This window comes from Enterovibrio norvegicus, assembly GCF_002876705.1.
In the GTDB taxonomy this organism is placed as follows: Bacteria; Pseudomonadota; Gammaproteobacteria; order Enterobacterales; family Vibrionaceae; genus Enterovibrio; species Enterovibrio norvegicus_B.
Genome location: NZ_MDAG01000013.1, coordinates 164,852 through 280,194, shown reverse-complemented (window position 1 = coordinate 280,194; position 115,343 = coordinate 164,852). Strand labels below are relative to the sequence as shown.

The window sequence follows — 115,343 nt, the reverse complement described above, 5'->3', positions numbered from 1 at the left end:
TGGCGATCACTGTTGCAGTTATCTCTGGTATCGGCAGTGGTATGGACATGGCGACGGAATCTGCGTTCTCTGGACGTGAAGCGCCACCGCTGTCTCAAGTTCTGATCGACATCATTCCAAACAACCCAATCAACGCACTGTCTGAAGGTGAAATGCTGCAAATCATCTTCTTCGCGATTTTGATGGGTGTTTGTATCTTGATGGTTGGTAAGCCAGCCAAGAAAGTGGTTGAGTTGGTAGAAGTGCTTAACGAAATCATGATGAAGATGGTTACCGTTATCATGGAAATCGCACCATATGCCGTTTTCTGTTTGATCGCGAAAGCCATGGCAAACCTTGGTCTTGCGTTGTTCGCGCAGTTGATTGGCTACGTTGTGGTTCTGATCGCTGTGTTGATGCTGCACCTGTTTGTTGTGATTCCATTTATCCTCAAACTCTTCTCTGGTCTAAGTGTTACGACCTTCTTGAAGAAAGCACGCAACATGCAAGTGTTCGCGTTCAGTACTGCAAGCTCGAATGCGACCATTCCTGTTACGCTACGTACTGTGACTGAGCGTTTAGGCGTTCGTAACTCTGTGGGTTCATTCACTGTTCCGTTCGGCGCAACCATCAACATGGATGGTACGGCGATCATGCAGGGTGTGGCGACAGTGTTTATCGCGAACATTTACGGTGTTGAGCTTGGTTTGGCCGGTTATGTCACTGTGATCATGATGGCTGTACTTGCTTCTATCGGTACTGCGGGTGTGCCAGGTGTTGGTTTGATCATGCTGTCGATGGTATTCGCTCAGGTTGGTCTGCCACTTGAAGGCATCGGTCTGATCCTGGGTGTTGACCGTCTGCTTGATATGGTTCGTACTGCAGTCAACGTTACTGGTGATGCTGCGGTTAGCTGTATTGTTGCGAAGAGTGAAGGCAAATTGGACGAATCCATCTTTAACGATCCGAAAGCGGGTGTCGTTGCTGGTGTTGATATCGACCATGATGCAGAAAAAGAACTGGCAGACGTTGCGAAAGGTTAATCTTTTGCAGCGATGCTAAATGTGAAAGAGGCACCTAGCTGTGCCTCTTTTTGATCGTGTTGATTGAACCGTTAGTTTGCCGAAGGCGCGCTTGAGGTGAGGGGCAAACGCGGTGTGATTACCACTAGCCACACACTCAATGCGATGGCGACACTGGCGTGTGCAATCAGAATTTCGATGCTGGATGTCGACCACTGACCAACCCCAAATGCCATGCCTGCCAATACCACCAATCCTGCAAGCGACCACATAAACCCGCTTTTCCCCAATGGCTTATCTCCATGAGTAACGGCGCGTGTTGAAACGCATAACGACAAGGCAAATGCGAACGCCAAGAGCATGCAATAAAGGAAACTCGGCTGAATTTGAGTGGCTGCGAATGGTGCGATGAAGAGCGCTACCGCGAACCACAATCTCGCTTTAAGAAGAAGCGAGGTACCTCGATGTGATGCATGAGAAACATAGAGGACAATCGCTAAAGACAACGCGCCGACGACAGCACCAGCAAGCACGTCAGTCACATAATGCACACCCAAATATACACGGCTGAGTGCAACCAGCGCGGCGGGGACAAGCCATATCCACAGTGCTTTTTTGCCCGTTTGTTTTACCCAGCTATACACCAAGCCCCACACTGCAAAGGCAGTTGCCGTATGACCACTTGGAAAGGCAAAGCCGGACGCTAGATCGCGTTGAAGATCTGGGAAGACGTAAAAAGGTCTAGGCACAGAAAAATGTAATTTTCCAAAATGCGTGATGACCGTTACCAACACCGCAACCAAGACAACACTGGCGGTTCGCTTTAAACCGCCTGTCGCCATCGCGATAGGGAGCAGCAAGAAAAACAGTGCGCCATTACCGAGTGTTGATACAGCAAAGAGTCCCGCTGATAAAAGGCTTGATAGGGAAGGTGGCAGACGTTCAATAAACTGTTGAAAATGTCGGTTTAGCCCTGAATTCCACACGGTAAATGCGGATGCTATGTGTGAAAAATTCTGTGAGATATCGAGTGTGCTAGGCGTGGCTGATAGCAAGAGCTCTGGGAACAAGGCGACCTGCTTTGGAAAACGCGCATCATCCAGCATGGCGTCGTTGGGCGCCATCATGTATACGGCACGCACCTCACGACCAAAATGTTCAGCGTTCCAAGCGGCAACAGCAGCATGTTGAATTTCGTAATCTTGGGAGGCAGTGTCATGAACGGGTATAGGTGACAAGGCAACACAGTCATAAATAATGGCGTTGTCCTGCCTAATGAGCTCTCCTACGGCTTTAACAGCAATACCGGTTTCCTCAAGTGTTTCTCGAACGGCTGCGTCACTTGGGGTATCCGTATCGACATATCCACCAGGAATAGAGATGCGATTATTGAGAATATCACGCGTAACTAAAACACGGCCTTGGGCGTCAGAGACGAAGCAAGCAGCGCCTTTTATCTGTTGGGCATCGTTTGTTGCAGAAAGTGTCGATAAAGAGATAAATGACAGGAATAGAAAGAGAAGGGTGTTACGCATCATGCTGGCTCGAATCTGAATGTTGGCTGCATTGTAGCTGACTTACCCCTGAGATGCCTGAACGCTAGCAATGAAAGTGAAATCTTCTTTCTAGATATTAAATTTACATCATTAAGGTGTTGGTTTTTCGTGTTATTTGACTCATTGATAAGCCATTCTGGTGTCTTTTTGAACGCTTGAACAAAATAACGCAAAAAAGGTATTTACAGGTTCGCGGTAGGCCTATAATATTCGCCGCACCACGGAGAGATGGCTGAGTGGTTTAAAGCACCGGTCTTGAAAACCGGCGAGGGTTTATAGCCCTCCTAGGGTTCAAATCCCTATTTCTCCGCCACATTCTAGAAATTGGATGGCAACATCGAGTTTCAAAAGAATTGGAGCGGTAGTTCAGTTGGTTAGAATACCGGCCTGTCACGCCGGGGGTCGCGGGTTCGAGTCCCGTCCGCTCCGCCAACACAACGAAGCCTCAGCAGTAATGCTGGGGCTTTTTTGTATCTATCGAATTTGGTTTTGGACTCTCACGAGCCTTCGGCTGAGTCCCGGACGTGCGCGCCCCCGGCCGCTCCGCCAACACAACGAAGCCTCGCTAGCTCATTCTAGAAAAGAGCGCGGGGCTTTTTTTGTATGTATCAAATTGGGACTTAGACTCTCGCGAACTTGATTGAGAGTGAATGTTATGGCTTTTGAAAGTAGAAAGGCCGCAGCTCTTGTCATAAAGAGTCAGCGGCCTTTTACGTGCTTTTCTAATGCTATGTGTTACACGGGCTTCACGAACTGTTTTGGAGCTACATCTAAATTTGTTAGCAAGCGAATTCTTCTTCCGCTTAACCCTGGGCTCATCCCACCGATTCTTTGCCATGTTGACCAGCCTGGTACGCCGTCACTCTTGTCGAAATATTTGTTCTGATCGATATCGCCAATATGGTGGGTTGTCGTTGGATCTCCGACAGTAAACGCGTGGTCAGTCTGTCCGCATGTTGTGGGCGCGACAGGCGCTTCCATTCTGTCACTGCTACCGAATGCATTTACTGCTCTAAGCACTTCACCGCCTCGCAATACTGTGTCTCTCGTCGGGCTGCTTGATGCGATAGATACGCTAAATTTAGGGCTCTTTTCTCCACAACCGTCTCGCAATATTTCTAGAAGGCGTGTTGTGTATGAAAAAGCTCTCGCAGTGAAACTCTCATCAAGGTGACACAAAACAACACTGTCCGAATAATCTTCCACAATGATCAAGCAGTGACAAGGGCCGACGCCTGTTGTGGTGAGTACTGTTTTGACTTGATCTGGAAATTTTTGAGGTTGAAAGCAGAACCCAGCATAGCCTTGAGGAACAACCAGAATTTTCCTTGCCTCATCCAATGGTTTTGACAACCTTCCTGTCTCTTGAATCTTGATCATGCAGAAATATCCTTTTTAATCTGAATGTTACCAGTTCGTAACGCTGAATATACGCAACGTTCACATGCAAATTTTTTGCTTGGGTGATACGTCCACTAAATCGAAATCCTACTCACGGCACATCCCAACGTACTGCTGGGCTCATAGTATGAGCGTAATTTAAACAGTGGAATGTTTTGCGGGATGAATTGGAGGATTTTTGAAAACCAAACAGTTCACATGTGACTAACGCATCAATATATTGTAACCTTGTCGCTACCAAAGTATCAAATTTAAGACAATAATCTTACACTGGAAACAAATCTTGGCGTAATTCCTTTTACGAGAAGCGTTTTTCTATGAATTGAGATGTACTCAGTGTGCAAATAGTAAAGCACTTAGAAGCACATCAAATTGAAAAATAAGCCTTTTTATTTCTAAGTGTTTACAGGTTTCTAACGCAGTGATTAGCGTTGGTTAGAAGAATTTACTGTGAAAGGATGTCGCAGTAATACGGGGAAACAGTATAGATATGGTATTCACGGACGACGTAAAACGCGCGCTTTCAACCCCTATCTCAAACGAACAGCCATGTGGCAAATACTTAAAAGCTGACCGAACGACGTTTAGACCATTAAGAAATGAATTTAATGTTGCCCAAACCGCGCTTAGGAAGCTTGCGCAAAATCCCGATGAAACAGAGTTGGATAATTTGCAGGAAGAGAACCTGCAAGCATGGAAGCAGCTCGGTACGAGCTTAAAAATAACATTCGAAACGGAAAGTCGCGACATTGAACTGATTGGTTGGATGCTTGCTGTTCAGCTCATCGTGGATAACAGAATCGCTGGCGCTTCAAATCTTATCGAATGGTTGAGTGAGCTTGTTGAGAATGAGTGGGAAATCCTCAATCCAGTTTTGCCGCAAGAGAAACTGAAAGGAAAGGGGGAAGAAGCCCAAAAAGAGCAGTTTGAGGCGAAGGTGAAAGCCTTTTTTCAAATATGTGGAGACAGTGAAGACAGTAGCCTTTTATATGCCCCGCTTCTTATGCTGCCATTGGTGGGCGACATCACTTTTTTTCAGTACCAAAGTGCTGAGAACAAAGGCGGTGCACCTCAGTTACGCCAGCAAGCAGGGCAACTTCTTGCGTCTCAAAAAAGCTTTGTTCAAGAGCGAATCGATAACTTAGAACGTTTGTCCAATCTCTTTTTATCGGTATCGGAATGCATTAATAAGCGCGCACAACCGATGTTGGTCAAAGGCGTTAATTTTACCTTCGCCTTATCACTCATTTCAAAAGTTCAAAGTGCAATTACCTATCTCTCGGGTTTAAAGCCTGCGAAGGAAAATACCGATTCTTCCTTAAGTCAAAATTACTCAAGCCAAGACAATAACGAACTAAGCGAGTTAGCTGCTGCAGAGAACTCTTCTCATTCCGAAAGTCAGCACACTGTACCTCAAGCGGTTGTCTCGGTGTCCGAAACCGCAAGCTTCGCAGAGGCAGCAAAAATGAACAACATGAACCGAGACCAAGCGTTCGTCCAACTGCGAGAGTTGGCGGAGTATTTCCGTGTCAGTGAACCTCATAGTCCCGTCTCTTTTCTTTTAGAAAAAGCCATTCGTTGGGGCTACATGCCGTTGCCGGAACTCATGAGTGAACTGTTGGTGGGAAGAGAAAACGATCAAGACAAAATTTTCAATCTTATCGGCTTAGATAATGAAGAAAGGGTAGTGCTGCCCGATGTTACATCTGGAACGCCAACACACGTTTCTTCTAAGCCTGCACGAAATTCAGCTCAGGATGGTGCACCCCATAGTGCTGAGCCGAAGGAAACACCCAAGGAGAGCTCTAGTAAATCCTCAAATGGTTCGACGGGTTTACGTTGGTAGGGTCGGATTTGTTCACAAATAAATAGGGAAAATTATGGCAAGTATTTTTATGCGCATTGATGGCGTGGACGTTAAGGGTGGAGCAACAATTGCTGGATTAGAAGGCACTGGCTGGTTTGCGATCAGTTCGTACAAATGGGGTGGCGTACGAAATGTCGCAATGGATATCGGTAATGCTAACAACGCTGACTCAGGCATGGTAGCGATTACAGAGGTGAATTTCACCAAGCAAGCCGATGGCGCTTCTGAAGATTTGCTGTCTTTTCTGTTTAACCCAGGCAAAGAAGGGAAAATGGTTGAGATCGCCTTTACTAAGCCAGAATCCGGTGGTCAAGGCGCAGTGGTTTATTTCCAAATTAAACTCTCCAATGCACGTCTAGTGTCTTACAACGTTGAAGGTTCAGATGGGTCTCAACCTGTTGAGAAAGTAGCACTTTCTTATATTGAAATCTCTCAAAAACATAACTATGAGCTTGAAGATGGTGAGTTGAAAGATGGCGGTATCGTCACCTACAACGTGCCTCAAGGCAAGTTGCTATCAGGTGCTAAGTAATCGATAAGCGCCTGTTTATGTGGTCGGCGCTTTTTCTTAGTGACGTAAAATTTAAAATGGAATTGTGTTATGGCACTGAATGCACAACATAAACGGGTAAGTAAGAACCGAGTCAGTATTACTTATGATGTGGAAACAAATGGGGCCGTAGAAACCAAGGAACTGCCTTTTGTGGTAGGTGTTATTGGTGACTTCTCTGGCCATAAACCTGACTCTGACAAAACGGACTTGGAAGAGCGTGAATTTACTGGTGTTGATAAAGACAACTTCGACTCGGTGATGACGCAAATCCACCCGCAACTTAGCTACAAAGTTGACAATAAATTGGCAGACGATGACAGCCAATTCGAAGTTAACCTTAGCTTTCAGTCAATGCGCGACTTTCACCCTGAAAGTTTGGTTGATCAGATTGATCCACTGAGACAATTGGTTGAAACACGCAACCAGCTTAAAGATCTGCTGAGCAAAGCAGATCGCTCTCGTGACCTTGAGCGCCTTCTCAAAGAAGTTCTGCAAAGCACAGACGCAATCCAAGGATTGGCTGATGAGCTTGGCGTGAAGAAGGAAGGGGAAGAGTAATGTCGACTGAACAACAAACAAACCAAGCCGGTGCAGAAGCATCAGAAGGCCAAGCGAGCTTTCTTGAACGTGCGATCACTGCAACCACGCAAACACCGCCTGATACAACCAAAGAGTTGCTTTCGAATCTTACTTCTCAAGTGCTTGATGGAACCGTTACGTGGGACAAAAACCTCACGTTGACGATTGAAAAGGCCATTGTCGCGATCGACGAAAAAATTTCAGAACAGCTACAAACTGTGATGAAAGAAAAAGACTTTCAAAAGCTTGAAGGTACCTGGCTCGGCTTACAGAAATTGGTGAAAAACAGCGATTTGGGCCCTGACCTGAAAATTAAACTGGCTGACTACACCAAGCAAGAATTGCTAGAGCAATTTGAAGATGCACCAGCGATCGATCGCAGCCGTTTCTTCACCATGATTTACCAAGAAGAGTTTGGTACTGCGGGTGGTCAACCTTATGGTGCGCTGATTGGTGATTATGAGTTTGGCTACGGCGATGAAGATGTGGCACTGCTGCGTTACATGGGTGAAGTAGCTTCTGCTTCTCATGCCCCTTTTGTTGCCGCTGCGAACGCGAGCATGTTCGATTTTGATTCATTCCAAACATTCCAAGAAGGCAAGCCGGTTGCAGCAGGTTTTGATTCGCCAGCATACGCAAGTTGGAATGCATTCCGTGCCAGTGATGACAGCCGTTATGTGGCGTTAACGCTACCTAAAACCCTCGCGCGTCTGCCATATGGTGAAGGCACCATTCCTGTGAAATCTTTTGCTTTTGAAGAGCTGAAAAAAGGCGCTGATGGTTCAGCCGTACCAGAGTCTGAAGATGACTTCGTATGGAGTAACGCGGCGTATGATTACGGTCTCAACTTGACCAATGCGTATCGTCAGTTCGGCTGGTGTACTGCTATCCGTGGGAATGACAACGGTGGTAAAGTGGAAAACCTGCCTAACTTTACTTTCAAGAACGATGCTGGCGACCTCCTTCAGCAATGTCCTACCGAAGTTAACCTAACGGATGAGCGTGAAAAAGAGCTTAGCGACTTAGGTTTCTTGCCGTTGGTTCACTACAAAAACACCAACTACGGTGTGTTCATGGGTGCGCAAACAGCGCATAAACCTAAGACATATACCGACCCTGAAGCGACAGCGAACGCTGCCATTTCAGCGCGCCTGCCATACACCATGGCAAGCAGCCGTATTGCGCACTTCTTGAAAGTGATGGGACGCGACAAGATTGGTTCACACCTTGAAGCCACCGATGTCGAAAAAGAGCTCAATACTTGGATTCACCAGTATGTTAACCCAAATGCAATCGGCAATGAGGCGAAAGCCCGCCACCCATTGGTTGAAGCGAAAGTCACCGTTCAGGAGCAAGCCGGTAAGCCTGGCGCGTACTCTGCGGTAGCGTATCTTCGCCCTTGGCTGCAAATGGAAGAATTGACGACCTCCTTACGGATGGTTGCCAATATTCCAGGCTAATTCAATTAGCGGGGAGTCATCCCCGCTTCTTGAACATGGATGATTGCCGATGGTAGATAGCGCAACCTTTATCAATTCTTATGACAGCGAGCACTGGCAGGCTCTGCTGGCCTCGTCACGTGAGAATGATCTCGGCGCATTTACGTCTTCTATCACTCGGCTTATCTCAGCACTTGATGAGAAAATTAGCGAACAGCTTTCGTTGGTAATCCAAGAGCCGCAATTTAAAAAACTCGAATCCAGTTGGTTAGGGCTACAAAGCCTTATCGAATTGCCTGTTTCAATGCGGCGCATCAAAGTAAAGATGCTCGATGCGACGTGGCAAGAAATTGCGAACGATGTGAGTTTATCTTTTGATGTATCTCAATCGACGCTATACAAGAAAACTTACTCTCAAGAACTTGATACTGCGGGTGGTCAACCTTTTGGCTTGTTAGTTATTGACCATCGTGTTCATCCAGATTTTAACGACGACAGCGATTACGATGATCTCTATACGCTTCAGTTACTGTCTGAAGTGGGCGAAAGGGCATTGTGCCCCATAACACTTGGCGTGGACCCTTACTTCTTTGGCGATCAGCCAGAGCGCCAAATGCATGACAATGCGCGTATTGCTCGAATTTTGGAAAGCGATGACTACCGCTCGTGGCAGTTGCTGCGTAAAAACCAATCAAGCCGCTTTCTCCACCTGGTATTGCCTGAATATAGCCAGCGTTTGCCTTGGCTAAATTATCCCGCAGGATTTGTATTCAACGAAATTCCGCTTTCAGATCCCGTGTTGTGGGGGAATCCTGCATATCTACTTGCTGCAAATGTGCTACGCGAGTTTGACCGGATTAGCTGGTTTGGTTTCCTGCGTGCCTATGACGAAAGTGCAAATCATGGCGCAATTTTGTTAGAAAAGCGCAATCAATTTGCGCGTGTTGATGTGTTCAGTGAAGAAGATGGATTTTGGTCTGAGCAAGGCTTTATCGCGCTAAGCAGTTTGTATTTGAGCGGGCAACAAGGGTTTTTCTCTAACCAGTCCGTATGGAAAGCGCCTGACGAAGCAAGCCGGTTACTGGGTATGCTTCAGACCAATTTAATGGCATGTCGTTTTGGTCACTACATTAAAGCGCAGCTTCGTGACCAAGTGGGCAGCTTCGATAGTGCAGCAGATTGTAAACGCAGCTTAGAGCGTTGGATTCAAAAATACATTAGCGAAGTGGATTATGGTGATGATGCCATTATGGCGCGCTATCCACTAAAATCCTGCGATATCGCTCTGGTTGAAGACGCCTCTGACCAAACGCGTTATCTCTGCGAAATTCGCCTTCAACCTCAGTATCAATATGAAATTCTTGATGCTCAAATCGTGCTTTCTACGGCTGTTTCCTCAAACGAAGTGGGAGAGAGCGTATGAGCTTGACCATGAAATTGAAACAACAATGGCGAGGCGATCTTGATGATGCGCGTGACGCCATTATCGCCCACATTTCCTCGTTAATTTCTGGACGCGCCCCGATTTGGACTGGGGACAATGACGCGAATTCTCTCAAGGGCACCATTGCGACCCTCGGTATGCAAAATATCTCTCGTTCTCAAAGCAAAGCGAACAGTGAAGTGGTCGGAGAAGAAATTCGACAGCTCATCAAAACGTTCGAGCCGCGTTTGTCTGCGGTTGATTTAGAGGTCAATGAAGACACAACAGCCAATAACCAACTCGAATTCCGCATTACCGCGATTATGCACACTGACCAAGGTGATGAGACGGTCGTTTTTGATTCGTTTTTAGATTTCAGTACCAGCACACTTGATGTAAGGAAAACGAACCTTGTCTGATTCTCTGCTTGCCTATTTTGAACAAGAATTACGCTTTATCCGCGAAGAGGCTGCGGCGTTTTCTCAGCGCCACCCAGGCGCGGCAAGCTCGCTCGGTATTAACAAAGAAACCGTTGATGACCCACAAGTTGCGCGGTTGATTGAAAGTGTTGCATTGCTTAACGGCAAGCTGCAAAAACGCCTCGATGATGCTTATCCAGAATTCACTGAAAGCTTGCTACGCTTGTTGTTCCCACACTACCTTCGTCCTGTTCCTTCATTTGGCATACTCAGTATTGATGTTGGAGATGATGCAACCGCGCAGCACGTGATTCCGAAAGACACTGAATTCGATGTGTCTGATGACAATGGTCATCACGCTGTTTTTCGCACCACGCAAAACGTAACGCTTAACCCTATTTCGTTGTCTGGTGTCGATGTGGCGATGGCACCTTTTGATGTTGCAAAACCCCGCGGTGCTGAACAATCTAAAGCGATGCTGGCTTTTTGTTTTAGCGCGTTTGATGAAGGCATGCCTTTATCGACGTTATCGATGTCTTATATTGACTTGCAAATGCAAGGCGATCCGAACTTGATGTTACGCCTTCATGACATGGTGTTGTCCGGCATTGAGCAAGTTGTTGTTTCTTGGGACGGGGGGGAGCGCATTCTCGGTAAAGATGCGCTCGAAGTGGTGGGGTTTGACAATGAGCAATCCACACTGCCGTATCTCGCGAGCAGCTTCTTTGGTTTTAAGCTCCTCACTGAATTCTTCGTTTTCCCTGAACGTTTCCATGCATTGCGGTTGAATCTAGGCGATGCCGTAAAGCACATTGACGCTCATAGCCTGACGATCAAACTCTTCGTTGAAGATCTCGAAGTGGATGTGGCGCGTGCCATCGACAAATCTCACTTCACACTGCACAGCACGCCTATTGTTAATCTCCATCGTGTTGTAGCAGAGCCGGCACGCATTGATTTCACTCAGTCTTCCTATCCGTTGACGATTGATGCCAGCAATCCGAACGATTTATCCCTGTTTTCTATCGTGAGCGTCGACGATGTGGATGAACGCGGAACCACGTCTGTTCCTGCGTTATACAGCGACCAATATCAGGCATCAAAAACCGGTTATCGCTGGCAGTTGTCAGAGCGTGATACCGAAACGGGCGAAACGGAATACCGGCTCAAGGTCACGGATACGCGCAATGAAAGCGCTGACAGCGAACCTCGAACGTGGCTGGTCACGACTCTGTGTTCGAACGGGCGACGAGCTGCCAAACTCAACACCAAAAGCCATATTCAATGCCGTGAAACCATTACCATTCCTGGTACGGCGCGATTGAGCCGCCGACCAACTCAGCCCGCGCCAAAGAAAGATCTCCAGAACAGTTCTTGGGTATTGCTTTCGCACCTGCATTTTAACTATCACGCCATTTTTGGTGCTGAAGATCCTGTTACGCAACTGAAGTCATTGTTCTCGCTGTATAACCACCAAGAAAGCCAACAAATCACGGCCTACATTAACTCCCTGGTGGCGATCGATACCGAGCAAGTGGTTGCGCCAATTCGTGTTTCGGGCAAAAGCTGTTTTGCTTATGGCACTAAAATCAGCGTCACGCTCAATGCGAATGAATTGGTTGGCGGCATTGAGCTTTTTTCCCATTTGCTCGATCGATTCTTTGCGTGCTTTGCAGGGTTCAACAGCTTCACGCAAGTGGATATTTTGATTGAAGGACAAGACGGCGTGTTCCAAGCCTTTCCGAGGAGGTCGGGATGCAAAAGTCTTCTTTAAAAGGATGGGTAGAGCACCCGTATCTTGCGTCCTTGCAAAGCAGTTGGCAGTTGGTAAAACACCACGCTCAAGCGCAAGGTGTGCGCCCGAACATTCGATTTAAAGCGGCGCGACTTCCTGCGTATTACCACTCTGAAATTGTGTCTGTTGAACGCAGCATGAATGATGATTGGCAGATCACCACCTCGTTGCCGGGGCTGTCTGGCGCGAAAGGGGTGATGCCGCGAAGCCTCTATAAAGAAGCCATTCAAGCGGTGTTTGACGAAGAAGATCACGCGATGGCGGACTTCTTCGACAGCTTTAACAACCGGTACTACCGTTTGCTCTGCCAAACAGAAAACAAACATAACTTATCTGCGCAATGCGAAGAAGAAACCTTCGATTGGGCAAGCTACCGACCGTCGATAACACGTTTGCTCATCAATTTACATGGTGCAGTAGGAAGCGTTGAAGGCATTCCCGCTAGCCATTTCGTGCAATACACAGGCCTGATCGGCTTGAAGGTTACTTGCCCAGAAACACTCCGTTGCATGCTTGAAGACTATTTTGGTTATCCGTTTGATGTGGAGCGCAGTTCACTTTCTTATCAACCCATTAGCCAAGATGCGCTCATACAAATCGGCATGTCAGGAAAAAATCGTGCTTTGGGTTTTGATGCATTAATCGGCAAGAAGGCAGCCATGGTGGGGCAAAAACTCGACGTCAAAATTCGACCACAAAATTACGACGATTACCGCGCTATTCGTCGCGATAAACGCCTTGTCTCTGCCATTAACCAAATGGTGACGCAATACATTGGCGTGAACCTCAAATTTCGCTTGTTGATGAAAGTCGATGGGCAGTTTCTCCCAAGACTATCGCTCTCGGAGACGCAGCAAAAAGGGCAGCAATTAGGCCAGTCAGCTTGGATAAGGACGCAGGATAACAAGATGACATTTGTAGAAATGCCACTGAAGGGATAACGGATACCATTATGATAAACATCGAACTACAGAATCTGGTGAGAAGACTGGCACCGGGTGTGAAATCTTCGCTTGAGGCTGCGGCTGGCGATTGTATGGGACGTACGCATTACGCTGTAGAACTAGAACATTGGTTTTATGAGCTCATTAAAGACTCAACCCTTGGCTGGCACGCGGCAGTCAATCAAAGCAATGCCTCAAAGTCGACCTTGCTTGAGCAGCTCGATCAGAAACTGTCTTCGTATGCACGTGGAAATGATGCTGCTCCGTCGTTGTCTCCAGCACTGATTGAACTGTTGAAAGATGCATGGCTGCTCGCGTCACTTAATCAATCCCAAGCGAGTGTGAATGACTTTCACCTGTTACTGGTATTGCAGCAACGCATTTCCCAAAGTGCTTATAATGGCCCATTGAGCAATTGGATCTCCGAACTGTCGTCAGAGTGGCTTAAAAGTAAAGCGAATGAAGTCTCTGGCGGTAAATTAGGTGAGGCATCCGCTACGGGCGGCGCACTGGTAGAAGCAAGCGATGCAGGAACTGCGGCGTTAGACAAGTTCACTCACAATCTCACCGAGGCCGCGCGCAACGGAAAACTCGACCCTATCTCTGGCCGTTCGAGCGAAATTCGTAAATCTATCGATATCCTTTGTCGCCGTCGTCAAAACAGCCCAATTCTTGTGGGTGACCCGGGCGTCGGTAAAACCGCCATTGTTGAAGGTCTTGCACAACAAATCGTTGATGGAAACGTCCCGCCAGTCTTGGCAAACGTTGAGCTGCGCAGCTTAGATCTCTCCCTTCTGCAAGCGGGTGCCAGCATCAAAGGGGAGTTTGAAAACCGCCTTAAAGATATCATCAACGAAATCAAACAATCTCCGACGCCGATCATCATCTTCATTGATGAAGCACACACGCTGATTGGAGCGGGTGGTGCGGCAGGTCAAAATGATGCCGCTAATATCTTGAAGCCAGCATTAGCACGTGGCGAATTTCGTTCATTGGCCGCGACAACGTGGGCGGAATATAAGCAATACTTCGAAACCGATGCCGCACTGACGCGTCGTTTTCAAGTGGTTTCTGTTGGCGAGCCAAACCAAGAAGATGCCATTCAAATGTTGCGTGGCGTAAAAACGAGCTTGGAAAAACACCACAATGTAAAAGTGCTGCAAGAAGCCATTGAAGCGGCGGTGACATTGTCAATTCGTTACCTCCCAGAACGTAAATTGCCAGATAAAGCCATTAGTCTGCTGGACACGGCATGTTCACGAATCGGCTTGAGCCAAAGCGCAACGCCACAGCAACTTGAAGGCTTGGCAGAACAAATTCGTTACACCAATAACGAGATAGACTCTCTTCGTCACGAGTCGGCATTGTGGTCGATTGAAAGTGATCAATTGGCGAAAGCTGAATCGCGTTTGGTGTCGTTGCAAACAGAACACGACGCCTTAGAAAAGCAGTGGGAAGAAGAAAAAGCCTTGGTATCGAGCATTCTGGATCTTCAAGATTCTTTGGATGAGAAATACCTAGATGGCGAAGATATTTCTGCATTGCCTGAGCGTAAAGAACTTGACGATAAAATGACTGAACTGCGCGATATTCAAGGTGAGCATGCCCTTGTATTGCCACAAGTTAACCAAGAAACCATCGCCGAAGTGATTTCACTGTGGACGGGGATCCCTGTCGGCAACATGGTGAAAGAAGAAGTCGAACGCTTGATGCACCTAGAAACGCATATTGGTCAGCGTGTGATAGGCCAAGTTGCCCCTATTGATGAGATTTCAAAAGCGATTCGTATGTCTCGCGCGGGTTTGACTGACCCACGTAAGCCAGTGGGCGTGTTCCTTATGTGCGGGCCGAGTGGTGTGGGTAAAACGGAAACGGCGTTGGCACTGACAGATCTGTTGTACGGCGGTGAGCAGAACATCACCACGATCAACATGACGGAATTCAAAGAAGAGCACAAAATCTCCATGCTGCTGGGTTCACCCGCGGGTTACGTGGGCTTCGGGAAAGGCGGTGTGTTAACAGAAGCCGTGCGTAAGAATCCGTATTCCGTGCTTTTGTTGGATGAAATGGAAAAAGCCCACCCAGGTGTGCATGACCTGTTCTACCAAATTTTTGATAAAGGCACGATCAGTGACAGTGAAGGCCGAGAAATCGACTTTCGCAATACCATTATCATCATGACGTCCAACGCGGCAGACAGTGCCGTGGTTGCCGCCTGCGCAACGGAGCGTCCTTCTATTCCAGATTTGACACAACGCATCTTCCCTGAACTCCAAAATTTCTTTAAGCCAGCATTCTTAGGGCGCGCCACCGTGGTGCCGTATTTCCCGTTGAATGAAGAAGAGATGGCATCGATTGCCAAGTTGTCATTGAGACGCATCGAGAAGCGAGTTTCGGCGCATTACGGCGCAACCTTTGAGTACGCCGTTGATGTGATTGAGCAGCTCGTGATGCGTAACCATTCGCCAGAAACCGGTGCGCGAGCGATCGAGCAAATCATTAATCGAACCTTGATGCCTGAACTCGCCAATCAATGCATTACACGTATGAGTGAAGGTGAGCCAATCACCGCCATTCGCGTGCGCGTTGATGGCAGTCAATTCGGTTTCGATATCGACTAAAAGAACGGCTTAGAAGCGGTTTGAAGTACGGCCAGTGCCAGAGAGTAACAAGGGTACTGGGCGAAAATTGTAAGACGTTAAGGATGATGTATGAGCGCGGCACTGTTTAATCAAGAACAGATCAAATGGATTAAAAGACAGGTAAAGATTGCGATTGTCTGTGGCGGTGAAAAACACCAATCAGATAACTATATCTATGAAAACCTGAGCCCGCGCTCGACCAAAACATATCGCCTTGTTGCAGAAGACATTGCTGACGCTATGCACTCGGCGGGCTTTCGACGAGTCTCGTTGCTCGAAGAAAGTATGAAGCTTCCGCGACAACTGAAAGATGGTGAGTTTGACCTTGTGTTCGCAAATAGTGGCGGTTTGCAAGGTTTTGACTCCATGTGTCATTTACCTTCCATGTTAGAAATGCTAGGTGTCCCTTACGTGGGTCACGCCCCCATGACGGCGGGTTTGCTCGACAACAAATTGATGTTCAAAAATGAGCTCTCTGCGCTTGGTATTCCAACGGCTCCTTTTATTACACTGCAACCAGAATCCCCATTTTTTTCCGACTCTCAAGTACGAATGCTTGATCATATGGATGCAGATTTTGGACAGGGCTACATCGTGAAACCGGTTGTTGGACGTGCATCTATCCATGTGCATCCCGTGTTCGATCGTGATGATTTGGTGAATGTAGTGAATCAAGTGCATGCTGCGACGAACAATGCAGTCATCATCGAGCCTTATCTTTCGGGTGCAGAGTTTGTTGCAGCTGTCATGGGGCCGGTTGTTTACCGTGATGGCGAGCTTGAAGAACAAGACCATCCGTTGGTGTTTTCTGTAACGGAGCGTTTGCTGGCGGATGACGAGCTGATTTTTACGTCGATGGATGTATGCCCGATAACGTCTGATCGACTCAAGGCAGTGCTAGATGAACAATTGAAGGCTGATATCTCCGCGTTAGCGTGTCAGATCTTTCGTGCCTTCAATCTCCAAACCCTGATTCGCGTTGATCTTCGAATGGACAAAAAAGGGCGACTGTTTGTTCTTGAAGCTAACCCGAAGCCCGACCTGAAATCGCCAAAAGACAGTGAAGTTAATCTGGTGAGTTATGGGTTAAGCCGCGAAGGGCTGGATTATGAATCGTTAATCCAATCACTATTATTTAATCGGCTACAGCAGCTTCACCGATACAGACCGACAAACGTTTCTCATTGTTTAACGGCAGCCTTTTCTGAACTGGGTTCAGAAGGAGGTGGGTGTGAGTAATTTATCGAAAAACAGTCGTGTATTCTTCGGCATTTTGTTGCTCGGACTTTCTCTGTCTCTCGTGGTGTTTGTTGGGTATGCGCAAACATTGAAAAGCTATCAGGAGCAAACGCGAGAAGCGATTTTGGCACAAGCTGAAGTGGCTAAACTCAACATCGAGCAAATTTTAAGTTCCGGTGTGCCGCTGCAAGACATTGCCGGCCTTCAAACCTTGTTATCGCCAATTGCTGATACCGATCCTTCCGTTGTTGACCTGCGCTTAACCTCGGGTGAAACCGAGCTTTATCGCTACACGAACACGGTGATTGAGGGCAACTTGATCACTATTCCTCTTAATAACAAATTCTCACGAGCAGGCTCGCTAGATATCTTGCTGAGTGATGCGCCAATAAAAGAAAAAGTCGATGCGAGCTTCCTAATACTTTTGTGGGCCATGGTGATTTTGCTTTCTCTGTTTATTTGGTCTGTCACGCTTAATCAAAGCGGTAGCCGATACCTAAAAAGCTTCTCTGTGATTTTTTTGACCATGACGATGTTGGTGGTTGTTTTGGTAACGGTGTTGCTTAAACAAAGTCTCGAAAACAAAGCTGACTCGATGGCGAATATCATCGGACATCGCCTAGCGCCTGTGCTGCAAGCAGACATAGATCCAGCCCTAGTGGGAGGCATGGATACGATGTTGGCGGATTTCATCCGTTCAAACAAAGAAGTGGCGTCATTGACAGTTTTTGTTGATGAAAAGGTGGTAGCACGCAGTGAAGATAATCAACACAGCCAAGTGTTATCAAAACTTGCAGAGTATGAAAGTGAAGATGACAGAGGCAATGTCGTTCACATCGCTTTCCACCCAGAAGTGCTGCTCGGGCAGCTTCTCAAAGTATTAAAAAGCTTTGCCATTTTGTTTGGCGGTTGTGCTTTTGTTTGCTTTGCCTTTGTGAAACTGCTGAGTAAAGACGCGGCAGTCAATGACCAGAGCAAAGATGATGTGCTGGATAAGATAAAGCCACTTCTGTTGATGACAGTGCTCATGGAAGCGCTGATGGCACCTATTTTGCCGCAATTCATTGAGCAAGTGGCAATAGACGCTGGATATACTGATGCAGCGGCTTCTATTTTCTTCTCTCTCTATTTCCTTGGTTTTACGCTCACACTGTTACCCGCGTCGAAAGTGGCAGAGTATGCCGATAATCGACGCGTCCTGTTTGCTGGAATTTGCCTCGCGGCGTTGGGCAGTTTGGCGATATTTTTCAGCGACCACATCACTGTATTGCTTTCTGCAAGGTTCATCTCTGGTGTCGGGCAGGCAGCGGTGTTTATTGCGGTTCAACAATATATTTTGTCTTACAGCAACCAGCACAATAAAACGCAAGCCACGGGCATCATTGTTTTTTGCTTTAATGCGGGGTTCATTGCAGGCGCAGCATTCGGTGCTCTTTTGGCTGATATGTTGGGGGTTCATGGCATTTTCGCTCTGTCAGCGATGATTGGCTTTGGCATGTTTTTGTTCGCGCAGTGGTTACCCGCTTTGGTATCAAAAACAGATATGCAACGACCTGTCTCCAAAGTCATGATGGTGAAGAACGCGGCAATGGAACTCGCCCGAGATTCTGCCCGCTATCTTCGCAAAGCCTCTTTCCTACGCACGCTATTGCTCGTTGGCATTCCTGCAAAAATGTTGCTAACGGGTGTTGTGTTTTTTGCCGTCCCTTTGCTTATGGCCGACCAAGGCATTGCTAAGGAAAGTGTGGGCCAGGTGCTTATGACTTACGCCATTGTGGTCTTGTTCGTGAACGGCAAAGTCACCCCCATGATAGACAAAAAAGGTAGTGCCAAGCTGTCATTGAGTGTGGGCAGTTTTATTACAGCGTCGGCTTTGCTGACTCTTGGCTGGGGGCTAGAACGAGATGCAATGTCAATGACAGTTCTTGTGACCACGTTTGCGATGATTTTGTTGGGTTTGTCCCATGGCCTGATCAACGCCCCGGTTGTTACGCAAATTGTTTCCAGTGTACCGAATGATGAAGAAGCAAAAGCGGCGGCGACCTATCGTTTCCTCGAACGAATCGGGCATGTAACAGGCGCAATGCTGATTGGTGTCCTCATTACTTCTTTCAGTGTCAGTTTGAGCTTCACCTTATTGGCTGCTTTCTTTGTGTTGGCGGGGCTTGTTTTCTTCCTAACGAGTACAACCAATGCTGACCGACAGGCGATGAACGAGGTGCAATCATGAGCACATGCTGTCTTCTGAAGAACAATATGATTTGGGCATGTGTTTTGAGCTTTGGTTTGTTCTCAATGTCCTTACGAGCGACACCATTGGATTGGCCTGAATGGATGGGAGAAACGGTAAAACTTGCCGCAAAAGACGATTGGACCTTCGAAGGGACAAATGGCGAATTACAGATTTCCCCACGTAAGTCCGCGCCCACCGTTTGGGTCATTGTTTCGCGAAAAGCGGCATCGTATGACACGGCGTTGCTGACCATGCTAAACGTATATAAACAAGAATTCGACAGCATTTCGTTCAATGTGGTTAAGCTGCCTGAAACAGTAGATGAGCTGAAACAAGTGTTGGATTCTGCTGATCAGCAAGCACAATTGATTTATACCGTGGGTTCAAAAGCCACGGTTGCAGTACACACGTTATATCAGGGTGGGAAATTGCCTGTCGTGTCAGTGAATGCGAAAGATCCTGTGTTAATGGGGCTTATCGATGACTATCGAGGATCTGGTGACAACTTTGCATTCACGTCGCTCAACCTTCCTGCCAACGTCACATTGAGTTTCTTGCTGAAATATATGCCAGAGCTGTCTCAAATTGGCGTTTTGTATGCTCGTACAAACAAAAGCGCTTATCTCACCCAGTTTTTACCCCTCCAAAAAGAAGCCGAACGCCGAGGTATTCGTGTGCTGGGCTTTGAAGTTGATGAATCTAATGAAGAGCAAATGCTTGAGCGGGTCATGGCATCAGAGATCAGCGCCCTCAAATCACAAGATGGCAATTTAGATACCACTCTTCTTTGGTTAACAGGCAGTTCTAGCTTACTTGCACGTGTTGATGAAATTAATGGTTTATCCCAAAACTTGCCGCTGTTGACTGTAGTCCCAGAAGCGGTCAATGGCGAAGAGCACAGTGCATTAATGTCGGTAGGCGTGAGCTTTGTGAACAACGCTCATCAAGCTGCGCTTTATGGCATTCGTATTCTTCGCGATGGTGAAAATGCGGGTGGATTACCTGTCGGCGTGATTTCACCTCCCGATATTTCAATCAGTTTTAGACAAGCAAAACGCCTAGAAAAAGCAGTGCCGTTAGTGTTGCTCGAAATGGCGAGCGATGTGTATTCAGAAAACGGCAGTGTTGTGCGTTCTCAAGGCATGAGTGTGGAGAGGCAATAATTGAGAGCAAAAAAAACAGTTAGACACGTGCTCATCACCACCGCATTGATGGTTATGTTTTCAAGTCTTCGGGTGAGTGCTGATACCGGTCCTGAGCGACTGTTGCTGACAACACAGGAATGGTTTCCTTATCAATATCAAGAAGAAGGTGAAATGAAAGGGCCCGGGGTTGAATCTATAAAGTGCGTAATGAAAGCGTTGAAACAGCCCTATCAACTTACGATGACGAAATGGGATAAGGCGCAGTTGATGGTGGAAGTGGGCAGTCAACACGGCTTCTTTCTCGCGTCTCAAAACGCCATTCGTGACACCTATGCCGTGTTTTCAGCGCCGATTGACGAACAAAAGTGGAGTTGGGTTTTTCTCTCCGATGCCACAGATGTTGGCAGTGAAAAATTCAAAGAACACGTTGAAGTGGCGGCGCTGTTTGGGTCAAACAAATGGTTTTGGTTACACAAGCAAGGTTACCGCGTCGAGCGCAAGCCGCGTTCACCCGATGCACTGCTTGAATTGCTGCTCAATGGCGAGGTCGGGGCCATTTTGGCTAACGATGCCGTGATTGATGAAACGATAAAAAAACAGGGTGTCAGCTACCGCGCGATTTCAAAAAAACGGATAAAGAGCAATCCGTTGGGTGTGTATTTTTCTCGAAACTTTGTCGAGAAGTACCCGCAATTTATGGATTCGTTTAATTCTTCTGCCAAGAAATGTACGGGAAGAGGCTATGCCGCTATCAATTAGGATTATTAGTTCGCCCTCTGGTGAGACCGTTTCAGAGTGGAATAAACAATTTCCAGAAGAAGGCGGCGAGATTGGTCGTGCCTACGGTTCGACGTTACAACTCAGTGATGCAAGTCGAGAGATTTCAGGCACTCACGCAATGATTAAAAAGTCTGCGCGTGGCTACCAAGTCGTAGATAACAGCACGAATGGTTTGTTCATCAATGGGGCGCATAAGGCCCTGGGAAAAGGAAATCAAACAACGTTAACGGATGGCGATGTGCTCAATGTGGGGCAATACCGTTTGCTCGTGTCTTGCTTTGTGCCCGAACAAGCTGCTGCCAGACACCCCTCGTTAGCGGGCTCACAAGGTATGCCGTTCAGTGATGATCCGTTTGCAAATGCGCAGCAACACGAGCCGGCTCAGCAGGCTACACCTCGATTTAATACTGCCGCGACAACGCAGTCAATTAATGGGCGGCAAGGCGCATCAGCGTCTCAACATCGCGCTGCTTTTCAGCAAAACGCGTTTGATGCTGACCCTTTCCAAGAAAACACGTTTGCGACACCGCAACATGAACAGGGCAGAGCGCCTTTGAAAACGCGACTACGCCCTGAACAAAGCAGCGGATTTCAGCAAAACCAATCTGGTTTTGGTGCGCAGGATAAAGGCGGGTTTGGTGAAAGCGGCATGCATACAGATGATCCGTTTTCGAATGCAAATTCGACTTATTCGTCACAGCCATCTGACGCAGCATCTCCTTCAGCGCCATATTCAAAACAATCACAATTTTCCTCACAAGAGCATATGGATGCGACTGCTGACTTGTCGCACGGGTTCTCTGATGATCCTTTTGTTGATGGTGATGACAACTTCCCTAGTTTTTCGGCGCAAACTGAAGATGTGTTTGAGCCTGTAGGGCAGAACCATAGGTCTGTTGCTGAATATGTAACCCCTCGAGAACATGAGCAGCAATGCGTTGAAAAGGCGATGGAGTTGGCGTTAGGACGCTTACTCGAAGAGCTTTCCCCTGATACGTTAGAAGGCATGTTTAACGATCTTGTTCGTCCCTCTTTTTTTGGTCGAAAACCCAAATATTGGGACATGTACAAACGGTACTTTCAACGACAGGTGACGAACAGAGATTGGCAAATTAAGTTCGGGGCGTATTTCAAAGAGTCTTACCGCATGTTGAAAGTGGGGGACAAGTAACGATGAAAGCACTGCTTGTTCCTTTTCTTTCTTTCGGGTTGTTAGCCGGGTGCAGTTCGTCTGTTTCCGTCAATCCGATTGATTGGTTCAGCGATGATTCACCACCGAAATTCACCGTGGATATTCGGGCAGAAAGCAACATTAATCCTAATGTGGATAACCTACCCTCACCCGTTGAGATTCGTGTTTACCAACTGGCTGATAGCGAAGCATTTAATCAGGCTGATTTCATTCAACTGTACAACGATGACCAAGGTGCATTGAAAGCAGGACTGCTGTCCAAGCGCTACTTGCCGAGCGTCATGCCCGGGGAAACCCGCACAGAAATTATTCCCGCCAATGCGGAAACTAAATTTGTCGGCATCATCGTCGCGTTTGCGAATTATCGAGAAGCCAATAACAAAGCAATTTTCACATCGTTTGGGCATAGGTCTCAGACCATCACGCTGCAATTGGATGGCATTAACCTGACGATGACAGGGACAGAGGATTAAACCGTGGACATGAAAAAGGTCGTTTGGAGTGAGGGCATGTTTCTTAGCCCTCAACATTTCCAACAACAAGAGCGGTATTTAGAGCATTTCGCAAAATCATATTGTGGGCAAATCGCGCCAAAAAACTTTGGACTGTCGGAGCTTGAATTTGACGCTTCTGTGCCCAAAATTGGCAAGGTTGGCGTGAAAAAAGCCAAGGGGATATTCCCTGATGGTACACCTTTCGAAATGGCGCAAGGTTTGGTACTAGACATTCCTAAAGGCACGTTGAATAAACGTGTATATTTGGCGGTCCCTGTGTATCGCGCGGGTGTTGTTGATGTGGGCCAAGGTCAGCATATGCGCAATATACCTCTGGAATTTCAGGCCTATGATACGAGCCGAGATCACAGCGAAGCCGTGCCGCTAGAAGTGGCGCAACTGAACATAGTCCTAAAGCTAGAAGGTGAAGATCTGCAAGATTACACCTTACTTCCAGTGGCCTTTGTGTCGGAACATAAATCGGAAGGTGAAGTGTTACTCAACAAGGCATTTGTTCCTGCTTGTTTGAGTTTTAATGTGTCGGATTATTTGAAAGATTGCGTATCAGAAATCTATGCGCAAATGCAGTATCGCGCGCAAACCATTTCTAATCGTCTTCAAGTCGACAGCGGCAGTAAGAGTTATCAAGCACTGATGCGTGATTACCTTTGGCTGCAAACCTTGGGCGGCTGGCTACCGAAGATTCGCCATTGGCTAGACACGGGGGCGTTAACCGCTGAAGCGCTCTACCTAGAGTGCATTGCTATGGTTGGCCAAATGCAAGGGCTGGAAGGGCGAATGCCAGAGTCGTTTCCGACCTGGAACCCCAACGCCATGTACGATAATTTTTCTATTGCATTCGCTGAAATGCAAGTGCTGTTGCGTGAAGTTCAATTGGATAATGTCACTACCTTGCCTTGGGACACTAGCCTGTTTGTCTCTCGTCGCCTGCTTCGCACCATCGTGAAAGATCGCGCGCTCTTCAACAGTGGTCGCTTCATTGTCGTTGTGTCATCCGACGATCTGGGGGCGGTCGAGTTGGGTGAACAGTTCTCTATGGCAGCCAAAATGGCAGGAAACAGTGACATTGCCGATCTTGTGCGTAATGCGCTGTCTGGCGTCGAACTTCGCTATTTACCTGTCGCACCGACAGAGTTGAAATCACGCAGCAACGCCGCGTACTTCGAAGTGAATATCCAATCGGATCTTTGGCAGTCTCTCGTCAAGAAAGATGAACCCATTGCGCTGCATATTGATGAGCGTGTGGGCAATGTCACTGTTGAAATCCATGTGATCAGGTAGGCAGTGTATGAGCGGACTCTTTAACGAAGAACCCACCATTGTTGTCCGTCGACAGCAATTGGAAGTGCAAACCCAGTCGGCACCTCAAGAAACGTTGCCTGAATTGGGTGACAGTGGTCAGCTGATAGAAAATCTAGCGGTCTATGGCAGCCCGTTGTTGAACGCCGCAACGGAATTGCTTGGCACGTTAGTGACCTTGCCGCGGCAAGGAGAGCCAAGAGATCTTGAGCGGTTTCGCCAACAAGTGCTAGATGGAATTGCTAACTTTAAGCGTCGCGGCTTGTACCTTGATTATCACCCCAGTGTAATTGATAGAGCATGTTTTGTACTGTGTGCAACCTTCGATGAAATCATTCTATATACCGAGTGGGGACAACGGGCTCGATGGGAGAATCATTCCTTACTGAGCAAGGTGTTCAATCAGCGTAATGGCGGTGAAGTGTTCTTTGTGCTGTTGGAAAAAGCTTGTCAGCAGCCTGCAAAACTCGCGGACTTTATAGAGCTTCAATACGTCCTGATCATGCTTGGTTTTAAAGGTCGCTATCGCCATGTTGAGCCGGGTGCGCTTCATGACATTAAATCTGACGTTTACGGCATTCTTCGTCATTATCGCGAAGAATCGCCGCTTCCTATTCCGCGAACTCCTGAATTAAACACACACACACAACCGAAAAAGCCATTAAGCATAGCGAAGATAGTTACAGTGTCTTGCGTGTTACTGGGTGGTGGATATTTCGCGTCTGAATATTGGTACCACACCCGCAGCGATGCGCTGCTCAGTCAGTTTGCTACCCTCGATTTATCAGAGGTTAATTTGGCAAAAACCAACCAAGATTTGGTGTATGTGAGCACGGAACAAGATTTGGGTTTGTTGCCATTGAATGAGACTGAAAACGTCGAAGCGACGACGCCTGCTTCGGTCACTGTGGTTTGGGAAATTCTGCTTGCTGTGTTCTCAGAGTCTGCGGATGCGCTGAGGCTTTCTAATAACCTTAGCAAGTCTGGCTATGACACGTATTCCGTTGAATCAGATTCAGGAATAGAAGTCATCTTAGATGCTGGTAACAACCTGAAGGCAATTAAAAAACTAAAAAATGAACTGAACGTTCGCTACGGATTGAATGCGACGATCAGGAGGGCGCAGCAATAATATGAAAAAGGCATTCTTACTATTTTTGCTCGCACTGTTACTTTCAGGTGCATGTTTGTTTGGCTGGTGGGTGTTTCCTGTCGATTCCAGTGTTTCATGGGCACGGATGGCGTTTCTTATCGTTGCATTTGTCTTGCCTTTTCTGGTGCTGGCTTTTGGTCTTTTCTCTAAGCCTAAAACCGAAGAATCTATTCAAAAACACGATCAACAAGTCTTGCTCGAGCAAGACACGAAAGCGATTCGAGACATCTTCACGGCGTCGACCAGAAAAATTAAAGGTGACGGTAACCGTAAGTTGTCGAGCATGTATTCGTTACCTTGGTATGTTCTTATCGGACGCCAAAATAGCGCCAAAAGTGCGTTACTTCGTCAAAATGACCTCGAACCTGTCATTGATGTTCAACTGAGTGAAACGGACGCCACACAATATCTGCGCTTTTGGAGCAATGACCAAATCGTGGTGATTGAAGCAGGGCATCGACTGTTTGATTATGATGGTATCGATCCTGCCTTGTGGAAGGTGTTGGCACAGCAATTAATGAAATACCGTCCAAGACAAGGTTTAAACGGTGTGTTGACGGTTGTGGAAGCCAATCAGTTGATCGAAGCCGACAAGAAAGATGCCCAAGCGTTAGCGACAACCTTGCAAGATGCTGTGCTCTCTTTGTGTGAGGCGCTTGGCATCAACCTTCCCGTTTATAGCGTGTTTACCAAAGCAGATACGATTGCCGATTTCGTGCCTTTTTTTGAAAGCTATTCTGGGAGAGATGTCGACAACCCGTTCGGTATCACTTTATCAAATGATGACACTCGCCGTTTCGACACCATTCAGTTTGATGAAAAGGTAAAACTGCTGCTCAAAGATCTGGCTAAACAACAAATGACCTTGCTGCGAAATGTCAGCAACGAACGCACGGATTCAGTGCTCGCATTGCCTTACCAATTGCGTATTTTCTTCGATCAAGCACGCGTATTGATGGCGGATGTTGGTCGCGAAAATCGTGTTCGTAGCGCAGTATGGGTTCGCGGTATTTATCTCGCATCGAGTGGTCAAAGCGGCAAAGAGTTGGATTTACTCACTCAGGTTGTCGCCGAGCGTGCAGAATTCAATGCATTGGTGCGTAGAGACCAGTTGCCAGGACGACGTGGTTACTTTGCTGGTCGTTTGTTCTCGGACGTTTTGCTGCCAGAGCGCAAAGTCACGGCCATGAACCCATTTCGTCAAACGCGCTATTTGTTGTCGCGAGCTGGCATGGTGGTGGTGGCATTCATAGTGATTAGCGGCGTGTCTGCCGCAATGAAAGAAAATTGGGATAACGATGAAACTTGGCGCAGTAAGGCGTTAACCCAACTAGGCCTTTATCAAAATGACATTCAACGATTAGCCAAAGAATCACACACGGTCATTGATACGATCTCAGTCTTGAGTGAGCTTAGGGGGGTGGTGAAAGAAGGCGTAACACCTCGTCCTTGGTACAACCAAGTGAGTGTTCAACAGCAAGACACCGCAAGCAAAGTCTACAACACCTATGAAGAGCAACTTCACTTGTTCTTGTTGCCTCGTATTGAAGAATTGATCAGCAATGAGTTGTATGTGTATGTGAGTCTTGGAAATCCAACCCGTATTTTTGAGATTCTGCGTTACTACAAAATGTTGTTCAACAAACAGCAATTGGATAAGGCAGCGTTGATTTCCTATTTACTGGAGAACTTAGAAGACCAAGGTGAAGCGTCCATGAGTGATGTGAAGTCGTTGTCTTTGTTGTTGGATGATTTGTTTGAAAGCCAGTACGACCACGCTATTACGCCAAACCAAGAACTCATTTCAGTGGCATCGAGTAATCTTGACGGCTTGTCACCTGAGCGCTTGATCTATGCCAGATTAAAGAGCTTGCCAGCTTATCGTGCCCAGGTGGATGTTCGACGACAATTAGGCGACAAATTCGACGTTTTGTTTACTTTCTCTGATGGTTTCCATGGCTATGTGATGCCCGAAATTTTCACTAAGCAAGGGTATGACAGCCTTGATCTCTCTGCCAATTCGCCAGTGCTGAAACAGCAGTATGAGGAGTTTCGAGCCATTCAAGGTGAGCTGTCACCAGCTTCTATCCCTGAAATGACGGCGCTCAGTAAGCAGATCCAACGTTTATATTTTTCGGATTACATCTATCGCTGGCAAGACATTCTCAACAACATTGAGGTTCGACAGTTTGCCTCTACCAATGACTTGAGCTATTCACTTCGTCTTTCACGAGAGCCATCGAGTGGCCCTTTGCTGGATTTGTTAGATGCTATCGTGGTCAACACAACGCTGGCAAAAGAAGAAATAGGAGATACAACAGCACTTCAACAGGGCGCGAAGGTTCTCAAATTGGGTAAAGTTGCGAAAGCCGCAGATAAGGTTGGCAGTGTGGCAGGTGACAAGTTGTTAAAACTTCAGCCTTCTTATGTTGTGAATGAAACCTTCGCAAGCTACAGCGCTTTCTTAAAAGGGCTGGGGGATGCGAAAAGCCCATTGCCTGTCGATGCACTCATCGCACAGTTCGACAGCTTAAATACCTACTTTGATACGGCGTTGACGAGCCCTGACCCAGGCAAAATCATGATGGATTATGCCATCGCCCATGCACAAGGCAGCCAAGATGCTTTGGTGTTGTTTGGTCGCCAGTCAAGCAAAGCGCCAGCACAAGTGGCGGGTTGGGTAAAATCCATAGAGCGTCAGTCGTGGCAGCAAGTGATTTACGCCAGTGCGGGGTACTTAAACAAGCAGTGGGATGAGCAGGTCTATCAATATTACGCAGCAACCGTTGCTGGGCGTTTTCCATTTGCGTTACAAGGGCGCGGAGAAGTGGCTATTGATGACTTTTCAAGCTTCTTTAAGCCACAAGGCAAGCTAGATAGTTTTATCGATCAGATGCTTGCGCCGTTTGTGTATTGGGATAACGGCTTGTTGAAGTTACGACAAATTGATGGCCAAGCCATGCCTATCTCGGCATCGACCCGTGATCAGATTAAGAAAGCCAAAACCATTAGCGAATTGTTCTTTGGTTCAGCGGGACAAGAGCTGGCGCTACAAGTGTCGTTGCGTCCAAGTTCAATGAGTACTGACGTAACGGAGTTCCAGATTCGCGAGGTGGAAAACGTATTCAGTTACCGTCATGGTCCGAGAGTATGGAGAAATGTGTCTTGGCCGTCGATGGGGATTGATGGCTATCTAAGTACGAGCTTTTACCAAGGAGACAATCGCTTGGCGACCCGCTCTTACTCAGGGGAGTGGGCGTTGTTTCGGGCGATTTTTGATGGGGTGACGAGCTCAACCAGTGATCGTCGAATCAACAAACTAAACTATGAGGTAGACACACATAAAATCGTTCTCGATTACACCCTGCAAGATAGTGTGGTTGTACTCGATAAAGATTTGTTCACGCAATTCTCATTGCCGAGGAGACTTTGATGACACCTAACCATCTCAAGTTGCTAGCGGAAACCCTTGCGATGCAGGAAAGTTGGCAAGTCGGGAAGGTGCTGGACCGAAAATTCACGTTAACAAAAGCGCTGAGCTCAAAGCCCGTTCCGAATGCGTACTTGGCGACAGAGATTGAAACCGGTGACGCTGTGGTGTTGCGCAGGTGTGCACCTGGTTCAGAGAGGTCAAGTTTAGAGCGCGAGTGGGAGGCTTTATCTGCATGCAAAGGTGAGGGTGTTCAACAGGCTCTTGCGCTTTATCCTGCAACACGGTTTATTTCGGTGGAATACCATCCCGACATGGTTCCATTGATTGAACTGAGTCCGCATCAGGCTGAGACGTTTACCGCCTTGCTGCCAGCGTTATTGAAAGCGGTGCGACACTGCCATCAGGCCGGGTGGATACATGGAGACATTAAACCTTCGAATGTGCTGTGGGATCCAACAGGCAATGGCGTGTGTTTGATTGATTTCGGTGCGGCATTGCCGATCGGGTTGTCACGCAAAAACCTGACGTCATGGCATATGAGTAAGGGCTTTTCATCAGACGCACAGGCAAAAGGTGAAGGTGTCGTCCAAGCGTCTGATGATTGGTTCGCGTTGACGCGCTGGTTGAGGCAAATGGATAAGACTGAGTTGTCAGAAACAGGGCGACAGCGAATTGATAAGACCATGGATTGGCTACGAAAACAGCCATAAATCTATTCTCTCCAAAATAGTGCGGTGTAGATTTATTCGCATGACGTACCGGTCGTTTGAATATTGAACGATTTTTGGGTGTTTACTCGCGGATTTATTGATCAAATTCTTTGTTTCAGGTGTATACCTCGGTATGAGTATGTGTACTGATGGCGACAATTTTGCTTCTAACTATCTGATAGGTATCAGTGTGGAAATTGCTTCAGAGGTGGGTTTTTAGTAAAAGATCGAAAATTATTATTAAGGCTTCAATCGCTAGAGTAAGGCGCAAAAACGAGATTTTCTGAAAGAACAGCTCTTCACATTGCAAGAAGGTGGCAAGAACGACGGTTTCTCTATAAGTTATGGCTATTGAACTGAAGGACATGAACCATGCTGAATGCGCTAAACTGCGGACATCTCACCATTGTTGAGAACTACATTCGAGCCAAGGACAAAAATGAACCTGCTTTGATGTCTACTGCGTTTGCAGAGGATGCGACGCTGGAGATGATCCTTAAAACCGAGAACATGTCGTTCCCTGCCATTACCGATGGACTCGATGCCATCACAGATATCCTTGTTCGTCACTTTAACGATGCGTATGAAAACGTTCATACGTTCTGCCTCGCAGACAAATCAGATTCAACCGAATATGAATTGTCTTGTAAGTGGATGGTGTGCATGACAGAACGTAAAAGCGGCGGCGTTCGTATGGGTACGGGCAATTATCGTTGGACGTTTGACCGAGAAACCGATTCCCGCGCCGTAAAACTGGTGATCACCATTGAACAAATTGCGATGTTGTCTTCCGATGTATCAGAAGAAATAGTGAGTTGGGCACAAGGGCTACCTTATCCTTGGTGTTACTCCGATACCATTCGTCAAACCATGCCTGATATCGAGCAGCTCAGCGCGCTGCGAAGAAGTATTGCCTAGGGGCTTGGTTACTTACTTACTTAGAGGTTTAGAGGCTTTTCATATTGCTTGCTGATTTTTTCAGCACATATCACGGTTCGGCTGTTTGGCGACGCTTGTCCAGCATTTGTACGATTAATCCACTCTGCACTTTCCCTTAATCTGTTTAAGATCACCTGAGTGAATTAAATGGAGCAATAGGAATAGTATGTGATCTTCCTTCACTGAAAGTCATAATTGAAAAATGCTGGAATAAATTACTATTCACTATTCATGGCTTACTCCTTTCATTACTATTTAAAATATATATTGCTGGCTAGGGTTGTTTAACTCTCTGTCGGTTTCTTTGTGTGTAAAATAAATTAATACGTGGTCTGATTCTGTTTTTTAACTGATTTTTATTAATTGCCTTTATGGATATGAGATCGCGATCTTGAAAAGGTAATAAATAATTTAAAATATCGTTTTGAGAGTTTCGTCAATTGAACATTATTAAAATGCGTTCATAGTGTCGCTCATTGAATAATGCGTTTAAGTGCATATTTAAAAACCTCACCAATGAACATGTAGTAAGGACTCTTAATGGTCACGAATAAATATAAAAAACTTGCGGTGCTCACGCTGGCTGCGCTAACTGCACCCACTGCCATTGCTGCAGAAAAAAATCAGCTCACTATCGTGTCTGATTTTTATCCAACGATGATACGTAACTTCAACCCGTACCTAGCGACAAACTTGCGTACAACGACGGATTTTATTTATGAGCCATTGGTGATCTTCAACCAAATGCACGGCAACAAGCCGGTGATGCGTTTGGCGAAAGACTACTACATGTCTGAAGACCTGACCCAAGTGACTTTCGTTATCCGCGAAGGTGTGAAATGGTCAGACGGCACGCCATTCACTGCGGAAGATGTGGTTTACTCGTTCAAACTGATTCATGAAAAACCTGAGCTTGACCCGAAAGGCATGGACCGTTGGATCAAGAGCATAGAGCGTGATGGTGACAAGGTTATCTTTAATCTGACCGAAGCGAACTCTAACCTGCCTTACGAAATTTCGACCATTCCAATCGTGCCAAAACACATTTGGGAAAAGGTTGAACAACCTGAAATGTTTACCAACGAAAACCCAGTGGGCTCAGGTCCGTTCACCGAGATCGATACGTTTACACCGCAACTTTATGTGCAGTGTCGTAACCCAAATTATTGGGACAACGACAACCTAGAAGTTGACTGTTTGCGCGTTCCACAGATTGCAAACAACGACCAACTGTTGGGTAAAATCATTAAATCTGAATTGGATTGGACGGCAGCGTTTATCCCAGACATCGATAGCACCTACGCGGCTCGTAACCCTAATCACAAGTACTGGTACCCCGCTGCGAGTGCGCAAGCTTTCATGTTGAACTTCAAAACACCACACCCTGGTAACAATGAAGCCATCAACAACGTCGATTTCCGTCGCGCGTTCTCCATGTCGATTGACCGCCAAAAGATCATCGATATCGCGTTTTACGGTAACGGCGTGGTGAATGACTACGCATCTGGCTTAGGTAAAGTCTTTGAATTCTGGGCTGACAAAGACGTTTATAACAAATACAAAGGCTTCAACACATACAGTGTTGAGAATGCGAAAGCGATGTTGAAATCGGCGGGCTTCGTCGATATCGACGGTGACGGCTTTATTGAAACGCCAACCGGTAAAAAAATCGAGCTAGAGCTTCAATCACCAACAGGTTGGACTGACTTCAACAACACCGTTCAGTTGGGTGTTGAGCAGCTGCAAAACGTCGGCATCAACGCTAAAGCGCGCACTGCAGATTTCGCGGTATACAACAAAGCCATGGTAACGGGCACGTATGACGTGGCTTACACCAACTACTTCAACGGTGCAGATCCACATCGCTACTGGAACAGCGCGTACCACTCTCGTTATCAAGAAGGCGCGAGCATGCCACGCTTCGCGATGCATTTCTTCAAGAATGAAGAGCTAGATACGCTGCTTGATAGCTTCTACAAAACGGGCAATCAAGAAGAGCAAATGGTCATCGCGCATAAAATCCAGAAAATAATTGCTGAAAACCAAGTGACGATTCCTGTGATGTCCGGTGTTGATGTATACCAATTTAATGAAAGCCGCTTCACGGGTTGGTGGAGTGAAGAGAACCCGAAAGGTCGTCCTTTATCTTGGGCGGGTGTTCCCGAGCGTTTGTTACACGTATTGGATCTAAAACCAAAAGCGTAAATATACCCTGCGGCCAATCCCTGTATTGGCCGCTTTTTCCTTTTTTCTGAATAATCTAATCCATTTCTGGGTTTAACATTTATTTAAAGAATTATTTTATTAGTGTTTAAGTAGGGCGGAACTATGGGTTTCTTCATGCGGCGCTTATCTTTTTATTTTGTCGCCTTGTTATTTGCAGCAACATTGAATTTTATATTGCCTCGTGCAATGCCAGGTGATCCTGTCACCATGATGTTTGCAAACGCAATGGCTCATGTGAGTCCTGAGCGTATTGCTGCGATGCAAAAACTGTTAGGTTTTGTTGATGCGCCTTTATATCAACAATACTTTACGTATCTCGCCAATATATTCACTGGTAACTGGGGTATTTCAATTAAGTTCTACCCGCTGTCTGTTAATGAATTGTTGGGTGGCGCGGTTGGTTGGTCGTTATTTCTAACGGGCACCGCCGTTATTCTCTCTTTCTGTATTGGTTCAGTACTGGGTATCTTTGCCGCGTGGCGTCGTGGTAGCTATTACGATGCATTTATCTCTCCAAGTATGCTGGTCGTGCAAGCTGTTCCCTCCGTGGTTGTCGCCATGCTGGTGCTTTATACCTTTGCGATTGGTTTGGAGTGGTTCCCATCAGGCAATGCATATACGTCAGGTACGTTGCCAGATTGGGGTAGCTGGGCGTTCTATAAAGACGTCGCATATCACGCAGCATTGCCGTTAGCCTGTGCGACCGTCAGCCAAATTGGTGGCTTCTTGATCAGCATGCGTAACAACATGATTAACCTGCTGAACGAAGACTTCATCACCATGGCACGCGCAAAAGGGTTGAGCGAAAACCGCGTTATCTTTAACTACGCAGCGCGTAATTCCATGCTGCCAAGTGTTACGGCACTTTCTATGGCGCTCGGCACGGCTATCAGCGGCCAGCTCATCGTTGAAATGATTTTTAACTACCCGGGCTTAGGCACAGTGTTGCTTAACGCTATCCACGCACGTGACTACCAAGTACTGCAAGGTCAGCTGCTTCTTATGACCATGTTCATGCTGTTCTTTAACTTTATGGCCGACCTTCTGATCGTGGTGCTCGACCCTCGCCTTCGTAAGGGAGAAAAATAATTATGAAGGGGTTATTTAAACTGCTTGCAGGCAACCTCAAATCATTGGCTGGATTGTGTATTCTTGCCCTTTTTGTGTTGGCTGCAATTTTTGCTCCTCAAATCACAACGCATGACCCTGAGAAGGGAACGGGCAATCCGCACGAGTACCCTGCGTTTGTTGTGAAAGCAGCGCAAAACAACCCAGATGGTTGGATTGCGACCACGCTTGCGACCAACAAACGAACATTGATGATGTCAGAAAAAGCGGAACACGTTTTAGGCACATCGCGTATGGGTCGTGATATTTGGTCTCAGCTTGTTTATGGCGCACGCACTTCCATTTCAGTCGGCCTAGGTGCCGGTCTTATGGTTTGTTTCTTGGCGACAGCGATTGGTGTTTCTGCGGGATACTTCGGTGGCAAAGTGGATGACTATTTGTCAGCGGCCATGAACATCATGCTGGTGGTGCCGCAGCTTCCGTTGCTCTTCATTATCGCGGCATTTATTGGTCAGGCAGGGCCAATGACGATCGCCATTGTGATTGCGATAACATCATGGGCATGGGGGGCGAGGGTCGTGCGAGCGCAAACCTTGTCTGTGCGTGAAAAAGAGTTTGTGCGTGCAGCTGAGGTATTGGGTGAATCGCCGTTCCGTATTATTGCGGTCGAAATCCTACCAAACTTGATGTCGATTCTAGGCGCAAGCTTCATCGGTTGTGTGATGTTGGCCATCATGACGGAGGCCAGTTTGTCCTTCCTTGGTTTGGGCGATCCAAACTCGATCAGTTGGGGCGTAATGCTATACAACGTTCAGACGTCTTCGTCGATGTTGGTTGGCGCGTGGTGGGAAATTCTTCCTCCGTGTTTGGCTCTGACCTTTATTGCGATTGGCTTGTCACTGCTTAACTTCGCCGTGGATGAAATCGCGAACCCGCAATTGCGCTCTCACAAGGGTATGCGCCGCTGGACTGCGCGCAACAAAATGGCGAAAAGTGCTGCCGCTCAAGGAGAAGCAGCACCTCAACACGTACTTGAAGAGGGGGCGAAATAATGACAAACCCTCAAATTTCCATTCGTAATCTGTGTGTTGATTACATCACGGATGCAGGCGATGTACGTGCGGTAAACAATGTCAGTTTTGACATTGGTAAAGGCGAAGTGTTCGGTCTTGCAGGCGAGTCTGGCTGTGGGAAGTCGACCGTTGCATTCTCGCTGATGCGTTTGCACAAACCACCTGCATTTATCTCTGGCGGTGAAGTCATCTTTGACGGTCATGGAGACATCTTTAAGAAGTCTGACAGTCAGATGTCGCACTTCCGTTGGAGCGAAATATCCATGGTGTTTCAGAGTGCGATGAACGCCCTGAATCCAGTGCTTACGATGGAAGAACAGTTCTGTGACGTGATCATGCGTCACACCAACTTCACGCGTGAGCAAGCGGTTCGTCGTGCCGAAGGACTGCTAGAAATCGTGGATATTCACCCAAGTCGCTTGCGTGATTTTCCGCATCAGTTTTCAGGTGGCATGCGTCAGCGTCTAGTGATCGCCATCGCGCTCGCACTGAATCCGAAAATGATCATCATGGATGAGCCAACTACCGCGCTGGATGTGGTGGTTCAACGCGAAATCCTGCAAAAGATCTACGCACTAAAAGAAGAGTTTGGTTTCTCAATTCTGTTCATCACCCATGACATTTCATTGATGGTCGAGTTCTCTGATCGCATTGGCATCATGTACTCCGGTGAGCTGATTGAAGTTGCGCCATCTAAGCAAATCCTCGAAAACCCGTTCCATCCTTATACCGAAGGGTTGGGGAGCTCATTTCCACCACTCACGGGCCCGAAAACACGATTGACTGGGATCCCTGGGAACCCGCTCAACTTGCTTGAAATCCCGCAGGGTTGTCGCTTCCAAGCGCGCTGTAGCAAAACGCAGCCATCGTGCTTTAGCCAGTCAACCACGCTGAGCGAGATTCAACCGGGTCGCCTATCTAACTGCCACCTATTTACGCAAAAGCTAGGTTAAGACGTGATTAATACCATACACCCTGATGGTTCAGGGTGTATGTAGGAGATGTTATGAGTAAGCCACTAGGAACACCGATCGTTGAAGGCAAAAACCTGATTAAAGACTTTGCCGTCAACAGTAATTCTTTGAAGAAATCGAAGATGCGTGCCATCAACGATGTGTCATTCAAAATGTATAAAAGCCGCGGCCTCGCTGTGGTGGGTGAATCAGGTTCTGGGAAGTCGACCACCGCTAAAATGATCGCCAAGATGTATCCGCCATCGGGCGGCAGCATTGAATACTACGGTCGAGATATTCAAACCATCACCAAAGGCGATGACTTGATGAAATACCGTCAAGGCGTGCAAATGGTATGGCAAGACCCGTTCGGTTCGTTAAACCCAACCCATACGATATTTCACCACATTGCGCGTCCGTTGATCATTCACAACAAAGTGACATCGAATAACAAAAAAGAACTCGAAGAGATGGTTTACCACCTGCTCGAGCAAGTTGGTCTTACGCCAGCAAAAGAAACCGCAGCGAAATTCCCCCATCAGCTTTCTGGCGGACAGCGCCAGCGTGTGAACTTAGCGCGAAACATTGCTGTGGGTGCTGAAGTAGTACTGGCGGATGAGCCAACCTCCATGTTGGATGTGTCTATCCGCGCGGGCGTTCTCAACTTGATGGAAGAGATGAAGTTCGAGCGTGAAATGGCGCTGCTGTACATCACTCATGATATCGCCACTGCGCGATACATCGCCGAAGACATCGCCGTGATGTATGTCGGGCACATGGTGGAATGGGGGGATGTGGAAGAAATTATTCATGACCCGCAACACCCATATACACAGCTTTTGGTCTCAGCAGTGCCTGACCCACGCAAATCGATTCACGAGAAGCTGAAGGGCAACCGTGGCGAAATCCCATTGTGGACGCCAGACAGTGTGGGTTGCCCGTTCGCGGGTCGCTGCACGCATGCAACACCAAAGTGCCGTGAACAATTGCCTGCTGTGACGCAACTGTCTGAGAACCACTTCGTGCGTTGTTATCTCTACGAGAAATAACGCCACTCGCGACATGTGTGCGTGAACAATAAAACCAGAATATCTATCAAAGCAAACACTCATCACGAGATGAGGAGAAAAGGACAACGATGCTACAGATTGAATTTACCCGCATTGACGCAGAAAACTGCGACTCGGTAAGAACACTTCACATCAAAATGGGCGAGGGAAAATCACTTGAGCTTAACCAAGATGTAGAAGGCTTTAACGGCGAAATCAGCAAGAACACTTATAGCGTGGCGGATGCACAAGACATCGGCTTCATGCTGGCATCGGCCTATAAGAAAGCGCAAACCCTACAACTTCACATGGATGCAGAAGTCGCCTCATTGTTTACCACTGAAACATGGGTTAAGTGGATTTCTTTCGGCATGGCGCTGTCGACCTACAACTACAAGCATACTGAGAGCCTGACACTTCAACCTGTCATCAATCTGTTTGAGTTGAACAGTGATCAAGCACCGTTAAAGTCTGCGTTTGAACAAGGCCAAATCCTTGCAAAGAGCCAGTTGATCTCCCGTGAGTTGATGAACAAGCCGGGTAATGTGATTTATCCCGTTTCGTTTGTTCAAGCGGTGCAAGAGATAGCCATCGACAAGATTGCATTGTCGTACCTCGATGACAAAGCCATGTTGGATCTTGGCTTTGGTGGCTTAATGGGCATCGCCCAAGGCAGTGACCGCGAAGCGCGTCTGTTGTGTATGGATTACCACCCAGAACACGCTGAGAAAACGATCGTCTTGGTGGGCAAAGGCGTGACCTTCGATTCAGGCGGCATCAGCATCAAACAACCGCGTTTCATGAGCACCATGAAAGTTGACATGGGCGGCGCAGCAGCCGTCACAGGGGCAATGAATGCCATTGCAAACCTGAACGTGCCAGTACGCGTCATCGGCTTGTGTGGTTTGGTGGAAAACATGCCGTCAGGCAGTGCGGTGAAGCCGGGTGATGTTGTCACCATGGCGTCGGGTAAGAGCGTTGAAATCATCACCACAGATGCCGAAGGCCGCATGGTATTGGCGGATGTGCTCCACTACGCACAGCAAACTTACAACCCAGATTACTTGATCGACATTGCAACCCTGACAGGCGCGACAGGCATTTCGTTGGGCAAAGCCTATGCGTCTTTGATGGGTAATGACGAAAGCTTAATGACAAGCGCACAAGAAGCGGGTCTGGCATGTTCTGAGCCACTTTGGGCAATGCCAACAGGCCACGATTTGTTTGAAGCATCACTGAAGAGTGATTTTGCCGATTTGCGTCATGGCAGTGAAGAGCCAGATGGCAGCGCATGTGTGGCAGCGACGTTCCTGCGTCACTTTGTTTCGCCAGTACAAAAATGGATTCACATTGATTCTGCCGCCATGTCACTGGGCATGAACCACCGCAAAATTTATGGCAAAGCGGCGTCAGGTTACGGCGCATTGCTGTTAACCGAACTTTGCCAACACCTTGTCTCTACAGAACAAAAGAATAAATAACGAGGAAACACCATGATCTTATTAGCAAACTCAGAAGCTTACCCGGGTATTGAAGAGTCGGCGCGCCGACTACAAGAGGGTGAAGACGGCTTAACCTCGTTGATTGAAGGCATTAAATTGGTCGAGTTAGACCCGCGTGTGCGTACAGTGGGTTACGGCGGTTGGCCAAATGTGTTGGGTGAAATGGAGCTCGATGGCTCTGTCATGGATGGTGACAGCCTACGTACGGGGGCTGTTGGCGCACTAAAAGGTTACATGCACCCAGTGGACGTTGCACACCGTGTTATGACAGACCTCAACCATGAGATCCTTGTCGGTGAAGGCGCTGCAATTTTTGCCAAAGAAATTGGTGCCGTCGCGGGTGACAACCTGATTGAAGATTCCAAGCAAGTTTGGTGGGAAAAGCTTGAACAAGCGATGACCCCAGAAGAACAAGCTGCCTTCCCGAACGTGCCGTTAGCGCCGTTATCAAACAACGCGACCGATCCAGAGCGCGTGCGTGATACAACGGTATTTTTGAGCAGCGATATCAACAAGAAAATCAGTGTTGCTACCTCTACATCCGGTTGGGCATGGAAATACCCAGGCCGTTTAGGCGATAGCCCAATCATTGGCGCAGGCTCCTACGCGGATAGCCGCTACGGAGCGTGTGCCTGTACACACACAGGGGAAATGGCGATCCGTTGTTCAACTTCTCACGCTGTCGTGCTTTACATGAAAATGGGCATGAGCCTTGATGACGCAGTTTATGAAGCCATTAAAGACTTGGATTATCTCAAAGACGGCTACACCGAAGGCGTGACCATCCACGCAATCGACCGTTTTAACAACCACAAAGTGGTGAGCCTAAACTGCCCAGGTAACATCACGTACTGGTTCTGGGAAACCGGCATGGACAAACCTGAAGAGCGCCAAGCGGAAGTGATTATGACGAAATAGTTATTCGCGACTCAACAAAAACGCTATCTAAAAGTCGAGTTTATACGCTCGACTTTTCAATTTTTGTGACCTGTATGAAAGCGCTTTCTTTGGATCTCACTTTTGTTTCAAAGGTGTTAAGTTGACTTGATTTAGACTTGGCCAAGTAGCTGAGAAGTGGCTACGTAATAACTAAATAAATCAATATAAAAAAGGACTTTGGTATGGCTAAGAAAATTGGAATGCTTATTGTAGCGAGTATGTTTGCATCGTCTGTTTGTGCAGAAAATAACGATGTTTATATTGGTGTTAATGTCTCTAAGACTGACTATGAATACAAGCTCGATGGATTTTCAGACACACTTAATTTTGATGGCGCGACTGGTGCCGGTTTGACAATTGGTTACTTAAAAGAAATTAACGATAATGTAGATATCGGATTTGAGGCTGTTTTACATAATTTTGGTTCTGAAAAAGCAAATGGTGCCGATTCGAGTACAGCGGCGTTCATTTTTAATATAAAACCAACATACTACTTTGGTGATTCGGGTTTTTCATTAGCAGCGTCACTGGGTTTAGGTTCTTATAACACTGACCTAGAAGTTAATGGTGTGGAGGCTTCTGAAAGTGAGGTTTCTTTTAGCTATGGCTTAGAAGCGGGTTACGATATTACGGAACGATTCAATATTAACGCGAGTTTTATGAAAACCAGTATTGGATACGAAGGCCTTGATGTAGATCTTGACGCTATGCTGATTGGTGCGAAATATCGTTTCTAAATGACGAATACCTACATAAAAACCGTCTCATTTGAGACGGTTTTTTTACGTCGGTATATCCAGATCAGAGAGAGTGTTTGATGGTGAGCCAGAAGTCATCGTCTTCATCTGCATTGATAGCAATGCTCGTTTCATTATTGATGTTGTGGCCGAGTTGCGTGACCATTTCAAATGCTCGTATTTTTTTACCGTTGGTGCTGTAGGTGTACTGAGGCACCAAGTTGAGGAACCAATCATCTGCAATTTGCCAGCGAACGAAGGTATAGAGTGTAGCGATATCCGTATCGGGAAGGCCGAACCGTTTCACTTTCTCATCTGTTGTCCACGTTTTGCCGTATAAAATGGCAGGGTTAATACGGAGCTGGTCATTCACGGGGATTATCTGAATGAAACCCGCAGATGCGCGGTTTCTATCAAAAAGCCCGCTGTTGTTGTGTTCAGCATCAATAAACACGCCCGTTCCGGTGCCTTTATAAAGCGAAAAATGACGCAGGCGAACCGTCTCGAAGTCATCTTTTAGCTGAAGGAAACTATTGTGCGCAAAAGCGCTGCCCTCCGGCTTTATACCAAGCTGAAATATCGCGCCATAGCCATTTGTGCCAGCCCGCATTCCGGCAAATGATGTTACCGATGTTGGGTCATCTTTATCTCCCGTGTATTTTGAATCATCCGTGGCTTGTGCAATGGGTGCCATCAGTAGAAACAGCAGCACGATGGGTGTCATGTTCATTCTAAAATCCTTCTTACTTTGCGTCTCCTCCCGCGTTTCGAGTTTTCATCAACAATCGAAACGCAGTGATGAAGAGAGCTGTTTGGGTCCATTTTTAGGAAAAGAAACGTATGCGGTGGTTTCTATTGGGGGCAGGGGAACATGAGTTCGACCTTGTTTGTGGTGGTATAAAAAGTGCGAGGGAAATATTTGCCCATGGTGCTGGCAATGTCCTTGTCATATTCAATTTTCTGGATGGCTTGAGGGAAGTTGTCATCGGCGAGCATATGGCGAATTTGTACGATGGATGAGTCGGTATCAAAAATACCATCCCCCTCGTCTGACATAGGGATCCAACCTATGCCGCATTCAGGGAAAGCATTGCGAGGGCGGTCGGCTGCGCGACTAACTGCAATGGTGTAATACCCATTTTCATCAACAGGGATATGCTCATCGTAGATGCAGTCGTTGACTTCAGTGACGGCAAGGCCTTTGTTTGAGCACACCGACCAATAGCGGAGCTGACCGCTTCCCATGACAGTGTCGCCGTTGAAGGTTGTGGGTGTCGTGGGTGCCTTTCCTCGCATCATATACACAGGGCCTAGCTTTCTGTTGATCACCGTGCGGATATAGTTGTTATCAAGATTGGGGTAGAAGCCACCTTCACTGCGTCTGGCATTGCCATTCACCTTGCCGTTGTATATCCCTAGTAAACTTTCACGATCGAGTTGTATGTGCCAAGTAGAAGGCGATGTCGCAGGGTGAGTATCTGGCTTATCTTCTTGAGAGATCAGTTTGCGGTAAACCGATACATCCACACCCAATGCGCTGAGCTTTGCCTGAAGTTGTTGGCTTGATTGAATGTAGTCACACGCAGCTTCGCCTTTTAGGGTTTTTCCTCCTTTGGTGGTCACCACGGGTACGGGAAGAGCAACACCTGCGGTTTCACCACTGTCTGCATCCTGTGCGTAGATACGATAGATCAAGACTTGCTGATGTTGAGGTGAGAGCGGGGCATGCAATGTATTTCGGGTTTGTCCCTCACGTACGATTGCCTTGGTATCATCTTCGCTGGGCTTTTCACTGATCAGCTCAATGCGATAGCGGCGTTGGTCGCTGTTACGTTTTTCGCCAGGTCTATAGGGGTTGACGGCACCTGGTTCGGGTTCAATCAAATAATCTGCAAGTGACTGTCTTGGCCGTCCATATTCGTCGTAACTAATGAGTGACATATAACGCGAGTAAGGAAATTCCCCTTCAAGGTGCAAGGTCGCACCCTCTGGAATTGTGAAGGCAGAGCCCCAGTATTTCACTGCAGCATCGGGATAAGCCACATTGATGTAGGGATCCGCAGAAACGGGGCCATATCGGAATAGGCAGTTTCTTTCTCCGGGAAGCGGTTGAAATGCGTCTTGGCTAGCATGAGAAACATGTGAATAAAGAGAAGTTGCTAGCAAGGTACTCGCGATTGTTCCCACGGTTAACAATGATCGTTTTGAAATGAAGGTCATCGATTATCTCCTGTTCTTTGTTATTAACACTCTGTAACATTGCGATAACAACGCTATCAGTGAGGAACGATGGAGAATGTCAAATTCTATACATTGTCAGGATGTGCCCGTTGATTCCTGCTCCGAAACCTTCTCTTTGTTTCGTGGAAGTAAGGTGTTGGAGGATGTCGATGATCATGTGCTTGCAGAGTTGGCGAGTCATGCAAAGTTTGAGCACTACCGCATTCCAACGTTGCTGAACACCGCCAACCATGAATTGATTCATCTAAGGTTTGTGATTGAAGGGCAGATCGAATTGGTTGGACGTAATGTTGATGGAGATGAGGCTTGTATTGCCGTGCTAGGACCTGCCAATTGGGTAACTTGGTTAGGGTGCTTTGATTTGCGTCCCCCACAATATGATTTTTACAGCTCTGCCAACTGTAAGGTCATGGCGATTTCCTGTAAGAAAGTGCGTGAAATCGCCAATGCAAATCCTGAACTTTACCGAATTGCGATCAATGCCATTAGTGATAGATTTCGATTGTTGATGGAATGGACAACCGATTCAGCATTGCTTGAGCATGAAAAGCGTATTGCAAAATTGTTGTTATTGGTGTCGCGTTTGAACAATGAGCACGACATTGCTCATCCCGCGATCTACTACACCCAAGACAGGCTCGCCGTTTTGTCTCGCTGCACCCGCCAAACACTTAGCCGATCGTTGAAATTGCTAGAACAACAAGCATTGATAAAAGTGGGCTATAAACGCATCGATATTATTGATCTTGAGGGGTTGGAAAGCTTCACGTATCGATAACGACAGGCTGTTTTTTCTCCGTTTCCGCCTATGAATCGACAAACATAAGAGTGCAACAATCTATGGAAATCAGATGCGCACAGCAAAGTGACTTAGCGTGTTTAATCGAATTACACCGTCAAATCAGTCAGTTTCACTTTGAGCAAGCCCCTAAGGTGTTTAATGCGCCTTCGAAGGAAGACAAAGCATTTCTAAAGAAGGTCTTGAGCGATGAGAGCCGTTGGTTCGCGGTGGCCGTTGAAAACGATCAAGTGGTCGGTTTTATTACAGCGAAAATCGATGTAAATGAAACCGTGTCTTTCATGAGCCATGACCCTATCTGCAAAATTCAAACGGTTGTTGTGGATGCTGAACATCGTTCGAAAGGCATTGGTGGTGCATTGTTAAAAGCATGCCGCGAATGGTCGGAAGGGCAAGGTGCGGTCGAAACAAGGCTTGAGGTGATGGCATTCAATCCCGCCGCGAAAAAGCTCTATGAGCGTCATGGTTTTCGCGTGCAATCGCATACCATGTCATGTTTTCATGAATGAAGGGCTGATAATTGTCAGCCCTTCGGGGAGTATTAAAAGAAAAAGAACATTTAGGCGTTTGACATAAACTCACCGTTTAGTAGCAACGGGAACACGTTGTTTATTTGATCGTCATTTAGTCCTAGCCAATGCAGCATATGTGCGGCGTACTGCTCATGAGAAATTTTAGGTATCAAACGTCCATCGCCATTGTCGTCTTCGTTAATAATAGGTAAGCCATTTTCGTCCAAGATCTTAAAATCTGGGTAGGAACCAAAGCACATATTATCGGTACTATTAGAAAGCCCAACGGCAGAACTAGGACCAAACATGAATTGACCTCCTCCCCATCCGTGATCGGTTCCTCCACGAGCATTTGTGTGCATGGTTCGGCCAAATTCAGAAAGAGTGCAAGTCATTACACTATCTGCATCACTTCCTAATTCGGTGTAAAAACTCGCTATCACCGATGCAAAATCTATCATTAATTGTTCTTGGCGGTCTTTTTGATCACTGTGTGTGTCAAAACCTTCAAGTTCAACAAAAAATACTTGTCGTGTTGCACTTTGAACTGAAACAGAGCATTTCGCATCAATTATTCGTCGAACTTCCCGGATTTGTTTTTCAAATGCATCTGTTTTGGGAACGGTGTCTGTCTTTATGTTTGTATTAATTTCGTGTTTGGGGTTTTTATCTGAGGTTGGGCGCCCAAAAAGTTCATGAAGATCTTCTGAATAGTATGAAGCTTCCTTCATTACATTGGCGTATGCAGAAGAGAGTGGTGACAACGACCCGTCTTCATTTTCATTAGATGTGACAGATAAATAATCAAACCCACTGATATTATCATAATGTTCTTTTGTAATTACCTGGTTAGTTATTAACATGGAATCAAAGCCATTTCTATTTACAGAAAAAGGCGGCGCATTATTGGAGTCTAGTAACTCATTGGAGCCTGTGTAGAAGCTATTAGAAATCGTTCTGGATTCAATAGGGTCTTGTAATTCGTCTAGTGCTTCACCAAGCCATCCTAGCTCACTATTTTCCCCTAAATGATTCTTAAAGCTTCTTTGCCATATTTCTTGCTGTTTATTATGCGCGAATAAGTTTTTTGGTAGAACGAGTGAGTTAGGATTTGCTTCAAGTATATCTCTCTCACTTAAATTGTCTCCAACCGGAATTATAAAATCAGCGGGGTTATCATGTTGCTCACGATTAGTCTCCTTCAGCAATGTACCCACATTTAAAACAAGATTAGCATTTTTGTTATTAAAAAGGCTATCCAATGGTTTTAACTTCTGGTGGATATTGATTAAGTTACCGCTTTGATCTTTAAGGCCTGAACTCCATGATTCGTCAGTGGCAATTGAACTTCGAGTGGTGTAGTAGCTATCGTTTTTATCTTCAGGAACAACCTGATGGAAAAAGTCGTTACCTCCTTTAAAGAAAACGCAAACTAATGCTTTGTATCCCATCTCACATTCCGATGCGTGAACATTAAAACTCAAACTAGGGACAAGCGCGGAAATGCCTATAGATCCGGCTCCTTGGATAAACTTTCGTCGGGTGACCTTCATTGATATCTCCTGAATATAGGTAAATAAGGCTTAATAAATATTATGGTTTATATCAATTTCCTAACGGTCAGCTGGTGCAACGGTGTAAGGAAAATAGTGAATATTTTGTTGTACATGAAAAAATGGAGATGTTAGCGCTAGTGCTAAGAGTCTCTGCGTCCATTTTATGGAATACTGCTCGAGGTGTTCAATACTGAAATCTGCTGTATTTAAAAGTTCTTCCCTCAACACAGTAGGCATGATGAAATGAAAGAAACGTGCAGACACTATGTCTATAAACGCTGTCCTTCGGTCAATATTTTCATTGCCGTCACTATTTGTTAGCGCGTTGTGGTAATCTTCTATGCGCACGAATGGTCTTTTTGATGCCTCATTAATTAGTTTTGATTTTCTATCACCAGATTTTAGATTTAAATAGTTGTGATCTGAATCTGTTCCATAAACGAAATTTTTATTAAAAATTGAATATATATGGTTATGGACAGAAACCATATGTGACCAATCTATTATTTGAAGTTCAGGAGACTGAATGTTTTCGTATTTTTCACCCTCTGGAAACAACTTTTTTGGCTTGTAGTCAGGAAGATAGAAGTTAAACACTGATGGCGACCCCAGCGGGTATTGATTACATGTCTTATTGTACAACAGGTCATCTTTAACCAGCCTGTTTCCGTCAGAGTCAGTCAACAATACATCTACATCTAAAGCACGGTAAATATTAACTAGTGCTAGCCATGGCTCTCGGACCTTGCTTATTTCTCTCGGTGTTGCGGTATACACTTTGCTATATGTTAGAATGGACCAGAATACAGCTTTTAGATTGCCTTTCACTACTTCACCGCTAGGTATCTTATCCACGCCATATATTTCTTCTAGTGCATTAGTTGAATCTTTAAATGTGCTAACAACTTTAGAAACATAATCTGGAGAAGGGTTCGATGCTACCAAGAGTTGTATGAGTTTGTAGCAAAAATTTGGTGCAGTAGAAGGATGGTCAATCAAACTATCAATGAGCTTTTCTAACTCTAATTCTGCTGGATCGCCATCGAAAGATTGAGGTCCATAATTTTGCATCCTAAAGCTAGTCTCTGTGTTAGCTGGATCTGTCACATCGTTAAATAAAATTTTCTCCTCGTTATCATGCGCCTCTGGAATTTGAATCATATCTGATTCCCAGTCATCTGTTTCACCACGCGTCCAACCAGTGAATATCCTCGCTAACTGTTGAATATCCTTTTCTGTGTAGCAAGGTTTACGTCTTCTAGATGCGTCGAGTTCAAATGTCCCATCATCATTACGTATGTGCAAGCCCATCGTGAATAATTGCATTATTTCTCTTGCATAGTTTTCATCAGGGTTATCTTTATGGTTATCCACCATTGTTAGATAATGTCCCATAACCGGTGATAAAGTAATATCTTTTAACAACTCTCTGTATGAGCCAAAAACATGTTTGCAGAGAATATCGTAGTAATTAGCCATGGCAAGAGGACGGCTTTCGAACTGGAGATCTCTATCTGATACAACAAATACCTGACTCAGAGCATAAGCTAAACGTTGACTTAACTGATCATCTTTATAAAATGCAATGTTTAGCCAAGCTTTTATCCTTGCACTTTGATGTGAGCTTGCTGGGTTTAGATCCCCATCATATGTTATAATCCCGTCTACTATTTTTTCTGCTGATATTATATTCCCATCCTCATCAACTTTTAATTTTCCAGGCGGACCTTTTTCTCCAATTTTTATAACTTCTGTTTCGAGCTGTTTAGCAGTTTCTTCTTTGTGGTTGGATTTTAGCTGATCAACTTGATCTATAAACCATACTCCTGCCTGAGTGTTGAGTAATTCATCGGGTTGACCTTTTTTGGGACCAAAAGTACATAAATCAAGCCAGCGTGATGCTTTAGTTCTAGAAGATATATGCATATCTATCTACCTTTTAAATTAATGTGTATAGGCCAATTTTTGTTTTATTGGCAATGAGTTAACGAAAATATCTATAATCACAGTTGGAGTTTTTAATTTTGAGGTGTTGTTTTTTATTTATGATTCCTGTTTTTAATTGAGAGTGTAAGTTGATATTTAATTTTGCTAAATGGTGTAAAGTTCAATGCTTAATTGAATTAAATGTCTAGTTTTTATTTAAATCCAAGTCAATAAATGTTGTCAATATGGACTGTAATAAAAAGCATATTATCTGCATGAAAAAGTGGATACTTCTCAATTCTAATAATTGGAAGTTAATATGATTAGTGGTGCATATTTTTAAATTAAAGGCCCGGATAATTTACTTTTATAATATAATGTAATGATAATTCCTCTTAAAAAGATCATTATTTCGCATGGGTGAGTTTTGGCGGGATATAAATTGCGAGTGTTTTTTGTGGTGATTCGCGAAAGCGTTTTTTATTATTCAATAGTAATTATTGATGTTAGTTCCATAAATGTAGCTATTGAATTTTTTGACCTGTAGAGTCTATTAAAAGCATGCCGCGAATGGTCGGAAGGGCAAGGTGCGGTCGAAACAAGGCTTGAAGTGATGGCATTCAATCCTGCCGCGAAAAAGCTCTATGAGCGCCATGGCTTTCGCGTGCAATCGCATACCATGTCATGTTTTCATGACTAGATAGTGCAGAATTACATTATTTTCATATGCTTATCGACACTTCGTTTTTCTAGGGGATGAACTGAAATAGTCGTTTTTAAAGGAGAAAGATTAGTAATGAAGGTGTCGTTGTTAAACAAGCTATTGCTCGGTGTGGAAGGGCTGATCGTGGGCTTTCTTTTATTGTTGTCACTGGTGCTACTGGTTGATGATAGGCCTCTCTTTTTTATCATGCTTTTACTGTCGATATTGAGCATGGTTTCACTTATCTATCTTCTTACAAAAACGATTCTAGGAAGTGTTGAGTCAGTGCGAAAGCGGTTTGTTTATCTCTCGCATGTTGGCTTGCTAGTGACTGCGTTTGGCTTTTTTATATTGCTCATTAACGGGAATGAATTTAAAAATCACTCGCCCAATGCGCCTTTTTCAATCTTCGCTTTTGGCGCGATAGCGTTAATTCCTTATTGTCATGTGATGGTGATTAACCGCTTTTTTAAACATCACGTGTGACCATGAGGCAAGGATGAACAGAGACAGGCGCTACACTGTTGTTGGACGATACATTGTTTAGCTTCTGTCCCTGCACAAATCTGCCTAAATGACACTTTGGCCGAACGCACTGAGTATCAACGAGACGGCACGTTCTGCTGAGATGTTTCCTTTGTCCAAGAACGGATTCAGCTCAACCAAGTCGAGTGATGTTATCAGGTTTGTCTCGGCGCATTTCTCTAACAACAGGTGCGCTTCTCGGTAGGTCACACCACCTGGAACCAATGTGCCAGAGCCGGGAATGACTTCAGGATCGCAACCATCAACATCGAAACTGACATGAAAGCCCACGGTATCTTTCGTCACGATTTTAATGATTTCATCGCTGACTTTGTTCATGCCCATTTCATCGATGTCGCGCATGCTAAACAGATTGACGCCTGACTCTCGAATCAGTTCTTTTTCTTTATCATCAATATCTCTGACACCGACCAATGCCACATTTTCTGGTTTTATCTTAGGGTTTGCACTCAAAATACCGGTGAAATCTTTATCGCCATAACCCATCAAGTGTGAAAGCGGCATGCCGTGAACATTTCCTGATGGGGAAATACCCGGAATATTCATGTCAGCATGGGCGTCAAACCAAACTAATCCAATGTTCTGGTTTTGTTGTTGGTAGTAGTCAGCAATGCCAGAAATTGACCCCATGGCGATGGAGTGATCACCACCAACAATCAAAGGAACATGACCCTTGGTGAGGGCATCTCGAGTGACCAATGCCAAATCACGACATACCTGCAAAATTTCACTTCTAAATCGCATGGTGCTGCTTGTTTCTGTCGGTCTGGATTCCATTGATGGAACCGTGACATCAACTTCCTGAGATATGCGATACCCCATCTTTTTAAGTTGTTCACCTAAACCAGCAATACGCACAGCAGAAGGACCACCATCGGTTCCTCTTCGAGATGCCCCTAAATCTAAAGGGACACCGATAATTTGAATTGATTTTGCTTCGTCTCTCTTTTTCACACGGTTGCCCCTCAAAAATCACTGCCTTAAAAGGCAAGTTTTTCACAGTTCGTTTTTCAATAACGTGCATCGTTAACACTTTATTAACGCAATAATTGTGAAAAAGAAGGTGGGATCAAAGATAAGTAAACTGGAAATTTTTGGTTAAGCAGTCGGAGAGGTCACTAAACGTCAGTTATTTCGGTGGCTGATAGGAAGGAGCCTAAAAGGCTCCTTTGCTTTCTATCATGAAACTAGGCAAGTATTAGTTCATACATATATCCCGCAGTCACTGCCATTCCAAACACAACAAACAAGAACGCAATGATGAGTTTGTTTTTAAACAATGATTTAAGGAGGATAACTTCAGTAATGCTGGCGCCTGCCGAACCGATGATCAATGCAATGAGAGCTCCCATACCCATGCCTTTCGCGAGCAATACAGAACTCAAAGCAATAAGGGATTCAACAGTAATGTATAAAGGAACACCAATGATTGCGGCAACAGGAACAGCAAATGGATTTTCTGGACCTGCAACTGCGGTAATGACTTCTGTCGGTACAAAACCATATACAAATGCACCAATGCTGACGCCAATCATCAAATAAGGGAAAGCTCGTTTGAAGTCAAACGCGGCATTTCTGAACATGCGAATGAGTAAATGCTCATTGTGAGTGCTTTTCGTACCACAGCTACTTGAGCAACGAATACTTTCTTCTCGACCTTGCATGGATTCAGTTTTGATTGCGTCTTCAAAGCCCAAAATTTGTAACAGCCAACCTGCAACAATGGCCACAACCGTTGCGGTTATGAAGTACAATGCGGCGACTTTGATATTAAACGTATAAATCAGCAGGCCAAGCACGGTCGGGTTGAGCAATGGGCTTGCAATCAAGAACACCATAACACTGCCAAACTTAACGTTTGCTCGAAACAAGCCTTTCAAAAATGGAATGGTTGTGGCCGAGCAAAATGGCGTGATGACAGCGAGCATTGCAGCGATCAGGTAACCTTTGTTACTGCCCATGATATTCTTTACTTTCTCAGGGGGCATGAAGTGTGCAATCAAGCCGACGAGATAGCTAAGAGCAAAGAATAGAACGGTTAATTGTGCGGCTAGGTAAACAAACATGTACGCTGCATCTTGCAGCATTACGATAAACTCTGAATTCATATGTGGTCGCTTCAACTACTTATTTTGTCATTTCATGAAATCATGAAGTGTATTGAGGCGCGGAGTTTATAGCTGTGATATTTTTATGTCAACATTTCATGAAATCATAAATTGTTATGCGAAGGCATGTATAGAGATAAGTAATGGATTCGATAGAAAGCGCTAAGGTGTTAAAAGAACTCGGTCACCCAGAACGACTTCGTGTTTTTCAGGAATTATCTGACGTGGGCTTAGAGGGGATCACAGTCGGAGAACTGAGAGATAGGTTGAAGCTAAATGGGTCAACGCTCTCGAATTATCTCTCCAATTTGGTGGCGGTTAACCTTGTTGTCCAAGTGCGAGAAGGGAAGTCTATTCGCTGTACTGCAAACTATGACACCTTTGATGCTGCCTTCGACTATATCCGTAGAAATTGCGGTAAGTGCCCAGCAACATATTGAATAAATGAGTCAAATACGCCCGCTGAATCCTGCATCTTCAGCTTGTTTGGGTATAACGGGCGTATGATACCCACTCATTCAGCGCTATTACATTTAAAGTGACTAAGCGATTGTTAGTGTTGCGATAAAATCGTCTAACCTTTGATTGCTAACACAACGCCACACGTTGCTAAAATCCCACCAGACAGCCTATTGATACGCGCTTTGGCTTTTTCACCGTTAAACACATGCGTTGCTTTGTCTCCCAATATCGCATACCCGCTTAACACACCGCCTACGGCCACAGTTGAAAGAATTAAAACCGTTAAGATGCCGGAAGTGGAAAGGGTTTGAACATCGATAAAGGCTGGGAAGAAACCCATGTAAAACAAAATGGCTTTAGGGTTCGAAAGGGTAATGACCAACCCTATGGCGAGGCTGGATGCGCCTTTTGCTTGGTTAGGCGTATCGTTTTCTAAAGAAACGGTGGGCGATGTCCAGCTTTTGTAAGCCAACCAAAGTAAGTATGCAGCTCCCGCATATTTCAAGACGCTTGAAAATTCCCCTAACGCTGACGCAACAGCTGTTAGCCCCGAAAGCGCTAAACAAATAAAAATGTAGTCTGCCAAAAGCACCCCAAGCACAACCATCAAGCCTTGTTTAACACCGAAAGACAACGAACGAGAAACCACCGCCATCACGCTGGGGCCGGGAATGATCACAGACAAGAGTAACGCAAGAAGCAGGGCGAAACTTGAAAGTAAGGTCATTATTCTTCCTTGAAATGAGTGGGATGAGATAGGGCAGTTTTCTCTTAGCTCAGAAAAACGGCGCATCCCTCGCGCCGTGTTTTAAAAGAGGGGACTTTCGATTATGCGGGCTCGTTAACCGCCTATCAAGACAGTTGGCATGCCGACCACAATAGTGCCGCCATGCGCTGTCATGTCACCCATTCTTGCGGCGGGGAGGTTGCCAAACAACACCGTCGCACTGCCTTTGGTGATGGTGTCTGGTGGCCCCACGCACGTGCACATTTGCCCGACCGTTGCGGCAGGCATGTTGGCAATTAGTACGGTGCAAGGTAGTGGCAATATTGGCCCACCAACATGTGGGATTGGCGGTACAGCAGGGGTTTGCATCGGGCAAACGTGCATGTCACCAGCACGGGCTGCAGGTAATGTCATGCTGCATGTCCTATGTTTCCATTGCCGCCGTTGGCAATGTCTAAACCCATTTCGATAAACAGTCTGTATCGTGTTTCTGCTTCTGCGCCATCTGGCAATATGGCGGTCAGATTGATCGCGCCAGCTACCGCTTGTGCATATAGATACTCAGGAGGGGGAACAATAGGATCTGTAGGGCCAGTCATGCTGCCGCCACTCCAAAAGACAGCCTGTGCGACCCAACCTGCGCCATTTTGCAACGTAGCAGCATTTGCTGTGGTTTCAGCATAGCGACGGCTGGTTTCATCTGGCGTGTGTACCCATGCTTTGGCAGCGCGAATGGCATCCAGTTGTATTTCATCCCAGTCTTGGCGCGTACTGGCACAGCAACATGCCCACCACACGGCTTCACGTACAGGTAGACCATGGGCAAGAAAGATAACGGCATCGGCATTCAACCCTTCCTGTAGGGCGCGATTCAGCAATTGCTCTGGGGTCATGCTCGGTTCAATCAATGGTTTGATACCGTCTTGTGGCTCGTATTGGCACAGAATGTTTTCCGCGAACGGGTGGGGGATTTTTACAAAACTCATCAGTTCACCTTCGTAATCGCGCCTTGGATTTGGACCATCGCCCCGCCTTTCACTTCTGCCATGGCACTGCCATTAATGCTGACCATTGCCCCTTTAATGTCTGTTTTCCCTGAGCCTTCTACTGTCACCATCGCCCCCTTCACTTCTGCTTTTCCGCTACCATTGATGCTGATTTGTGGCGCATCAAGTTTGATGCCACTGGCGCTAATTTCCAGCTTACACGCACCAACAGACAGTGAAATTTTGGTCTTGCCGCTGATGTCGATGGTTTGTCCGTCTACAGACACTTTTGATGTCGCGGAGATTTCAGCGTTGCTGCCCGCTTCAATTTTTACATTCTTGTCTGACGACAATGCCATGTCAGCTTTGCTGCTGGCTGTAAACTTGTCGTCAGTTTTTGCAGTGAAGGCTTCTTTGCTGGTGATGTCGAGGGTTTTTTCGACAGTCAGTGCTTCTTTTCCTGTGACGGTTCGTGTGCTGTCATTCAACACTTCAACCATAAAATCACGCTCTGCATGCAGAAAGACCTGTTCTTTGTCTTTCTTATCTTCGAAGCGCAATTCATTGCCATTCTTGCTGCTGCCTTTGGGCGTTGAACGGGTTTTGATACCGCTCTGTGTGGCAACGGAATAGGGCGGAATGTTTTTTGTGTTGTAGATTGAACCTGATACAACGGGTCGATCTGGGTCACCCTCGATATAGCTGATAAGCACTTCATCGCCAATGCGCGGAATGAACTGCATACCAAAGCCATTGCTTGCAGCGCCTTGAACCACGGGTAGCCAGCAAGAGGTGTTTTCGTCGTTTTTGCCTTCGGTGTCCCAGTGAAACTGAACTTTTATTTGTCCCGACTTATCTTTGTAAATTTCCTCACTGCTAGGGCCTGTGACCGTTGCAGTATGAATACTGTGAATACGTGGTTTATCGATAAATCCAGAGCGAAAAGGGGTAGTAGAAGGAATACATTGAAAGCGATTTGAGCACTCAAACGGCCGGCCACTTGATGCGCCGGAATAGTCGCTTTGAATTGAAATTACGAGATACTCTTGATTGCATGTCGTGATGGGGTGCTGTGTGAGTTTGAATTTATTTCCAGCACCGAGGGTCGCGACTTTGGATTCAGCAAAGCTAATGATTTTTCCGCTGTCATGCGCTTCCATCTGGCGCTTTGCGCTATCACGTATGGCTGCTTTATCAGTGAAACCTTGCCCGTAATGGTATTGGCTAAGTCCTGATACGAATGCGGCGCTCGCGGTTTTCTTATCGCCACTGGTAATGGCTTCAGCCAAGGCTTCACTGTGATCGCCCAGCGAGATGGTTGATGTATTCACTCGCGTTTCAGTTAACCAACTGGTGACTTCCCGCGAAGGATTGGGGTTTGGCGTTTGGTAGGTAAAGGTATTGTCTGTGATGGTTTTGAATGCTTGGTTGCTGTCACCTACGGTGAGCATGGGTTTGCTGCTTGAGTGATCAAAATGGTAATGCCAGCCTTCAAAACTCATTAAGCGTTGCACAAATGCCAGATCAGTCTCGTCCGCTTGGGTGCAATATTCGTGCGTTGCTCCTGAACCTGAAACGGATATTTTGGCGTTGCTTTTTATGCCGGCTTCATTGAGCACATCTTCGATAATTTGCTTACTTGTCATGTTCTGGAAGATTTTTCGATTTCGACGATAAGCAAGGAGTGAAAGGGGATCTTTTGCTTCTAAGGTGTAGTAATAAAGCGCTTTTTCTTCGCTGAATCCTTGCAGTGAAATGGTAGTGATCAGACCCAGCAATGTGGTGCTTTCTTGCGGGCTTTTGATGTCAAACTTAAGTACTTTTCCGAGTGATTTATCAGCAATCAGATCTTCACAAACAAGGGATGCGCTGAGTGTACAGTGGTTTGAGATTTCAGCGCGCATAGAAAGCGTCGTGACAATGTGGGGGCCTTTCCCATCAATGGTCGCGGTTATGGGGCGAACATCGGCCTGATAAGCGGTTGGCATAGATTTTCTTCCCTAAAATTCAGCAATCGCTATGGGCACAGTCGATTTCCTTCAGGAATGCGTGCCGTTATTTTTTTGTTAATGACTAATCTTATGCTAGCTGATGCACAGCGCCTTTAATCGGAAGTTTGTTTGCGGGGCGGGTCAAACTCTTCTGCAATTTTGATGAGATAAAAATAAACTTTCGCTGCTTAACAGTTTGTTTTTAAAAGAAGCCATGAAGAAGATATGGGAATTTAATCGCTTGTTGCCAAAATAAGGGGTTGTCAGGGCAAATGCGATTTGGATATACTCCGCGCCCGGTTAGAGAGGCTATTTTTCATGAACGAAAAATAGATTCAGCCAGCTTTCAATCGGCTGCAAAATGGACACTTGCCCCACGGAACTGGGCCCAGCGTAACTGTGAGCATTTACGGGCCTTATTATTCACCGTGATGGTAAGCACACCACTTTGCATGTCCTGCCAGTAGTGTTGTCTTCGCACGCGTGTGGATTTGAGCGCCCGCCTAAATCCAGATACTAAAGCAAGGTAACATAATGCAAATCATCTTCAGTTTGGCCGGTATTTTGGCGCTGTTAGCGTGTGCTTACGCGTTGTCGGAAAGTCGTCGCGATATCAAATGGCGTACCGTTCTTGGTGCATTCGGCCTTCAAGCCGGTTTTGCCGCTCTTGTTCTCTACATCCCTTTTGGGCAAGCCGCACTTGGCGCGTTAAGTAACGGTGTTTCATCCATTCTTTCATTTGCCGATCAAGGCATAGGCTTCGTGTTCGGTAATCTAGCGTCTGGCGATTTTATCTTCGCAATTCGTGTTCTTCCTCTCATCATCTTCATCTCTTCACTGGTTTCTCTGCTGTATTACCTTGGCGTAATGCAATGGCTTATTAAGGTGCTGGGCGGTGCTATTCATCGTCTTCTCGGTACCAGCAAAATTGAGTCTGTCGCCGCCACGGGTAACATCTTCCTTTCGATGAGTGAAGCGTCTTTGGTCGTGCGTCCATTCTTAAAAACCATGACGCGCTCCGAATTGTTCGCGGTACTGGTGGGCGGTATGGCGTCAGTGGCCGGCTCGGTACTTGGTGGCTATGCGGCAATGGGTGTCGAACTGAAATACCTGATCGCGGCAAGTTTTATGGCTGCGCCGGGTGGTTTGTTGATGGCAAAAATATTGGTGCCGGAACGTCAGCAGACCAGTGACCAATCTGATTTTGAGCTTGAAAAGAGTGAAGATGCTAATGCAATTGATGCTCTCGCATCAGGTGCGATGAACGGCGTAAAAGTGGCGGTTGCTGTGGGTGCGATGCTGGTGGCGTTCATCAGTGTGATCGCCATGGTCAACGCAGGTTTTGAAGTTGTGGGCAACTGGTTTGGCTACGAAGGCGTTACATTACAAAGTATTTTCGGCTTCTTGTTTGCGCCGTTGGCACTGGTTATTGGTATTCCAATGAGTGAAGTGCTGACCGTGGGTTCGTTGATTGGTCAGAAGACCATCATGAACGAATTCGTCGCATTCCTTGATTTCGAAAGCGTTAAATCAGTGATTTCGGCACACAGCCAAGTGATTGTGACCTTTGCTTTGTGTGGCTTTGCCAACATTGGTTCGATTGCGATTCAGCTAGGCTCCATCGGTGCAATGGCACCTGAGCGCCGTCATGATGTGGCGACGTTGGGTTTCCGAGCTGTTGGTGCTGCAACATTAGCTAACTTAATGAGTGCGGCATTGGCTGGCTTGTTTATATCGCTATAATCGGCGATTGAGCAAAGACACATCTTTTCCTTAAAAGGGCTGCGATATTCGCAGCCCTTTTTGTTGGAGGGATTTTGCGTCTAGGTTATTGACCTCGGCCTGTTAGCATCACCCAGATGGTTTTAAACATGATATAGCAGTCCATCTTAAACCATGTTTTTAGCGACGTGAGAGACAGTGCGTATGAGTGGTCGAAGCCCACTTTAGAACGCACATCTGCAATGCACGTATCGTAGCCTTGGTTGACTTGAGCAAGACCCGTGATGCCGGGTGTTACCCCGTAGGTGCGTTCTGCAAAGTACGGGATAGCGGCTTCAAGTTTTTGATAAAACCCTGGGCGTTCTGGTCGTGGGCCGATCAACGACATGTCACCGACCAATACATTGAAGAACTGCGGGATTTCATCCAAGCGGGTTTTACGCAAAAAACGACCGACACGAGTAATACGAGGATCACCATCCGTCGCCCACGTTGCACCTGTTTTGCTTTCGGCGTCGGTTCGCATGGTGCGGAATTTCACCATGTGGAAAATCAGACTCAGTTCCGGTGTTGAACGGCCAATACGCATTTGGCGGAAAAACACGGGTCCCGGGCTGTCGAGCTTGATAGCAATCGCAATCAAAGGAAACAGAGGGAGTGTTAATGTAAGGCCAATCAGAGTGAGAACAACATCAAACACACGCTTAGACTTTGCCGTGATTGGGTCAATATCACTGTGGTTATTCATAGTCACCTTATTCATTCTTCTTCGAGTGTTAGTTAAAAATGATGCGATGCTGCTTTCTGATTTTGCCACTTGCGTAGTCATAGTTTAGCCCTCAATAGATTTAGATTCGGTTAAACGCGCTGCCAGCGGCCCGCTTCAAGACCGACAATGTACCGAAGTGTGCCAATCATGTTGGCGGTGTGGCCGGACACCAGATAGCAAAGTGTCGCAAGCATTGGATTCTTTGGGGTGATCTTAAGGAATTTGATGAACGCGACGAGAGCGTAAGCTGCAACCTGAGCGGCTGCACCCATCAAAAAGAGTACATGAAATTGTGCCAACCACAGCCAGCCCATGAGCGCGATGAGCATAAGGAAAGGCATCACCACACGCAGTGCTTTGCCGGATACAAAGGTGAATGCCACACCGCGATATTTTGGGTTTAGCAAGGCCGCCAAGCGCACCATTTGTTGGTAGTTACCGGCACCAATGCGAAGACGGCGTTTGAAATCTTGGTCTGCATTTGTGGGCTCAAGCTCGACAGCGCAAATCGTGTCATCAACTGTGCCGCGATAGCCTTGTGCGACAATGCTCATTGGCAGCACGAAATCATCATTGATTGTGTCGGCAGCAAGTGGGGTGAACAATTCACGACGCATTAAGTAGAGAGCGCCATGTGCGCCTAAGGTTGCGCCCATTTTTGCTTCACGATGCTGAAGTGCGCACTGGTAATCCCAATATTTCTTCTCGCCTTCGGTAGGCTCAAGCAGGTGATAACGGCTGTTTACGACACCAATTTTTGGGTCAGCGAAGTGCATGGCGGCAATCAATAATGCATCAATCGAAATGAGGGACGAGATATCGCTCATTGCCACAATGTCTTCGTCGATCAGGGCCATCGATTTGTTGATGACTGCGACTTTTCCTTCATTCACCGTGTATTCGATGACCGTCAAATCCAAATGCTGACAGGCTGTTTCGTTTAACGTTTCGCGAGCAATGTTGGCGGTGTCATCTGAGCAACCGTCACATGCGAGTACGATGCGCAATTTGTTGTTTGGATAATCTAAGGTCGCGAGATTACGAATTTTGTCTGCGATCCATTGTGCTTCATTGAATGCCGGCATCAGAATCGCAACAGAAGGTAACTCCTCATCGGCTTTTGAACTGTTGTAACCCCGTGTCATTGGTGTTGATGACAGCGATGAAGGAACACAGCGCACCAGCACTTTTAGCAAGAGGGGGTAACCAAGGTGATGGTAAATCACCAAAAACGTACTGATGGCTGTAAGCCATAAAATCCATGTGCTCATAGCGATTTCCCCTCAGCCAGTGCGTCGTAAGCACTTGCCATGGTGCGAATGTCGGCACTGTTCGTGACAAATTCACGGGGGCTAGCGATGAGGCGCTCATAAAGGAAAGGAAGCATTTTTTCCGCCATGTCTTTTGCGTCGCCGGCTTTCAAAATCACACCTGTTTGTGGACACAGCGTTTCTACAGCTCCGCCGACATTGGTGACAGCGGCAGGAATACCGCAGGCTTGTGCTTCAAGAGGAGCCAGCGGGAAGCCTTCATTGAATGAAGGTAAGCAAAACAAATCGAGTGCTTGGTAAAAACGCGGCATGTCATCGACATACCCAAGAAAATGGACGCGTTTTTCTACATTGAGCGATTTTGCTAATTCACGAAGTTCGTTTTCTAGCGTACCGATCCCTGCAATGGTCAAATGCGTGTTTTCTGGCAAGGTTGCCATCGCTTCAATCAATACTCGGTGACCTTTTACATCTTCCAGGCGACCACTCGCACCAATCAGTTTTACGTCTTTTGGTAGGTTGAAAAACTTACGCGCAAACTGCTTATTGCCAGGCGAGTATTTATCGACATCAATGCCGTTTTTAATCACTTGAACACCCGCCATGCCTGGCATGGTATTCAGAGTTTTTGCGACGACATCAGCATCTGCGACCAAGGTGGGGTTCGCGACAAGGCGTACGATTTTTTGAAGCAATTGATGGCGCTTATCGCTGTAGTGCCAAGCATCGTGTTCGGTGTGAATCAGTGAAATGCCAGCAAGACGCGATGCTATCCCTGCGTAGAAGTAAGGGCCGATATGATGAGTGTGAACCACGTCTGCATTCAGCTCGATCAGCAAAAGCTTCAATTGCTGAATAAGCGGCAATGAAAAACCTTCTGGTTTGTTAAGAAAAATTAGTTGGTCTTTGCATGCTTCAAGGCGGGGCCAAGCTTTAATCGCTGATTCTTTATCGCCTTCCAAACTAACAATCTTCATGCGTTTTCCGTGGCTGGAAAAGCGCATAAATTCGAGCGCCATCACTTCAAGTCCGCCGGGTCTTAAATGCTGTACTACTTGAATGATTGTTTTCATGGTTGCCTCGGTTGTTTTTATATGTCGACACTTAAGGCTACCAATGCATGAGGTGTGCCAAAAAGTTAGACGTTTTAACATGCTAATTTTTCAATGAGTTAACAAATCGACGTGCCACAGGCTGTTCGAATTTTTTATTATGAGAATCGGTATGAGAAATTCGTCAGTGTTAGCGTGCTAATTCAATAATTTGCTGCCGCCATGTGTTCAGTTGCTGCGGGGTAATGCCTGGCACATCTTCCCACTCATCAGGAATGGTGCGTTGTAGTGTCGAAAGTAACGCGCTGGCTTGTTTGTCGGTTTGTGCCTTCTGTTCTAGCCAAAGCATCCAACGGTAATCGACGATACCTTCCATGATTTCATAGAGATCGCGGTGAATATCCGGCTCTTCGGGGCACGGGTTCTCTGTGGGGTATAAGAACTGCACATCAAACTCTCTGCCATCTGTTGGGTCAAAAGGGTCTGCCGTTGGCATGCGTCCATGCCATTTCAAAAAGCCATCTGCTTGTGTTTGCCAAAGATAAAAGCCTGACGAGGCACGGGGGTTTGGAAGGTTGTATAACCAGACTGCTCTTTCGTCTGCTTGAGCCTCTGCAATGTCGTCCTTGTCTGCGCCAAAGCCATCGTTGATCAGAACCAGATCGAACATCGGGAGGTAGGCTTTATCTTTATCGTGATTGAGGTGGCCTGCTAATTTGGCGGTGGGAGCAAACATGGCGAAATGCCGTTGCATGTCTTCAAACAAATCAACATTGCCGGGGTTGCTGGGTTCATCGGCAATCGACCAATAGGGTGAAGGCTGTAAGCGCTTTTTATACGAGGATTCAAGCTGTGCCACTACATTGGCGGCATTTCCTGTGCCGATGGCTTGGCTAAGGCGTTTAGCGGGGGCGTAGGCCATGGATGCGGTATACCCCATTTTATTCAGTGAGGCAGACAGTTTCTCAAAAGCCCGTTGTTCGTCTGCGTTGTGGGGCGTTGGAAAGGGTGGGGAAATGCCTGTTAATCCAAGGTTTCGTAAATAGGAGAGGTCACACATCATGGCCTGATCACCTAAATGCGCAATGTCTTTGAACCAGCCATAATGCACCGGTTTTTCGAGATAAATGCCCACTGGTTTACTTAATGCGGGCAGTGATGCCTTAACCACTCTGACGGTTAACGGCTGTGTAAGGGATTTACCCTGCATCATGACGTGCAGTTCACCCGAGTATTTGCCTGCAGGCGTGCCTTTGGGTACATCGATACGCAATACCAGTTTGCGTGGCATGGCGACGCCTTCATTAATGGGCATGAGCCCGTGGCGTAAAAAACTATCGTTGGCATTGAGTAATGTCGACGAAAGGTGTGTGCGGGTTAAGCTCCATTGGCTCCAATGCCAACTGACATTCAACGCCGTTTCGCCAAGCGTGGGTTTACTGATCATCACCATTGGCGCGCCGGGAACGTTGCCCTGTTCGAAGTTAAATTCAATCAATGCTGATGTATCGGGTGCTGCGTTCACGATGCTGCCAGCGTTATTGCTTGTGTCTTTTTGGGTTGGCTTTAAATGCGCACTGCCTGTTGGCCAAGCTTTCCAATCTGAAACAGGCCAGTTCTTCTCCCACCACGCTTGTCGTTGTCGCGTGAGCATGTCCAAAATCATCGGGTTGTCAGCAGGAACGGCCAGAATGCCGCTCACAAATTGCGCGTCAGTGGAGTCGCCATAAAGCTTAATGATGACAGGGTCGCCATTGCTGGTGACATTGAATGTGACGCGGTCACTTTCTTGTTTGCCGTAAAGATCCCAACTGTTGCTGTTGGGGGTAACAGCAACATCGCGTCGTTTGAGGTAAACCTGCTCAATCCACTCTCTTGGTGAACGGTTCTGGCGATACACAGTGTTTCCATTTACGCGGATTTCTCGCTGTAAAGGGTGGGGTAGATATTCCCATTCCCCTGCATCACGTAACCAGAAGGTGATTTGCCAGTTCCCTGCTGGCAGCGGCAACGCTGCGGTATCAATGCCACGAATACCGTCAATGGTTAAGCTGTCTGCAGCTTGCATGCGGGCGCTGCGGTCAATGGGGTTTAACCCTTGCCCCGTTAAAAGCCCAGACTTAATCGTGAGCGGTTGAAATCCTGGCCAAATGGCACTGCCGACAGGGCCAAGATCCCATGCATACACGTTCTCACCCAATGGTTTAGGCGTTTCCACGTTGGCAGACACCAACGCAAAGCCGCGTTTTTTCTCGCCAGGGAAGATAATGATTTTTTCGAGGGCATTGAGGTTGAGTTGTCGACCTCCGGGGGTGCGCATGCTGGCGAAAGGCACTTGGAGTTCAAACTCGCCTTTGGTTAGCACACGTTCGATATTGGCACGGTCTGCATAGCCGGGGTTCACGGTATCGTCAGCTCGGATCACCAAAATGACCTCACTGTCTGAGAGATTCATGCCCTTGATGATGAGCAAACTGGTTTCTGACACCGTGTGCAATGAAGATTTTTCGATGCGAAGTTCTGCACTGACAGGTGCAGCAATTATCGCCAATAAATACAACAACCAAGCTTTCATACCAGAGAACCTTCCTTGTTGACTGAGTGTGTTGGCTTTACAAGCGTGCCGTCTGACACGCTATTCGTTATTTTGATTCAATGACTTTGGCTTCACCCGCAATCAATTTACTCCCTTCTTTGGGGGGAATAATATCGTCGCTCAATTCAGGAATACGGGTTAGCACCGGTGCGCCGGTGATTTCTTCTAACATGGCGATGCGGCGAACGGAGGTATCGGTCAGCTCCAGCAACACTGCCATACCGCAACCAAGGAAAACGCCACCCACCATGCCTGCAATGGTGAAAACAAAGAAAGGAAGATTGCTCGGCACGCCGGGAGAATAGGGGCGGTCGATGACTTTGATACGTTTGTCCTGTTCGAACACACCCAGTGAGCTGGTTAAACGTGCCATTTCGTAGCGCTCTAGGAGTTCATGGAAAAGATCGCGCTTCACTTCGAGGTCGCGTTCAAGTTTTTTGATTTGCTGTTCTTTTTCCCCTGATTTGCTGGTTTTGATCTCCAGCTCGGTGATCATTGAGCGAAGACTTGATGTTTCTTCTTCCAGCATCTCTACTTTGCTGCGGGCGAGCTGCAGGTTTTCTAATTGGGAGATCAGGAGAGGTTGAGAATCACCGTCGGTTTCCATGGTTGAGCTACTGGCGATATCCCAGAGCTGGCTTGCATCCACGGTTTCAGAAGTGTTGGATAAAAGTTGGGTGCGTTGTTCTTCCAAGCGACGAAGGCTTCGTGTTGCCCCTTGAACCAGACTGTGTTGGTCGGTGTAGCGTGCTTTCAATAGCGCGAGTTCACTGCGAATTTTGACGATTTGGTCTTCAATCTTTCCGATGACGGGGTTGGTGCTTGATAGCTGTTGATCGAGTCCACCCAAGCCTCGTTGTGCACCCGCCATTTCTGCTTCTTTTTCGGAAAGCCGCTGCTTGAGCGCTTCAATGCGCGAAAGGTTTGCGAGCTGTAATGCAGGCAAACCATCAGAGTGTTCGGTTTTAAATTCTGTCAGGGCAGCTTCTGCTTTATCGAGTTCTTGGCGGCGAAACTTGATGTGCTCAGAGAGAAAGAAGCTGGAATCTTTCATTGAAGAACGCTCTGGTGCGAGCAGCTCTTCGATGACATGTTGACTCACGATTTCCAGTGTTTCTTTCATTCCATCGGGGTTGCCCGCGCGATAATCGATGCGGATAACGTCTTTGCCTATGGTGGTCATCGACAAGCCGGCGGATAAGGTCGCAATGGTTTCATCGACAAGCGCTGGGTCAGAATCTTCTGCAATCAACTCTTGTTCAATCGCCACCTTGCCGAGAATATGTCGGCTGTGGAGCAATGTTTGCAGCCCGCTAAAGCGCTCTTTCATCTTAGCGGAAACCGCCAAGTCTTCGAGGAACGGGTTCATCTTCGATGTTTCTTGGATCAACATACTGGTGTGAGAGTTGTATTTTTTGGGGCTCATCAAGCCAATTGCTGTGCCCATGAGCGGCAAAATAATGATGGGCATCATGATGACGTAACGGCGACGCCACGCCCCATCAAGTAGAATCAGAAATTTGTACGTAAGCGTGTTCATAGCGCGTCCAACCATCTCTCAAGTTCTTCTGCGCGAGCCTCCCATGTGTGAGGCTTCACCGCGGCCTGTTGCTGCTCATTTCTTAGCTGGAATTGCGCTTCTTCTAGGGCTCGAATCATTTCTTTGTCCGTCGTGACCACTGATACGTATGCCGAGTAGCTCGATAAAGCCGGAAACGGCGTACTCACCACGGGTGTGCCTGTGGCCAAATACTCGCGAAGCTTTAGCGGGTTACAGGCATGGATTTGCGCATTGTCAGCAAACGGCAGCAAACTCGCTGTCCAGTGTTGGCTGTAGCATGGCAACAGGTGATGTGGGCGCGGGCCAAGTAATCTCACGTTGCTGTGTTTGGTGAGTGCTTGAGCGCGTTCACATGCCTGACCGATGAACACAAAGTCCCATTCGGGCAACGCAGAAATCACGGCATCTAACAAATCATAGTCCAGCCATTCAGACAATGAGCCATAAAACCCAGCAATGGGACGTCGGGTGTAAGGCATATCGTCAGCGCGTGGCGCAGGCGTGGAAAATAATGAGTAATCAACACCATGTGGCAGGAATTGTGTGCGCTGCTCAGGAAAACGATGCACCAAGGTCTCGCTAGAGGCGAGGATCAGATCTGCTTTGTTGATGAGTTCTTTTTCGCGCTCTGACACGGTGTCGTGATCGACACCTGCAAGGGAAGAGAAATCATCACCGCAGTAATACACCAGTGATTCAGTGCCAAGTTTGTCTGCGACGTCCACAGCGGTTGGCAGTGACGTCCACAAGATAGGGTCATGCAGGTTATGTTTTTTGATGATTGGAAGCAGCTGCTTCTTCAACCAATTGGCGGCAAGGTTACGGCTAAATTCTGTGCGCGGAGCCGGCAATGTAGTTGGGTTCACTATTGTGATGTTGTCAGGCGTTTCAATTGATATGGCTGCGGCACTGCCGACTTTCTTTGCCGTCAATTTTTTCCATGCGCGTCTCATGTCGTTAAGCGAGAGACGAGGTTGACGTAAACCAATAGAATTTACCCAAATCACTTTGCGTTGCAACGCAAGATGACGAATGAGGTGCTGTGTACTGGATGGCAACCCGCCCCAGTCTTCGCCGAAAACGATCAAATCTCTGTTCATTTTTTCATCTCCTCAGCGGTGAGTGGACGAAGTACTTTTGCAGGCACACCTCCGGCAACAACAAATGGCGGTAAATCTGAGGTAACAACACTACCTGCGGCAACAATGGTGCCTTCGCCAATGGTAACGCCAGCCATCACGGAAACTCCCGTGGCGAGCCAGACATCACGCTCTAATATGATGTCGCCGACTTGGCTATCTAGTTCGGGTAAGCCGGCAGCACGATCTTCTGCATTCATTGGATGGCCTGGGTATCCGGCTAAAAATGCGCGTCCTGCAATGCGTACGTTGTCGCTAATCACCACTTGGGTACCCACCGCAATCGTGGTTTGCCAACCGATATCTACATTGCTTCCAACGGTCAGTGACGGTGTTACGCTACCCACCGTTCGGCCTGAAAACGTGGTTTGGCCGGAAACGCGGCACTGGTTGCCGAAATCTAACGTGACTGGGCCGCTAACGAAGGGCATTCCACCGTAAAGATAGAACCCTTTACCCACGCTCCGTACACGACCTTTGAAGGTGGGCGTCCAATAAAACGTGCGGGTAAAATTTGCCCATAAGCTCATGATAGTCGTCGTAAAAAAATACAAGGGTGCAGAAATCAATTTTGGTGCGGGTACGCTCATTTGCATCATGGCTTTTAGCACGGTGAACAGACCACGAGCGACGGGGTTTGGGCTGTGTTTTATCCACTGACGTGTTGATTGCATGTTCATGGCAATCACTCCTCAGCCACTGATAGGGAGAAGTGATAAGAACGGCTAAGATGGCCGCCATGTAAGCAAAAGCTGAAGATTGACGTTGAGGGTATAGAAGATTCAGATACTGCAGCAAACATCCCACACATAAACTTCTCCTTCTTATTATTCGTTCGAACGTTAGATTGTTCGTTGAATAAAGGAAAAGCACAAAGTAGGCCAACTTTAAATTATATAAAAATCATAATGTTAAAAGTGTTCGATGTTTTAACGCATGGCATTTTCCCATTCTGATTGTCAAAAAGACTAAATCAGACACACAGAAATATGCTGCCTTTTTAATTTTGCAAAACTGCCTACTATTACGGCAAGACAAGGCAAAATAAACCCGCCATCTTTAGTATATAAAGCCGAGCTTTTTGAAAACCAAGCGTTAAAAATCACATCACAAAACCTGATCTTCAAAACTCCGATCTTCAAAAAACCAAGCATCAATCACTATTGATGGCGGACTGCACCCTGACTGTGGTAGCGGGTTATGCTGCCAGCATCGGCTCGTTGGATGGCGTAGACTTGCGCCTTGTCATCACAATTAAGCCCGCAAACATCATGAGTCCAACAAGGCTTTGCGCCATTGGCGGCAAAGGCGCTGTTGCAATGTTTGACCCACCAAACGCTTCTGCTGGGTCGCTGTAGACCATGAATATTGCATCATTAAAGTCTTCATCAGATCGAATACCCCAATCGTTTGAACTTGGGTCCACACGGTTGAGATCTTCGAACCCCATGATAACTTGCTCTTCATTGCTGTCTGCAAACAACATAGCAACGTGACGAGACGACGGGCTGGCACTGTCCAGTTCATAGGTAAGATCTGCCTCAGGGTTGAGGAAATCTAGACCATAGAAGGTTTGATCAGCACCAGTCAGTACGCCATCAGACACGGTATCGCCGTTGGTGTAAGCATTTTGTGAGAGGAAAAAGCTGACGTTTTTTCCCGCCTCAATGGTGGAGTCCGTTACCTGTACTGTGTCGCCCACGTTCAGACTACCGCCGCTACCTGACTTTGAAAGGTTGGAATACAAAAAACCGTAGTCCACGCCTTCCACCGCGCCAAGTTCCGCGAGTGACACAACACCTGAGCTGTCAGTGTCTATTGAGCCTTTGCTCAGACCGCTAAAGGTATCGTCATCAAACGTGAAGTAACCGAGGCTGTTTTTATATCCTGCACCTTCATCAAGAAAGCTGACGTATACATTACCTTCTTGGTTCATCGAGAGGTAAGGGTCGTAATCCGTGTTAAGAAACTCGGTATTCACAGCTCTCGCTTCTGGAAGCACTGTATCGGCAATGTTCATCAATGATGCGTCGACAGGGTTATTTACAATGTCGGGTGAATTGGCATCTAACGCATGTGCGGTTGATGCAGTGAGTATTGCTATCGTTCCTAGTAGTGTGTTTATCGCATGCTTCATAGGATACCCCCTTTGAGCGCGATGTGGTTGAACGGAAGTTGGTCTGCTCTTGCGCATCGTTCAGGGTGTGCGATAGCAAGGGCGGGACCCGGGTAGAACACGGTGTGTGCGCCAACTTTTCGAGCAACGGCGTGAACCGTTGTCTTAAGCCAGAACACGGCGCGAGGGAACTCGTTGTACAGCGTTCCATCGAACAAAAATTGTGTGCGGTACTGGCTTCTTTCAGCCAGCGTTTGCCATAGTCCTGCGAGTTCGTCGCCATCTGGCATCACCAACATGGCGAGATACCCTCCACAACTTGGCACTGACACCTGAAGGCCTTTAATGCCAGCATCTTCTGTAAAATGCACCGACTTCACATTGAACAAGCCTTGAGAGCGGAAAAAACGCACCAGTTGCTTTTCCGCTGAGCCTTCTTGGTAGAAACCTTGGTTGAACCGCGGCTGCCCCTGATGAGGGAAAGCAGGGTTCGGTGTCTGACCATGCAGAGCGTTTGGCGATATGACAGCGTCGGTACGTAAATAGACGCCACTCGTCACCATCGCCAGCACGAGAGACACGCTTAACCAATCAATGAGTGAATTCCGTTTTTGCATAACGGGTCCCCCAAAAAATGATCGACAGCGTCAGGGCTGCAGAAAGGAAAAGATAGGTGTCCTCCCCTGTGGGTGAGTGCCACCAGGTGTGCCATTCCATAGTGAGACCCATGCTAAACAACCGAAGCACATTCAGTAGTAAGGCGCTGATCAGCAATAACGATACAACCGTCACTTCGCGCAAAGAAAACGCCACATGATGCCAACGAGCGATGGCGAACCAGCAAGCGAATGCACTCATAATGGCCGGCAAAGATGAACAATTTCTTAGCATCAGCACTTGGTGATCTGAAGGGCCAAAATAGACATTGCCGACGGCATGGCCTGTTCCTGTCACAAGCTGCAATAACGCGGCGACCATGTTGGCATCGAGCGCGAGCACAGGTTCGGTAAACCATTTCAATGCGTACAAAATGGTGAGCGCTTGAGCCGAACACACCATGAGAATAAGCGCACTGTTTCGAGTGGCTAAGCGTCGGATAGGAAGGGTTTGATGCGATGGCGCACCGCAATCACGTGAAGATCGCTCGAAAGCAAGTGCGCGGATCCCAACCCAAAGACCGACGAAGAAAAGCACAATCAATGCGCCTTGAAAGCTAGGGATGACGAGGAGCAATGCCAAGGCGATGGCAACAGCATAATCACTCGTTCGGGGTGTAATCATCGGGCTTTGCACAAGTAAAATCAGCCCTAACCCTAAACACAACATGGCGGGAATAGCATCGAACTCAGACACGGTGGGAACGTTACTCGAGAAAAACGGCAAGGCCAGAGAGATGCAAACGCCGAGCAACAAAATCAAAGCGAGACGCTGAACGCTGGGCGTAGACGCCCAGCGTAAGCTTTTCACTGATAAGGTAAGCGTATTCGTGACCCCTTTGTTCATGCTGCTTGCCCTCGTAATTTCTGCAACGAAAGAGGTGGGACAAGTCCAAGTTTCTGCGCCAGCATGAATACGCTAAGCGGGGCCAAAGCCGTCAAGGTGATACGGGTGATCATTGACCATTCGAATTGGCTCACTGACAGCCAGAGAAGACTAAACGCAAGAATGAACATCAAGGAAAAAATAGGGTACGGCAAGTAATAGAGATGCTGACTGACACAGAAAAACATCACCATGCGTAATCCTTGGGTGAAGGCTAGCGCCGCAAGGATACCGTAAACACCGTATTCTTCGCCCCACATCCACAATGTACCGAAGGCAACGACAGCAGAAATCGCATTGATAGCGAGTTGCGCGTAGGAGGTTTCTCCTGCGTAGCTGCCTAAATTGATGAGTTCCGCGATTTCTTTAAACAATGCTGCAGCAATCAAGAGTGCCGTGAATTGGGCAGCCATCATGTAGCTTTCTGGCAATAAAAGTTGAATTGCGACGGGAGCGGAGAAGGCGACGATAACCGCGATGATCATACCTAGCGTAAGGCCATAGTTGGTAAAACGCGTGGCGTTTTCTCGGCCGTTATCGCCGTATAAAGTGTCAAAGCGTTTTGGCATCCACCACATACCAAAAGGTTGTAGCAATAGCACAACCGCCAGCGCGAACTTGGCAGCAACACCAAATTGCGCGACGTCTTCGAGTGACGCGACGTCTGCCAATACCCAACGGTCGAGGCCATTAAGCGAAAACGCCATGAGGCCGCTCGCCATAATGGGTAGGCTATAGATGAGTGCTTGTTTGGCGACGTCTTTTGAGAAACCAAAGCCAGTGTCTTTAATTTGTAAGGCCGTGAGGAGAACAGATTGTGTAATGGCTGCAATCACACCGGCTTCGAGTACGCCATCTATGCCGCGTCCCATTAGCAACATGACGACAGTGAGCCCCGCATGGAGCAGTGCACGCCCAACGGCGACAGTAAAAAAGGCTGTCGCACGGTTTTGCATTCTCAACCAGCCAAGTGGAACAGCAATGCAGCCTTCCAGTGCGAGCATCAGTAGCACTAGGCGCAATTGGTAGGTGCTTAAACCGCCTGGCACAAACGCGTCTAACCATGCAGCAAGCATCCAGCCTGCAGGCACAACAAACGCGCCAACAACCAGCGTGAGTGTGAAAATGCGCGCGGCCATGCGCTTGCGTTCATTGGCTTCGTTCTGACCACCGACAAAGCGATACAGGGCATCTTCTAACCCCAATCCCACCAAAATACTGCCAAGGGCAGCAATACTGCTGACGATCTCTAGTTTCCCGAATTCGGCTTGCGGCAAATGATGGGTGATGAAAGGCAGCATCAGCAACGAGATACCTTTCATCAATGCAATGCTGCTTCCGTACAACAGTGTTTGCTTCATCATCGGCGTCATGGTTTTCATCCTTGCCATTCCGTGTGTGTAGAGTTGTTTTTATTGCTCTTTTGACACTAATTCAGGCATTACTTGGCGCGACTTATTCAACAGGCTTTCGCAAATCGCGGCGAAACAGAGGTCAGCGCGATATTGAAGGGCAATGGTGCTTGCTGCCTGTCCCATTGCCTTCACCTGTTGCATGTTTTGGTCTGCGGTTTGAATTGCTTCGATCAGGCTGTCTACATCGTCTGGTTGATACTTCAGGCAATGTTGATTGGCGGTTAATTGGCGGTCCCAAAAGGCGTCATCTGAGGGGATGATCACGCACATACCCGCGGCCATTGCTTCTAGAATCGACAGGCCAAACGGTTCTTTCGTGCTGGTTGAAACAAAAATATTTGCGCCAGCACGGATCTCATCAAGGTTTTCTGGCGCATGGTGCCAAAACACTTTGCTCAAGGTTTGTGGTGCTTCGCTCGTGGGTAAATTGCTTTGCTTGGGACGGATATAGCAAACGTGTGATTCAGGACGTTCTGCTGGGGTGAGTTGGCTGAGTGCCGCGGTGAATGTGTCTAGACCTTTCCATTTTAGTAAAGACGCTGCCCAAAACATAACGGCGTAGTCATACTGGCATTGGCGAGGCCAAGACTGTTTTGGAAGGCCGTTTCTGAACGGTTGAAACTGGCTGTGTGACGCGACGTCTGGAGAGTGACCGGCGGCTTTCAACGCGTCCGATAGCGATGGTTGAGTGGCGTCTAGGTAAAACACGTTGTCTGCTGTGTTAAGGCAACGGCCGATAGTACGAGAAGTGGCAACAGGGCCGTGGATCATTTGGACTAAACGATATCCCAGCAAGGCCTTAACCAGATATAACCCTAAATCAACACCTGGGCCAGAAGCGCCCAGCGCGGTGTGCATTTGACCGACAAAGAGGCGAAGCCATAGCAGTTGCATGGCGATCAAGATGTGACGAGCAAAATATCCCAACCCTTGTTCTGCCATTTCTAAGCGTTTTGGCATGTGAAGCTTGGCAACGTAGGCCTGCGACGATGCCCATGTCTCAGGATCTGCGGTGAGAATGGTCACGCGTGCTTCTTGGCTTTCTAGCTGGCTGAGCACATGTTTGGTTGAGACTTTCGAACCTCCAGCAAAGGCGATGGGGTCAAGGATCACAATGTGTGTTAATCGGCTCATAGTGCCTCCTTCGCAAAAAGGTCTTTTGCGGGTTGCGCAGGTACGTTGCGATTTTTCACAAACTTTAATGAGGCCTGAATAGGGGGAAGTACCTGCCAGTGGCTATGCCACTTCAATGGCATGGCTGGGTCTGTCAGCAAGGTGTTGTAAAGCGCTTCGAACTTTGCGGTGTGAGACGAAATCGTGAATTTTTCCATGACGCGCTTGTAGCCATTTTGACCAAGCAACAAACGCTGTTCTTGGTTGATGTAGAGATGAAACATGGCTTGAGCAATCGCGTGTGCATTTTCTTCAGGCACTAATATGCCCGTTTCGTGATGCGATACGACGCTTGGAATACCACCCACATTGGGGGCGACAACAGGTAACCCGCTGAGTCCTGCTTCTGCAAGCGTCAGTCCAAACACTTCTTCGCGTGCACCTGAAACAACCATGTCAGCACCGCCACGTAAAAGCCCAACAACATTGTGTTGTTCGCCAATCAAATGGACATACTCTTCAAGGCCCGCTGCACGAATTTGATTTTCTAAGTTTTGGCGTTCAGCCCCTTCACCAATGACCACGAGGTGGATGGGAAGGTACATTTCACGCAGTTGTTTGCAGGCTTCAATCAGCAGATCAACGCCTTTTCGGGTAATCAGTGAACACACGCTAACGGCAATGAATGCATCGCTTGGCAGTGACAACATTTTGCGAAGGTGGGTGACGGGTTGAGCAAGCAATGCATCGGTATCAATGCCATTTGGAATCACTTGGCAGCGATCTTCTTTGCCGCCGTCGTTCAGCAGTTGATCGACCACGGGTTGGCTGACACCTACCGCCATGCTGGCGTGGTGAAGGCCAAGTGTGATGCGGTCTCTCAATGGGTAGCGTGAATGAAGGTGCAAAACCAAGGGCAATTTTCGAGCGCGAGAAACGACGTTAAGCCACTGGCTTGGCGCACCGCTGTTTGAGTGGAGAAGGTCGATGTTGTGCTTATCGACAATCTCAATGCCTTGATTGATGAGTTTTCTGTAGCCGCGGAAATTATATTTCGGTGCGGTTTCACCGAATAGGAGTGGAAACTCGCTAACATAAACGTCGATGTTGAGTTTGCGTGCTTCATCAGCAAGCAACTCGCTGTTACACCAAAGGACAGGGGTAAATGCGTCCTTGTCGATGTGTGTCAGTAAATCAAGTAGGCAACGTTCACTTCCACGAATCCAGTTATCACCGTAATGTACAAATAAGACATTGCGCGATGTTGAGAGAGTTTGAGTGGTTGAATACATACTCTCTTCCTCCAATTAGTTCAGTGGCTCGTCACATTCTGTGTTTAACGTGTCTGTGGCGAGATAGTCATATTGACGATCGGCTTTCTTGTTGTACGTCATTGCCAATGGTCATCCCTGTAATGTCTAAAATGTTTGCAAGGAGTAGGCCATATTTGTAACGTATTGAATATAAAGAAAAGCGCCGCGTGAGCCTGTAAGGAAAACAGAGTCGGCGCGACGCCAGTTCGTCATTCTGAGAAAGAAATTTGGTCATTTTGCGAAAGTGGCATAATCCGCAAGTAGTTTTGGTACGACGGCTTCCGTTGAAAAGCGCTGTTTGACCGTGGCGATAGCTTCTTTGCTCCACAATGCTTTTTGTACGCTATCTGACATTCGCCAATCTTGAATGGCAGAGATCATGCCTTCCATATCCCCTTGTTTTACCAGCCAACCGTTTTCATTTGGCCTGACGAGTTGATCCAGAGAGCCAACATTAAACGAGACCACTGGAATGCCGCGTGCCATAGCTTCAAGCGCTGCCATCGGAAGGCCTTCTGCGCGTGAAGGGATCACTAGCAAGCCAATACGTGGCCACACATCGTGCATTTCTTTTTGTGCACCATGAAATTCAAGGTTGTTCGGGGCTTTTAGCTCAAGTTCTGATCGTAATGGTCCATCGCCGTACACATGGAAGTCGAGGTGTGGGAAGCGCTTTGACAGCACGCTAAAACGATCTGGCGCTTTCTCTTTACAGAGTCGACCTACAAACGCGATCTCTGTACCGAAGGATTGGGTGATTTTGCTGGTGTCTACGAAATTATCTGCCAATTTAGCCGAGCACGGTAACGTAGACAGTATTGGGCTGCTCACGGCGTAAACATGGTTCGCGAGGAAAGCCGTATGACGATCAAACCAGTCATACCATTGGAGTTTGCCTTCTTTCTTTTCGCCGCTGTGAAAGGTGCTGGCACAAGGTACTTTCATTAATCGCGCGATAGGGCGCACCAAAATACCGGCTTTGTAACCGTGGGTATGAATCACATCAGGCTTTTCTTTTTTTAGCGCTTGCCACAAAGAAGCAATGCGTCCATCAAGCATGATGCAATCCAATCCTGAGAACATGAGTCTGCGTTGAAGAGGGTGTTCGCCGTAATTTTGAAGAAACACGATGCTGACTTGATTGTTGGCGGCTTTCAGGCCAAGCGCGAGTTGTTCAACGTGGGATTCAATGCCACCAAACCCGCGACTGTCCAAAACGATCCATATGTTATTAATTCTCTTTTTCATGTCGCCCTCCACGGTTACCGTCAGCGCGAGCAAAAAGATCTTTATTCGAAAAGGCTCGCGAGTGCGATATGAAACTGCAAAGTTAATGCCAGTTCGGCATATGGTGAGAGTGAATGTTGGTCAGCCGTTGTTCTCAGAAGGCTTAGCGGTCTTTTAATGTCGAAAAGCCAGTTACATGCACAATGGATGCGTGTAGCCGCACCCGAAAATTCTCATTTTGATGAAAAGAGTGCGTCATTTTGCGAAAAACATGTTTTGTAGGCATTCAAACCGCAAGTCAGATTGACCAAACAAAGGGTGAACCTTGGGAGCAATAGACGGTGATTTCATGCTTTTTATCTTCCAACGATGAACATTAAGAATTAAATGCATCTGAGTGCGTAGGGCGTAAAACCTAGGCCAAATGTCTTTGGGCAATAGAAAATGACGGGGCGTGAAATAACTTGGCAAACACTTTGCATCGAACGAGTCAGCTCACTCTTTTTATGCAGAGGCAGATATGGCAAGTTACCTAGTTACAGGCGGTTGCGGTTTTATTGGTTCACATTTGGTTGAATCTCTCCTCGCAGATGGTCACCACGTTCGCGTTGTCGATAACTTATCCACGGGTTCTCGTGACAATGTACCCCGTCACTGTGAATTACGTGTGGCCGACATTTCTGTTCCTGGTGTACTCGATGATGCTATGGAAGGCGTTGATGGCTGTTTTCATTTGGCTGCGATCGCGTCTGTTCAACGTTCTAATCAAGAATGGATCGAGACTCACAATGTCAATTTAACGAGTTCAATTCGTGTGTTTGATGCTGCCAGGGTGGCCAAGACCCCCGTTGTTTACGCATCGTCGGCTGCGGTTTATGGCGACAATGCAGAATTGCCATTATCTGAACGCTCGACAGTTCGTCCGCTCACCGCTTATGGCGCGGACAAACTAGGCTCTGAATTGCACGCAAGAGTGGCATCTTTGGTGCACGGCGTGCCGACGACCGGTATGCGCTTTTTCAACGTGTTCGGTCCGCGTCAAGACCCTAAATCCCCTTACTCCGGTGTCATTTCTATTTTTGCAGACAAAGTGTTGGATGGGCATTCACTCACCATTTTTGGTGACGGCGAGCAGACGCGAGATTTTATTTACGTGGGCGATGTGGTGCGGTTCCTTCGTGCGGCAATGACAAATGTATCTGTGTCTCCCGATGTGTTTAATGTCTGTCGCGGAGAGGCCATGTCAGTGAATCAATTAGCGACCATCCTTATGTCTATCACGGGCTCACGGGTGGCCATTGAACATATGCCAGCACTACGTGGTGATATTCGAACGTCTACCGGGAGTCCGTCTCGCGCCACAAAGGAATTAGGGTTGGTGGCAAAAACCAGTGTGACGCAAGGTTTGAGAGAGTTGCTGAATCATTTGACTGACAGCGACAAGTCGAGATTGTCTGTGGGGTAAACACTGTGGACTGCACAAACAAAAACGCCGCGACAAATGAAGCGGCGTTTTTTTGTTTTGTGTAAACCAGTTGTTGAAGCGTGTTTTGAACGATGTTCTCTACTACTAGGCGTTATCTGTGTCGGTTTCCCATGCTTGTTTCTTGCGATATAGCGTAGAGGGGCTGACTTTCAATAACACTGCAGCTTTCAGAACATTTCCGCCACAAAACTCGATGGCTTGTTGTATTGCTTCCCGTTCCACATCTTCCAATGGCCGAATGTCTGAGCTTTCTACAGGTGTTGAATCTGTGGTCGCTTCATGGGCATCTGTCGAAGGTTCAACATAGGTTGTTGGTGCCAATGATTGTATTTCTTGATCGCTCAGCGTTTCATTGAGTGGCGGCGGTAGTTGCTTAATGGACACCGCATCACCGTCATGGAGAACAACCACATTCCGAATGACATTTTGCAGTTGCCTTACGTTACCCGGCCAAGGGTAGTGACGAAGTACCACCTCTGCTTCTGGTGAAAATTGTGTGAAGGATTTTCCTTCTTCATTGGCATAGGTGCGCAAGAATTTCGTGGCGATGGTAAGAATGTCATCACCACGCTCTCTAAGCGGTGGCAGGGCAAGGGGAACGACATGCAATCGGTAGTACAAATCTTCTCTGAATTTACCCGCAGCCACTTCATGCAAGGGATCTTTGTTGGTAGCACAGAGAAAACGAATATCTACGCTTTCCTCTTTGCTGCCCCCAACTTTTTGATAGCGACCAGTTTGGATAAAACGCAGCAGTTTTTTTTGTAGCTCCAAGTCCATTTCGCAGATTTCATCAAGGAACAGCGTGCCACCATCGGCTTGCGCGGCTGCCCCTTTTCGTTCACTGCTTGCACCTGTGAATGCACCTTTAACGTGGCCGAAAATTTCGCTTTCCATGAGGTCGTGGGGAATGGCACCACAGTTGAGGGCGATGAACGGTGCTTTTGTGCGAGGGCTTTGGGCATGAATGGCTTCAGCGCAGACTTCTTTACCCGTGCCGCTTTCGCCGGTAATAAACACAGTCGCTTTACTGGGAGCTGCGGCATCGATAATACGATACACGTTCTGCATAGGAAGACTTGCACCGATAAAACCTTGGTAAGTATTGCGTTCGAAACTGGTTTTGATGTCGTCCACGAGGTGCTGCAAACGTACGTGCTCTAGTTGGTTTTTCAACGTGGTTTTAAGGCGTTCAGCACTCACTGGTTTTTCTAAAAAATCATCCGCCCCTTGCTGCATCAGCTCTACAGCGGTGTTTACAGACCCGTGACTTGTAACAACGATGACGGAGCAGGGAAGGCCTTGTTTTTTTATCCAACTAAGCACTTCCTGTCCGGACATGTCTGGCAATTTAAGATCAAGCATGATGAGGTGAGGCGTGGATTTGTCGAGGTAATCCAGAGCCTGTTGCCCCGTCTCTAGGCAGACCAAATCGATAGGTTCACCTGATAAATACTGGATATACAGGTTAGCTAACGGCTTTGAATCTTCAATGAGTAGTACTCGGTATTTTGACTTCATGGTGCATGCGTCCCTTGAGATGTCTACCTACGCCGACCCCATTGCTCGAGGGTTAGGGTATTCTGTTTGATTAAATTATATGCAAGTAAGTGTACGACAATTTGGTCAAAAACCAAATGTGTCAGCGCAAGAATCACGCTTTTAAATCAACTGGTTACTTCATCATTAAACCGCGTTGCAATCGCTTATCCAGAGCCTCGAATGATGCATCCGCCGTGACGGCAAGTTGTGTTGCTGTGTCGAGCGCCTTATCAAAGGCTTGCTCTAGGCAAAAGGCTTCAATGCTTCGGCAAAGTTTGCACAAGGCAGCATTGCCATGCGCCGCGGCGCTGCTGCCCAAGGTGTGAGCCTCAAATTCTAGGGTGTAAAAATCTTCGCTTTCTGCTGCATCAACCAATTTGAGCACACGTGTTTTTGCATCTTCTATATAAAAGCTGATCAGATTTGGGGCGGCTTCTGCGGATGTGTCAGACACCAATTGCTGTAACGTGGATTCATCAACCAATTCATTCTGTGGAGGGCAGTCTGTTGCGCTGCCAGGACCATTATTCGCGTCACCCTGCCCACGAGCCGAAGAGGTTTGGTGTTTAATGATGTCTCGTTCACTGCCCGTTTTTGAAGCATGATCTTGCCAGCGCCCTAAACAATCGAGAATGGATTGGCGCGTGACGGGTTTTGACACAAAATCATCCATCCCTTGGTTTAAAAAGTGTTCTTTATCGCCACGAATAGCATGTGCGGTTAATGCGACGATGATGACGTCTTTGGTGGGTGAATCCATTTGTCGGATCCGTTGTGTGGCTTCAACGCCATCCATTTCGGGCATCGAAATGTCCATAAAAATGATGTCGTAAGGAATTTTGCTGACAGCGTCCACCGCCTCTTGTCCGTTGCTGACAATATCCGCAGAAAGCCCGGAAAATTCGAGCATAGTGCGGAGCACCACTTGGTTGGCGGGGTTGTCTTCTGCCAAAAGTATTCGCATTGAACTGCTGATTTCTGCTGTGCCGCCAAGGGTGGGGTTTGATGTGCTAAGGGGGGCACAATCTTCTTTTTCAGCGAGTTTGAGTTCCAATGTAAGGGTAAACGTGGAGCCAACGTCTTTTTGGCTATCAACCTCGATTTTACCCTTCATGAGATTCACGAGTTGCTTACAGATCGCCAGTCCAAGACCGCTGCCTTCATGGCGTCTGTCATAGGTATCTTCCGCCATAGTGAACTCATCGAACAAGTCGGTAATGTGCCCTTGGTCAATGCCTTGCCCTGTGTCGGAAACATCAATTTGAAGCTGACAAGCATCGGTATACAAGCGTGCACATTTGATAGACACAGTGATGCTGCCTTCTTGCGTGTATTTGATGGCATTCGACATTAAATTCAGCACGATTTGACGAATGCGGTCTCCGTCCCCAATGAGATACTGAGGCGTGTTATCAGCAAAAATAACATTCAGTTTTAAGTTTTTGTTCGCCGCTTGAGGGCGCAGAATGTCTAAGGTCTGTTGGAGTAATTCAACAATATCAAACGGGTTTTTCTCTAGCGTTAATTTACCTGCTTCCATCTTAGAAAAATCCAAGACATCGTTGATGATCGCAAGCAACAGTTCACCGGATTCTCGTGCCGTTTGAACTAACCCCAACTGCTTGATGTTCAGCGGCGTTTCTTTCAATAACCCGAGCACACCCAGCACACTGTTCATGGGGGTGCGAATTTCATGACTCATGGTAGCCAAGAAACGGCTTTTCGATTCGTTCGCGCTTTCCGCTTCATGCTGGGCGGTACGAAGAATACGTTCATTGTGCTTTTGTTCGGTCAGGTCGAAGAAGTGCGCCACGTAGTGGGTGAGGGTGTCGTCTTCATCACGCACTGCAGTCATACTCATTCGAACGGGAAGCTCGTTACCATCCCGGTGACGAAGCGAAATCTCACCGTTCCATCGTCCTGAGTCGATCAAGGTTCGCCAAATTTGTTTGTGGAACTGAATGTCTTCTGGATTGGCAGAAAGCGTGCGCGGCTTTTCCCCTTCCACTTCAGCACTTTCAAATCCCGTGATGGAGGTGAAAGCAGGGTTGGTGCGAATGATGTGTCCTTTTGCATCAGAAATGAACATGGCTTCAGACGATTCGAAGGCGTGCGCCGCGATTTTGAGCTCGGTTTGGTCTTTCAGTCGCTGAGTAATATCGCGCATGTAAGAAACGAAAATATACCCCTGCTTTGTTTTTGCTGGGGAGATCGACACTTCAATCGGGAATTCACGGCCACTTTTTCGAACGGCTGGTAACTCGATACGTTGATTGAGAACTGGGCCTTCGCCTGATGCGAGGAAGTGCTGCATGCCTTTAATATGGGATTCACGCAGAGCAGGGGGAATGAGGGTGTCAGCAAGGCGTCGACCCACTATTTCGTCTCTGTCCCAACCGAACAGTTGCTCGGCAATAGCGTTGAACTCGATGATGATGTCTTGGTCGTTCGCCACCACAATCGCATCCAATGACGCGTTGTAGATCGCCACGTTCTTTTCTTCGATTTGCTGTGCTTCTACATAAGAATACTTTTGGTCTCGAATGGAATTCTGGAGCTGCTGGTAGCTCTTATCGAGCTTTTTCTGCATGGAATTTACCATGTCTACCGTGGCTTCAATTTCATCTTGGAAGAACATATTGAACGACGAAGGAACGCTGTCCTTTTTACTGAGTTTTTGCAGTTTTCTTAGTGGGCGCGTGACCGCGAGCATCATGATGTACATGGTAGCGATGGCAAGCAAACCGATGCCTGAAGAACTCCAAATCAAAAACTGGCCGATAGGCGACGCGACGGCATCGGAATGATGATTTCTGAACCCGATGATAACGTCACCAGACTTGTCATCAGGTGATCCAATGGGGTACTTGGCAATCGTGACATCATTCATCTGCGTGTCAGAACGCTGGGTATGCGCGAGCACACGTCCATCTCGCTCTATGGTGAGGAAAGCGAGGTCTGAATGCTGAATAAAGCGCTCTGCCTGTTGGTGTAGGGTATTGAGATCGTTTTCTTCCATCGGTACTTCGACGGCAAAGGCAACAAGTTCTGCCACTTCGTTCGAGCGATAAGCCAGCTCAGCTTCTCTTGCTTGTGACAAGTATTGAAAGGCGTAGCTGATGAACAAAACGAGCACCACGGTAAAAATGATCATCGTGGCAAAAACGGCTTTTAGCCTTATATTCAAATCACACCCACCTGGTTAAGTTAAGCAATGAGACGAAAGCACCATAAATGAGAGCCTGTATGACTTTGAGTTTAGTACAGATATTTCGGTGAAGATGAATGACGCGAAGATCTCGATCCGCGGTGTTTCGGGGATGTGATAAGAAACACATGGCACAACATGTGCCATGGTGATTTCATGTTCTTTTATTCGTCGGCAGCACGTTGTAACAACACCAACGTTGTGTCGTCTTTGTTTTGTTCGCCTATGTCATCAAACACGCGCATCACTTCCTCTGCCGCTTCGTTTAACGGCAGTGAAAGCGTGGTGTGCAACGCCTTAATAACCGTATTTTCGAGCACTTTACGTGCCTCATCATCTTCCGCTGATTCAAACAATCCATCGGTATAGAGGGCAAGTCGTTCGGTGCGATCGAGGGTGATGGATACGGTGTCATAACTCGCGCCATATAACACACCTGGGAGAATACCGCCGACGCTGACTTCTTTGGTTCCAGTGGGCGAAATCAGAAATGGCGCAGGGTGCCCAGCAGTGGCGATATCAATTTTGCCGCCATTAGACATGGCAACGGAGCAACAGGTTAAGATCACCTGAGACAATAAACCATCTTCAAGAGCGCTGTCTGACAAGCGGCTTAACAACGTTGCACAAGGATCATCTTGGTCGTCAATGTGATACATCAAACCGCGTAGGTAACCGCCAAAGGCATAAGAGAAAAACTTGGCCGCAACGTCATGGCCCATTACATCAACCATATTGAGCATGAGGTGTTTGTCGGTATCGCGGTGTAACACTAAATCACCACCGCCAATGCCTGTATTGCGACTGACGACCGCCATTTCCCAGCCGTGTGCTTTGCGCGGTAATGATGGGGTTAACGCGTCAGTGATACGTTTGTTCACGCGGTCTGTTAGCTGGCGATAGATTTGGTCTGAGCGGTTGAGCACCCGTTTCACGCTTTGCATGAGTGAAGATTTGCTGACCGGTTTCACCATGTAGTCATCAATCCCTAAACCTAGTGCGCTTTCACGCGTTTCAGGGTTGTCGGCATAGGTGAGGAAAATAAAGGGTGTGAGTAGGGTATTGGTTTGCTGGTGAAGGGCTCTTTTGAGGCTTAAACCATCCATGCCAGGCATGCGAATATCGGAAATGACGAGGTCAACATCCTGCTTCAACAGCATTTCGAGTGCCATTTCACCACTTTCAGCTTCGATGACTTGGTAACTCTCGGACAAATAAGCGCTGTATAGACGACGCTGGCAGATATCATCATCCACGATCAAAATGCTCGGTTTGGATATCTTCTTCTCGATATGCCATGTCAACGATAGGGTGTTGGTGTCAAACATCTCCCTGACTTTGTACGCCATGTCATCGGTCAAGCTATGAATGAGCGCGAGACCGCGGCCACCCTCTTTTTCTTCAAAGGTATCGAGGGTTTGTACGCGATTGGCAAGAGTAGGATTCCAACTTTGTCCGTCATCGCTTAAATGCAATTCCCACCCAGAATCAGTGCATTCCAACTCGACCAAGATAAAGGTGGGCTGCGGGCTGGTATGGTTAACGAGGTTTGCCCCGGCTTCAGACAAACAAAGCTGTATCTTGTTTGATAGGTGGTCAGACACGCCGCGCTGTCTCAAGGTGTCAGCAACCAGTTTTCTTGCTTGGCTCACGGATTTCAGTGAGGCTGGACGGCATTCGTGGTGGACGACAGATACCATGAATTAAATCTCCAAAGACAAAAGGTGGCTACTTAGCACCATTTTTCTCAGTTTTCCTGCGAGCTTGGGTAAGCGTTTTTTGAGGCGACCAATTTCGCGAAGAACTTCGACCTTCAACGAGGGATTGTTTTTATCATTGATCACACTGCCTAGGATGTGTGCGCCTGCATCGTTGAGCTTTTTAACCGACTCGGCTGCCATCGCCGTGGTTGTTTGCCCTGCCATTACCACAAAGATCGTACCATCGGCCGCAGCCGCAACACGTTCTGGTGGAATGTTGTTGGCATTCAAACGCGACATCGGGGAAGTATCAAAAATCACGAGGTCATAGTCTTTATGCCATTCCTCCAAATAGGCTTCTAGCGAACCTGGGCGGCGTAATTCCATGATGGTCTCGCGTTTCGATGGTGCAATGATGCCGGTGAAGTACGCATGTTCACCTGCTACACCCACTAACTCGGGATTGGGTAGCAAACCTCGCTCACTTTGTACGGTTGTCATCCCCTGACTTTCAAGGCTGGGGTGATAAAGGTTGAGATCGACCACCAAGGTGGATTTTCCCGCAAGCAAAGAACGCTGAGCGATGGCTGTTGCGAGAGATGTGACGCCTTCCCCTGACTCTGTCGAAGCGAAAGCGAGGGTTTTATAGTCGTTACGGATAACCTGAAAATAGATCCGTTCGACTTCAAGGTTGAGCGGAGGAATATTCATTAGAGTATACCTACAAGTGCTGCGATACCTGCGATCTGGAAGATATCGGTGATCCCTTGGCGAATCTTCTCCGCCGTGCTTTCTTCTTTCGTTGGGACGTAAACTGTGTCGCCTACTCTCAGTACTGGAAGGTCTTGGAATCGCGCAGTGCGGCTGAATTCTGACAAATCAAACGTGCGGGCTTGGTCACGACAGCAAGACATGTTCACGACCGTGATTTTCTCGATGTAGGCGTTGGCACTTGGGCCGCCAGCTTCTGCAAGCAAATCGAGGATCGTCATGTGGTCGTCAAAGGTATAGCGACCTGGTCGATTGATTGCGCCAAGGACACGGATGGTTTCTTCTTTTGGTCTATCGAGCCAGTTGCGGTTTTTCTCTGGAATATAAATGGTGTCACCCATTTTGACTTCAGGAAGTAAGGTGGAATCTCCGGTTTCAAAGAACATGGCAAGGTTAAGTCTGCTGACACGAGCGTGTTTGCCGTCTAAATGGGTCACACGGATGTTGTGCAAGTCGGCATTCGCCGTAGGGCCGTCTGCAGCAGAAAGAATATCGAGAAAGTGCATTTCATTGGTGAAACGGTAACGTCCTGGGGCGCCCACTTGACCGAACACATAGATGGAGCTTTCTGAACTTTGGCGGATCCATTTGGATTTGTTATCGACAGGATCATCCGGTAAATCGTGAACACGCACGGTTGTGCCAGCCCTGACTGGCGGAAGTTCTGAATCTGGGCGACCCTCCTTGAGGAACACATCAAGGTTGAACGTATAAGATTTCGATTTGTTTGCTGATACTGGGGTAACGACTTCAATCTGGCTGGTGTCAGCACGGCTTGTTGGGCCACCAACGTGCGCGAGTAAATCAAGCAGTGACATTTCATCAGACCATTCGATGCGGCTAGGGCGCAATACTTCACCTATTACACGGACCGCGCGCTCAGGCTGTACTTTTAGCCAGGATTTTTCGTTTGAATCGAGTTTCTCAGGCACAAATATCGCATCACCGGGCTCAATGTTTGGTGGGCCACCTACCATTTTTCCTTCGGTGAAAAGATTCAGATCAAAAGGGACTGTCGTTCCATCGGCTTTGATTACGCGAATCTGACGGCTTTCGGCAAAACGGGTTGGGCCGCCAGCATTCGCAAGAATATCGATAAAGGTAGCGTCATCTTTCCCTTCATAAGCACCGGGCTTGGCAACTTCCCCCATCACATAGACGGTGTTTGAACCTGTTTTGATTTCTTCTTCTTGTTTGGGGACAAAGATGGTTGAGCCTTCAACGATGTTCGGTAACAAGGATTCATCACCGCTGTCGAGGTACTGCTTTAAGTTAAAGGTGCGTGGCTCGTTGGAAGAGATAACGCGGATTTGCTCAACCGAAGCATAGCGGGTCACACCGCCCGCGCGCATCAATAAATCCACAAGGTTGTTCTCTTCTTTGGCGGAGAAACTGCCGGGGCGAATCACTTCACCGAACACTTTAATGGCTTTTCTGTCTTCTGCAGCATCACCGGAATCGGCTAACGCCGCAGGGTCAAAGTTTTGCTCTACGTTCCCGATCATAGGGGAGGCCGGAATGAAGAGGGTATCTAGCGAGTTTAATGTTGGCAGTAAAGAGTCATCGCCAGTATCAAGGAATTTTTTGTAGTCGAAAGTGAGCACTTCACCATTTCTGCGCAACTGAAATCGGTCAAGCTGTGCGCCCGTGCGAAGGCCGCCTGCAGCGTAAAGTGCCATTTGGATTGACGCATTTTGTTTTAAGGTGAATTCACCCGGCTCTTCAACATAGCCTTGGATCGTCACAAGCAGCTGTCGCTTGCTGACAAACACCTGCAAGGAGGAAAGGTCGCGAAAGACAGTAGACAAGGTTTCTTTTACTGCCTCAGCCAGTTCTGGTTCGGTCTTTCCCTGCGCTTGTACCATCCCGACCTCAGGGAGTGTTAAACGTCCCTGACGATCGATTTGGAATTCTTTGTTAAGGGTGACCTCGCCCGGCAACATGATGGCGATTTGATCACCAATCTGTGCCCGATATTCATCGGCGCTCGCAGTGAGGGACAACCCCAATGCGTGTGTGACGAGGATGAGGAGTAAGATGATTTTTTTCATCATAGACCTCCAGCATGCATTTTTCTCTTAACGTCCGCTTCGACCAACTCGATGGAAACACGACGGTTGGTGAGACGAACTTCGGGTTGGTTGCCTTCAAAGAGTGGGTCTGTTGCACCAACGGCGTCCACAGTCAGACGCGAGGGTGCAATACCAAAAATCTGCAAATAGCGCTTCACTTGATTTGCACGCGCTAGAGACAGGGCTTTGTTTTGGGGGCCATTACCGACGGAATCCGCATGGCCAGTAATGTGTAAATCGTATTGGGTAACATCACGCAGTAGGGTAGCGGCTTCTGCTAAACGCCCCATGTATTTAGGGTTCACTTCAGAGGAGTTAAAGGAAAACTGATTGTCGGCATTCAGCAAACCGTATATCTGGGCGGCGAGTTCTGCTGCAGATTGGAAGCCAATAGACCCCGGAGGGATACAGGCTTTACTTCCGCGAACGGCATCAAGTTGCTTTTCGAGTCGTTCGAGTGTTGTTCGTTGAATAATGAGGTCATTGGCGGCGTCAAATTCTAGACCACCTTGAAGCTCTCGAACGATACGGTTTTGCATGCGTCTTGCTTGAACCACGGTGGCGGGAAAGCAAAGCTCTGCACCTTCTAAGATGAGGATGTCGAGATGTCGTGACGTGAGTTCCCATTCGAAACGCAGGCCGTGTTCTGGCCCTAAAGGTTCGTCTGCCATCACGGGGGTGAGTGATGAATAGTTGTGTTCTGCCATGCCACCTTGGCCATGGTCAGGAAATGCCGAGCAACCAGAAAGAACGACAATGGGCAGAATCAGAGAAAATAGCGTGCGCATGCCTCGCCTCCTTCTTGCGTTGAAAAATCCGTCTATTCTCTGTTTGCTTTAAGGCAAGACAGAAGACGGGGACAACGAATTAACTAACGGTTGAAGCCGGTTTAACTGAGATCGCGCTGTTGATGCGAAGCAGCTGGATAATTTCCATTGGCTGGCCATGCACCTGTATGAGCGAAAGCGCTTTACCTTTAGCTTTTAATCGTTTGAAGAGGAAAACAATGGCACCGATACCAGAACTATCGAGAAAGTCGACATTGTGGAGATCGAGTGTAATGTCTTTCGGGGTTTCATCGTTCACGAGTTGGTCTAGCTCAGGTTGGATTTCACTGCAACCTTGCGCGTCCATGTCGCCACAAATAACGAGAGTGAGTGTGTCGTCGGGTTGTTGAATATGTTCAATTTGCATGATTTCCTACCTCCCCTGTATAGATATATGTCTTAAGCGAAAACTATGCCAATAATTTCATATTGTTTAAGATCAGAGACTTATGACTATGCACTGCATTGGGAGCTAGCGATTTCGCAATCTGACAATGATTTTGGGAAAGTGAAACTGACATCTTTAGCGCCCTAATTTGTAGCCATGGTTTTTTAGTAAAACCGTTTTTATTGTTATCTCGTTCTTGCAGGACCATGTGATCCTGCAAGAACGATAGCCTCGACTACAAACTGGGGCTCTTGAAGACCAGCATTTTATCTCTGGTCATTTCATGCATTGAATATTGAATACCGCCTAGGCCAATGCCTGATGCATCGCGCCCACCAAATGGCATCCAATCGACGCGAAACGCGGTGTGGTCATTAACCATAACAGCAGTTGCATTTAATTGCTGTGTGAGTGATAGCGCATCTTCCAAATTATTAGTAAAAACCGAAGCTTGGAATGCAAAAGGGAGATCGTTCGCACGTCTTATTGCATCAGCTTTGTCGACATAGGAATACACGCAAATCACAGGGCCAAAGATTTCGTTTTGTGAAACGCGGACATCGTCAGGAGGATTGAGTAGCACCGTCGGTGCGTAACAGCTGTCAGACAACCGTTTACCGCCACTGATCAGCTCAGCACCCGCAGCGACCGCTTCATTCACCCATTCTTCGACGCGATCAACTTCGCGCGGCAGAATAAGAGGGCCCACTTCTGTTGAAGGGTCGAGCGGATCGCCCACCTTCATTTGATCCCCTGCTTCTGCAATGCGCACGGCCAATTCACGGCAGAATCCCTGCTGCGCATACACGCGTTGCACTGACACACACACTTGGCCCGCGTGGTAGAACCCACCTTTGGCGAGGCTAGGTACAACCTCATCAAGATTGGCGCTGTTATCGACAATAACGGGCGCAGCGCCGCCATGCTCTAGGGCACAGCGTGTGCCTGGTGCGAGTTGCGAGCGCAACATCCATCCGACATTGGCAGAACCAATAAAGGAAAGGAAGTTAATGCGTGCGTCGGACACCAGCTGGCTGGCCGCATCGTTGTCCGTGACCAGCGCCTGACACCAACCCTTCGGTAAGCCTGCTTCATGCAAAATCTCCACAAGACGCAGACACGACAGGGGCGTTGTCATCGCAGGTTTGATTAACACCGGACACCCGACGGCAATCGCCGGAATGACTTGGTGAACAATCAGATTGAGCGGGTGGTTAAAGGCGCTGATAGAAGACACAACACCGATGGGCTCGCGAATAGTGAACGCAAGCCGGTTTACCGACGCTGCGGTTTGCCCCATTGGGATTTGCTCGCCTTTGATCTGTGCGATGTGTTCAATAGCAAGTTTGACGCCATTAATGGCACGGAGCACTTCGACTTTTGAATCGATGTAAGGCTTCCCACCTTCTTCGGCAGCTAAAAGTGTTAGCGCTTCAACCTGATCAGACATGATGCTGATGGTTTTTTCTAGAATCTCGATACGCTGGTGGGCAGGCAACCATGCCTGCCGATCCAAGAATAATGCATGGGCATTGGCGATTGCCGTATCGACATCGCTGGCGCTTTGCATTGGGATGGTCTTTATCAGCCCGCTATCAAACGGGCGATAGACACTCAGTTCCGTCATGGTCATTTCCTTTCTATTTAATGCCCTCACTTTCCTTAATCAATACGTTAAGAATGGAGTGGTTAAGTGAGTAATCGACAGGGAGATCAATCAAGTGAACGCCTTTTGAATTCAGTGCATGTTTTAAGATGGATTGGAATTCATCATGGCTGTCAGGTCGATGACCGATTGCGCCAAAGCTGTTGGCATATTTGACGAGGTCGGGGTTATTGAAATCGAGGCCATAATCCTCAAAGTTCATGCCTTCTTGCTTCCACTTGATCATGCCGTAGGCACTGTCATTCAAAATGATGACCACCAAGTCCAGACCCATGCGCACAGCGGTTTCAAGTTCCTGCGAGTTCATCAAAAAGCCGCCATCACCGTTAACGGACACCACTTTTTTGGTTGGGTTGAGTTGTTTTGCTGCCATTGCTGACGGCAAACCCGCACCCATGGTGGCGAGTGCGTTATCAAGAAGCAGGGTGTTGTTGGTGTAGCACTGATAATTGCGGGCGAACCAAATTTTGTAGACCCCATTATCCAGTGTCACAATGTCTTCATCGTCGAGTTGGTCTCGAAGAATCTTCACCAAACGCTGAGGCAACATAGGGAAGCGGCGATCTTCAAAATATTTGGTGGTGCGCTGATCGACATTCTCTTTTACGCGTTGGAAGAAACTAAGGTCTTGGTTCAGTTTGCCCACTTTTTCCGTAAGGCGGTTCACTGAAGAACAGATGTCACCCACGACATTCAATTGCGGGAAATACACTTCATCGGTTCTCGCCGCGAAGAAGTTCACATGAATGACTTTCGTGCCGCCTTTTTCCATAAAGAAAGGCGGTTTCTCGATAACATCGTGACCCACGTTGATGATGAGGTCTGCTTTTTCGATGGCGCAGTGCAAGAAATCGTGGCTTGAAAGCGCGGCAGTACCAATGAAGCGTTCATGGCGCTCATCCACAACCCCTTTGCCCATTTGCGTGTTAAAGAAGTAGATGCCGGTTTTATCGATGAAATCTTTGAGTGCTTGACTTGAACGTTTACGGTTTGCACCTGCACCAATCAGTAGCAGTGGCATTTTGGCATTCTTGATCATATCCGCCGCTTGCTCGAGGCTTTGCATGTTCGCATCAGGGCGGCGATGGTGAACGGTATCAAAAATGGTCGCGGCTGAATCTTCGTCGGCAATGTCTTCAGGCAGTTCTAAATATCCTGCTCCTGGACGTTCTTCTGAACACAAGCGGAAACACTCGCGTACCATGGCGGGTACATTGTTTCCGTCTACGACTTGTTCGGAATATTTGGTGATGGGCTTCATTAGATTGACGACATCGACGATCTGGAATCGACCTTGCTTACTTTTGCGAATAGGCTTTTGGCCGCCCAGCATCACCATGGGCATCGCGCCCAATTGCGCATACGCTGCAGCGGTGACAAAGTTCGTTGCGCCGGGGCCGAGGGTCGACAAACATACACCCGGCTTGCCAGTTAGCCTGCCGTAGGTGGCAGCCATAAAACCTGCGGCCTGTTCGTGCCGAGTGAGGATAAGTTCGATCGGGGAATCTTTTAGCGAGTTGAGAAAATCGAGGTTTTCTTCACCCGGGATACCATAGATGTATTCAACACCTTCATTTTCGAGCGCTTTTACAAACAAATCTGAAGTTTTCATTATGGTTCTCTCGTCGTCTCTCATTACAAACCCACGCTCACATCCATTCGGGGGTAATGCAAAGACTCGGTAAAACGCATTAAACGTTGCACCTTTGAGAATCTCATCCCTAATGAATTCAAAACGCAATTTACCTGTTAATAACACAAGGCTTTTTTCGAAAGTGTAGTATCTGAGACAGAAAAAGGAGCAATTAACGACTAGCTTGCGCCGGACGGAGCACAAAATGAGCGTGCCAGTGCAGTCGGATCGGGTAGGAGGGGCAGAATTGGCGTTAACTGTTCAAAAACTCCGCACTTAATGCATTTTGATGAAATTAACCCTTTACAGCACGCCATCAGCCCATTATTATGCGCACCACTTACGGAGAGATGGCTGAGTGGTTGAAAGCACCGGTCTTGAAAACCGGCGTGCGTTTATAGCGCACCTAGGGTTCAAATCCCTATCTCTCCGCCACATTCGAAATAGCCCGCCTGCTCTTAGAACAAAGAGCGCGCGGGCTTTTTCATTTCTGCTGCTTGAAAACAAGACGCAGCTGGCGACACGTTTCCAATCATTCGATTCAACGTAGCATGAATACTAAAGACGCTAAGTGCTTTGCGTATGTCATGTTTTCGAAGTTGGGAATAGCAATGCTATCTCGCCAGAAATATTAGATATTTTACAGAGAATCGAATTTATGGGTTTCACCTCGTTAGGTCTATCTGCACCAATCCTCAAAGCCATCGAAGAACAGGGTTATGACACACCGTCGCCGATCCAAGCTCAAGCGATCCCTGCTGTTCTTGAAGGACAAGATGTAATGGCTGCAGCCCAAACGGGGACAGGGAAAACAGCCGGTTTTACGCTGCCAATTCTTGAGCGTTTAAGTGCTGGTCCGCGTGCTAAAAGCAACCACGTTCGTGCGCTTATTTTGACGCCGACTCGTGAGCTTGCCGCTCAGATTAATGACAACGTTGTTAAATACAGCCGTCACTTGAACGTGAGTTCTTACGTTGTGTTTGGTGGTGTGAAAATCAACCCTCAGCTTTTACGTCTTCGTAAAGGTAGCGACATTCTGGTGGCAACACCGGGTCGTTTGATTGATTTGTACAACCAAAACGCAGTGAAATTTTCACAGCTTGAAGTGCTTGTATTGGATGAAGCTGACCGCATGCTGGACATGGGTTTCATTCGCGACATCCGCAAAGTACTTGCTCTGTTGCCAAAACAACGCCAAAACCTGCTGTTCTCCGCGACATTCTCTGATGAGATCCGTGAGCTCGCGAAAGGATTGGTGAACAATCCTGTTGAGATTTCAGTGACGCCACGTAACTCAACAGCACAAACCGTTGAACAAAGCATTTATCCTGTCGACAAGCGCCAAAAAGCGCCAATGTTGGTTCGCCTGATCAAAGAAGGCGATTGGCGTCAGGTTTTGGTATTTAGCCGTACTAAGCACGGTGCAAACAAACTGGCACATTACCTGAACGATCAAGGTATTACTGCGGCACCGATTCACGGCAACAAAAGCCAAGGCGCACGCACTAAAGCACTGGCAGATTTCAAATCAGGCGAAGTACGCGTATTGGTAGCAACGGATATTGCAGCGCGTGGTATTGATATTCCACAGCTTCCGCAAGTGGTTAACTTTGACTTGCCAAATGTGGCTGAAGACTATGTTCACCGTATTGGTCGTACAGGCCGCGCAGGTGAAACAGGCAAAGCTATTTCACTGGTATGTGCAGACGAAACGATAGATTTGTTTGGTATTGAGCGTTTAATTCAACAAGTATTGCCACGTGTTGAGATGGACGGTTTTAAACCTACCAACCCGATCCCAGAGTCTCGTTTGGACAGACGTCCAATGAAGAAACCGAAGAAGCCTAAGACGGGTCATTCTGACGGCCAACGCTCTGGTGAGAATGCACGTGGTCATAAACCATCAGGCAAGAACCCACGTCACTTCGGTGGACAAAACAAAGAGGGTGGCGCACAAGGCGAAGGCCAGCGTCGTCGTCCTGCACAAGGTCAAAGCCAAGGGCAAGGTCAATCAGAAGGTGGGCAACCTGCGCGCGGTAACAGTAGTCACCGTAACAACGGTTCTAACCGAGGCAACAGTGCAACGCGCAGTGGCGGCAATGGACGTTCAGGTGGTGGCAACGCGAAACCTGCACAGCGTCGCCAACAACGCCCAGCACCAACAGGCAATGCGTAATCGCTAACGCTTAAATGTGAAGAAAGCCGCGGTATTTCGTTCTTTGGAGCGGATTGCCGCGGCTTTTTTGTTTTTGGTGATCAGTGAATTTAGCGAACATGGCATTTAGCAAACGTAGCTCTTAGCGAACGTATTTTTTAGCGAACAAAGCAATAGCATTTAGCGATGAAACGTAGAGGGGGCTTTCTCAAGCAGGAAGTCTACCAAGGCACGGGTTTTAGCCGGGATAAACTCCCGCTCAGGGTAAACCACATAGGTCGGGAGGCCACCCACCGCCTGATACTCTTCAAGTAACGGCACGAGTTTTCCCTCTTCGATGGTGTTCCCTAGCAAACCTCTGTCGAGCAACAGCACACCGACATGGTCCAATGCAGCAGAGACCAGCACACCGGGATCATTGACGGAAAAGGGCCCTGACACAGTGACGTCTTCTTCTCGGTTGTTCCCGATAAACGACCAGGTGTTCATGGTGACTTTCGTGCTGCGGTAATAGAGACAAGGATGATTGAGCAAGTCTGATGGTTTTTTTAACGGTGGTGCGGTTTCCAAATACGTTGGGCTGGCGCAAAGTACCCAAGACACATCCCCAAGTTTCCGCGCGATCAAGGTTGAATCTGGCAAATACCCCACACGAATCGACACATCGATGTTTTCGGCAACCATATCGACGAAACGGTCTTCCAACTGCAAGTTAATGGACACATCCGGGTAACGTTTTAGGAACTCTGTCATCAACGGCGTAATGTGTATTCGTCCTTGTGCCGCAGGGCAAGAAACCTTCAGTTCCCCCGCCACCACAGACCGAGAGTCTTCGCTGATGTGCTCTATGCGCTGGAGCGCTAACTCGACATTGTGCGCTTCTTGCAGCACTTTTCGTCCGACGTCTGTGAGCATGATTTTGCGGGTCGTTCGGTTGAAGAGTCGCGAACCAATTTTCTTTTCTAGCGCCGCGAGCTGCTTACTGACCGATGACCGACTGATCCCTAATAGCTGTGCTGCTGCCGATAAACTGCCCTGGCGGTTTATATGAGAAAAGAGAATCAATTCCTGCATATTTTCATTCATTAATGCCATTTCCATACCAATTGTTTCCAATTTGTAAACAATATAGTGATGGTTTCGTGTCTAATCAAGAGGGTAAAGAAAGGTTACGATTTGCTCACATTGATACTCAACAGCGCTTGGTTGTTTGGGTATGTAAACAAACCCAAAGGAGAAGCATGATGAGCAATGTAATGAAAGCAGTACAGATAAGTGATTTTGGCGGTCAGAACGTGCTTGCGTTAAACACGATTGATATTCCAACACCCAAGGCCGACGAAGTGCTAATCAAAGTACGTGCTGCATCAGTAAACCCTGTTGATTGGAAAATCCGTGAAGGTTACTTACAACCATTGCTCAATCACTCACTGCCTTTAACCCTTGGCTGGGATGTTTCTGGCGAAGTGGTCGCAACGGGCGACAATGTAACAAGTCTTACTATCGGTGATGCGGTGTATAGCCGCCCAGAGATCGCAAATAACGGCAGCTATGCTGAGTACATTGTTGTTTCCGCTGACGAGGTTGCCATCAAACCGGCGTCACTAAGCTGGCAAGAGGCTGCTGGTGTGCCGCTTGCAGCGTTGACGGCATGGCAAGCTTTGAATGAATACGTGCAACTCAAAGAAGGGGAACGTGTACTCATCCATGGCGGTTCAGGTGCGGTAGGTCAGTTTGCTATTCAATTGGCCAAACTTCGCGGCGCAACGGTGTACACCACGACGTCTTCACGCAACACTGAACTTGTGTTGGGGCTTGGCGCTGACCATGTGATTGATTACCGTGAAGAAGATTTCTCAACACTTGAAGATTTGGATGTTGTGTTTGACACCATTGGCGGTGACACGCAGGACAACAGCTTTAAAACGCTGAAAAAAGGCGGTCGCTTGGTCTCGATTGCGAAGACACCTGAAGAAGACAAAGCGGCGGCGTTCGGTGTGAATGCATCATTTTGCTTTGTTTTGCCGAACCGCGAACAGTTGGAAAAACTAGCAGTGCTTGCTGATGCAGGTCAGTTGACGGTCAATATCGATAGCGAATTTGCCTTAAACCAGGTTGCAGAAGCCCACGCTCGCAGTGAGACAGGTCGAGCACAAGGTAAGATCATTATTAATGTTTCTGCATAACGTTGAAGAGGGGACTTTGTTGCCCCGTTTAACGATGTGCTTATAAGGATATTTGGATATGTTGAAAAAGTTATTTGGCCTTGCCCCTAAGCGTGAATCTGATGGGTCTTACTCACCGTCGAAGCTTGCATTGAAACTCGCTACATCTGATAAAACAGATTACGAGAGCGTCACGTATCGTCAGTACCAAGGCAATCGCTCAAAAGTGTTGGTGATTTTCACTGAACAAAAAAACATGCAAATGCAAAATGGGAAACAATTCTCGACAGGAAATCATCCTGTAGAAGCTTTGTTGCCGATGCTGCACTTAAAAAATGCGGGCTTTGATTTCGATATTGTGACACCGACGGGCAAGCCTGTGATATTCGAAATGTGGGCGTTTCCTAACAAAGATGACAACGTCGTCGCATTCTTTGACGAATACAAATCACGCTTCGAGCAACCAGGATCGCTGGCAGACTTCGTGAACACGTCGTTCAGTGAGAGCGATGCGTATGCGGCAGTTTTCATTCCGGGTGGGCATGGTGCCATGCTGGGCATTCCGGAAGACATTAACGTAGGTAAAGCACTGCATTGGGCGAACGACAATGGTTTGTTCACTATCACGCTTTGTCATGGTCCGGGTGCATTGCTTGCAACGTCGTTAGAGGGAAATGAATTCCTTTATGCTGGCTACAAGATGGCTGTGTTCCCCGATTCCGTGGATGATGTCACGCCGAAAATAGGTTACCTGCCAGGGAAGATGCCTTGGGGCTTGAGCAAAAAACTCGAAAGTCTTGGCGTTACGCTAATGAATACTAAGTCAGACAAGACTGTGTGCCTCGATCGACAGCTGATCACGGGGGCGAGCCCAATGGCGGCAGATGCACTTGGTAAATTAGCGGCGAATACCTTGTTGGATTCACTGAAGTAACGCGTATAAATCAACGCTATTAAAGCATTGAATACAATGCTGCTACGAAACGGGTGTGTGCCATTTCTGCTTGCGCACACTCGTATAATTTTATGTGCTCACTCTACATCTTCGTTCACGTCAACACGTTGGCCTTTTCGCCGATACCTCAACACTACGCGTACTTGCCTTCCTCTTCGTCAGATTTCACAACAAAGGTGAAAAGTCCACATTGGCCATGATGTGCGCCTCTGTGTGAATTGTCTTCACCGCGAAAATGGTATCTATCGCTCAAGTTACGAGCTCGACATGTCTAAAAAAACGTATCAGTGCTTAGGGCTGCGCGCACCAGATAAAAGTACCTGATTTTGTGTCTCATATTAGGGCTTGTAAGAAGGGGGTACTGATATAAATATGAGTTATTTCTTGATGTTTAGGTTGTCATTTCTGCGAGGCTTCTTATGTGGAACCATGTGTTTTTTTCGCTGACGTAAATCACGGAGTGACTAATTTTTTAGATATTTTCGACCTGTAATGCGTAACGCTTTTATTTAGAAATAATTGCTAGCTTTTCCAAATGAGGAATACCTGTTTAAAACGCGTAGCCGTTGATTATGTCTTTTGGCATAGTTTTGCCACCAAATGTGATGCTTATTCCATTTATCAATCTGGCGGGGGTATTGATAACAAAAAATTAATAAAAAGATTAATTGGCGTGTATTTTTATTTCTGAGGCGTTTTTAATTTTCTAGTTTATTAATTTGTCTCATTAATAATAAAATATAAATTGCTTTATTGTTTTGTCTTAAAAATGATATGTAATTAATTCTAATTAAATATAAGAGGTTGAGCTATGGATGGTTTATTTAAAGTCGCAATTATTTCCGTATTTACTTTTGGTGCTACGAATGCACTGGCGGTGAGTGATACGTTTAATGCGACGTTAGAAATAAAACAAGCGATCTCAATGACAAAAACATCTGATCTTGATTTTGGTTTAATCACTTCTGATCAAGCGACAGATGTTGTTGTTGCCAAGTCTGACAGTGGTGCGGCTACATTTACTATCAGTGGAGGTACAGGTGAAGTTGTTGATGTGGCGATTTCAAACACTAACTTGGTCAATGGGGCGAATACTATTCCAGCAGAATTCAGTTTTGACCCGAGCCTTACCCTCACAGGGGGAGCGGTTGAATTGAAAATTGGTGGCACTGCAAAAACGGCGGGTGCAACGTTAGTGGCAGGCACGTATTCGGCAAATGTGCCTGTTGATGTTACTTATCAATAATGAATTAAGTGGCATATAACGTTTGATAATTATGGCGACATTACTTGGTTTTTTATTGAGCAGTTTAGGGTTGTGTCGCCATATCAATATTTTTAAATCCAGAGTATTTATATTATTTGTTTTCTCAGTGACGTCTTTGCCCTGTTTTTCTCTTTGTATTGTTCCAGAAAGAATGAAGCTTGAATTCTCTGGCTTGTATGTGACAGGAATCAATCAAAAAGCGAAATCAACGCCATTTTATAACCGAGTGGACGTGGCGAGGTTTTATGTGGAAGGAAAGCCAGGTAAAAACGTTGTTGTGACTATTCCGCATCGCCAATTTTTGTATAAAAAGGTTGGAAGGGAGCGATTGAAAATTAACCGGTTCGTCTATGGCTGTGGACTGTCAAAAAGAGGAAGTGTGAGGATCAGGGCCAATGGGAGAACACCGTTGTTGTGTATTGGTGCTGTCGTGAAAATCCACGCCAAAAATTCTGCGGGTAGGTATTCCAGTGCTATTCGCTTTGAGGTGAATTATAAATGAAGTGTATCCTGCTGGCCTTGTTCGGTTTCATTGTCTCTTTTCCCGCAACGTGTCAATTGCTGATTGCACCCACGCGGTTTGTGTTAGATGCAGAACGTTCAGTCACTGAAAAGATCGTTGTTGAGAATACCTCAGATCAGCCGCTTCGATTGGACATTAAGGCAGTCTATCGGCCCATTGCGTCTCAAGGTGTGCGTCGATTAAGTGATGATGTTGAAAGGGAGGAAGATATTTCTGACTTTCTGCAAATATCCCCGCCCATCATTCGGAAACTTAACCCCAATCAGCGACGCACCATAAGACTGCGGCTAAAGACCTTGCCGTCAGACAAAGCCAAGGGGGAATACCGCGCATATGTCCGCTTTTCTCCGACGGTGAGTGTGGCGTCGACTGGGGAAGACAAGACCGCTTCCGCCTTCGCACTGAACTTCAAGCTCAACACTTATATCCCAGTTTATGTTCAAAAAGGTCAACCGACGCAAGATGTCTCTATTCAGTGTGAGGCAAATGGAATTCGTATCCAAAACAAGAGTAACTATCAATTCAACGCATTGTTGAAGTACGGGGATTGGACACAAAACTTGGTTGTTGTGAGAAACGCTGAACTGATCAAAACCCTGCCCAATACCACTCCCGAAGCGCAATTGATTCAACATGAGCAAGTCCTTCAGAGGTGTTCGTTCTAAACACGCAAATTTAAGGCAGAATGAAGTACAGCAATATCTGTTTATTTTTATTGTTCTCTCTCTTGTTGATTATTTCTGGCTATTTACATGCCTCAGATGAATTTGACGATGATCTGTTCGACGCTCACATTGAAGTGCATGTTGGGCAGGCGGGAGACAATTTCTATCGTGTGAGAATGGATGAGGATGAGCAGCCTTATCTTTCGCTTGGTGATGGGTTCTTTGAACTTATAGACATGGCGGGAGAGTGTTCAGAGGAGAGGTGTGAAGCCTATCTGCCACAGGATACGCATCGTGAATCGCCACCCTTTGTCATTGATGGCATGCGTGAACGTTGTTACCGAGGCGATGCCGAACAACGGAGTGTGACTCTGATTGAGGATGGCGGTGATTTGCTCATCCACTGGCAAAGCGTTGAAGCGTGTTTGCCCGTTAAGGTTAGGTGGTCCATTGATGACTATCGGTTAAACATTGAGCCTTTGTTTACCTCATCTGCCGAGCTTCGTAAGAAAGCGAAATTACTCAAAGAAACGACACGGCAAGAAGCCAAAGCGATAGCACTTCAAACACGAAAACCTGCAATTAATCCCGAAAACGGCGTTGGATTCTCGAGCCGTTTTGCTATGACGTCTGCTTACCATTCACGTACCCATCAGGACGTTTTCGTTCTGTCCGACTCGCTCATCAGTACGCAACATTCCTATTCAAGGTTATCTATCGATTCACGTGCTGATGACCCCATCGTGTATTACAACGTTGAAGTTCATGACGATAAACACGAAACGTCTCTTCAATTGGGGCACGTATTGCTTGATGGCGGGATTTTCTCGAGACCTCAAGCGCTAGACAACGGTGTTTACTACACAAATCGAAAACAGATAGTTGAGTTCGGCAATCTGCAGTTAGAGCGGACGACAGATCCGAACATCAATATTGATGTGTTGGTAAATGGCATTTATCAAAACGCTTATCAATCCGACGATTTTGGACGCTTCGTTGTTGAAGAGAACAACATTGCCCCAGGTGATGTTTTAACGTTCCGTTACTACTTAGACAGCGGTAATTGGATGGATGAGCAAGTTGTTGTTGCAGGGCTAGATGAAGCCTTTCTAATGAAGAATCAATGGGGCGTTGACGTCGTCGCAAATGGTGGTGGTAACCATGAAACGGCGGCTGTTGTTGAATACGGAATAGACAGTTACTTGACCGCTGGTGGCACAGCGTTTACATCTGAAAACGAAGACATTTTCGCGCTGCAAATGCGTTATCTTCCCGCACATTGGCTTGCAGGATACATAGGCTTTGTGCCGTCTACAGATCGCTTTCCCGTTGAGTTGGAAATACTGTTCGATACGCACCAATCATTGTCTATTGAGTGGAATAAATCCGATGTTTTTGAGTCCAGCGAAGACACTTACGATAGCGTTAAGTATTACGGGTCGCTCGACAGTGTGAGCGTTAGTGCCAATTTAACGCGTGAGGAAGACCTGTACCGAGCGGTATCTCGCATCAATACAAAAGTAGCTAAGAGCCTATTTTTGGCTGTGGAGTCCGATTACACAGCGTCTCGAGACATGCAGAGACATACGTCCTTATTCAGTATTGAGTTAACGAAAAGCGGGTTTTCGGATACATCATGGCGTGTGAAAACACAATGTGACGATCATGGTCAATTTCAGCAAACAGATGCGTCACTTCGGTACAGCTGCAAAGGTTGTCGATTGGGTGGTTTCCTTAACACAGACACTGTCATTACAAACATTTCCTCCCGCTACCGTGACGATAACGTTGACGTGCACGGATCCATTGAAGCGAGGTTTAATTCCAACCTGTTGATCAAGCTTTATGGTTCATCAGAGGATGTCGGTATTGAGTTGACGGCTCAGTTTGGGGCTAAGGCGTATGTTCCTGGTCGTTCTGTCGAAGAGGTCGACACCTTTCTCCCACCCATGGACATTGAATACACTGATTGGGACAAGTATGACGCGGCAAAGCTCAAAGGGAGGGTGATTGACGCTAAGGGCAATGGTGTTGCTGGTGTGGGGCTGAAGGTGATGAATCAACGAACAAAAACGCAAGCAGATGGACAGTTTGAACTTCGCGATGTGCCAGTGCGAAACAACCTGTCTATTTTCATCGATGAAGGCTCGTTGGATTTAAATCTCATGCCAGAACAAAACCCCGTCTATGTGAATACGCGGAGAGTTGCGGTGACAAAACCTACCATTTCTTTGGTGTCTTCGTTTGGTATCGATGGACACCTCCATGGTGATTTTCCGCCTGATGGGTATCTTCATTTCTTGCATATAGAAAGCCAGTTGGAGTATTCCAGCGAGATTGAAAGGGACGGATTTTTCATGGCCGAAGGGTTAACCGCCGGACGTTACATGGTGACACTAGACGTTGATGGTAAAGAGAGGGTTATGGAGACCTCATTTGATGGAGATTTCTGGATTGGAGGGCTTATGTATACGGTGTCTGATTTCCAATGATGGTCTGCTTTATCCATGTGTCTGTTCTGGTCGCGAGGCCACGCCTGAGACATTGATGTGAAATAATGCACAGTCTTTAGCTTATTGTTCAATAAACGGTTTATCGCTTGGTGAGAGGGGTTACACTCATCTGACTGTAAATGAAACGGTGGCGACGCAAAGCGTCTTCGGCCACGAGCGATAAAGGACATCGTCTTGACTAAACCGAGTAAAACCAAAACCAGCTTCTATCGCCGATTGTTAGTGGCATACCTCATTGACCAAGGGGTGAACACTGTTCCTTCGTTGATGCAAGAAACGGGGATGCCAAGACGCACGGCGCAAGACACCATTGATGCATTGTCTGAGTTGGATGTGCGCGTAGAGTTTGTTGGTGCAAACAAAAATGGTGGGTATGAAGTCAAAGATTGGGGCGCGATCAACCGTACGTGGGTGAAAAAGCATGCTGCTGAATTACGTGAAGTCTTAGGCTATCCCAATAGCCAATAGCCAATAGCCAATAGCCAATAGCCAATAGCCAAATACGGCCATTAGGCTAAATCTTTACCAAATAGACGAACAAAACGCAGATTGTATGGATGATCAATCTGCGTATATGGAAGGTACGGTTAAGGTCGTAACGTTTTTAATGCATCCAAACTGATTTCTGTTTGGTAATCCACGTCATCAAAACCAAAGCCATTGAGTTGCAAAAATTCTTGATACAACCCATCAAAATCCCCTAATTCACGAAAGTTATCCGGATTCAATAAAGGCAGAATGTCATTAACGGCATGTTGCACGTCGTCGCTTAACTCCCAATCATCAACGCGGATCAAACCTTCTTCATCTCTGTCGTCAGTGTTTGGCCATTTTTGATAGAAAAGACGCACCATTTGCTCGATGCATTGCTCATGCAAACCTTGCGCTTTCATGGCTTTATAAAGCACTAACAAATAAGGCGTTAAGCCGGGAATGAACACGCTGGCTTTCGTTACTAACGCTTTGCACACCGCAACATCTGCGTGGCCATTGAGTGGCGCGAGCAGTGTATTAATGGCGGTGCGTGTTTGATGGAGGTCAATCTTGGCTTTGCCTAAGGTGCCGCCATGATAAATGTCATGGGTGTGTTCAGGCCCAATATAAGAATAAGACACCGTAGAGCAGCCTTCCGCCAGCAAATGGTTGTCAGACAAAAACGACATCCAATGTAGCCAGTCTTCACCGCCCATGACCTTGATGGTTTCATCCACCTCTTGCTCTGTTGCAGGAGGGAGTGTCATCAGCGAGAGTGATTGCTTTTCGAGGTCTATCGAATATCCGGATACCGTTTTGCCAACGGGTTTGATGGCAGACCGCCAGAACTCACCCGTTTCAGGGTTAGGTCTCACGCCCGTTGCCAGTGAATACACCACCATGTCGACCTTTCCGCCAAATTGACGATGAATGGTGTCGGCAACACGTTGGCGAACATCGTCTGAAAATGCATCGCCAATGATGTTGCTGGTGGTTAGGCCCGACGCGTCAGCTTCTTCTTTAACAAACACATTGTTGTACCAACCCGCGCTGCCAACCCCTTTTTCAGAAGGGCCACGCTCGAAAGACACACCAATGGTGGATGCCGCCGCAGGGCCAAACATCAATGCGATGCGAGATGCCAGCCCAAATCCAGACGATGCCCCCAATATAAGTACACGTTTGGGTGTGCTTTCTTTGGCGGCTAGCGCATTTGATTGAACGAGTGCACGTACGGTTTCAATGTGATCTTTTACCGCTGCTTGGCAGCCGTAAGGATGGCAATTACGTGCAACAACGCCCTGGATTTGAGGCTGGATGATCATCAGTGCAGACGCTCAGCGAGGTACGCTTCGTAGTCAGGGATCTCTGTATCCACGTCTTCGCTCATCATCGGCGAGCTAATCATGAAACGTGCTGATGCACGGTTGATGGCAACGGGAATGTTCCATACTGCTGCGATGCGAAGGAGTGCTTTGACATCTGGGTCGTGCGGAACGGCACTGAGTGGATCCCAGAAGAACACCAACATGTCTATTTTCTTCTCACAAATCAGCGAACCGAGTTGCTGGTCACCGCCCATCGGGCCGCTCATTAAGGACGTTATGACTAACCCTGTTTCTTTAGAAATGATGTTCCCAGTGGTGCCAGTGGCATAAAGGATGTGCTGCGCGAGCATCTCTTTGTTTTCTTTAACCCAACGCAACAGCTCAGATTTACAGTGGTCGTGCGCAACGAGCGCGATGTGTTTTTGTTTTTTGACGCTACGAGTCGTTGACTTCATGTCTGTATTCTTTCTTCTAGTGTGTTATTGAACAGTATTGTGATCACTTTGACTGGTTTGAGCGACACATGAATCTTCATTTCCTGACATTGATCGTCTATTAACAAGCTACATTATTAACTGTATGGCATGTTTTAACGATGAAGGCGGAAAACTTGCTGTGGGTGAATGATGAAACGCTATTCACCGTGATTCGCGTCTTTTTTACCGTAGCCAAGGTAACGTGCTTGATCGGTCGCCGTGTTGAGCCAGTGTTTAATAAAACCTGCAACCGCCTCGTGACTATTGATATCGATTTGTGGGATATCGTTTGAAACAGGTAGGGGATATGCACTGTCAGTGGCTATCGCGATGATGTCGTCATCATGTTCACATAACAAGGGTTTTTCATGGCTTGGTCGATGAACTTCAATTTTTGTCAGGCTTGTATCACGAAACCCTTCGACTAAAACGATGTCCAATTTATTGAGATCAAGTTGGGCGAGGCATTCTTTTAGCTCTGGCTCGCGGTCTTTGTCGTCATGGTATTCAAAGAACAGCATATGGCGAGAAGAGGTGGCAAGTAATAGCTGGTCGGATCCAGCATACCGAAGGCGATAGCTGTCTTTCCTTGGTGAGTCTGGTTCAATGTTGTGGTGGCTGTGTTTTAACAGCCCAACGCGCAATCCAGATTGCTTGAGTAGAGGAATGACACCTTCTAGCAAGGTGGTTTTGCCTGAGCCGCTGTATCCGGCGAAGCCAATAACAGGTTTGAGTCTGGTGGTGTGCATGTTCTGTGTTGCCTTAAATGAAAGCGGTTATTCCAAAAAGTGATAAACGCCGAATTTATGGTGACTCCTAACAAAGTTAAGACGGTCACCTTGGTAAAGAATCGCTACATTTAGCAGTAGTCGTACCGTTGTTGCATATGGTTATGCCTGAAAGAGGACAGGTGCGGACAACTTGAAGAGAATATGACAGGGCAGCTAACGGATGGTTTCCGTTGTCATTTCTTGGTTGGTTCCGCTGTAGCCTCAGGCGTCTCTTGAATACACTAGATTATCACGGAGCGATAATATGTGGGTTACTCTCGATTTTGAAGCGTCGGGATTGTCAGACGCTTCCTATCCGATAGAAGTGGGTTATTGCTTACCCGATGGAAACAGTATCAGTTTGATCATTAACCCGGATTCATCCCCTGAGGGATGGCAGTACTGGGATGAGTTTGCGGAAAAGGAAATCCACGGTATAAGCCGCCAGCAATTGGTCACGCAAGGCGTCTCGGTACTAGATGTTTGCACGCATTTGAACAATGCACTGTGTTATTACGATGATGTGCTTTGCGACAGCCAATGGGATTTGTTTTGGCTTGGGCGGTTATACAAAGCCGCACACATGCGGCCTACCTTCACGTTAACAGAAGTGGGGCATTGGCTGCGTGATAAAGAGGGCGTTTGCCGAGAAGATTTCTTGTCGGCGTTGGATGCACTTGGGCCCGCGCCACATCGAGCGGAGCCTGACGCGCAATATATTCGTCGCGCGCTTTCTTCGGTATTGAAGGAAAAAGTACACGTTTCTTCATAGGCCGTTGCCTGCTGAAGTGTGATTCATGGCGCTCGCTTGGCAGTAGGTCTTTGGTTGTAAGGTCATCGGCCCAAGGTGATAGGGTAAGTGACCATGAAAAGTGACAAGGAGACATGCCTTGTCCACGGTGAATACGCTACTATCAGCGTATTCACTCTTTTTGGTCGCTTTCATTTACATGTCTTCTTCAGATTCTTCTTTTCACACATTGCCTTCTGACGCTGAACCTAACGGCGCAATCTCTTGCCGCTTTGCAACGTTCAACGTTGCTATGTCTGCAGACAATGCGGGCGACATGTTTGAAGCGCTGAAAAGTGCAGATGACCCTCGTATTTCAGCGCGATTTAACAACCTCGCAGCCATCATTCAACGTGTTCGTCCTGACGTGCTTTTGTTGTGTGAATTTGACCACCTTGGTGAAGGTGGTGATGACGGCATGCTGGCGTACTTTCATGAGCATTTTCTTGGCAAACCCCAACAGAGCCAGTCGCCGATTTCTTATCCGTATCGCTATTTGCCCCCAACAAATACAGGTTTAGCCATTCAGCAAGGTATGGATGTGTCCATAGTGCCTCAAAAAGCACACGGCTTTGGGCGTCATCATGGGCAATATGGTTTCGTGGTGCTGAGTCGGTATCCGATTGATGCTGATAACATTCGGTGTTGGCAATCGCTGCGATGGGCTGACATGCCGAACCATCGCATGCCGAAAAACTTCTTCGACAAAGAGACGGAATCCGCCTTGCGTTTGTCTTCAAAGAACCATGTCGTTGTGCCCATTAACGTGGGCGAAAAAACGATCCATCTGATTGCCTGTCACCCGACACCGCCGGTTTTCGATGGCAAAGAACGTCGAAACCTACGCAGAAATGCGGATGAGCTTCGCTTGATCAGCGACATCATCGAGGATGCGGCGTATTTGGTGGATGACGCGGGACAATCTGGCGGGCTTAGCGCGGACGATACTTTTGTTGTGATGGGGGATCTTAATGCGGATCCCACCAATGGCGACGGCGATAAGAAAGTGATTCAAGGTCTGCTTACCCATCCAAGAATCAAGCCTTCATCCATGCAGACCGCGTTACCTGAAAATAATCATTTACCGCGACACATTCCAACCAGTGACGGAGCGATTGAGTCGCTTTCCGGTTCGCGAACCAAACACAAATCAAGAGCAACACACGCAAGAGGATTACGACTCGATTACGTGTTGCCATCGAACGATCTTAACGTGGTTGACGGTGGGGTGTTCTGGCCACGCTCATCATCCGAGACATATGATTTCATTGCCGACGAAAGTGGGCGAGTCGTTTCCTCTGTTTCTTCCGATCATCGGTTAGTTTGGCTGGATCTTGCTATAAATCATGGTGAAACACGCTGATTTATAGCGATTTGCATACGGCAAATGCTTTGGGTGTGTGAATACGTTCAAGATTTCATCTATTGAGACGCGATATACAGTGCTCGAAATGTAACTTAAATGTTAATGTTAACAATTCGGTGAAATATTGGACCTCTATTGACGGAGTAGCAAGGATGAAAGCAATCACCTCATTAGCCGCAGCAGTTGCGCTTGGCATCGTGTCAGCATCTGCACATGCAGCAGCATTTAAGCCCTCAGTCGTTTTTGACATGGGTGGCAAGTTCGATAAATCATTCAACCAAGCCGCGTATACTGGCGCAGAGGCCTTCAAAAAAGAAACGGGCGTCAGCTATGGCGAGTTTGAAATCACGAACGAAGCACAGCGCGAACAAGCAATGCTGCGTATGGCACAACGTGGTTTTAGCCCGATTGTTGCAGTGGGTTTCCAACAAGCGCCGATCGTAGAAAAAGTCGCGAAGCAATTTCCGAAAACACAATTCGTCATCATTGATGCCGTGGTTGACCTGCCAAACGTACGTTCAGTGGTGTTTAAAGAGCACGAAGGGTCGTTCCTTGTCGGTGCGCTTGCTGTCATGAAAAGTGAATCTGACAAAGTCGGCTTCGTTGGCGGCATGGATATTCCTCTGATCCGCAAATTTGCATGTGGTTATGAGCAAGGTGCCAAATTCCAAAGTGCAGACGCTGATGTTGTTCAGAACATGACAGGCTCTACGCCTGCCGCTTGGAATAACCCAACCAAAGGCGCAGAGCTGGCAAAATCTCAGTTCGATAAAGGCGTTGATGTGGTGTATGCCGCTGCGGGTGGTACAGGCGTTGGTGTTTACCAAGCTGCCGTTGATGAAAGCAAATATGCCATTGGCGTGGATTCAAACCAAAACTACCTGCACCCAGGCGTGATGTTGACGTCTATGGTTAAGCGCGTTGATGTTGCGGTTCAAGACGCGTTCAACGATGCGAAAGCGGGCGAGTTCACTCCGGGTCTTCAAGCACTAGGTTTGAAAGAAGGCGGTGTTGACTGGGCGCTGGATGATTACAACAAATCACTCGTGACACCAGAAATGGAAGCGCGCGTGAAACAAATTCGTGATGCCATCATTTCTGGAAAAATCGTGGTTCACGATTACTTCAGCACGGATTCTTGTGAGTATTAATCGCTAAAATGTTCGCCCCCTGAACATGCTTTGGGCGTGTCAGGGGGCGAATTGCTTTATGCCGTTAACTCGGTGGGGCAATGCGCGAAATACGTCGGATAAACCCGTGTTCGTGCTCACTATGGAAACGTATCGTTCTATTGCTTCGCCTTGATGTCCCATTTTAATGCCAAGGAGTAGGCATGACTCATCCCGCAATCCAACTGCGTGGAATCAACAAACGGTTTGGCGCGGTTCACGCAAATAAAGACATCGATTTATCGGTCATGCCTGGCACTATTCACGGCATTGTCGGGGAAAACGGTGCAGGTAAATCGACATTAATGTCGATCCTCTATGGTTTCTATCAAGCCGACACTGGCACCATCGAAGTCGATGGCGAAACCGTCAATATCCGCAATTCTCAAGATGCAATTTCTCATGGTATAGGTATGGTGCATCAGCATTTCATGTTGGTGGAAACATTCTCTGTATTAGAAAACGTGATGCTGGGTGCTGAAGGGCACAGCATGCTTAACGTGGCGACAAAAACCGCACGCACTGCGTTGGAAAAAATCGAGGAAGATTATGGCCTAACGGTCGATCTCGATGCCATTGTGGGCGAGTTGGCGGTTGGTCTTCAACAACGGGTCGAAATTCTCAAAGCCTTCTATCGCGGTGCTCGCATTCTTATTCTTGATGAACCTACAGGGGTTCTGACACCGCAAGAAACAGAACAATTCTTCGATATTCTTAACACCCTCAAAGCGCAGGGTGTCACCATCATTCTTATCACGCACAAATTAAAAGAAATCATGGCGATCACGGATTCTGTGTCCGTGATGCGTCAAGGCACCATGGTCGCGCACCGTGAAACGGCGAACACCAACGTGGATGAACTCGCTGAACTAATGGTGGGGCGCAAAGTGCTCTTAAGTGTGGATAAAAGCGAGGCCAAACCGGGCGATACGCGCTTATCTGTGCAAGATGTGTCATGGAAAGACAACCGTGGTGTTGAGCGACTGAAATCCCTCAATTTTGAATTGCGAGCTGGCGAGATCTTGGGTGTTGCCGGTGTGTCTGGCAATGGTCAATCCGAACTCTTGTCGGTGCTTTCTGGTGTCATGACCCCGCAGCAAGGCGAGTTTTCTGTTTCGACCAGCAAAGGGAAAACGCTGTTTACCTCAACGGTTAAACGTGATGCTGCAAAAATGCGTGCACTGGGTGTGGGCCATATTCCGGAAGACCGAATTCGGCAGGGTATGGTGAAATCCATGCCTGCGTCTGAAAGTGCGATATTAGGGTTCCAACACGATATTGCTTACGGCAAAGGGTTATTTAACCCTGTTGCGATTGAAGATGCGACAAGGCACATGATGACGCAATACGATGTTCGCCCTGTGGATCCGCATTTGAAATCTGCCAACTTCTCCGGCGGCAACCAACAAAAACTCATCATCGCCCGTGAAATGCTGCGTGAACCTGACGTGCTTTTGGTGGGGCAACCGACGCGCGGTGTGGACATTGGTGCCATTGAATTTATTCACCGTAATTTGATTGAAGCGAGAGATAAAGGCGCGGCAATTTTGCTGGTTTCTACCGAGTTGGAAGAAATCATGTCGCTGTCTGATCGCATCATTGTGCTGGTGGATGGCGAGATCACTGGCGACGTAATCGCGAAAGACATTGATGAACGAGACCTTGGTAAATTGATGGCGAATGCGGCACAGCAGGAGGGCGAGGAATGAGCCAACCACAAGAAGGTGCCCCAACGTGGGTGAAAATATTTTTAGTCCCACTGATTCAGCTTACCGTTGCACTCGTGATTTCCAGCTTAGTGGTGTTGCTGGTTGGGGAAAGCCCGACAGCAGCTTTTAGCGTGATGATCCAAGGGGCGACCAACCTTGAATACGGTGGCCTGAACAATACCTTATATTACGCCACCAATTTTGTGTTTACTGGCCTTGCTGTGGCCGTCGCTTTTCATGCCGGTTTGTTCAATATCGGTGGTGAAGGGCAGGCTTACATTGCAGGTTTAGGCATCGGCATTCTGATGCTGGTGTTGGATGATACGCTCTCGGTGTGGTTGATGGCGCCTCTCGCGATCATTGTTTCTGCGGCATTTGGTGCACTTTGGGGGGCGATACCGGGTTACTTGCAGGCTAAACGTGGCTCGCACATCGTGGTAACGACCATTATGTTCAACTTCATTGCATTCTCTGTCATGGGGTATGCATTGGTCGAGCACATTGCCAAATACGGCGGTAACTCAACAGATTCCCGTTATTTCAACCCAGAAGCGGTGTTCCCTAAGCTCTATGAACTGGCAAGCAGTTGGGGCTATGAACTGCCATTTTCTCTGCTGAACCCCTCCATTATTCTCGCGTTAATCGTCGCTTATCTTGTTTGGGTAATGCTGTTTAGAACCCGCCTTGGCTATGCCATTCGCGTGGTGGGTCAAAATGCAGATGCAGCGGAATATGCCGGTATCGACGCCAAGAAGATCATCATCATTGCGATGACGATTTCTGGTGCCTTAGCGGGCTTAATGGCCGTCAACGAAGTCTTTGGGGCGCAAAATCGCTTGATACTGAACTTCACGGGTGGCTTTGGCTTCATTGGTATTGCGGTGGCGTTAATGGGGCGAAATCACCCTTTCGGCATCATCGTTGCTGCATTGCTTTTTGGTGCGCTTTACCAAGGGGGGACGGAGCTGCAATTCGAGATGCCAAGCTTGAATCCGGAGCTGATCATGGTGATTCAAGGCCTCGTGATTTTCTTCACGGGCGCGTTGGACAGAATGATCCGCAAACCGGTAGAAGGCTTCTTCTCTCGCCGTCGTTCGAACGATAAGGAGGCAGCAAATGGAACTGTTTAACTGGCTACTTTCCTCTGCTGATTCCACGTTACGTCTCGCCGTACCGCTAATCTTTGCGGCAATGGCAGGGATCTTCTCTGAACGAGCTGGGGTCGTAGATATCGGTCTTGAAGGCAAGATGCTGTTTTCAGCGTTTGTCGCGGCGGCGGTGTCTTATGTCACAGGGAATCCTTGGCTTGGATTGTTCGCTGCCATCTTGGGGTCGATGTTACTGTCGTTGATTCATGGTTATGCGTCGATCACTCAAAAGGGCGACCAAATTATCTCCGGGCTGGCGGTTAATTTCTTTGCCTCTGGAATGACAATTACCCTTGGTCACGCGTGGTTTGAGCGCGGCGGTCAAACGCCATCGTTGAACAGTGACCAACGTTTTCTTCCCTCCGAATTGCCAGGTGCGGAATGGTTGGGTGAAACCGTGCCTTATTTAGGCCCTTTGTACCGTGATGTCATTTCAGGGCATAACATTCTTGTCTATTTGGCGTTTGTTGCTGCGGTTGTGACTTGGTGGGTGCTGTTCCGCACGCGCTTTGGATTGCGTTTACGTGCGGTGGGTGAAGAGCCAAATGCGATTGATACGGCAGGTATCTCTGTTGTTTGGCTGCGGTACCGTGCGGTACTGATTGCGGGTTTACTTTGTGGGCTTGCAGGGGCGTATTTATCAACCGCGCAAAACGCCGCGTTTGGTAAAGAGATGACCGCAGGGCAAGGTTACATTGCGTTGGCTGCGGTTATCTTTGGTAAGTGGCAGCCGCGTAACGCGTTGTTAGCATGTTTGCTATTTGGTTTCCTCTCTGCGCTAGAAACACGGATGCAGGGCGTCGATATACCGCTGATTGGTGTGCTTCCAACACAAGTGTTCTCTGCATTGCCTTACGTGTTAACCGTGGTGTTGCTAGCAGGCTTTATCGGTAAAGCCGTTGCACCGAAAGCCATCGGGCGGCCTTATGAGAAAGAACGTTAAACATCTGAGTGGATAGCAGACATAAAAAACGAGGGCAGATGCCCTCGTTTCTTTTTGGTGGTTTGTTAATGGTCGAGCTTTCTCGAAAACTTCTGACCAATGACGAAGCCACAGCCAAAAATGGCGGCAAAAACCAATACTGACAAAACATACGCCAGCATTTCTGGCACACCAAGGCCCCAAGCAAAGGTGAATGCGACACCCATAAAGGCATCATTCAACCATTCTGAGTAAGGCGCATTGTTGGTTTGACCCATCAAGGCGATAAACGCAAGTAGAAGAATTAACCCTACTTTAATGCCAACCAGTGTTGAAGTGCGCATACACAGCTCCGAATTTCATTTGGCAGCAGTATACGCCAGCGCAACATTGTTAGAGAAACAGCTTTTTCAATTAATTGCGCGCGCTTTCGCTCTCTGAGTGTCTACTCGTTATGAAAGCCAAGGCGCGGCAATCTCATTTCTTTAAAGGTTGCCATCGTATTGGGTTACAAGCACTGCGCGAGCGCGCCTTTTTTGGTCGCGGCCATGACACACCCACGTGCGCTGTCGTCAGCTGCCTTACATTGGCTCATGAGTTCACCCGCACTTGGTGCCATGGCACCCAGCACTTTCTGTGCATGTTTCACTACCTCACCGCATTTACTCTCAGGCACGGGATCGTGACCGGAACATGCGATAAGGCCGAAAGAAAGGAGAGACGTACAAAGGATTTTTGTTGCGGTGTTAGCGAGTTGCATATCGTTTTCCTCGTTGGGTCGATTTCTACTAGCTAAGCGTAGGAGAGGAATTCCTTTGTTGCGACATCTGTACTTTTTGAGAAACAAAAAAGAGGTGCTTAACGCACCTCTTTTGAAGGAAGGACACAATTCTTACTAAGTTTGCGTCCTCGAACAGCGGTGTCTCGCGACATATTTTTGGCTAGTCGCCAATAAACCCACCCGTTTGATGCTGCCAGAGTTGCGCATAAATACCGCCACTGGCGATCAATTCTTGGTGCGTGCCTTCTTCGGCGATTTCGCCATTATCAAGCACGATCAAGCGGTCCATTGCGGCAATCGTTGATAAACGGTGCGCAATGGCAATCACGGTTTTTCCTTCCATGAGCTGATACAAGCTTTCTTGAATCGCGGCTTCCACTTCTGAATCTAACGCGGAGGTGGCTTCATCCAAGAGCAGAATTGGCGCATCTTTCAACAACACGCGAGAAATCGCTACACGTTGACGCTGGCCGCCTGACAATTTCACGCCACGCTCACCGACTTGAGAGTCATAGCCAGTGTTGCCGTGTGGGTCAGACAAGGTTTCAATGAAGTCATGGGCCTGCGCACGTCGGCTGGCCTCATGCATTGCATCTTCGCCCGCATCGGGATTGCCATACAGAATGTTATCGCGGATTGAGCGGTGTAATAACGATGTATCTTGCGTCACCATGCCGATGTTGGCGCGTAGCGAGTCCTGAGTGACTTCTGAAATGTTTTGGCCATCAATGCGAATCGTGCCGCCTTCAACATCATGAAAACGCATCAGCAGATTCACAAGGGTAGACTTACCTGCACCTGAACGGCCCACTAACCCCACTTTCTCGCCCGGCTTGATGTTGAGGTTTAGTTTCTCAATCACACCTTTGCCTTCGCCATAATGGAAGCGCACATTGTCGAACGATATTTCGCCTTTGGGTACATTCAAGGCTGGTGCGTTGTCTTTGTCGCTGACTTCCACAGGTTTCGATAGTGTGGTCATGCCATCAACAACAGTGCCGATGTTTTCGAACAGCGAGCCGATTTCCCACATGATCCATTTCGACATGCCGTTAATGCGGAGCGCCAAACTGACTGCAATCGCAATTGCACCAACGCTGATGGCTGAATCTAGCCATAACCAGATTGAGATAGCAGCAATAGAGAACACCAAGGTGTAGTTAATGATTTCTACCGCGATGTTAAAGCCCGTTGCGAGTCGCATTTGGCGGTGCACGGTATCAAGGAAGGTATTCATGCCTTCTTCTGCATATTCCGTTTCACGGTCAGTGTGCGAGAACAGCTTCACGGTAGCGATGTTGGTGTAGCTGTCGACAATACGTCCCGTCATGAGTGAGCGTGCGTCAGCTTGTTCTGTCGATACCGCTTTCAGGCGAGGAACGAAGTACATTTGGATGCAAATATAAGCAAGCAGCCAAATCAGGAGCGGGATCATTAAACGAATATCAGCTTGTCCAACCATGATTAACATGGCCGTGAAGTAGACGCTGATGTACACCGCGACATCCAACAACTTCATGACGGTTTCGCGTATAGACAACGCGGTTTGCATGACCTTGGTTGCAATGCGTCCTGCAAAATCGTTTTGGTAGAAGCTAATGCTTTGCTTGAGTAAATAACGGTGCGCTAACCAACGAATCGACATGGGATAGTTACCAAGCAACGATTGGTGCAACACAAGAGAATGCACGGTGACAAGCAATGGCATACCGACAAGAACCAATAAACCCATGCCGATCAGCGTTGAGCCTTCTTGCTCTAGAAAGGTGTCTGGGTTTTGGCTGGTTAGCCAATCAACCATTTGCCCCATAAAACCGAACAGAGACACTTCCGCCACTGCAATCAATGCAGTAAGGATCGACATCGCGATGAGTGGACGTTCAAACCCTTTTGTGTAGTGACGACAAAACGCCAGCAAACTGTTGGGTGGTTGTTCCGTTTGAGATTGAGGGAACGCGGCGGTGACCCGTTCAAAAAGTTTATAAATCATGGAACCTTCACGAAAAGAAGAAAGAAGAGACAACATGTTGTTGCTAGTAGATCTGTGCCTATGATACGACGCAACGGAACAAAAGAGCAGCGTGTTTGTATGAAAAATCCTACTGCATAGGATCAATATCCCTAAAGTGTTTTCGGGTGTCAGGATATTTAATGACAGTGTATTAAGTACTGTGAATTGCTAGAAATCAGAAGCCTTCTTTTCTGTGGATCAACTAGGGTAACAGCACGATGTGAGGCAGATGAACTGAATCACAACAACCGTGAGGAAGTGACCTATGTATGCGAGTTGTCACAAATGCGGGGGAGAGCCAGCGTTGACGAACGGCTTTTCTCTTGCCTCTCGAGGTGCCCGAAGCGCGATGTTAGAAAGACAGCGTCACGCTGTTGTTCCTCTGCACACTGATGTTCCTCAGCACGCTAATGTACCTCAGAATAAACAGCATGAAAGCGACTTACCAACCGCTGCGTGTTCTCAGCCTGTGTTGGGTCGGCGGGAAATAGAAACGTCGCCGATTGGTATTCAAATGATCAGTAAAGAGACGTTGAATTCGGAGAGTGCAGAACGGGAAGCAGACTCCGTGGCGGAGCAAGTCACACGTTCGCCAGCGGCACCCCCTTGCCTTGCTTGTCAGAAGAAGCTCAGTGATGCTTCGCCTTCTCGACATACAGTTCGCTTGTCGAGGCCGCAAATCCCGAAAAACCTTCAAAGCATCATCCCCAGTGGCGGGTCGCCCTTAGATGCGTCCCTTAAACAAGACATGGAACAACGCTTTGGTTATGACTTCTCGCATGTTCGTCTTCATACTGACTCTCGAGCCGCGAGCAAGGCGTCTGGCTTAAATGCAAGAGCGTACACCGTGGGAAGCAACATTGTTTTTAATCGCGGGGAATTCCAGCCAGATCATTCTTCGGGGCGCAAGACACTGGCGCATGAACTCACGCATGTGGTGCAGCAATCACAAGCGGGGCGCTCGACAACGCAGTTTTTAAGTGAAGCGGACTGCTCACAAAACTGCTCAGAAAAAGACGGCAATACCACGGAAACAGGCAAATTTTCTATCACGGCGTTTGCTGATAAAGAAGGGCCATTTCTGCTGTTACCTGCCACTCAAAAGGTGGGTCATGCGTGGGTCAGGCTGCAAGATGACAAAGGGAATTTGTGGACATACGGTTTTTGGCCAAAAGAAGGGTATGATGCGACCGACATGAAAGCCGATGTGGACGGCTGTGTGCATCATCCAGACATCACAAGTCACAATAAAAACAACCCCGCCAGACAAACATTTGAGCTGACCGCTGAACAATTTAATGCAGCGTACAAATTTGCCGTGAAAACCTGTAAGGATCGGCCGAAATACAACCTGTTTGGCCTGCAATGTACGGAGTTTGTGAAACAGATGCTTGCTGCCTCAGGTCAAGGCAGTACAGGTGGGTTTGGGCTGATATGGGAAAGCCCAAATGCGTTGGCGTCATGGATAAAGACCAATGCGTTGGTGCTCGGTATGAATACAACAGGCGCAACCTCTGCCGACGATCAAGCAGGCCAAAGGTCGGTGGGTTTCGATTTACGCTACCGTCATCAGTTCTATTCGTTGTTAGGCAACAAATTACGGTTGTATGGCATGGGACGTGCCGAAATCAGTAAACCTGTTAAAGCAGGCGCTGCGGGGTTTGGCTTAGAACTCAACACGCAAAAAGTATGGCTTCCGGAGCTGTACCTAGAAACGGGTGCGACCATTGGGGATTTGAATCCGACAGCAGGGAAAAACGAATTGGGTGCAGGGATAATGGGCAGTGCGGGATTGCGTTATAGCATCGATGAGTTGGCGTTCATTGGTGTTGAATACAACGTTGTTAAAGACATTGTGAATAAAGATCCTGAGCTGCACCGTTTGATGTTTAGTATCGGTTTACGCTTGTTCTAACGAAAAAAGCCAACTCATGAAGAGTTGGCTTTGATTTACGCTTTCTAGCTTCTAGCTTCTAGCTTCGATTAGCCACACACGACAGACCAGCTGCCATCGCTTCCTGGAACAGACGATGTCCACCAGTTCGCTTTGTACACTTTGCCTTCATGAACGATTTGGTCACCTGAACCCGCGTGGGTAGGGGTGCCTTGCCAATCGGCTTGTGGCCAGTTTGGATATACATTTAAGCCAGTGGTGTCACAGGTACCTGGGTTTGGATTGTCAGGGTTACCTGGATCTGTCGGTGTTGACAGGTCAGCCAGAGGCAAATCGCTGTACTCAAACGCGAACGCATAATCTACGCCGTTAATGTTAACTGTGTAGTTCGCTGGGCCAGAGATTGGGAGGTAGTAAACCATATCCAATTCATAGCTTTCGCCAGCTGGTAGTGATTTCCAAGCTGGTAGCGAGAAGGCTGCACGGTGCATAACACCTTCCAAGCCGCCGATGTTGTCAGCTTTCGTGTGACCAGAAGCAATCACTTTCAAGCCACCACCACTTTGGTCCTTCGCGTTATCTGGTGAAGATGTCGGAATATCGAATTGGAATTCCGTGCCACCAGGTAAGTCAGTACCTGTGTTATTAGTGAAGATGACTTTCGGGTTGATTGGGTAGTTTTGGTCACCCACTTTGAAGCCACCAACGCTAACGGCAATGTCTACTGCTTGTTCAGGCATTGCTGTTTCAGACAGCTTGTTACCATATGGCGCTGCCGCCGCGAACTTCTCGTAGATCGCGTTGGTCATGCTGTTACCCATGTGGAATTCACCGTTACCGGTTTGACAAGCCACTTCGGTTTTATCAATGGTGGTTGAACGGTTGCCGTTTGCATCAAACACATAACAGTTGTAGTCGCCCGCAAGCTCCCAGAACATGATGCCGCCGATGCCTTTATCGACAATGTAGTCAGATTTAACAGAAACAGAGTCGACATCTTCTGTAGACAGGAAGACTTTCTTCTCTGCGTTCCACAACCAAGGTGCTACTGCCACTGCGTCGTAGTTGCGGGCATAAGAACCAGTCAGTACGTCAGATGGGTCGTTCGCTGGATCTAGCTGATAAGCCGTTGCATACGAACCGAAGACGCCATTTTCAAGGTTCTTCGCGTGCCACATTGGGTTAGAACCTGCACCCATTTCTTCGCCGAGTGAGTTCTTGTCGTGCCACATGTTGTCGATGCCGATAGCACCGTTACCACAGTTGTTCTTCTCACCTTCGCCTGTACCAGCAGCACATTCAGCTTGGTTAGGCAGTGCAGCTTTACCCCACAGACCGTTTTCACCGCCTGTTACGCCTTGCCAACCGCGGGTGTAGTAAGGAACACCAATGTTGATACGACCTGCTGGCATAGAGCCGCGGAAGTAATGGTAAGCCCAGTCAGTGTTGAGGTAGCCCATGCCGCCATATTGGCTAGTGCCATAAACGTTCCATGCTGCTAGCTCGGAGTCTTTACCTGTATCGAACAACGCAGCGTTATGACCAACGTGGTCATTCCACGCACCATGCAAGTCGTAAGACATGATGTTGACGTAATCAAGGTACTTAGTGACATCGAACGTTTCCATACCACGGAGTAAGTAGCCCGAAGATGGTGACGCGATGGTCAGCATGTAGTGAATACCGTCTTGTTCAGACGCAATGTCGATCTTCTCACGAAGTACGCGCATCAGTTCTTGGTAAGACGCCCATAGGTATGGACGAAGCGGTTC

The 115,343-nt window shown here is 47.4% G+C and carries 93 protein-coding genes, 3 tRNA genes and 1 pseudogene (2 of these 97 running past the window's edge); 54 read left to right on the top strand and 43 right to left on the bottom strand.

Features of this window, described 5'->3' with window-relative positions; translation table 11 throughout:
• Window positions 1-1,022, top strand: the 3' portion of a protein-coding gene (locus tag BCT27_RS08785) for a dicarboxylate/amino acid:cation symporter (protein WP_102318700.1). Its footprint begins 328 nt before the window's first position; the window shows 1,022 of its 1,350 coding nt (coding positions 329-1,350); its start codon lies off the left edge, out of view; the stop codon is at window positions 1,020-1,022.
• Window positions 1,023-1,093: 71 nt separating this feature from the next.
• Here BCT27_RS08785 and BCT27_RS08780 read toward each other — a convergent pair whose 3' ends face one another.
• Complete coding sequence (locus BCT27_RS08780; protein ID WP_102395573.1) at window positions 1,094-2,539, bottom strand: bifunctional NUDIX hydrolase/phosphatase PAP2 family protein; 1,446 nt, start codon at window positions 2,537-2,539, stop codon at window positions 1,094-1,096.
• 240 nt (window positions 2,540-2,779) lie between these two features.
• Here BCT27_RS08780 and BCT27_RS08775 point away from each other — a divergent pair.
• A tRNA-Ser gene (locus BCT27_RS08775) sits at window positions 2,780-2,870 on the top strand.
• 42 nt (window positions 2,871-2,912) lie between these two features.
• Window positions 2,913-2,989 (top strand) — tRNA-Asp (locus BCT27_RS08770).
• 303 nt (window positions 2,990-3,292) lie between these two features.
• Here BCT27_RS08770 and BCT27_RS08765 read toward each other — a convergent pair.
• On the bottom strand, window positions 3,293-3,937 hold the full coding sequence (locus BCT27_RS08765; protein ID WP_102318698.1) for a hypothetical protein: 645 nt from the start codon (window positions 3,935-3,937) through the stop codon (window positions 3,293-3,295).
• 511 nt (window positions 3,938-4,448) lie between these two features.
• Here BCT27_RS08765 and BCT27_RS08760 point away from each other — a divergent pair.
• The 28 genes from BCT27_RS08760 (at window position 4,449) to BCT27_RS08625 (ending at window position 39,804) form a co-directional block, all read left to right on the top strand.
• Window positions 4,449-5,804 carry a type VI secretion system protein TssA gene (locus BCT27_RS08760; protein WP_102395572.1) on the top strand — a complete coding sequence of 452 codons (1,356 nt, stop codon included), beginning with the start codon at window positions 4,449-4,451 and terminating at the stop codon, window positions 5,802-5,804.
• Window positions 5,805-5,838: 34 nt separating this feature from the next.
• Entirely contained in the window at window positions 5,839-6,357 is a 519-nt protein-coding gene (locus BCT27_RS08755) for an Hcp family type VI secretion system effector (protein WP_102318696.1), read from the top strand.
• 69 nt (window positions 6,358-6,426) lie between these two features.
• The gene (tssB, locus tag BCT27_RS08750) at window positions 6,427-6,936 is read left to right on the top strand and encodes a type VI secretion system contractile sheath small subunit (protein WP_102318695.1); all 510 of its coding nucleotides are present in this window, start codon (window positions 6,427-6,429) and stop codon (window positions 6,934-6,936) included.
• Window positions 6,936-8,417, top strand: coding sequence for a type VI secretion system contractile sheath large subunit (gene tssC / locus BCT27_RS08745; protein WP_102318694.1), 1,482 nt, complete (start codon window positions 6,936-6,938; stop codon window positions 8,415-8,417). The genes tssB and tssC overlap by 1 nt, the downstream gene beginning before the upstream one ends.
• A gap of 49 nt (window positions 8,418-8,466) precedes the next feature.
• Window positions 8,467-9,819 carry a type VI secretion system contractile sheath domain-containing protein gene (locus tag BCT27_RS08740; protein ID WP_102395571.1) on the top strand — a complete coding sequence of 451 codons (1,353 nt, stop codon included), beginning with the start codon at window positions 8,467-8,469 and terminating at the stop codon, window positions 9,817-9,819.
• A gap of 8 nt (window positions 9,820-9,827) precedes the next feature.
• Complete coding sequence (gene tssE / locus BCT27_RS08735; RefSeq protein ID WP_371976680.1) at window positions 9,828-10,238, top strand: type VI secretion system baseplate subunit TssE; 411 nt, start codon at window positions 9,828-9,830, stop codon at window positions 10,236-10,238.
• On the top strand, window positions 10,231-12,012 hold the full coding sequence (gene tssF, locus BCT27_RS08730; RefSeq protein WP_102395570.1) for a type VI secretion system baseplate subunit TssF: 1,782 nt from the start codon (window positions 10,231-10,233) through the stop codon (window positions 12,010-12,012). Before tssE ends, tssF begins: the two co-directional genes overlap by 8 nt.
• Window positions 11,994-12,974 (top strand): type VI secretion system baseplate subunit TssG, encoded by a 981-nt coding sequence (locus BCT27_RS08725; RefSeq protein WP_102395569.1) that lies wholly within the window; start codon window positions 11,994-11,996, stop codon window positions 12,972-12,974. The genes tssF and BCT27_RS08725 overlap by 19 nt, the downstream gene beginning before the upstream one ends.
• Before the next feature lie 11 nt (window positions 12,975-12,985).
• A complete protein-coding gene (tssH, locus tag BCT27_RS08720) occupies window positions 12,986-15,598 on the top strand; it encodes a type VI secretion system ATPase TssH (protein ID WP_102395568.1) in 2,613 nt (870 codons plus the stop codon).
• Between the two features lie 90 nt (window positions 15,599-15,688).
• Window positions 15,689-16,858 (top strand): D-alanine--D-alanine ligase family protein, encoded by a 1,170-nt coding sequence (locus BCT27_RS08715; RefSeq protein WP_102318688.1) that lies wholly within the window; start codon window positions 15,689-15,691, stop codon window positions 16,856-16,858.
• Complete coding sequence (locus tag BCT27_RS08710; protein ID WP_102395567.1) at window positions 16,851-19,088, top strand: MFS transporter; 2,238 nt, start codon at window positions 16,851-16,853, stop codon at window positions 19,086-19,088. The genes BCT27_RS08715 and BCT27_RS08710 overlap by 8 nt, the downstream gene beginning before the upstream one ends.
• A gap of 65 nt (window positions 19,089-19,153) precedes the next feature.
• Window positions 19,154-20,254, top strand: a complete 1,101-nt coding sequence (locus BCT27_RS08705) for an ABC transporter substrate binding protein (RefSeq protein WP_422385950.1) — start codon at window positions 19,154-19,156, stop codon at window positions 20,252-20,254.
• Window positions 20,255-20,308: 54 nt separating this feature from the next.
• Window positions 20,309-20,995: a substrate-binding periplasmic protein gene (locus BCT27_RS08700; RefSeq protein ID WP_338417996.1), complete on the top strand. Its 687-nt coding sequence runs from the start codon at window positions 20,309-20,311 to the stop codon at window positions 20,993-20,995.
• The gene (locus BCT27_RS25830; protein ID WP_241908540.1) at window positions 20,979-22,187 is read left to right on the top strand and encodes a type VI secretion system-associated FHA domain protein; all 1,209 of its coding nucleotides are present in this window, start codon (window positions 20,979-20,981) and stop codon (window positions 22,185-22,187) included. Before BCT27_RS08700 ends, BCT27_RS25830 begins: the two co-directional genes overlap by 17 nt.
• Window positions 22,188-22,189: 2 nt before the next feature.
• On the top strand, window positions 22,190-22,681 hold the full coding sequence (gene tssJ, locus BCT27_RS08690) for a type VI secretion system lipoprotein TssJ (protein WP_102318685.1): 492 nt from the start codon (window positions 22,190-22,192) through the stop codon (window positions 22,679-22,681).
• Window positions 22,682-22,690: 9 nt separating this feature from the next.
• Complete coding sequence (gene tssK, locus BCT27_RS08685) at window positions 22,691-24,004, top strand: type VI secretion system baseplate subunit TssK (protein ID WP_277869476.1); 1,314 nt, start codon at window positions 22,691-22,693, stop codon at window positions 24,002-24,004.
• Window positions 24,005-24,011: 7 nt separating this feature from the next.
• Window positions 24,012-25,154 carry a type IVB secretion system protein IcmH/DotU gene (gene icmH / locus BCT27_RS08680; protein ID WP_102395566.1) on the top strand — a complete coding sequence of 381 codons (1,143 nt, stop codon included), beginning with the start codon at window positions 24,012-24,014 and terminating at the stop codon, window positions 25,152-25,154.
• Between the two features lies 1 nt (window position 25,155).
• The gene (gene tssM / locus BCT27_RS08675; protein WP_102395565.1) at window positions 25,156-28,608 is read left to right on the top strand and encodes a type VI secretion system membrane subunit TssM; all 3,453 of its coding nucleotides are present in this window, start codon (window positions 25,156-25,158) and stop codon (window positions 28,606-28,608) included.
• Window positions 28,608-29,318: a protein kinase domain-containing protein gene (locus tag BCT27_RS08670; RefSeq protein ID WP_102390184.1), complete on the top strand. Its 711-nt coding sequence runs from the start codon at window positions 28,608-28,610 to the stop codon at window positions 29,316-29,318. The genes tssM and BCT27_RS08670 overlap by 1 nt, the downstream gene beginning before the upstream one ends.
• 372 nt (window positions 29,319-29,690) lie before the next feature.
• Window positions 29,691-30,236, top strand: a complete 546-nt coding sequence (locus BCT27_RS08665; RefSeq protein ID WP_102318680.1) for a hypothetical protein — start codon at window positions 29,691-29,693, stop codon at window positions 30,234-30,236.
• A 561-nt stretch (window positions 30,237-30,797) separates the two neighbouring features.
• Window positions 30,798-32,462 carry an ABC transporter substrate-binding protein gene (locus BCT27_RS08660; RefSeq protein ID WP_074925844.1) on the top strand — a complete coding sequence of 555 codons (1,665 nt, stop codon included), beginning with the start codon at window positions 30,798-30,800 and terminating at the stop codon, window positions 32,460-32,462.
• A gap of 123 nt (window positions 32,463-32,585) precedes the next feature.
• Window positions 32,586-33,572 carry an ABC transporter permease gene (locus tag BCT27_RS08655; RefSeq protein ID WP_017011753.1) on the top strand — a complete coding sequence of 329 codons (987 nt, stop codon included), beginning with the start codon at window positions 32,586-32,588 and terminating at the stop codon, window positions 33,570-33,572.
• A 2-nt stretch (window positions 33,573-33,574) separates the two neighbouring features.
• Window positions 33,575-34,603 carry an ABC transporter permease gene (locus BCT27_RS08650; RefSeq protein ID WP_102395564.1) on the top strand — a complete coding sequence of 343 codons (1,029 nt, stop codon included), beginning with the start codon at window positions 33,575-33,577 and terminating at the stop codon, window positions 34,601-34,603.
• Window positions 34,603-35,577 carry an ABC transporter ATP-binding protein gene (locus BCT27_RS08645; protein WP_017018002.1) on the top strand — a complete coding sequence of 325 codons (975 nt, stop codon included), beginning with the start codon at window positions 34,603-34,605 and terminating at the stop codon, window positions 35,575-35,577. Before BCT27_RS08650 ends, BCT27_RS08645 begins: the two co-directional genes overlap by 1 nt.
• A gap of 53 nt (window positions 35,578-35,630) precedes the next feature.
• Entirely contained in the window at window positions 35,631-36,626 is a 996-nt protein-coding gene (locus BCT27_RS08640; RefSeq protein ID WP_102395563.1) for an ABC transporter ATP-binding protein, read from the top strand.
• Window positions 36,627-36,715: 89 nt separating this feature from the next.
• Window positions 36,716-38,107: a M17 family metallopeptidase gene (locus BCT27_RS08635; protein WP_102395562.1), complete on the top strand. Its 1,392-nt coding sequence runs from the start codon at window positions 36,716-36,718 to the stop codon at window positions 38,105-38,107.
• Window positions 38,108-38,119: 12 nt separating this feature from the next.
• Window positions 38,120-39,046 carry a glycosylasparaginase gene (locus BCT27_RS08630; protein WP_017011758.1) on the top strand — a complete coding sequence of 309 codons (927 nt, stop codon included), beginning with the start codon at window positions 38,120-38,122 and terminating at the stop codon, window positions 39,044-39,046.
• A 203-nt stretch (window positions 39,047-39,249) separates the two neighbouring features.
• A complete protein-coding gene (locus BCT27_RS08625; RefSeq protein WP_102395561.1) occupies window positions 39,250-39,804 on the top strand; it encodes a porin family protein in 555 nt (184 codons plus the stop codon).
• A 64-nt stretch (window positions 39,805-39,868) separates the two neighbouring features.
• Here BCT27_RS08625 and BCT27_RS08620 read toward each other — a convergent pair whose 3' ends face one another.
• Window positions 39,869-40,534: a hypothetical protein gene (locus BCT27_RS08620; protein ID WP_102395560.1), complete on the bottom strand. Its 666-nt coding sequence runs from the start codon at window positions 40,532-40,534 to the stop codon at window positions 39,869-39,871.
• A 122-nt stretch (window positions 40,535-40,656) separates the two neighbouring features.
• Window positions 40,657-42,024, bottom strand: coding sequence for a hypothetical protein (locus BCT27_RS08615; RefSeq protein ID WP_102395559.1), 1,368 nt, complete (start codon window positions 42,022-42,024; stop codon window positions 40,657-40,659).
• A 76-nt stretch (window positions 42,025-42,100) separates the two neighbouring features.
• On the opposite strand from BCT27_RS08615, the gene BCT27_RS25825 reads away from it, so the two are divergent.
• Both BCT27_RS25825 and BCT27_RS08605 read left to right on the top strand, forming a co-directional pair.
• Window positions 42,101-42,823: a Crp/Fnr family transcriptional regulator gene (locus tag BCT27_RS25825; protein WP_241908539.1), complete on the top strand. Its 723-nt coding sequence runs from the start codon at window positions 42,101-42,103 to the stop codon at window positions 42,821-42,823.
• A gap of 62 nt (window positions 42,824-42,885) precedes the next feature.
• Entirely contained in the window at window positions 42,886-43,353 is a 468-nt protein-coding gene (locus BCT27_RS08605; protein WP_102395558.1) for a GNAT family N-acetyltransferase, read from the top strand.
• Window positions 43,354-43,403: 50 nt separating this feature from the next.
• Here the strand turns inward: BCT27_RS08605 and BCT27_RS08600 are convergent, their stop codons facing one another.
• Both BCT27_RS08600 and BCT27_RS08595 read right to left on the bottom strand, forming a co-directional pair.
• The gene (locus tag BCT27_RS08600; protein ID WP_102395557.1) at window positions 43,404-44,909 is read right to left on the bottom strand and encodes a DUF1501 domain-containing protein; all 1,506 of its coding nucleotides are present in this window, start codon (window positions 44,907-44,909) and stop codon (window positions 43,404-43,406) included.
• A gap of 60 nt (window positions 44,910-44,969) precedes the next feature.
• Complete coding sequence (locus tag BCT27_RS08595; RefSeq protein WP_102395556.1) at window positions 44,970-46,838, bottom strand: DUF1800 family protein; 1,869 nt, start codon at window positions 46,836-46,838, stop codon at window positions 44,970-44,972.
• A gap of 562 nt (window positions 46,839-47,400) precedes the next feature.
• Between BCT27_RS08595 and BCT27_RS26015 the strand changes: the two are divergent.
• Window positions 47,401-47,538: pseudogene (locus tag BCT27_RS26015) on the top strand (GNAT family N-acetyltransferase); the annotation flags it as partial.
• Window positions 47,539-47,646: 108 nt separating this feature from the next.
• A complete protein-coding gene (locus BCT27_RS08585) occupies window positions 47,647-48,027 on the top strand; it encodes a hypothetical protein (protein WP_133153375.1) in 381 nt (126 codons plus the stop codon).
• Between the two features lie 84 nt (window positions 48,028-48,111).
• On the opposite strand, the gene rocF is transcribed toward BCT27_RS08585, so the two are convergent.
• Window positions 48,112-49,041 (bottom strand): arginase, encoded by a 930-nt coding sequence (gene rocF, locus BCT27_RS08580; RefSeq protein ID WP_102318764.1) that lies wholly within the window; start codon window positions 49,039-49,041, stop codon window positions 48,112-48,114.
• A gap of 233 nt (window positions 49,042-49,274) precedes the next feature.
• Window positions 49,275-50,195, bottom strand: coding sequence for a permease (locus BCT27_RS08575; RefSeq protein ID WP_102318669.1), 921 nt, complete (start codon window positions 50,193-50,195; stop codon window positions 49,275-49,277).
• A gap of 143 nt (window positions 50,196-50,338) precedes the next feature.
• On the opposite strand from BCT27_RS08575, the gene BCT27_RS08570 reads away from it, so the two are divergent.
• Window positions 50,339-50,635, top strand: a complete 297-nt coding sequence (locus tag BCT27_RS08570; protein WP_102318668.1) for an ArsR/SmtB family transcription factor — start codon at window positions 50,339-50,341, stop codon at window positions 50,633-50,635.
• A 134-nt stretch (window positions 50,636-50,769) separates the two neighbouring features.
• Here the strand turns inward: BCT27_RS08570 and BCT27_RS08565 are convergent, their stop codons facing one another.
• The 4 genes from BCT27_RS08565 to BCT27_RS08550 form a co-directional block, all read right to left on the bottom strand.
• Window positions 50,770-51,384: a LysE family translocator gene (locus BCT27_RS08565; RefSeq protein WP_102390193.1), complete on the bottom strand. Its 615-nt coding sequence runs from the start codon at window positions 51,382-51,384 to the stop codon at window positions 50,770-50,772.
• 114 nt (window positions 51,385-51,498) lie between these two features.
• The gene (locus BCT27_RS08560; RefSeq protein ID WP_102318666.1) at window positions 51,499-51,798 is read right to left on the bottom strand and encodes a PAAR domain-containing protein; all 300 of its coding nucleotides are present in this window, start codon (window positions 51,796-51,798) and stop codon (window positions 51,499-51,501) included.
• Window positions 51,795-52,370 carry a DUF6931 family protein gene (locus BCT27_RS08555; RefSeq protein ID WP_102318665.1) on the bottom strand — a complete coding sequence of 192 codons (576 nt, stop codon included), beginning with the start codon at window positions 52,368-52,370 and terminating at the stop codon, window positions 51,795-51,797. Before BCT27_RS08555 ends, BCT27_RS08560 begins: the two co-directional genes overlap by 4 nt.
• Entirely contained in the window at window positions 52,370-54,358 is a 1,989-nt protein-coding gene (locus tag BCT27_RS08550; RefSeq protein ID WP_102395554.1) for a type VI secretion system Vgr family protein, read from the bottom strand. The genes BCT27_RS08555 and BCT27_RS08550 overlap by 1 nt, the downstream gene beginning before the upstream one ends.
• A 537-nt stretch (window positions 54,359-54,895) precedes the next feature.
• On the opposite strand from BCT27_RS08550, the gene BCT27_RS08545 reads away from it, so the two are divergent.
• Window positions 54,896-56,104 (top strand): NupC/NupG family nucleoside CNT transporter, encoded by a 1,209-nt coding sequence (locus BCT27_RS08545; protein WP_102318663.1) that lies wholly within the window; start codon window positions 54,896-54,898, stop codon window positions 56,102-56,104.
• Window positions 56,105-56,189: 85 nt separating this feature from the next.
• Here the strand turns inward: BCT27_RS08545 and BCT27_RS08540 are convergent, their stop codons facing one another.
• From BCT27_RS08540 to BCT27_RS08475, 14 genes are all read right to left on the bottom strand, one after another.
• Window positions 56,190-56,831 carry a sugar transferase gene (locus BCT27_RS08540; protein ID WP_241908538.1) on the bottom strand — a complete coding sequence of 214 codons (642 nt, stop codon included), beginning with the start codon at window positions 56,829-56,831 and terminating at the stop codon, window positions 56,190-56,192.
• 110 nt (window positions 56,832-56,941) lie between these two features.
• A complete protein-coding gene (locus BCT27_RS08535) occupies window positions 56,942-58,123 on the bottom strand; it encodes a glycosyltransferase family 2 protein (RefSeq protein WP_102395553.1) in 1,182 nt (393 codons plus the stop codon).
• On the bottom strand, window positions 58,120-59,196 hold the full coding sequence (locus tag BCT27_RS08530; RefSeq protein ID WP_198597532.1) for a glycosyltransferase: 1,077 nt from the start codon (window positions 59,194-59,196) through the stop codon (window positions 58,120-58,122). The genes BCT27_RS08535 and BCT27_RS08530 overlap by 4 nt, the downstream gene beginning before the upstream one ends.
• A 169-nt stretch (window positions 59,197-59,365) precedes the next feature.
• Entirely contained in the window at window positions 59,366-61,750 is a 2,385-nt protein-coding gene (locus BCT27_RS08525) for a hypothetical protein (protein ID WP_102395552.1), read from the bottom strand.
• Window positions 61,751-61,817: 67 nt separating this feature from the next.
• Window positions 61,818-63,311, bottom strand: a complete 1,494-nt coding sequence (locus BCT27_RS08520; protein ID WP_102318660.1) for a GumC family protein — start codon at window positions 63,309-63,311, stop codon at window positions 61,818-61,820.
• Entirely contained in the window at window positions 63,308-64,432 is a 1,125-nt protein-coding gene (locus BCT27_RS08515) for a glycosyltransferase family protein (RefSeq protein WP_102318659.1), read from the bottom strand. The genes BCT27_RS08520 and BCT27_RS08515 overlap by 4 nt, the downstream gene beginning before the upstream one ends.
• On the bottom strand, window positions 64,429-65,151 hold the full coding sequence (locus BCT27_RS08510; RefSeq protein WP_102318658.1) for an acyltransferase: 723 nt from the start codon (window positions 65,149-65,151) through the stop codon (window positions 64,429-64,431). Before BCT27_RS08510 ends, BCT27_RS08515 begins: the two co-directional genes overlap by 4 nt.
• 518 nt (window positions 65,152-65,669) lie before the next feature.
• Window positions 65,670-66,608, bottom strand: coding sequence for a DUF4114 domain-containing protein (locus BCT27_RS08505; RefSeq protein ID WP_102318657.1), 939 nt, complete (start codon window positions 66,606-66,608; stop codon window positions 65,670-65,672).
• Window positions 66,605-67,204 (bottom strand): hypothetical protein, encoded by a 600-nt coding sequence (locus BCT27_RS08500; protein ID WP_102318656.1) that lies wholly within the window; start codon window positions 67,202-67,204, stop codon window positions 66,605-66,607. Before BCT27_RS08500 ends, BCT27_RS08505 begins: the two co-directional genes overlap by 4 nt.
• Window positions 67,179-68,090, bottom strand: a complete 912-nt coding sequence (locus BCT27_RS08495; protein WP_102395551.1) for an archaeosortase/exosortase family protein — start codon at window positions 68,088-68,090, stop codon at window positions 67,179-67,181. The genes BCT27_RS08500 and BCT27_RS08495 overlap by 26 nt, the downstream gene beginning before the upstream one ends.
• Entirely contained in the window at window positions 68,087-69,511 is a 1,425-nt protein-coding gene (locus BCT27_RS08490; RefSeq protein ID WP_241908537.1) for a lipopolysaccharide biosynthesis protein, read from the bottom strand. Before BCT27_RS08490 ends, BCT27_RS08495 begins: the two co-directional genes overlap by 4 nt.
• Window positions 69,512-69,541: 30 nt before the next feature.
• A complete protein-coding gene (locus tag BCT27_RS08485) occupies window positions 69,542-70,678 on the bottom strand; it encodes a glycosyltransferase family 4 protein (protein WP_102395550.1) in 1,137 nt (378 codons plus the stop codon).
• The gene (locus BCT27_RS08480; protein WP_102318653.1) at window positions 70,675-71,949 is read right to left on the bottom strand and encodes a glycosyltransferase family 4 protein; all 1,275 of its coding nucleotides are present in this window, start codon (window positions 71,947-71,949) and stop codon (window positions 70,675-70,677) included. The genes BCT27_RS08485 and BCT27_RS08480 overlap by 4 nt, the downstream gene beginning before the upstream one ends.
• A 252-nt stretch (window positions 71,950-72,201) precedes the next feature.
• Complete coding sequence (locus BCT27_RS08475; RefSeq protein ID WP_102395549.1) at window positions 72,202-73,218, bottom strand: glycosyltransferase family 4 protein; 1,017 nt, start codon at window positions 73,216-73,218, stop codon at window positions 72,202-72,204.
• 499 nt (window positions 73,219-73,717) lie between these two features.
• Here BCT27_RS08475 and BCT27_RS08470 point away from each other — a divergent pair, with 499 nt between their 5' ends.
• Entirely contained in the window at window positions 73,718-74,662 is a 945-nt protein-coding gene (locus BCT27_RS08470; RefSeq protein WP_102318651.1) for an NAD-dependent epimerase/dehydratase family protein, read from the top strand.
• A 105-nt stretch (window positions 74,663-74,767) separates the two neighbouring features.
• Here BCT27_RS08470 and BCT27_RS08465 read toward each other — a convergent pair whose 3' ends face one another.
• From BCT27_RS08465 to BCT27_RS08420, 9 genes are all read right to left on the bottom strand, one after another.
• Window positions 74,768-76,204: a sigma-54-dependent transcriptional regulator gene (locus tag BCT27_RS08465; RefSeq protein ID WP_102395548.1), complete on the bottom strand. Its 1,437-nt coding sequence runs from the start codon at window positions 76,202-76,204 to the stop codon at window positions 74,768-74,770.
• 154 nt (window positions 76,205-76,358) lie between these two features.
• Complete coding sequence (locus tag BCT27_RS08460) at window positions 76,359-79,412, bottom strand: PAS domain S-box protein (protein ID WP_241908536.1); 3,054 nt, start codon at window positions 79,410-79,412, stop codon at window positions 76,359-76,361.
• 185 nt (window positions 79,413-79,597) lie between these two features.
• A complete protein-coding gene (locus BCT27_RS08455) occupies window positions 79,598-81,133 on the bottom strand; it encodes a SpoIIE family protein phosphatase (protein ID WP_102395546.1) in 1,536 nt (511 codons plus the stop codon).
• 3 nt (window positions 81,134-81,136) lie between these two features.
• Window positions 81,137-81,844 carry a P-loop NTPase family protein gene (locus BCT27_RS08450; protein ID WP_102318647.1) on the bottom strand — a complete coding sequence of 236 codons (708 nt, stop codon included), beginning with the start codon at window positions 81,842-81,844 and terminating at the stop codon, window positions 81,137-81,139.
• Complete coding sequence (locus BCT27_RS08445; protein WP_102395545.1) at window positions 81,844-83,955, bottom strand: SLBB domain-containing protein; 2,112 nt, start codon at window positions 83,953-83,955, stop codon at window positions 81,844-81,846. The genes BCT27_RS08450 and BCT27_RS08445 overlap by 1 nt, the downstream gene beginning before the upstream one ends.
• Entirely contained in the window at window positions 83,955-84,764 is an 810-nt protein-coding gene (locus BCT27_RS08440) for an OmpA family protein (protein WP_017011173.1), read from the bottom strand. The genes BCT27_RS08445 and BCT27_RS08440 overlap by 1 nt, the downstream gene beginning before the upstream one ends.
• Before the next feature lie 79 nt (window positions 84,765-84,843).
• On the bottom strand, window positions 84,844-85,170 hold the full coding sequence (locus tag BCT27_RS08435; protein WP_017011172.1) for an STAS domain-containing protein: 327 nt from the start codon (window positions 85,168-85,170) through the stop codon (window positions 84,844-84,846).
• 256 nt (window positions 85,171-85,426) lie between these two features.
• Entirely contained in the window at window positions 85,427-86,818 is a 1,392-nt protein-coding gene (locus tag BCT27_RS08425) for an aldehyde dehydrogenase family protein (protein WP_102318644.1), read from the bottom strand.
• A 13-nt stretch (window positions 86,819-86,831) separates the two neighbouring features.
• Window positions 86,832-88,469: an acetolactate synthase large subunit gene (locus BCT27_RS08420; protein WP_017011169.1), complete on the bottom strand. Its 1,638-nt coding sequence runs from the start codon at window positions 88,467-88,469 to the stop codon at window positions 86,832-86,834.
• 365 nt (window positions 88,470-88,834) lie between these two features.
• Here BCT27_RS08420 and BCT27_RS08415 point away from each other — a divergent pair.
• Together BCT27_RS08415 and BCT27_RS08410 are read left to right on the top strand one after the other, a co-directional pair.
• Window positions 88,835-88,925 (top strand) — tRNA-Ser (locus BCT27_RS08415).
• Window positions 88,926-89,148: 223 nt separating this feature from the next.
• Entirely contained in the window at window positions 89,149-90,666 is a 1,518-nt protein-coding gene (locus BCT27_RS08410; RefSeq protein WP_102318643.1) for a DEAD/DEAH box helicase, read from the top strand.
• Window positions 90,667-90,825: 159 nt separating this feature from the next.
• Here the strand turns inward: BCT27_RS08410 and BCT27_RS08405 are convergent, their stop codons facing one another.
• On the bottom strand, window positions 90,826-91,731 hold the full coding sequence (locus BCT27_RS08405; RefSeq protein WP_241908535.1) for a LysR family transcriptional regulator: 906 nt from the start codon (window positions 91,729-91,731) through the stop codon (window positions 90,826-90,828).
• A 158-nt stretch (window positions 91,732-91,889) separates the two neighbouring features.
• Here BCT27_RS08405 and BCT27_RS08400 point away from each other — a divergent pair, with 158 nt between their 5' ends.
• The 7 genes from BCT27_RS08400 to BCT27_RS08370 all read left to right on the top strand — a co-directional run bounded on the left by BCT27_RS08400 (window position 91,890) and on the right by BCT27_RS08370 (window position 99,201).
• Window positions 91,890-92,831 (top strand): NADP-dependent oxidoreductase, encoded by a 942-nt coding sequence (locus BCT27_RS08400; protein WP_102318641.1) that lies wholly within the window; start codon window positions 91,890-91,892, stop codon window positions 92,829-92,831.
• A gap of 58 nt (window positions 92,832-92,889) precedes the next feature.
• A complete protein-coding gene (gene hchA, locus BCT27_RS08395; protein ID WP_102395544.1) occupies window positions 92,890-93,744 on the top strand; it encodes a glyoxalase III HchA in 855 nt (284 codons plus the stop codon).
• Between the two features lie 832 nt (window positions 93,745-94,576).
• Entirely contained in the window at window positions 94,577-95,011 is a 435-nt protein-coding gene (locus BCT27_RS08390) for a DUF4402 domain-containing protein (protein ID WP_102318639.1), read from the top strand.
• A 31-nt stretch (window positions 95,012-95,042) separates the two neighbouring features.
• The gene (locus tag BCT27_RS08385) at window positions 95,043-95,534 is read left to right on the top strand and encodes a DUF4402 domain-containing protein (protein ID WP_241905070.1); all 492 of its coding nucleotides are present in this window, start codon (window positions 95,043-95,045) and stop codon (window positions 95,532-95,534) included.
• Complete coding sequence (locus tag BCT27_RS08380) at window positions 95,531-96,220, top strand: fimbrial biogenesis chaperone (protein WP_102390212.1); 690 nt, start codon at window positions 95,531-95,533, stop codon at window positions 96,218-96,220. The genes BCT27_RS08385 and BCT27_RS08380 overlap by 4 nt, the downstream gene beginning before the upstream one ends.
• 20 nt (window positions 96,221-96,240) lie before the next feature.
• On the top strand, window positions 96,241-98,712 hold the full coding sequence (locus tag BCT27_RS08375) for a carboxypeptidase-like regulatory domain-containing protein (RefSeq protein ID WP_102395543.1): 2,472 nt from the start codon (window positions 96,241-96,243) through the stop codon (window positions 98,710-98,712).
• 195 nt (window positions 98,713-98,907) lie between these two features.
• Window positions 98,908-99,201, top strand: a complete 294-nt coding sequence (locus tag BCT27_RS08370; RefSeq protein ID WP_102318636.1) for a winged helix-turn-helix domain-containing protein — start codon at window positions 98,908-98,910, stop codon at window positions 99,199-99,201.
• Window positions 99,202-99,320: 119 nt separating this feature from the next.
• On the opposite strand, the gene fabV is transcribed toward BCT27_RS08370, so the two are convergent.
• The 3 genes from fabV to mobB form a co-directional block, all read right to left on the bottom strand.
• Window positions 99,321-100,532 (bottom strand): enoyl-ACP reductase FabV, encoded by a 1,212-nt coding sequence (gene fabV / locus BCT27_RS08365; protein ID WP_102390214.1) that lies wholly within the window; start codon window positions 100,530-100,532, stop codon window positions 99,321-99,323.
• On the bottom strand, window positions 100,532-100,990 hold the full coding sequence (locus BCT27_RS08360) for a methylglyoxal synthase (RefSeq protein WP_102318634.1): 459 nt from the start codon (window positions 100,988-100,990) through the stop codon (window positions 100,532-100,534). The genes fabV and BCT27_RS08360 overlap by 1 nt, the downstream gene beginning before the upstream one ends.
• A 179-nt stretch (window positions 100,991-101,169) precedes the next feature.
• Window positions 101,170-101,760, bottom strand: a complete 591-nt coding sequence (mobB, locus tag BCT27_RS08355) for a molybdopterin-guanine dinucleotide biosynthesis protein B (protein ID WP_102395542.1) — start codon at window positions 101,758-101,760, stop codon at window positions 101,170-101,172.
• Between the two features lie 286 nt (window positions 101,761-102,046).
• Between mobB and BCT27_RS08350 the strand changes: the two genes are divergently transcribed.
• From BCT27_RS08350 to BCT27_RS08325, 6 genes are all read left to right on the top strand, one after another.
• Window positions 102,047-102,553 carry a hypothetical protein gene (locus BCT27_RS08350; RefSeq protein WP_102258970.1) on the top strand — a complete coding sequence of 169 codons (507 nt, stop codon included), beginning with the start codon at window positions 102,047-102,049 and terminating at the stop codon, window positions 102,551-102,553.
• A 118-nt stretch (window positions 102,554-102,671) separates the two neighbouring features.
• Window positions 102,672-103,934: an endonuclease/exonuclease/phosphatase family protein gene (locus BCT27_RS08345; protein ID WP_102395541.1), complete on the top strand. Its 1,263-nt coding sequence runs from the start codon at window positions 102,672-102,674 to the stop codon at window positions 103,932-103,934.
• A gap of 155 nt (window positions 103,935-104,089) precedes the next feature.
• Window positions 104,090-105,088 (top strand): BMP family lipoprotein, encoded by a 999-nt coding sequence (locus tag BCT27_RS08340; RefSeq protein ID WP_102395540.1) that lies wholly within the window; start codon window positions 104,090-104,092, stop codon window positions 105,086-105,088.
• Window positions 105,089-105,270: 182 nt separating this feature from the next.
• Window positions 105,271-106,815: an ABC transporter ATP-binding protein gene (locus tag BCT27_RS08335; RefSeq protein ID WP_102318630.1), complete on the top strand. Its 1,545-nt coding sequence runs from the start codon at window positions 105,271-105,273 to the stop codon at window positions 106,813-106,815.
• Complete coding sequence (locus BCT27_RS08330; RefSeq protein ID WP_017012972.1) at window positions 106,812-107,945, top strand: ABC transporter permease; 1,134 nt, start codon at window positions 106,812-106,814, stop codon at window positions 107,943-107,945. The genes BCT27_RS08335 and BCT27_RS08330 overlap by 4 nt, the downstream gene beginning before the upstream one ends.
• Complete coding sequence (locus BCT27_RS08325) at window positions 107,932-108,906, top strand: ABC transporter permease (protein WP_102318628.1); 975 nt, start codon at window positions 107,932-107,934, stop codon at window positions 108,904-108,906. The genes BCT27_RS08330 and BCT27_RS08325 overlap by 14 nt, the downstream gene beginning before the upstream one ends.
• A gap of 65 nt (window positions 108,907-108,971) precedes the next feature.
• Here the strand turns inward: BCT27_RS08325 and BCT27_RS08320 are convergent, their stop codons facing one another.
• The 3 genes from BCT27_RS08320 to BCT27_RS08310 form a co-directional block, all read right to left on the bottom strand.
• Window positions 108,972-109,229 carry a hypothetical protein gene (locus tag BCT27_RS08320; RefSeq protein ID WP_017012974.1) on the bottom strand — a complete coding sequence of 86 codons (258 nt, stop codon included), beginning with the start codon at window positions 109,227-109,229 and terminating at the stop codon, window positions 108,972-108,974.
• Between the two features lie 164 nt (window positions 109,230-109,393).
• On the bottom strand, window positions 109,394-109,645 hold the full coding sequence (locus BCT27_RS08315) for a hypothetical protein (protein ID WP_017012975.1): 252 nt from the start codon (window positions 109,643-109,645) through the stop codon (window positions 109,394-109,396).
• A gap of 181 nt (window positions 109,646-109,826) precedes the next feature.
• On the bottom strand, window positions 109,827-111,692 hold the full coding sequence (locus tag BCT27_RS08310) for an ABC transporter ATP-binding protein (protein WP_422385949.1): 1,866 nt from the start codon (window positions 111,690-111,692) through the stop codon (window positions 109,827-109,829).
• Window positions 111,693-112,026: 334 nt separating this feature from the next.
• Here BCT27_RS08310 and BCT27_RS08305 point away from each other — a divergent pair, with 334 nt between their 5' ends.
• A complete protein-coding gene (locus BCT27_RS08305; protein ID WP_241908534.1) occupies window positions 112,027-113,592 on the top strand; it encodes an eCIS core domain-containing protein in 1,566 nt (521 codons plus the stop codon).
• A gap of 68 nt (window positions 113,593-113,660) precedes the next feature.
• Here BCT27_RS08305 and BCT27_RS08300 read toward each other — a convergent pair whose 3' ends face one another.
• Window positions 113,661-115,343, bottom strand: partial view of a chitinase C-terminal domain-containing protein gene (locus BCT27_RS08300; protein ID WP_102395538.1) — the 3' portion only. It continues 1,479 nt past the right edge of the window; only the last 1,683 of its 3,162 coding nucleotides appear in the window; its start codon lies beyond the right edge, outside the window; it ends in the stop codon at window positions 113,661-113,663.

Excerpts from the sequence above, each read along its gene's own strand:
- BCT27_RS08555 (WP_102318665.1), bottom strand. The coding sequence starts at position 52,370 with ATGAGTTTTGTAAAAATCCCCCACCCGTTCGCGGAAAACATTCTGTGC.
- BCT27_RS08615 (WP_102395559.1), bottom strand. The coding sequence starts at position 42,024 with ATGACCTTCATTTCAAAACGATCATTGTTAACCGTGGGAACAATCGCG.
- BCT27_RS08405 (WP_241908535.1), bottom strand. The coding sequence starts at position 91,731 with ATGAATGAAAATATGCAGGAATTGATTCTCTTTTCTCATATAAACCGC.
- BCT27_RS08760 (WP_102395572.1), top strand. The coding sequence starts at position 4,449 with ATGGTATTCACGGACGACGTAAAACGCGCGCTTTCAACCCCTATCTCA.
- BCT27_RS08780 (WP_102395573.1), bottom strand. The coding sequence starts at position 2,539 with ATGATGCGTAACACCCTTCTCTTTCTATTCCTGTCATTTATCTCTTTA.
- BCT27_RS25825 (WP_241908539.1), top strand. The coding sequence starts at position 42,101 with ATGTCAAATTCTATACATTGTCAGGATGTGCCCGTTGATTCCTGCTCC.
- BCT27_RS08565 (WP_102390193.1), bottom strand. The coding sequence starts at position 51,384 with ATGACCTTACTTTCAAGTTTCGCCCTGCTTCTTGCGTTACTCTTGTCT.
- BCT27_RS08325 (WP_102318628.1), top strand. The coding sequence starts at position 107,932 with ATGGAACTGTTTAACTGGCTACTTTCCTCTGCTGATTCCACGTTACGT.
- BCT27_RS08600 (WP_102395557.1), bottom strand. The coding sequence starts at position 44,909 with ATGAAGGTCACCCGACGAAAGTTTATCCAAGGAGCCGGATCTATAGGC.
- BCT27_RS08320 (WP_017012974.1), bottom strand. The coding sequence starts at position 109,229 with ATGCGCACTTCAACACTGGTTGGCATTAAAGTAGGGTTAATTCTTCTA.
- hchA (WP_102395544.1), top strand. The coding sequence starts at position 92,890 with ATGTTGAAAAAGTTATTTGGCCTTGCCCCTAAGCGTGAATCTGATGGG.
- BCT27_RS08330 (WP_017012972.1), top strand. The coding sequence starts at position 106,812 with ATGAGCCAACCACAAGAAGGTGCCCCAACGTGGGTGAAAATATTTTTA.
- BCT27_RS08385 (WP_241905070.1), top strand. The coding sequence starts at position 95,043 with ATGGCGACATTACTTGGTTTTTTATTGAGCAGTTTAGGGTTGTGTCGC.
- mobB (WP_102395542.1), bottom strand. The coding sequence starts at position 101,760 with ATGCACACCACCAGACTCAAACCTGTTATTGGCTTCGCCGGATACAGC.
- BCT27_RS08645 (WP_017018002.1), top strand. The coding sequence starts at position 34,603 with ATGACAAACCCTCAAATTTCCATTCGTAATCTGTGTGTTGATTACATC.
- tssJ (WP_102318685.1), top strand. The coding sequence starts at position 22,190 with ATGAAAGCACTGCTTGTTCCTTTTCTTTCTTTCGGGTTGTTAGCCGGG.
- BCT27_RS08715 (WP_102318688.1), top strand. The coding sequence starts at position 15,689 with ATGAGCGCGGCACTGTTTAATCAAGAACAGATCAAATGGATTAAAAGA.
- BCT27_RS08490 (WP_241908537.1), bottom strand. The coding sequence starts at position 69,511 with ATGAAAACCATGACGCCGATGATGAAGCAAACACTGTTGTACGGAAGC.
- BCT27_RS08315 (WP_017012975.1), bottom strand. The coding sequence starts at position 109,645 with ATGCAACTCGCTAACACCGCAACAAAAATCCTTTGTACGTCTCTCCTT.
- BCT27_RS08605 (WP_102395558.1), top strand. The coding sequence starts at position 42,886 with ATGGAAATCAGATGCGCACAGCAAAGTGACTTAGCGTGTTTAATCGAA.
- BCT27_RS08420 (WP_017011169.1), bottom strand. The coding sequence starts at position 88,469 with ATGAAAACTTCAGATTTGTTTGTAAAAGCGCTCGAAAATGAAGGTGTT.
- BCT27_RS08545 (WP_102318663.1), top strand. The coding sequence starts at position 54,896 with ATGCAAATCATCTTCAGTTTGGCCGGTATTTTGGCGCTGTTAGCGTGT.
- BCT27_RS08655 (WP_017011753.1), top strand. The coding sequence starts at position 32,586 with ATGGGTTTCTTCATGCGGCGCTTATCTTTTTATTTTGTCGCCTTGTTA.
- BCT27_RS08670 (WP_102390184.1), top strand. The coding sequence starts at position 28,608 with ATGACACCTAACCATCTCAAGTTGCTAGCGGAAACCCTTGCGATGCAG.
- BCT27_RS08515 (WP_102318659.1), bottom strand. The coding sequence starts at position 64,432 with ATGAACAGAGATTTGATCGTTTTCGGCGAAGACTGGGGCGGGTTGCCA.
- BCT27_RS08335 (WP_102318630.1), top strand. The coding sequence starts at position 105,271 with ATGACTCATCCCGCAATCCAACTGCGTGGAATCAACAAACGGTTTGGC.
- BCT27_RS08765 (WP_102318698.1), bottom strand. The coding sequence starts at position 3,937 with ATGATCAAGATTCAAGAGACAGGAAGGTTGTCAAAACCATTGGATGAG.
- BCT27_RS08650 (WP_102395564.1), top strand. The coding sequence starts at position 33,575 with ATGAAGGGGTTATTTAAACTGCTTGCAGGCAACCTCAAATCATTGGCT.
- BCT27_RS08635 (WP_102395562.1), top strand. The coding sequence starts at position 36,716 with ATGCTACAGATTGAATTTACCCGCATTGACGCAGAAAACTGCGACTCG.
- BCT27_RS08570 (WP_102318668.1), top strand. The coding sequence starts at position 50,339 with ATGGATTCGATAGAAAGCGCTAAGGTGTTAAAAGAACTCGGTCACCCA.
- tssC (WP_102318694.1), top strand. The coding sequence starts at position 6,936 with ATGTCGACTGAACAACAAACAAACCAAGCCGGTGCAGAAGCATCAGAA.
- BCT27_RS08480 (WP_102318653.1), bottom strand. The coding sequence starts at position 71,949 with ATGTATTCAACCACTCAAACTCTCTCAACATCGCGCAATGTCTTATTT.
- fabV (WP_102390214.1), bottom strand. The coding sequence starts at position 100,532 with ATGATCATCCAGCCTCAAATCCAGGGCGTTGTTGCACGTAATTGCCAT.
- BCT27_RS08725 (WP_102395569.1), top strand. The coding sequence starts at position 11,994 with ATGCAAAAGTCTTCTTTAAAAGGATGGGTAGAGCACCCGTATCTTGCG.
- tssE (WP_371976680.1), top strand. The coding sequence starts at position 9,828 with ATGAAATTGAAACAACAATGGCGAGGCGATCTTGATGATGCGCGTGAC.
- BCT27_RS08470 (WP_102318651.1), top strand. The coding sequence starts at position 73,718 with ATGGCAAGTTACCTAGTTACAGGCGGTTGCGGTTTTATTGGTTCACAT.
- BCT27_RS08360 (WP_102318634.1), bottom strand. The coding sequence starts at position 100,990 with ATGAAGTCAACGACTCGTAGCGTCAAAAAACAAAAACACATCGCGCTC.
- BCT27_RS08445 (WP_102395545.1), bottom strand. The coding sequence starts at position 83,955 with ATGAAAAAAATCATCTTACTCCTCATCCTCGTCACACACGCATTGGGG.
- BCT27_RS08340 (WP_102395540.1), top strand. The coding sequence starts at position 104,090 with ATGAAAGCAATCACCTCATTAGCCGCAGCAGTTGCGCTTGGCATCGTG.
- BCT27_RS08755 (WP_102318696.1), top strand. The coding sequence starts at position 5,839 with ATGGCAAGTATTTTTATGCGCATTGATGGCGTGGACGTTAAGGGTGGA.
- tssB (WP_102318695.1), top strand. The coding sequence starts at position 6,427 with ATGGCACTGAATGCACAACATAAACGGGTAAGTAAGAACCGAGTCAGT.
- BCT27_RS08640 (WP_102395563.1), top strand. The coding sequence starts at position 35,631 with ATGAGTAAGCCACTAGGAACACCGATCGTTGAAGGCAAAAACCTGATT.
- BCT27_RS08350 (WP_102258970.1), top strand. The coding sequence starts at position 102,047 with ATGTGGGTTACTCTCGATTTTGAAGCGTCGGGATTGTCAGACGCTTCC.
- BCT27_RS08525 (WP_102395552.1), bottom strand. The coding sequence starts at position 61,750 with ATGAAAGCTTGGTTGTTGTATTTATTGGCGATAATTGCTGCACCTGTC.
- BCT27_RS08510 (WP_102318658.1), bottom strand. The coding sequence starts at position 65,151 with ATGAACATGCAATCAACACGTCAGTGGATAAAACACAGCCCAAACCCC.
- BCT27_RS08400 (WP_102318641.1), top strand. The coding sequence starts at position 91,890 with ATGAGCAATGTAATGAAAGCAGTACAGATAAGTGATTTTGGCGGTCAG.
- BCT27_RS08310 (WP_422385949.1), bottom strand. The coding sequence starts at position 111,692 with ATGTTGTCTCTTCTTTCTTCTTTTCGTGAAGGTTCCATGATTTATAAA.
- BCT27_RS08550 (WP_102395554.1), bottom strand. The coding sequence starts at position 54,358 with ATGCCAACCGCTTATCAGGCCGATGTTCGCCCCATAACCGCGACCATT.
- BCT27_RS08380 (WP_102390212.1), top strand. The coding sequence starts at position 95,531 with ATGAAGTGTATCCTGCTGGCCTTGTTCGGTTTCATTGTCTCTTTTCCC.
- tssH (WP_102395568.1), top strand. The coding sequence starts at position 12,986 with ATGATAAACATCGAACTACAGAATCTGGTGAGAAGACTGGCACCGGGT.
- BCT27_RS08540 (WP_241908538.1), bottom strand. The coding sequence starts at position 56,831 with ATGAATAACCACAGTGATATTGACCCAATCACGGCAAAGTCTAAGCGT.
- BCT27_RS08665 (WP_102318680.1), top strand. The coding sequence starts at position 29,691 with ATGCTGAATGCGCTAAACTGCGGACATCTCACCATTGTTGAGAACTAC.
- BCT27_RS08740 (WP_102395571.1), top strand. The coding sequence starts at position 8,467 with ATGGTAGATAGCGCAACCTTTATCAATTCTTATGACAGCGAGCACTGG.
- BCT27_RS08575 (WP_102318669.1), bottom strand. The coding sequence starts at position 50,195 with ATGAATTCAGAGTTTATCGTAATGCTGCAAGATGCAGCGTACATGTTT.
- icmH (WP_102395566.1), top strand. The coding sequence starts at position 24,012 with ATGAGCGGACTCTTTAACGAAGAACCCACCATTGTTGTCCGTCGACAG.
- BCT27_RS08700 (WP_338417996.1), top strand. The coding sequence starts at position 20,309 with ATGTTTTCAAGTCTTCGGGTGAGTGCTGATACCGGTCCTGAGCGACTG.
- BCT27_RS08410 (WP_102318643.1), top strand. The coding sequence starts at position 89,149 with ATGGGTTTCACCTCGTTAGGTCTATCTGCACCAATCCTCAAAGCCATC.
- BCT27_RS08485 (WP_102395550.1), bottom strand. The coding sequence starts at position 70,678 with ATGAGCCGATTAACACACATTGTGATCCTTGACCCCATCGCCTTTGCT.
- BCT27_RS08535 (WP_102395553.1), bottom strand. The coding sequence starts at position 58,123 with ATGAGCACATGGATTTTATGGCTTACAGCCATCAGTACGTTTTTGGTG.
- BCT27_RS08620 (WP_102395560.1), bottom strand. The coding sequence starts at position 40,534 with ATGAACATGACACCCATCGTGCTGCTGTTTCTACTGATGGCACCCATT.
- BCT27_RS08440 (WP_017011173.1), bottom strand. The coding sequence starts at position 84,764 with ATGCGCACGCTATTTTCTCTGATTCTGCCCATTGTCGTTCTTTCTGGT.
- tssK (WP_277869476.1), top strand. The coding sequence starts at position 22,691 with ATGAAAAAGGTCGTTTGGAGTGAGGGCATGTTTCTTAGCCCTCAACAT.
- BCT27_RS08660 (WP_074925844.1), top strand. The coding sequence starts at position 30,798 with ATGGTCACGAATAAATATAAAAAACTTGCGGTGCTCACGCTGGCTGCG.
- BCT27_RS08630 (WP_017011758.1), top strand. The coding sequence starts at position 38,120 with ATGATCTTATTAGCAAACTCAGAAGCTTACCCGGGTATTGAAGAGTCG.
- BCT27_RS08435 (WP_017011172.1), bottom strand. The coding sequence starts at position 85,170 with ATGCAAATTGAACATATTCAACAACCCGACGACACACTCACTCTCGTT.
- BCT27_RS08450 (WP_102318647.1), bottom strand. The coding sequence starts at position 81,844 with ATGAATATTCCTCCGCTCAACCTTGAAGTCGAACGGATCTATTTTCAG.
- BCT27_RS08465 (WP_102395548.1), bottom strand. The coding sequence starts at position 76,204 with ATGAAGTCAAAATACCGAGTACTACTCATTGAAGATTCAAAGCCGTTA.
- BCT27_RS08520 (WP_102318660.1), bottom strand. The coding sequence starts at position 63,311 with ATGAACACGCTTACGTACAAATTTCTGATTCTACTTGATGGGGCGTGG.
- BCT27_RS08625 (WP_102395561.1), top strand. The coding sequence starts at position 39,250 with ATGGCTAAGAAAATTGGAATGCTTATTGTAGCGAGTATGTTTGCATCG.
- BCT27_RS08390 (WP_102318639.1), top strand. The coding sequence starts at position 94,577 with ATGGATGGTTTATTTAAAGTCGCAATTATTTCCGTATTTACTTTTGGT.
- BCT27_RS08705 (WP_422385950.1), top strand. The coding sequence starts at position 19,154 with ATGTCCTTACGAGCGACACCATTGGATTGGCCTGAATGGATGGGAGAA.
- BCT27_RS08595 (WP_102395556.1), bottom strand. The coding sequence starts at position 46,838 with ATGCATATATCTTCTAGAACTAAAGCATCACGCTGGCTTGATTTATGT.
- BCT27_RS08495 (WP_102395551.1), bottom strand. The coding sequence starts at position 68,090 with ATGAACAAAGGGGTCACGAATACGCTTACCTTATCAGTGAAAAGCTTA.
- BCT27_RS08475 (WP_102395549.1), bottom strand. The coding sequence starts at position 73,218 with ATGAAAAAGAGAATTAATAACATATGGATCGTTTTGGACAGTCGCGGG.
- BCT27_RS08500 (WP_102318656.1), bottom strand. The coding sequence starts at position 67,204 with ATGCAAAAACGGAATTCACTCATTGATTGGTTAAGCGTGTCTCTCGTG.
- BCT27_RS08375 (WP_102395543.1), top strand. The coding sequence starts at position 96,241 with ATGAAGTACAGCAATATCTGTTTATTTTTATTGTTCTCTCTCTTGTTG.
- BCT27_RS08455 (WP_102395546.1), bottom strand. The coding sequence starts at position 81,133 with ATGGTATCTGTCGTCCACCACGAATGCCGTCCAGCCTCACTGAAATCC.
- BCT27_RS08305 (WP_241908534.1), top strand. The coding sequence starts at position 112,027 with ATGTTAGAAAGACAGCGTCACGCTGTTGTTCCTCTGCACACTGATGTT.
- BCT27_RS08530 (WP_198597532.1), bottom strand. The coding sequence starts at position 59,196 with ATGAAAACAATCATTCAAGTAGTACAGCATTTAAGACCCGGCGGACTT.
- BCT27_RS25830 (WP_241908540.1), top strand. The coding sequence starts at position 20,979 with ATGCCGCTATCAATTAGGATTATTAGTTCGCCCTCTGGTGAGACCGTT.
- BCT27_RS08425 (WP_102318644.1), bottom strand. The coding sequence starts at position 86,818 with ATGACGGAACTGAGTGTCTATCGCCCGTTTGATAGCGGGCTGATAAAG.
- BCT27_RS08505 (WP_102318657.1), bottom strand. The coding sequence starts at position 66,608 with ATGAAGCATGCGATAAACACACTACTAGGAACGATAGCAATACTCACT.
- BCT27_RS08560 (WP_102318666.1), bottom strand. The coding sequence starts at position 51,798 with ATGACATTACCTGCAGCCCGTGCTGGTGACATGCACGTTTGCCCGATG.
- tssM (WP_102395565.1), top strand. The coding sequence starts at position 25,156 with ATGAAAAAGGCATTCTTACTATTTTTGCTCGCACTGTTACTTTCAGGT.